This window comes from Pseudomonas sp. TE21394, assembly GCF_054057835.1.
This window is the reverse complement of the sequence record NZ_JBSRZR010000001.1, coordinates 2,506,924-2,620,055: the sequence shown is the minus strand read 5'-3', so window position 1 is coordinate 2,620,055 and position 113,132 is coordinate 2,506,924. Positions and strand designations below refer to the sequence as shown.

Annotated in this window: 103 protein-coding genes, 2 tRNA genes and 3 pseudogenes (1 of these 108 running past the window's edge); 55 read left to right on the top strand and 53 right to left on the bottom strand. The window is 63.1% G+C overall.

The features are described from left to right. On the top strand, positions 1-183 hold the 3' portion of the coding sequence (locus ACVWZT_RS12085; protein ID WP_013974331.1) for a DUF2788 domain-containing protein. The gene continues 21 nt to the left of window position 1, outside the view; 183 of the gene's 204 nt are visible here — the last part of the coding sequence; its start codon lies off the left edge, out of view; it ends in the stop codon at positions 181-183. A gap of 78 nt (positions 184-261) precedes the next feature. Here the strand turns inward: ACVWZT_RS12085 and ACVWZT_RS12080 are convergent, their stop codons facing one another. The 4 genes from ACVWZT_RS12080 to ACVWZT_RS12065 form a co-directional block, all read right to left on the bottom strand. Continuing rightward, positions 262-900, bottom strand: a complete 639-nt coding sequence (locus ACVWZT_RS12080; RefSeq protein WP_296231281.1) for a pseudouridine synthase — start codon at positions 898-900, stop codon at positions 262-264. A gap of 6 nt (positions 901-906) precedes the next feature. Next, entirely contained in the window at positions 907-2,370 is a 1,464-nt protein-coding gene (amn, locus tag ACVWZT_RS12075; RefSeq protein WP_296231279.1) for an AMP nucleosidase, read from the bottom strand. Positions 2,371-2,644: 274 nt separating this feature from the next. Continuing rightward, positions 2,645-4,297, bottom strand: a complete 1,653-nt coding sequence (locus ACVWZT_RS12070) for an acyl-CoA dehydrogenase family protein (protein WP_457469484.1) — start codon at positions 4,295-4,297, stop codon at positions 2,645-2,647. A gap of 144 nt (positions 4,298-4,441) precedes the next feature. Beyond that, positions 4,442-6,430 (bottom strand): sensor histidine kinase, encoded by a 1,989-nt coding sequence (locus tag ACVWZT_RS12065; protein WP_457469482.1) that lies wholly within the window; start codon positions 6,428-6,430, stop codon positions 4,442-4,444. A 265-nt stretch (positions 6,431-6,695) separates the two neighbouring features. On the opposite strand from ACVWZT_RS12065, the gene ACVWZT_RS12060 reads away from it, so the two are divergent. From ACVWZT_RS12060 to ACVWZT_RS12045, 4 genes are all read left to right on the top strand, one after another. Continuing rightward, positions 6,696-7,493 (top strand): hydroxymethylpyrimidine/phosphomethylpyrimidine kinase, encoded by a 798-nt coding sequence (locus tag ACVWZT_RS12060; protein ID WP_296231273.1) that lies wholly within the window; start codon positions 6,696-6,698, stop codon positions 7,491-7,493. A 13-nt stretch (positions 7,494-7,506) separates the two neighbouring features. Continuing rightward, positions 7,507-8,130: a thiamine phosphate synthase gene (gene thiE, locus ACVWZT_RS12055; protein ID WP_296231272.1), complete on the top strand. Its 624-nt coding sequence runs from the start codon at positions 7,507-7,509 to the stop codon at positions 8,128-8,130. Positions 8,131-8,146: 16 nt separating this feature from the next. Next, positions 8,147-9,430, top strand: coding sequence for a glutamate-1-semialdehyde 2,1-aminomutase (gene hemL, locus ACVWZT_RS12050; RefSeq protein ID WP_289129819.1), 1,284 nt, complete (start codon positions 8,147-8,149; stop codon positions 9,428-9,430). Between the two features lie 289 nt (positions 9,431-9,719). Continuing rightward, positions 9,720-10,265 (top strand): tetratricopeptide repeat protein, encoded by a 546-nt coding sequence (locus tag ACVWZT_RS12045; RefSeq protein WP_296231269.1) that lies wholly within the window; start codon positions 9,720-9,722, stop codon positions 10,263-10,265. Positions 10,266-10,268: 3 nt separating this feature from the next. On the opposite strand, the gene ACVWZT_RS12040 is transcribed toward ACVWZT_RS12045, so the two are convergent. Then, positions 10,269-10,595 carry a DUF1820 family protein gene (locus ACVWZT_RS12040; RefSeq protein WP_170032856.1) on the bottom strand — a complete coding sequence of 109 codons (327 nt, stop codon included), beginning with the start codon at positions 10,593-10,595 and terminating at the stop codon, positions 10,269-10,271. Between the two features lie 182 nt (positions 10,596-10,777). Here ACVWZT_RS12040 and ACVWZT_RS12035 point away from each other — a divergent pair, with 182 nt between their 5' ends. From ACVWZT_RS12035 to lnt, 4 genes are read left to right on the top strand one after another with little or no spacing between them, the layout of a single operon-like run. Next, a complete protein-coding gene (locus tag ACVWZT_RS12035) occupies positions 10,778-11,776 on the top strand; it encodes a PhoH family protein (protein WP_296231265.1) in 999 nt (332 codons plus the stop codon). Next, positions 11,769-12,242 (top strand): rRNA maturation RNase YbeY, encoded by a 474-nt coding sequence (gene ybeY / locus ACVWZT_RS12030; RefSeq protein WP_457469480.1) that lies wholly within the window; start codon positions 11,769-11,771, stop codon positions 12,240-12,242. The genes ACVWZT_RS12035 and ybeY overlap by 8 nt, the downstream gene beginning before the upstream one ends. 25 nt (positions 12,243-12,267) lie before the next feature. Continuing rightward, positions 12,268-13,107, top strand: coding sequence for an HlyC/CorC family transporter (locus ACVWZT_RS12025; protein WP_186686596.1), 840 nt, complete (start codon positions 12,268-12,270; stop codon positions 13,105-13,107). Between the two features lie 8 nt (positions 13,108-13,115). Then, positions 13,116-14,633, top strand: coding sequence for an apolipoprotein N-acyltransferase (gene lnt / locus ACVWZT_RS12020; protein ID WP_296231261.1), 1,518 nt, complete (start codon positions 13,116-13,118; stop codon positions 14,631-14,633). A gap of 126 nt (positions 14,634-14,759) precedes the next feature. Here the strand turns inward: lnt and ACVWZT_RS12015 are convergent, their stop codons facing one another. Then, a complete protein-coding gene (locus ACVWZT_RS12015; protein WP_457469477.1) occupies positions 14,760-15,521 on the bottom strand; it encodes a YdcF family protein in 762 nt (253 codons plus the stop codon). 136 nt (positions 15,522-15,657) lie between these two features. Next, positions 15,658-15,972: a hypothetical protein gene (locus tag ACVWZT_RS12010; protein ID WP_170032865.1), complete on the bottom strand. Its 315-nt coding sequence runs from the start codon at positions 15,970-15,972 to the stop codon at positions 15,658-15,660. Between the two features lie 227 nt (positions 15,973-16,199). Here ACVWZT_RS12010 and leuS point away from each other — a divergent pair, with 227 nt between their 5' ends. The 4 genes from leuS to arfA all read left to right on the top strand — a co-directional run bounded on the left by leuS (position 16,200) and on the right by arfA (position 20,827). Further along, positions 16,200-18,806, top strand: coding sequence for a leucine--tRNA ligase (gene leuS, locus ACVWZT_RS12005; protein ID WP_457469475.1), 2,607 nt, complete (start codon positions 16,200-16,202; stop codon positions 18,804-18,806). 61 nt (positions 18,807-18,867) lie between these two features. Further along, positions 18,868-19,473, top strand: coding sequence for an LPS-assembly lipoprotein LptE (locus ACVWZT_RS12000; protein WP_296232149.1), 606 nt, complete (start codon positions 18,868-18,870; stop codon positions 19,471-19,473). Between the two features lie 39 nt (positions 19,474-19,512). Further along, a complete protein-coding gene (holA, locus tag ACVWZT_RS11995) occupies positions 19,513-20,550 on the top strand; it encodes a DNA polymerase III subunit delta (RefSeq protein ID WP_296232150.1) in 1,038 nt (345 codons plus the stop codon). A gap of 109 nt (positions 20,551-20,659) precedes the next feature. After that, on the top strand, positions 20,660-20,827 hold the full coding sequence (arfA, locus tag ACVWZT_RS11990) for an alternative ribosome rescue factor ArfA (RefSeq protein WP_457469473.1): 168 nt from the start codon (positions 20,660-20,662) through the stop codon (positions 20,825-20,827). 92 nt (positions 20,828-20,919) lie between these two features. On the opposite strand, the gene ACVWZT_RS11985 is transcribed toward arfA, so the two are convergent. Together ACVWZT_RS11985 and ACVWZT_RS11980 are read right to left on the bottom strand one after the other, a co-directional pair. Then, complete coding sequence (locus ACVWZT_RS11985) at positions 20,920-22,599, bottom strand: hypothetical protein (RefSeq protein WP_457469471.1); 1,680 nt, start codon at positions 22,597-22,599, stop codon at positions 20,920-20,922. Positions 22,600-22,969: 370 nt separating this feature from the next. Next, the gene (locus tag ACVWZT_RS11980) at positions 22,970-23,794 is read right to left on the bottom strand and encodes a halovibrin HvnA (protein WP_457469470.1); all 825 of its coding nucleotides are present in this window, start codon (positions 23,792-23,794) and stop codon (positions 22,970-22,972) included. 190 nt (positions 23,795-23,984) lie between these two features. Between ACVWZT_RS11980 and ACVWZT_RS11975 the strand changes: the two genes are divergently transcribed. Continuing rightward, positions 23,985-25,301 carry a lytic murein transglycosylase gene (locus ACVWZT_RS11975; RefSeq protein ID WP_457469469.1) on the top strand — a complete coding sequence of 439 codons (1,317 nt, stop codon included), beginning with the start codon at positions 23,985-23,987 and terminating at the stop codon, positions 25,299-25,301. A 33-nt stretch (positions 25,302-25,334) separates the two neighbouring features. Here the strand turns inward: ACVWZT_RS11975 and ACVWZT_RS11970 are convergent, their stop codons facing one another. From ACVWZT_RS11970 to ACVWZT_RS11910, 13 genes are all read right to left on the bottom strand, one after another. Further along, the gene (locus ACVWZT_RS11970; protein ID WP_414707185.1) at positions 25,335-26,237 is read right to left on the bottom strand and encodes a S66 peptidase family protein; all 903 of its coding nucleotides are present in this window, start codon (positions 26,235-26,237) and stop codon (positions 25,335-25,337) included. A 168-nt stretch (positions 26,238-26,405) separates the two neighbouring features. Beyond that, positions 26,406-27,422, bottom strand: a complete 1,017-nt coding sequence (gene lipA / locus ACVWZT_RS11965) for a lipoyl synthase (RefSeq protein WP_457469468.1) — start codon at positions 27,420-27,422, stop codon at positions 26,406-26,408. Between the two features lie 2 nt (positions 27,423-27,424). Next, complete coding sequence (lipB, locus tag ACVWZT_RS11960) at positions 27,425-28,072, bottom strand: lipoyl(octanoyl) transferase LipB (protein ID WP_457469467.1); 648 nt, start codon at positions 28,070-28,072, stop codon at positions 27,425-27,427. Then, positions 28,072-28,347: a DUF493 domain-containing protein gene (locus tag ACVWZT_RS11955; protein WP_186686585.1), complete on the bottom strand. Its 276-nt coding sequence runs from the start codon at positions 28,345-28,347 to the stop codon at positions 28,072-28,074. Before ACVWZT_RS11955 ends, lipB begins: the two co-directional genes overlap by 1 nt. Positions 28,348-28,420: 73 nt before the next feature. Next, a complete protein-coding gene (locus ACVWZT_RS11950) occupies positions 28,421-29,581 on the bottom strand; it encodes a D-alanyl-D-alanine carboxypeptidase family protein (protein ID WP_296232157.1) in 1,161 nt (386 codons plus the stop codon). A 228-nt stretch (positions 29,582-29,809) separates the two neighbouring features. Continuing rightward, a complete protein-coding gene (locus tag ACVWZT_RS11945; protein WP_296232158.1) occupies positions 29,810-30,814 on the bottom strand; it encodes a septal ring lytic transglycosylase RlpA family protein in 1,005 nt (334 codons plus the stop codon). Then, on the bottom strand, positions 30,814-31,824 hold the full coding sequence (gene mltB / locus ACVWZT_RS11940) for a lytic murein transglycosylase B (RefSeq protein WP_296232160.1): 1,011 nt from the start codon (positions 31,822-31,824) through the stop codon (positions 30,814-30,816). The genes ACVWZT_RS11945 and mltB overlap by 1 nt, the downstream gene beginning before the upstream one ends. Before the next feature lie 17 nt (positions 31,825-31,841). After that, positions 31,842-32,945 (bottom strand): rod shape-determining protein RodA, encoded by a 1,104-nt coding sequence (gene rodA / locus ACVWZT_RS11935; RefSeq protein WP_225780751.1) that lies wholly within the window; start codon positions 32,943-32,945, stop codon positions 31,842-31,844. Between the two features lie 38 nt (positions 32,946-32,983). Further along, positions 32,984-34,873: a penicillin-binding protein 2 gene (gene mrdA / locus ACVWZT_RS11930; RefSeq protein WP_296232162.1), complete on the bottom strand. Its 1,890-nt coding sequence runs from the start codon at positions 34,871-34,873 to the stop codon at positions 32,984-32,986. A gap of 16 nt (positions 34,874-34,889) precedes the next feature. Next, entirely contained in the window at positions 34,890-35,357 is a 468-nt protein-coding gene (gene rlmH / locus ACVWZT_RS11925) for a 23S rRNA (pseudouridine(1915)-N(3))-methyltransferase RlmH (protein WP_296232165.1), read from the bottom strand. Positions 35,358-35,367: 10 nt separating this feature from the next. Continuing rightward, positions 35,368-35,787 (bottom strand): ribosome silencing factor, encoded by a 420-nt coding sequence (rsfS, locus tag ACVWZT_RS11920; RefSeq protein WP_170032886.1) that lies wholly within the window; start codon positions 35,785-35,787, stop codon positions 35,368-35,370. 43 nt (positions 35,788-35,830) lie between these two features. After that, positions 35,831-36,490, bottom strand: coding sequence for a nicotinate-nucleotide adenylyltransferase (gene nadD / locus ACVWZT_RS11915; protein WP_457469464.1), 660 nt, complete (start codon positions 36,488-36,490; stop codon positions 35,831-35,833). Position 36,491: 1 nt separating this feature from the next. Beyond that, positions 36,492-37,763 carry a glutamate-5-semialdehyde dehydrogenase gene (locus ACVWZT_RS11910; RefSeq protein ID WP_457469462.1) on the bottom strand — a complete coding sequence of 424 codons (1,272 nt, stop codon included), beginning with the start codon at positions 37,761-37,763 and terminating at the stop codon, positions 36,492-36,494. A gap of 247 nt (positions 37,764-38,010) precedes the next feature. Between ACVWZT_RS11910 and ACVWZT_RS11905 the strand changes: the two genes are divergently transcribed. Together ACVWZT_RS11905 and ACVWZT_RS11900 are read left to right on the top strand one after the other, a co-directional pair. Beyond that, positions 38,011-38,679: a DNA-3-methyladenine glycosylase gene (locus ACVWZT_RS11905; RefSeq protein WP_457469460.1), complete on the top strand. Its 669-nt coding sequence runs from the start codon at positions 38,011-38,013 to the stop codon at positions 38,677-38,679. Positions 38,680-38,682: 3 nt separating this feature from the next. Further along, positions 38,683-39,999, top strand: a complete 1,317-nt coding sequence (locus tag ACVWZT_RS11900; RefSeq protein WP_296232169.1) for a bifunctional DedA family/phosphatase PAP2 family protein — start codon at positions 38,683-38,685, stop codon at positions 39,997-39,999. 57 nt (positions 40,000-40,056) lie between these two features. Here ACVWZT_RS11900 and ACVWZT_RS11895 read toward each other — a convergent pair whose 3' ends face one another. From ACVWZT_RS11895 to ACVWZT_RS11885, 3 genes are read right to left on the bottom strand one after another with little or no spacing between them, the layout of a single operon-like run. After that, a complete protein-coding gene (locus ACVWZT_RS11895) occupies positions 40,057-40,647 on the bottom strand; it encodes an LON peptidase substrate-binding domain-containing protein (protein ID WP_296232170.1) in 591 nt (196 codons plus the stop codon). 9 nt (positions 40,648-40,656) lie between these two features. Then, a complete protein-coding gene (locus ACVWZT_RS11890) occupies positions 40,657-41,373 on the bottom strand; it encodes an LrgB family protein (RefSeq protein WP_296232171.1) in 717 nt (238 codons plus the stop codon). Further along, complete coding sequence (locus tag ACVWZT_RS11885; protein WP_457469457.1) at positions 41,370-41,732, bottom strand: CidA/LrgA family protein; 363 nt, start codon at positions 41,730-41,732, stop codon at positions 41,370-41,372. Before ACVWZT_RS11885 ends, ACVWZT_RS11890 begins: the two co-directional genes overlap by 4 nt. Positions 41,733-41,876: 144 nt before the next feature. On the opposite strand from ACVWZT_RS11885, the gene ACVWZT_RS11880 reads away from it, so the two are divergent. The 9 genes and pseudogenes from ACVWZT_RS11880 (at position 41,877) to ACVWZT_RS11840 (ending at position 53,095) form a co-directional block, all read left to right on the top strand. Next, positions 41,877-42,332 carry a MaoC family dehydratase gene (locus ACVWZT_RS11880; protein ID WP_296232175.1) on the top strand — a complete coding sequence of 152 codons (456 nt, stop codon included), beginning with the start codon at positions 41,877-41,879 and terminating at the stop codon, positions 42,330-42,332. Between the two features lie 123 nt (positions 42,333-42,455). Beyond that, positions 42,456-43,334 (top strand): 50S ribosomal protein L11 methyltransferase, encoded by an 879-nt coding sequence (prmA, locus tag ACVWZT_RS11875; protein ID WP_186686556.1) that lies wholly within the window; start codon positions 42,456-42,458, stop codon positions 43,332-43,334. A 42-nt stretch (positions 43,335-43,376) separates the two neighbouring features. After that, entirely contained in the window at positions 43,377-44,726 is a 1,350-nt protein-coding gene (locus tag ACVWZT_RS11870) for a DUF3426 domain-containing protein (protein WP_457469455.1), read from the top strand. Between the two features lie 243 nt (positions 44,727-44,969). Next, positions 44,970-45,983 (top strand): tRNA dihydrouridine synthase DusB, encoded by a 1,014-nt coding sequence (gene dusB, locus ACVWZT_RS11865; RefSeq protein ID WP_296232178.1) that lies wholly within the window; start codon positions 44,970-44,972, stop codon positions 45,981-45,983. Beyond that, entirely contained in the window at positions 45,980-46,300 is a 321-nt protein-coding gene (gene fis / locus ACVWZT_RS11860) for a DNA-binding transcriptional regulator Fis (RefSeq protein ID WP_012274390.1), read from the top strand. Before dusB ends, fis begins: the two co-directional genes overlap by 4 nt. An 81-nt stretch (positions 46,301-46,381) precedes the next feature. Then, positions 46,382-47,990: pseudogene (purH, locus tag ACVWZT_RS11855) on the top strand (bifunctional phosphoribosylaminoimidazolecarboxamide formyltransferase/IMP cyclohydrolase). Between the two features lie 135 nt (positions 47,991-48,125). Then, a complete protein-coding gene (gene purD, locus ACVWZT_RS11850) occupies positions 48,126-49,421 on the top strand; it encodes a phosphoribosylamine--glycine ligase (RefSeq protein WP_457469452.1) in 1,296 nt (431 codons plus the stop codon). A gap of 150 nt (positions 49,422-49,571) precedes the next feature. Continuing rightward, positions 49,572-52,343 carry a hybrid sensor histidine kinase/response regulator gene (locus ACVWZT_RS11845; RefSeq protein WP_296232187.1) on the top strand — a complete coding sequence of 924 codons (2,772 nt, stop codon included), beginning with the start codon at positions 49,572-49,574 and terminating at the stop codon, positions 52,341-52,343. Positions 52,344-52,501: 158 nt separating this feature from the next. Continuing rightward, positions 52,502-53,095, top strand: a complete 594-nt coding sequence (locus ACVWZT_RS11840) for a MarC family protein (RefSeq protein ID WP_296232218.1) — start codon at positions 52,502-52,504, stop codon at positions 53,093-53,095. 148 nt (positions 53,096-53,243) lie between these two features. On the opposite strand, the gene ACVWZT_RS11835 is transcribed toward ACVWZT_RS11840, so the two are convergent. From ACVWZT_RS11835 to cobG, 6 genes are all read right to left on the bottom strand, one after another. Then, positions 53,244-53,918, bottom strand: a complete 675-nt coding sequence (locus ACVWZT_RS11835; protein WP_457469450.1) for a hypothetical protein — start codon at positions 53,916-53,918, stop codon at positions 53,244-53,246. Positions 53,919-53,978: 60 nt separating this feature from the next. Next, complete coding sequence (locus ACVWZT_RS11830) at positions 53,979-54,659, bottom strand: hypothetical protein (RefSeq protein WP_457469448.1); 681 nt, start codon at positions 54,657-54,659, stop codon at positions 53,979-53,981. A 92-nt stretch (positions 54,660-54,751) separates the two neighbouring features. Then, positions 54,752-56,449 carry a precorrin-3B C(17)-methyltransferase gene (gene cobJ / locus ACVWZT_RS11825; protein WP_457469446.1) on the bottom strand — a complete coding sequence of 566 codons (1,698 nt, stop codon included), beginning with the start codon at positions 56,447-56,449 and terminating at the stop codon, positions 54,752-54,754. Then, positions 56,437-57,171 (bottom strand): precorrin-2 C(20)-methyltransferase, encoded by a 735-nt coding sequence (locus ACVWZT_RS11820; RefSeq protein ID WP_289129730.1) that lies wholly within the window; start codon positions 57,169-57,171, stop codon positions 56,437-56,439. The genes cobJ and ACVWZT_RS11820 overlap by 13 nt, the downstream gene beginning before the upstream one ends. Continuing rightward, positions 57,168-57,794 carry a precorrin-8X methylmutase gene (locus tag ACVWZT_RS11815; RefSeq protein ID WP_457469445.1) on the bottom strand — a complete coding sequence of 209 codons (627 nt, stop codon included), beginning with the start codon at positions 57,792-57,794 and terminating at the stop codon, positions 57,168-57,170. Before ACVWZT_RS11815 ends, ACVWZT_RS11820 begins: the two co-directional genes overlap by 4 nt. Further along, a complete protein-coding gene (gene cobG, locus ACVWZT_RS11810) occupies positions 57,787-59,118 on the bottom strand; it encodes a precorrin-3B synthase (protein ID WP_457472063.1) in 1,332 nt (443 codons plus the stop codon). Before cobG ends, ACVWZT_RS11815 begins: the two co-directional genes overlap by 8 nt. A gap of 145 nt (positions 59,119-59,263) precedes the next feature. Here cobG and cbiE point away from each other — a divergent pair, with 145 nt between their 5' ends. The 17 genes from cbiE to ACVWZT_RS11725 all read left to right on the top strand — a co-directional run bounded on the left by cbiE (position 59,264) and on the right by ACVWZT_RS11725 (position 76,789). Further along, positions 59,264-60,475, top strand: coding sequence for a precorrin-6y C5,15-methyltransferase (decarboxylating) subunit CbiE (gene cbiE, locus ACVWZT_RS11805; protein ID WP_457469444.1), 1,212 nt, complete (start codon positions 59,264-59,266; stop codon positions 60,473-60,475). After that, on the top strand, positions 60,468-61,562 hold the full coding sequence (locus ACVWZT_RS11800; protein ID WP_457469442.1) for a cobalt-precorrin-5B (C(1))-methyltransferase: 1,095 nt from the start codon (positions 60,468-60,470) through the stop codon (positions 61,560-61,562). The genes cbiE and ACVWZT_RS11800 overlap by 8 nt, the downstream gene beginning before the upstream one ends. Beyond that, a complete protein-coding gene (locus ACVWZT_RS11795; RefSeq protein ID WP_457469440.1) occupies positions 61,559-62,278 on the top strand; it encodes a cobalt-precorrin-6A reductase in 720 nt (239 codons plus the stop codon). Before ACVWZT_RS11800 ends, ACVWZT_RS11795 begins: the two co-directional genes overlap by 4 nt. 157 nt (positions 62,279-62,435) lie before the next feature. After that, complete coding sequence (locus ACVWZT_RS11790) at positions 62,436-62,870, top strand: NfeD family protein (RefSeq protein ID WP_296232200.1); 435 nt, start codon at positions 62,436-62,438, stop codon at positions 62,868-62,870. Positions 62,871-62,896: 26 nt separating this feature from the next. Further along, complete coding sequence (locus tag ACVWZT_RS11785; RefSeq protein ID WP_296232201.1) at positions 62,897-63,751, top strand: SPFH domain-containing protein; 855 nt, start codon at positions 62,897-62,899, stop codon at positions 63,749-63,751. A 203-nt stretch (positions 63,752-63,954) separates the two neighbouring features. Then, complete coding sequence (locus tag ACVWZT_RS11780; RefSeq protein WP_296232202.1) at positions 63,955-64,344, top strand: DUF2946 domain-containing protein; 390 nt, start codon at positions 63,955-63,957, stop codon at positions 64,342-64,344. Between the two features lie 48 nt (positions 64,345-64,392). Continuing rightward, the gene (locus tag ACVWZT_RS11775; RefSeq protein WP_457469438.1) at positions 64,393-64,878 is read left to right on the top strand and encodes a copper chaperone PCu(A)C; all 486 of its coding nucleotides are present in this window, start codon (positions 64,393-64,395) and stop codon (positions 64,876-64,878) included. A 26-nt stretch (positions 64,879-64,904) separates the two neighbouring features. Further along, a complete protein-coding gene (locus tag ACVWZT_RS11770; RefSeq protein ID WP_457469436.1) occupies positions 64,905-65,333 on the top strand; it encodes a DUF2946 domain-containing protein in 429 nt (142 codons plus the stop codon). Positions 65,334-65,399: 66 nt separating this feature from the next. Continuing rightward, positions 65,400-67,466 (top strand): TonB-dependent copper receptor, encoded by a 2,067-nt coding sequence (locus tag ACVWZT_RS11765; protein WP_457469435.1) that lies wholly within the window; start codon positions 65,400-65,402, stop codon positions 67,464-67,466. Positions 67,467-67,526: 60 nt separating this feature from the next. After that, positions 67,527-68,894 carry a PepSY-associated TM helix domain-containing protein gene (locus ACVWZT_RS11760; RefSeq protein WP_457469433.1) on the top strand — a complete coding sequence of 456 codons (1,368 nt, stop codon included), beginning with the start codon at positions 67,527-67,529 and terminating at the stop codon, positions 68,892-68,894. A gap of 185 nt (positions 68,895-69,079) precedes the next feature. Continuing rightward, positions 69,080-70,486 carry a D-serine/D-alanine/glycine transporter gene (cycA, locus tag ACVWZT_RS11755; protein ID WP_296232207.1) on the top strand — a complete coding sequence of 469 codons (1,407 nt, stop codon included), beginning with the start codon at positions 69,080-69,082 and terminating at the stop codon, positions 70,484-70,486. A 186-nt stretch (positions 70,487-70,672) separates the two neighbouring features. Then, a complete protein-coding gene (gene urtA, locus ACVWZT_RS11750) occupies positions 70,673-71,938 on the top strand; it encodes an urea ABC transporter substrate-binding protein (RefSeq protein WP_296232208.1) in 1,266 nt (421 codons plus the stop codon). A 120-nt stretch (positions 71,939-72,058) separates the two neighbouring features. Continuing rightward, entirely contained in the window at positions 72,059-73,546 is a 1,488-nt protein-coding gene (gene urtB / locus ACVWZT_RS11745) for an urea ABC transporter permease subunit UrtB (RefSeq protein WP_296232209.1), read from the top strand. Further along, the gene (urtC, locus tag ACVWZT_RS11740; RefSeq protein ID WP_296232211.1) at positions 73,546-74,625 is read left to right on the top strand and encodes an urea ABC transporter permease subunit UrtC; all 1,080 of its coding nucleotides are present in this window, start codon (positions 73,546-73,548) and stop codon (positions 74,623-74,625) included. The genes urtB and urtC overlap by 1 nt, the downstream gene beginning before the upstream one ends. After that, positions 74,622-75,479, top strand: a complete 858-nt coding sequence (gene urtD, locus ACVWZT_RS11735; RefSeq protein ID WP_296232212.1) for an urea ABC transporter ATP-binding protein UrtD — start codon at positions 74,622-74,624, stop codon at positions 75,477-75,479. Before urtC ends, urtD begins: the two co-directional genes overlap by 4 nt. A gap of 64 nt (positions 75,480-75,543) precedes the next feature. Beyond that, positions 75,544-76,242 (top strand): urea ABC transporter ATP-binding subunit UrtE, encoded by a 699-nt coding sequence (urtE, locus tag ACVWZT_RS11730; protein WP_296232214.1) that lies wholly within the window; start codon positions 75,544-75,546, stop codon positions 76,240-76,242. 31 nt (positions 76,243-76,273) lie between these two features. Then, a complete protein-coding gene (locus ACVWZT_RS11725) occupies positions 76,274-76,789 on the top strand; it encodes an N-acetyltransferase family protein (protein WP_457469431.1) in 516 nt (171 codons plus the stop codon). A gap of 161 nt (positions 76,790-76,950) precedes the next feature. Here ACVWZT_RS11725 and ACVWZT_RS11720 read toward each other — a convergent pair whose 3' ends face one another. After that, on the bottom strand, positions 76,951-77,256 hold the full coding sequence (locus ACVWZT_RS11720; protein WP_296233957.1) for a chaperone modulator CbpM: 306 nt from the start codon (positions 77,254-77,256) through the stop codon (positions 76,951-76,953). 2 nt (positions 77,257-77,258) lie between these two features. Then, positions 77,259-78,212: a curved DNA-binding protein gene (cbpA, locus tag ACVWZT_RS11715; RefSeq protein WP_457469429.1), complete on the bottom strand. Its 954-nt coding sequence runs from the start codon at positions 78,210-78,212 to the stop codon at positions 77,259-77,261. Positions 78,213-78,376: 164 nt separating this feature from the next. Between cbpA and ACVWZT_RS11710 the strand changes: the two genes are divergently transcribed. Continuing rightward, positions 78,377-79,648, top strand: a complete 1,272-nt coding sequence (locus ACVWZT_RS11710) for an Hsp70 family protein (RefSeq protein WP_457469428.1) — start codon at positions 78,377-78,379, stop codon at positions 79,646-79,648. A 34-nt stretch (positions 79,649-79,682) separates the two neighbouring features. Here the strand turns inward: ACVWZT_RS11710 and ACVWZT_RS11705 are convergent, their stop codons facing one another. The 4 genes and pseudogenes from ACVWZT_RS11705 to ACVWZT_RS11690 form a co-directional block, all read right to left on the bottom strand. Continuing rightward, the gene (locus tag ACVWZT_RS11705; protein ID WP_296233953.1) at positions 79,683-80,690 is read right to left on the bottom strand and encodes an AI-2E family transporter; all 1,008 of its coding nucleotides are present in this window, start codon (positions 80,688-80,690) and stop codon (positions 79,683-79,685) included. A gap of 70 nt (positions 80,691-80,760) precedes the next feature. Then, entirely contained in the window at positions 80,761-81,048 is a 288-nt protein-coding gene (locus tag ACVWZT_RS11700) for a PsiF family protein (RefSeq protein ID WP_296233950.1), read from the bottom strand. 90 nt (positions 81,049-81,138) lie between these two features. Next, a pseudogene (locus ACVWZT_RS11695) lies at positions 81,139-81,234 on the bottom strand (AraC family transcriptional regulator); the annotation flags it as partial. A gap of 78 nt (positions 81,235-81,312) precedes the next feature. Continuing rightward, complete coding sequence (locus tag ACVWZT_RS11690; protein WP_457469426.1) at positions 81,313-82,203, bottom strand: esterase/lipase family protein; 891 nt, start codon at positions 82,201-82,203, stop codon at positions 81,313-81,315. A gap of 121 nt (positions 82,204-82,324) precedes the next feature. On the opposite strand from ACVWZT_RS11690, the gene osmE reads away from it, so the two are divergent. Then, on the top strand, positions 82,325-82,666 hold the full coding sequence (osmE, locus tag ACVWZT_RS11685; protein ID WP_296233946.1) for an osmotically-inducible lipoprotein OsmE: 342 nt from the start codon (positions 82,325-82,327) through the stop codon (positions 82,664-82,666). 47 nt (positions 82,667-82,713) lie between these two features. Then, positions 82,714-83,244 (top strand): ferritin-like domain-containing protein, encoded by a 531-nt coding sequence (locus tag ACVWZT_RS11680; RefSeq protein ID WP_296233966.1) that lies wholly within the window; start codon positions 82,714-82,716, stop codon positions 83,242-83,244. A gap of 114 nt (positions 83,245-83,358) precedes the next feature. Here the strand turns inward: ACVWZT_RS11680 and ACVWZT_RS11675 are convergent, their stop codons facing one another. Then, positions 83,359-85,425, bottom strand: coding sequence for an AsmA family protein (locus ACVWZT_RS11675; RefSeq protein ID WP_296233944.1), 2,067 nt, complete (start codon positions 85,423-85,425; stop codon positions 83,359-83,361). Positions 85,426-85,765: 340 nt separating this feature from the next. Between ACVWZT_RS11675 and ACVWZT_RS11670 the strand changes: the two are divergent. The 4 genes and pseudogenes from ACVWZT_RS11670 (at position 85,766) to ACVWZT_RS11655 (ending at position 88,540) form a co-directional block, all read left to right on the top strand. Further along, positions 85,766-86,219, top strand: a pseudogene (locus ACVWZT_RS11670) (phage infection protein). A 121-nt stretch (positions 86,220-86,340) separates the two neighbouring features. Further along, a complete protein-coding gene (locus ACVWZT_RS11665) occupies positions 86,341-86,973 on the top strand; it encodes a TetR family transcriptional regulator (protein ID WP_296233941.1) in 633 nt (210 codons plus the stop codon). A 113-nt stretch (positions 86,974-87,086) separates the two neighbouring features. Continuing rightward, positions 87,087-88,187 carry an AGE family epimerase/isomerase gene (locus ACVWZT_RS11660; RefSeq protein ID WP_457469425.1) on the top strand — a complete coding sequence of 367 codons (1,101 nt, stop codon included), beginning with the start codon at positions 87,087-87,089 and terminating at the stop codon, positions 88,185-88,187. Between the two features lie 104 nt (positions 88,188-88,291). Continuing rightward, entirely contained in the window at positions 88,292-88,540 is a 249-nt protein-coding gene (locus ACVWZT_RS11655) for a hypothetical protein (protein WP_457469423.1), read from the top strand. 49 nt (positions 88,541-88,589) lie between these two features. Here the strand turns inward: ACVWZT_RS11655 and ACVWZT_RS11650 are convergent, their stop codons facing one another. The 6 genes from ACVWZT_RS11650 to ACVWZT_RS11625 all read right to left on the bottom strand — a co-directional run bounded on the left by ACVWZT_RS11650 (position 88,590) and on the right by ACVWZT_RS11625 (position 95,039). After that, complete coding sequence (locus ACVWZT_RS11650; RefSeq protein ID WP_457469422.1) at positions 88,590-89,354, bottom strand: SDR family oxidoreductase; 765 nt, start codon at positions 89,352-89,354, stop codon at positions 88,590-88,592. A 590-nt stretch (positions 89,355-89,944) separates the two neighbouring features. After that, complete coding sequence (locus ACVWZT_RS11645; protein WP_296233935.1) at positions 89,945-90,661, bottom strand: ABC transporter ATP-binding protein; 717 nt, start codon at positions 90,659-90,661, stop codon at positions 89,945-89,947. After that, a complete protein-coding gene (locus ACVWZT_RS11640; RefSeq protein WP_296233933.1) occupies positions 90,658-91,533 on the bottom strand; it encodes an ATP-binding cassette domain-containing protein in 876 nt (291 codons plus the stop codon). Before ACVWZT_RS11640 ends, ACVWZT_RS11645 begins: the two co-directional genes overlap by 4 nt. Further along, positions 91,530-92,831, bottom strand: coding sequence for a high-affinity branched-chain amino acid ABC transporter permease LivM (livM, locus tag ACVWZT_RS11635; protein WP_296233931.1), 1,302 nt, complete (start codon positions 92,829-92,831; stop codon positions 91,530-91,532). Before livM ends, ACVWZT_RS11640 begins: the two co-directional genes overlap by 4 nt. 2 nt (positions 92,832-92,833) lie before the next feature. Then, a complete protein-coding gene (locus tag ACVWZT_RS11630; RefSeq protein WP_013974411.1) occupies positions 92,834-93,748 on the bottom strand; it encodes an ABC transporter permease subunit in 915 nt (304 codons plus the stop codon). Positions 93,749-93,902: 154 nt separating this feature from the next. Then, positions 93,903-95,039 carry a branched-chain amino acid ABC transporter substrate-binding protein gene (locus tag ACVWZT_RS11625; protein ID WP_289133707.1) on the bottom strand — a complete coding sequence of 379 codons (1,137 nt, stop codon included), beginning with the start codon at positions 95,037-95,039 and terminating at the stop codon, positions 93,903-93,905. 524 nt (positions 95,040-95,563) lie between these two features. On the opposite strand from ACVWZT_RS11625, the gene pncB reads away from it, so the two are divergent. After that, positions 95,564-96,769, top strand: a complete 1,206-nt coding sequence (gene pncB, locus ACVWZT_RS11620) for a nicotinate phosphoribosyltransferase (RefSeq protein ID WP_296233927.1) — start codon at positions 95,564-95,566, stop codon at positions 96,767-96,769. Between the two features lie 3 nt (positions 96,770-96,772). Further along, positions 96,773-97,600 (top strand): ammonia-dependent NAD(+) synthetase, encoded by an 828-nt coding sequence (gene nadE, locus ACVWZT_RS11615; protein ID WP_296233925.1) that lies wholly within the window; start codon positions 96,773-96,775, stop codon positions 97,598-97,600. A 111-nt stretch (positions 97,601-97,711) separates the two neighbouring features. On the opposite strand, the gene azu is transcribed toward nadE, so the two are convergent. Continuing rightward, on the bottom strand, positions 97,712-98,161 hold the full coding sequence (gene azu, locus ACVWZT_RS11610) for an azurin (protein WP_289133704.1): 450 nt from the start codon (positions 98,159-98,161) through the stop codon (positions 97,712-97,714). Between the two features lie 501 nt (positions 98,162-98,662). On the opposite strand from azu, the gene ACVWZT_RS11605 reads away from it, so the two are divergent. Both ACVWZT_RS11605 and ACVWZT_RS11600 read left to right on the top strand, forming a co-directional pair. Next, a complete protein-coding gene (locus ACVWZT_RS11605; RefSeq protein ID WP_457469418.1) occupies positions 98,663-102,256 on the top strand; it encodes a hypothetical protein in 3,594 nt (1,197 codons plus the stop codon). A gap of 166 nt (positions 102,257-102,422) precedes the next feature. Beyond that, positions 102,423-102,851, top strand: a complete 429-nt coding sequence (locus ACVWZT_RS11600) for a hypothetical protein (RefSeq protein WP_457469417.1) — start codon at positions 102,423-102,425, stop codon at positions 102,849-102,851. A gap of 8 nt (positions 102,852-102,859) precedes the next feature. Here ACVWZT_RS11600 and ACVWZT_RS11595 read toward each other — a convergent pair whose 3' ends face one another. The 8 genes from ACVWZT_RS11595 to rnr form a co-directional block, all read right to left on the bottom strand. After that, the gene (locus ACVWZT_RS11595) at positions 102,860-105,157 is read right to left on the bottom strand and encodes a YgiQ family radical SAM protein (protein WP_457469415.1); all 2,298 of its coding nucleotides are present in this window, start codon (positions 105,155-105,157) and stop codon (positions 102,860-102,862) included. Positions 105,158-105,284: 127 nt separating this feature from the next. Further along, on the bottom strand, positions 105,285-106,682 hold the full coding sequence (dnaB, locus tag ACVWZT_RS11590) for a replicative DNA helicase (protein WP_170033000.1): 1,398 nt from the start codon (positions 106,680-106,682) through the stop codon (positions 105,285-105,287). A gap of 113 nt (positions 106,683-106,795) precedes the next feature. Then, positions 106,796-107,242 (bottom strand): 50S ribosomal protein L9, encoded by a 447-nt coding sequence (gene rplI, locus ACVWZT_RS11585; protein ID WP_003249568.1) that lies wholly within the window; start codon positions 107,240-107,242, stop codon positions 106,796-106,798. 20 nt (positions 107,243-107,262) lie between these two features. Beyond that, complete coding sequence (locus ACVWZT_RS11580; protein WP_457469413.1) at positions 107,263-108,126, bottom strand: hypothetical protein; 864 nt, start codon at positions 108,124-108,126, stop codon at positions 107,263-107,265. A gap of 33 nt (positions 108,127-108,159) precedes the next feature. After that, positions 108,160-108,390: a 30S ribosomal protein S18 gene (gene rpsR, locus ACVWZT_RS11575; protein ID WP_003249563.1), complete on the bottom strand. Its 231-nt coding sequence runs from the start codon at positions 108,388-108,390 to the stop codon at positions 108,160-108,162. 28 nt (positions 108,391-108,418) lie between these two features. Continuing rightward, positions 108,419-108,844 carry a 30S ribosomal protein S6 gene (gene rpsF, locus ACVWZT_RS11570; protein WP_013974420.1) on the bottom strand — a complete coding sequence of 142 codons (426 nt, stop codon included), beginning with the start codon at positions 108,842-108,844 and terminating at the stop codon, positions 108,419-108,421. A gap of 246 nt (positions 108,845-109,090) precedes the next feature. Continuing rightward, positions 109,091-109,837, bottom strand: a complete 747-nt coding sequence (gene rlmB, locus ACVWZT_RS11565; protein ID WP_170033004.1) for a 23S rRNA (guanosine(2251)-2'-O)-methyltransferase RlmB — start codon at positions 109,835-109,837, stop codon at positions 109,091-109,093. Continuing rightward, the gene (gene rnr, locus ACVWZT_RS11560; protein WP_296233913.1) at positions 109,834-112,410 is read right to left on the bottom strand and encodes a ribonuclease R; all 2,577 of its coding nucleotides are present in this window, start codon (positions 112,408-112,410) and stop codon (positions 109,834-109,836) included. The genes rlmB and rnr overlap by 4 nt, the downstream gene beginning before the upstream one ends. Positions 112,411-112,681: 271 nt before the next feature. Between rnr and ACVWZT_RS11555 the strand changes: the two genes are divergently transcribed. Continuing rightward, a tRNA-Leu gene (locus tag ACVWZT_RS11555) sits at positions 112,682-112,768 on the top strand. Between the two features lie 88 nt (positions 112,769-112,856). Beyond that, a tRNA-Leu gene (locus ACVWZT_RS11550) sits at positions 112,857-112,943 on the top strand. The last annotated feature ends 189 nt before the right edge of the window (positions 112,944-113,132 follow it).

Sequence of the window (113,132 nt, the reverse complement as noted above, 5' to 3'; positions counted from 1 at the left end):
GAGTGGATGATGATCATCCTGGTCACCGTGCTGATCGGTTTCATGGGCTTCATCGTCTGGGACCTGGCGAAAAAGTCCAAGGCAGGCAGGTTCGGTACGTTGATCCTGTTCTTCGTGCTGGGGCTGGGGGTGTTGGCATTCATCATCAAGAGCGTGGTGGTCGGGTTTCTCGAAGGGGTGTAGGGCTAGGGAAGGTCGTAAGCGCTTTGCGCTCCATCGCCACACAAGGCCGCTGCTACCGCGGCCCCCACCCTGGCTGGCCTAGCGCTGCAACGTCGCCGGCACCTCGCGCCAGCAGCCCTGCTCCAGCCCATCCAGCGCCCAATCGCCGATCCGTACCCGCACCAGGCGCAAGGTCGGCAATCCCACCGCTGCCGTCATCCGCCGCACCTGGCGGTTTCGTCCTTCGCGAATCACCAGCTCCAGCCAGCTGGTCGGCACGCTCTTGCGAAAGCGCACCGGCGGGTTGCGCGGCCATAGCTCAGGCTCTTCCAGGCACCGCGCCTCGGCCGGCAAGGTCGGCCCGTCATTCAGCGCCACACCATCACGCAAGCGCTGCAACTGCTCCTCGCTCGGCTGTCCTTCCACCTGTACCCAATAGGTCTTGGCCAGCTTGTGCTTCGGGTCGGCGATGCGCGCTTGCAGGCCGCCGTCGTTGGTCAGCAGCAACAAGCCTTCGCTGTCGCGATCGAGGCGCCCGGCCGGATACACACCGGGGATGTCGATGAAGTCCTTGAGCGTCGCCCGCCCGTCGCCATCGCTGAATTGGGTCAACACGTCGAACGGTTTGTTGAACAGGATCAGGCGTGGCTCGGCTGGGGGCGCCTTGGGCTGGCGACGCGGGCCGGTGGCAGGCCGCGCCTGGGGGCGGCGCGGCTTGGAACGGGGGGGCATTGACATGGGGCCTCAGCGGAACGGCGGCTCATCGAAACTGCGCAGTTTACGCGAGTGCAGCGAGTTGAGCTCGGTACGCAGCAGGTCGAGCGCGGCAATGCCGATCTTCAGGTGCTGGCTGACCGCGCGGTTGTAGAACGCGTTGGCCGACCCCGGCAGCTTGATCTCGCTGTGCAGCGGTTTGTCGGAAACACACAGCAAGGTGCCGTATGGCACGCGCAAGCGGTAACCCTGGGCGGCAATGGTGCCGCTTTCCATGTCCACCGCCACCGCCCGCGACAGGTTGATCAGCGGCCGCTCCTGGGCCCAGCGCAGCTCCCAGTTGCGGTCGTCGTAGGTCAGCACGGTGCCGGTGCGCAGGCGCTTCTTCAGCTGTTCGCCACGCTCGCCGGTGACCTGCGCGGCGGCTTCCTGCAAGGCCAGCTGCACTTCGGCCAGCGCCGGAATCGGAATGTTCGGCGGCACCACCCGGTCGAGAATGCCATCACGGCGCATATAGGCGTGCGCCAGCACGTAATCACCGATGGTCTGCGACTGCCGCAGGCCGCCACAGTGGCCGATCATCAACCAGCAGTGCGGACGCAGCACTGCCAGGTGGTCGGTGATGTTCTTGGCGTTGGACGGGCCGACGCCAATGTTGACCAGGGTGACGCCGTCGCCGTCGGCGGCGATCAGGTGGTAGGCCGGCATCTGGTAGCGGTGCCATACCACACTGGCCACCAGGGCCTGGGTTTCACCATGGTCCATGCCCTTTTCGATCACCACGTTGCCCGGCAGGACCATACGCACGAAGCGCGGGTCATCACGCAGCTGGTCCAGACCGTGGCTGATGAACTGGTCGACATAGCGGTGGTAGTTGGTCAGCAGGATCCACGGCTGCACGTGGCGCCAGTCGCTGCCGGTGTAGTGCACCAGGCGACGCAGCGAGAAGTCGACCCGCGCTGCATCGAACAGCGCCAGTGGCAGGGTTTCGGCGCCGCCCCAGTCGTACAGGCCGTCGGCAATATTGTCGGTGGCCGCCGACAGGTCGGTGCTGGGGAACACGCGCGCCAACTGGGCGGCGGTAATGCCGCTGCCGGCCAGCTCGTCACCCTGGTCGACGACGTATGGGTAAGGGATGTTCTGCTCGCTGATGCCAACCTCTACCGTCACCGTGTAGTCATGCATCAGCGGGCGCAGCTGCTCCAGCAGGTAGGCACGGAACGCGGCCGGCTGGGTGATGGTGACGCTGTAGGTACCGGCCACCTGCACCTTGGCATAGGCCCGCGTGGTGGCGGCGACTTCACCGTGGCTGTAGTAGGTCAGGCGCAGCGCGGGATAGCGGAACAGGTCGCGCGCTTCGGCGTCCGGCTCGGTACGGTCCTTCAGGTAACGCTTGAGGGCCTGGCTGAGGGCCCCGGTGGCCTGGTCATGCAAGGCCGCCAGACGGTCGACGGCCTGTTCGGGGGTATCAACGACTACAAACGCTTGGCTCACACTGTGCTTCCTGTCTGGACATGCCTGTGAACCATCTTGCCTGCCTTCGTGGCTAAATACACCCCCATTGATCGGTGTTAATCAGCAGGCCAGCGCTGTTCCTTGTAGGAGCGGCCTTGTGCCGCGATGGGCTGCAAAGCAGCCCCGGCAATTTGTGCATCGGCGCTGAACCTCGGGGGCTGCTTCGCAGCCCATCGCGACACTAGGCCGCTCCTACAAGTTCTGTGCATGGTATGGAGGCAGCGCAAGACCTGTTGCAGCGGACCACGCCAGCTCAGTTGCTCCAGACTGGCGTGGCCCGCATCACCAGAGCCTGCACATCGACACCCCGCGGCAAGGCCCCGTAAACCCTGCCTCCACCCGCCAGCCGGCTGTCGATGAACGCATCACTCACCACCGCATTCCCTGCTTCCAGCAACAGCTTGGCCTGCAGCGCCAGCGCAATGTCCTCGGTCAGTTGCCGCGCGCGATATTGCAGGTCGCCGGTGTCGGCAAACGCGCCCTTGAGGTTGCCGATATGTGCAGCCAGACGCGGGTCGCCGTGCCCGTCGCCCAATTCGGCGAACAACGCATCGAGCACACCTGGCTCCTTCGACAACGCACGCAGCACATCCAGACACTGCACGTTGCCCGAACCTTCCCAGGTCGAGTTGACCGGCGCCTCGCGGTACAGCCTCGGCAGGATGCTGTCCTCTACATAACCCGCGCCGCCCATGCATTCGGCAGCCTCGTTGATCATGGCTGGCGCACGTTTGCAGATCCAGTACTTGCCCACCGCCGTCACCAGGCGGGCGAAATGCGCCTGCTGCGGGTCGTCCAGCTGTTCCAGCGCCTGCCCCATGCGCAGGCTCAAGGCCAGTGCCGCCTCGCTTTCCAGAGCCAGGTCCGCGAGGACGTTCTGCATCAATGGCTGCTCGTTCAGCAACCGCCCGCCAACCGTGCGGTATGCACAATGGTGGGCCGCCTGGGTCAACGCCTGGCGCATCAGGGCACTGGAGCCAACCATGCAGTCGAAGCGGGTCATCGCCACCATCTCGATAATGGTCGGCACGCCCCGCCCTTCTTCCCCGACCATCCACGCCAGGGCACCGCGGAACTCCACCTCGCTGGAGGCGTTGGAGTGGTTGCCCAGCTTGTTCTTCAAGCGCTGGATATAGAACTGGTTGCGGCTGTCGTCCGGGCGGTGGCGTGGCAGCAGGAAGCAGCTCAGGCCTTTTTCGGTCTGCGCCAGGGTCAGGAAGGCATCGCACATGGGTGCCGAACAGAACCACTTGTGCCCGACCAGCTCGTAGGCCTGGCCCGGGCCCGCCGCGCCGACCGGATAGGCCCGGGTGGTGTTGGCCCGAACATCGGTACCGCCCTGCTTCTCGGTCATTGCCATGCCCAGGGTGACTCCGGCCTTGTGGCGGTCGCCGACGTTGCGCGGGTCATAATGGCAGGCGAGGATTTTCGGCAACCAGTATTCGGCCAGTTCGGGCTGCAGGCGCAGCGCCGGAACTGCGGCGAAGGTCATGGTCAGCGGGCAGCCGGTACCGGCCTCGGCCTGGCTGTGCAGGTAGGTCATCGACGCCCGCGCCACATGCGCACCGGGACGCGGCTCGGCCCACGGCAGCGAAGGCAAGCCGTGCTCCACCGCCGTACGCATCAGCTCATGGTAGGCCGGGTGGAACTCGACCAGGTCGATGCGATGGCCGTAGCGGTCGTGGCTGCTGAACTCCGGTTTGTGTGCATTGGCCAGGAAGCCGGCCTGCATCAGCGGGCCGCCGGCCAGGGCACCGTAGGCATCGATTCGCGACTCGGCCCAACCTGCGCCGAAACGCCGTGACCATTCCTGCAACGGCAGGTCGAGGCGGTACAGGTTGGCACCGTCGAGCGGCGGTGGCTGGTTGGTGACTTGGTGGGTTTCAGCGTACTGGTGCAGGTTCATCGGGGGCTCCTGGATCCGGGTAGCTTGAAGCCCCAGTGAAGCACTCCCTGTGGGTCAGTCAAAGTGACATTAACGACTAAACGTGCGGCTGGCGCATGTCGCAGGCATGCCCGCGCCTGCTTCCACTGGAGCAATGCCCTGTTTTCAAAGCGAATGCCGCATCTGCTGGCTATGCGCGGCAAACTGGCCCTGGGCGACCGTCATGTTAAGGCTCAGCTCGAAACGGCTTCCCAGCCCTCGCGTCGATTCATGCGACAACTGCGCCCCCAGCAACTCGCCCATCTGCCGGCAGATCGACAGACCAATGCCCAGCCCGCCATACCGCCGGGTCATCGAGCCATCGACCTGGAAGAAGCGCTGATACAAGGTCGACTGGTCGAGGTCGTCAAAGCCAATGCCACTGTCGCTGACGATGAATGTCAGCGCCAGTTCGTCCGGCCCTAGCCGGCGGCTGCGCACCTGGATCAGCACACCGCCCTGGTGGGTGAACTTCAGGCCGTTATCCACCAGGCAAGCCAGGCAGCGAGCCAGTTTCTGGCCATCACCCAGCAAGCCATCCGGCAGCTCGACCGGGATATCCAGGCTCAGGTACAGACCTTTGCCCAGCGCCTGTCCGGCATAACCGGCGCGCAACCCGTGCAGCAGGTTACGCAGGCTGAACGGTGCCGGCTGCGCACGCAGGCGGCCGGCCTGCAGTTCAGACAGGGTAAGAATCGCATCAACCATGTCCATCATGCCCTGCGCCGAACCCACCGCCGTACGGTGGTACTGGGCCATTTCGGCCTCCATCGGCAAGGTGTGCATCAGCTCCAGCGAACCGATCACGCCGTTCATCGGCGTGCGCAGCTCATGCGTCACGCTGGCCAGGAATTCGTCTTTCAGGCGGTTGCTCCTGGCCAGTTGCAAGTTCAACTGTTCAAGCGTCCGCCCGGCGTCACGCAAGGTCTGCGCCTGCTGCTCGCGCAGGTTGTTGATGCGGTCGGCCAGGGCCAGCGACAACAAGGCCACCTCCAGCGCCGAACCCAGCTGGCTGGCATACATGGTGATGAACACGTTCGGCAGGTAACCCAGCACCATCAGGGTGTTGACCAGGCCACCGAGCAGGAATGCCGTCCAGGCGATGATGAACCAGCGCGCCACGCGCAAGCCATGCCACCAGGCGTACAGCCCGGCGCTGAAGATGCTCACGGTGAACAACAGGGCCAACGCCGTGGCCACGCGCAAGGCGAAGCCATAGGGCATGGTGACCGCCAGCACCATGACCAGCGCACCGCCCAGCATCAATGCTTGCAGCAGCCGGTCGAAGCCAAGGCTGATACTGCCCAGTCGCAGGAAATGCCGGGCGAACTGGCAGCCGAACAGGCCAGCAGCACCGATGAACAGTGGGGTCGAAGCATTCGCCCACCAAGGGCTGTCCGGCCACAGGTAAGCCACGCCGGCGCCGTTCACCGACACCTGGTAAAAGCCGAACGAGGCGATATAGAGGATGTAGTAGAGGTAGCTGACATCGCGCACGCTGAGGTAGATGAACAGGTTGTACACCAGCATCACCAGCAACACGCCATAGATCATCCCCAGCACATACAGGCGCGTCGGCTGCGCCTCCAGATAGGCCTCGGTGGACCACAACGTCAGCGGTGCCTGCAGCGAACCCTGGCTGTGCAGGCGCAGGTAGACGGTGGTTACCTGGCCGGGCGGCAACGGCAACTCGAACAGGTAGTTGTTTTGCCGGATCTGTCGGCTGGCGTAGGGCAAGGCATCGCCGGTGCGCCGGGCCAGGCGGTAGTTGCCGCTGCTGTCGGGCAGGTACAGCTCGAGGTGGTCCAAGGGTGGATACGCCAGTTCCAGCAACCATGGCCGTGGGGCTGCGCCGGGCGGCGCGATGGGGCGTAGTTCGACCTTCAGCCAGAATACCGATGTCGAATACCCGGCGTTCAGCACGTCTTCGGAATGGGAGCGGAAGCGCCTGGCGAAACCAGGGGCACTGACCTGGGCGATGCTGGCACGGCCAGCGACGTCTTCATAGACCTGCATGGCCTTGCCCAGCGGAAGTTGCCGGGTCGCGTCGTCGAAATCGACCGCGCCGGCCAGCATGGGCAGCATCCCCAGAAGCACAATCAGCAAATAGCGCATACAGCCCCAGCATGGCCTGTCCGGTCGAGTCGCGATTGCCTCCCATCCGTTTGAGACGACCTGATCCGGCAGAACCCGTTTATCGAGTTATCCGAGCACTCTAGCATAGCTTCGCAACCTGGCAATCGACCATATCAAACCACAAAGGAAAGGCTCTAGATCAAGGCTTTCAGAAAGAACACCGATAACAAGCTGACTGCATGATCAGCAAAACCCATTTGCCGGACGATCCGCCCAAACAGGATTGGTGGTAAGCTCGCCGACCATGAATATCTACAGCTCCCGCCCCGTTGTCCTCTGTCTCTCCGGCCACGACCCCAGTGGCGGCGCCGGCCTTCAGGCAGATATCGAAGCCCTGCTCGCCCAAGGCTGTCATGCCGCGCCCGCGGTGACTGCCCTGACCGTGCAGGATACCGTCAACGTTTCCGACTTCCGCGTGCTCGACCGCGAGTGGGTGCTGGCCCAGGCCAACGCTGTACTGGCCGACTCCACGGTAGCCGCCGTCAAGCTGGGCATGCTCGGCTCGATCGAGATGGTCGACACCGTCGCCGAGCTGCTGGCCGCGCACCCGCACCTGCCGCTGGTCTGCGACCCGGTGCTGCGGGCCGGTGGGGGTGGCCGCCTGGGCAAGGACGAAGTGGGCTACGCCCTGCGTGAGCGCCTGCTGCCGCTGGCGACCATCGCCACGCCGAACCTGCCCGAAGCACGCATCCTGGCCGAGCTGCCCGAGGGCAGCGCCGATGAGTGTGCCGAGAAACTGTTGCCGTTCTGTAGACACCTGCTGATTACCGGCGGTCACGGCGACGAGGACGAAATTCACAACCGTCTGTACAGCCGCGGCGGCCAGCGCCACACCTGGACCTGCCAGCGCCTGCCGGGCAGCTATCATGGTTCCGGCTGCACCCTGGCCAGCGCCCTGGCCGGGCGCCTGGCCCAGGGCGAACAACTGGACAGCGCCGTGCGCAGCGCCCTGGACTACACCTGGCGCACCCTGCGTGATGCCGAGCAGTTGGGCAAAGGCCAGTTCGTGCCACGTCGCCTGCCGCTGGATTTCTGCTCCTGATACGAGGCCTTGTATGAAGCTACGTGGTCTGTACGCCATAACCGACAGCCAGCTGCTCGCCGGCCGTTTCTTCTCACATGTCGAAGCGGCGCTGGAGGGCGGCGTGTGCCTGCTGCAGTACCGCGACAAGAGCGACGACGCAGCCCGGCGCCTGCGCGAAGCCGAGGGGCTGATGAGACTCTGCGAGCGCTACGGCACCCAGCTGATCATCAATGACGACGCCGAACTGGCCGCGCGCCTGGGTGTCGGCGTGCACCTGGGCCAGACCGACGGCCCGCTGACCCCGGCGCGGGCCTTGCTCGGCCGCCAGGCGACCATCGGTTCCACCTGCCATGCCAACCTTGACCTGGCCGTCCAGGCCGCCCGCGAAGGTGCCAGCTACGTGGCCTTCGGCCGCTTCTTCAATTCCGTCACCAAACCGGGCGCCCCCGCTGCCAATATCGAACTGCTGGAGCAGGCCCGCGCCCAGGTGAAACTGCCGATCGCGGTAATCGGCGGCATTAGCCTCGACAACGCTGCCCCGCTGGTTGCCCATGGCGCCGACCTGCTGGCGGTGATCCACGGCCTGTTCGGTGTCGACAGCGCGCAGGAAGTCACCCGCCGCGCCCGCGCCTTCAACGCCTTGTTCGCATCCTGATTCGAGAGAACCTTCCATGTCCCGTTCCGAAGCCCTGTTCGCCCAAGCCCAGAAGCACATCCCCGGTGGCGTCAACTCGCCGGTCCGCGCTTTCCGCAGCGTTGGCGGCACACCGCTGTTCTTCAAGCATGCCGAAGGCGCCTACGTCGTTGACGAGGACGACAAGCGCTACGTCGACTATGTCGGCTCGTGGGGCCCGATGATCCTCGGCCACGGTCACCCGCAGGTACTGGACTCGGTACGCAAGCAGCTGGAGCATGGCCTATCCTACGGCGCGCCGACTGCCATGGAAACCGAAATGGCCGACCTGGTCTGCTCGCTGGTGCCGTCGATGGAAATGGTGCGCATGGTCAGCTCCGGCACCGAAGCCACCATGAGCGCCATCCGCCTGGCCCGCGGCTACACCGGCCGGGACGCCATCATCAAGTTCGAAGGCTGCTACCACGGTCACTCCGACAGCCTGCTGGTAAAAGCCGGTTCCGGCCTGCTGACCCAGGGCGTGCCGAGCTCGGCTGGCGTACCGGCGGACTTCGCCAAGCACACCCTGACCCTGCCATTCAACGACATCGCCGCCGTCGAGAAGACCCTGGCCGAAGTCGGCCAGACCGTGGCCTGCATCATCGTCGAGCCAGTGGCCGGCAACATGAACTGCGTCCCGCCGGCACCCGGCTTCCTCGAAGGCCTGCGTGAGCTGTGCGACAAGCACGGCGTGGTACTCATCTTCGACGAAGTGATGACCGGTTTCCGCGTTTCCCTGGGTGGCGCGCAGGGCCACTACGGCATCAAGCCGGACCTGTCGACCTTCGGCAAGATCGTCGGCGGCGGCATGCCGGTTGGCTGCTTCGGCGGCAAGCGTGAAATCATGGGCTGCATCGCCCCGCTCGGCCCGGTCTACCAGGCCGGCACCCTGTCGGGCAACCCGTTGGCCATGGCCGCCGGCCTGACCACCCTGAAGCTGATCAGCCGCCCGGGCTTCCACGCCGAGCTGACCGACTACACCAGCCGCATGCTCGACGGCCTGCAACAGCGCGCCGATGCTGCTGGCGTGCCGTTCGTCACCACCCAGGCTGGCGGCATGTTCGGCCTGTACTTCAGCGGCGCCGACGACATCGTTACCTTCGACGACGTGATGGCCAGCGATGCCGAGCGCTTCAAGCGCTTCTTCCACCTGATGCTCGACGGTGGCGTGTACCTGGCACCGAGCGCATTCGAGGCGGGCTTCACCTCCATTGCCCATGGTGACAAGGAGCTGCAGATCACCCTGGATGCGGCGGAAAAGGCTTTTGCAGCGCTGAAGTAACGCGCTGCAACGTGCTTTTGTGGGAGCGGCCTTGTGCCGCGAAAGGGCCGCAAAGCGGCCCCAGGGCTTCAGCAGTCATGCACAGATTGCTGTGCTTGCTTCGCAGCCGTTTGGCGACACAAGGCCGCTCCCACAGAGGCCGGCACAGGCAATAAATCCCCCTGCCCAATCAGCTGACTTCCCCAACCAAGCAGAAAATCGAGTAAAACTTTGTAAGGTTGGCGCTGCTTATCCCATAATGTGCCACCAGAGACATTGGCCGCAGCTTTGCAGAGGTAAGTCGATCCCCATGAACCGCACCGGCCGCGCCCTGACCCTGGGCTGCCTGTTGCTTCTTCAGCCCCTGCTGGCCCTGGCAGAGGGCGGTAACTCGTTGCTGATTCCGGCGACGGGCCGCTGCACCTTGAACGTGCAGCCTGAAGACCTGGCAAACGCCCTGAAGGCCTGCGAACAGGCGGCGACGGCGGGGGACGCCCAGGCGCAATTCGAACTCGGCGACTACTACTACTCGCAAACCCCGAAAAACCTCGACAAAGCCCTGGATTGGCTGCAGAAGGCCTCGTTGCAGGGCCATGCCGAAGCCCAGTACCGCCTGGGCGCCATGTTCTACCGTGGCGAAGGGGTCAAGGCCAACAATGTGCAAGCTTACATCCTGCTGAAGATGGCAGCGGTCAACGGCGCCGAGGATGCGCTGGACATGGCTGACGAAGTGACCGAGAAAATGCCCCGCGACGAGCTGGAACATGCCACCCAGGTGCTCGGCCAGATCTTCCGCAAATACTTGCTGGAGCTGCAGAACGCCGAAGGGCGCACACCGTTCTCGCCACTTCCCTGAAGGTCACTTCTCCGGCATCGGCATGGGGAACGGCATCACGTTGCCGCCGCCCTTGGCTTCGCTGATCTTGGCGGTGCCCAGGCGCTCCACCTCATCGATGCGCACGATCGAATGCAGCGGCACGAAACTGCGGATTACCCCGTCGAACTGGCTCTTGAGCTTTTCTTCGCTCGGGTCCACCACCAGCTGCGAGCGTTCGCCGAAGACAAACTCCTCGATTTCCAGGAAGCCCCACAGGTCGCTCTGGTAGATCTGCTTGGCATACATCTCGAAGACCTGCCCCTGGTTGAGGAAGATCACCTTGTAAATGGCGGGTTCGCGTTTGCTCATGTTCGGCGGGATAACACATGCTTGAGAAAAGGCAGGCATGATAGCAGACCGGCTTGCCGATCTGTGTTGCCCGCCGGAGAACAGGCCAGACATACCGTTGGACGTTTCAGTGCTTTCGCCACTGCCATTCAAGGGTTATTCTTGAGTTCACCTTCATTGCCGTCGGGCGGCTAAAAACGACCTTGAACGCACCCATACAACCCCATCGTTTCATCCTCGAACCTTTCGAGGCCCACCGTTTCGCCAACCTGTGCGGCCAGTTCGACGAGCACTTGCGCCTGATCGAACAGCGCCTGGCGATCGAGATCCGCAACCGCGGCAACCAGTTCGAGCTGATTGGCGACCCCAAGACCACTTCCGCCGCCGAGCAGCTGCTGCGCCGCCTCTACCGTGAAACCAAGGCCACCGAGCTGTCGCCGGAAACCGTGCACCTGTACCTGCAGGAGTCGACCGTCGAAAACATCGACAACCCGGCAGTCAACGAGGTCAGCGTGTCGCTGCGCACACGCAAGGGCAATATTCGCCCGCGCGGGGTCAACCAGCAGCGCTACGTCAAGGAAATCCTGGCCAACGACATCAACTTCGGCATCGGCCCGGCCGGTACTGGCAAGACCTACCTGGCCGTGGCCTGCGCCGTCGACGCGCTGGAACGCGAACAGGTGCGCCGCATCCTGCTGGTGCGCCCGGCGGTCGAGGCCGGCGAAAAGCTCGGCTTCCTGCCCGGCGACCTGGCCCAGAAGATCGACCCGTACCTGCGCCCGCTGTACGACGCCCTGTACGAAATGCTCGGTTTCGAACACGTGGCCAAGCTGATCGAGCGCCAGGTGATCGAGATCGCCCCGCTGGCCTACATGCGTGGCCGCACCCTGAACAACAGCTTCATCATCCTCGACGAAAGCCAGAACACCACGCTGGAACAGATGAAAATGTTCCTCACCCGTATCGGCTTCGGCTCTACGGCGGTCATTACCGGCGACATCACCCAGGTCGACCTGCCTCGTGGCACCAAGTCCGGCCTGGCACACGTCATCGAGGTACTGAAGGACGTTCCGGGGATCAGCTTCACCCACTTCCAGCCCAAAGACGTGGTTCGTCACCCACTGGTGCAGCGCATTGTCGAAGCCTACGACCGCTTCGATGCCCGCCAGGCCAAGCCCGAGGCGCCCGGCAAAGATGCTTGAACTCGACATTCAACGGGCCACCGATGCTACCGCCCCGGATGACACCGCTTTCCACCAGTGGTGCGAACTGGCTCTGCGCCAGCGCAGCGCCGACTCGGAACTGACCATTCGCCTGGTCGACGAAGCCGAAGGGCGCGAACTGAACCACACCTACCGGCACAAGGACTATGCGACCAACGTGCTGTCGTTCCCGGCCGACGTCCCTGATGACCTGCTCGATATCCCGCTGCTGGGCGACCTGGTGATCTGCGTGCCGGTGGTCGAGCGCGAAGCGGCCGAACAGGGCAAGTCGCTCGAAGCGCACTGGGCACACCTGGTTATCCACGGCTGCCTGCACCTGCTCGGCTACGACCACATCGAGGATGAGGAAGCCGAGGAAATGGAAGGCCTGGAACGGGAATTGCTGGCAGAGCTCGGTCACCCCGACCCCTACGCCGACGATGAAACCGACTCAATCACACACTGATACACGAAGGATCACGAGAACCGCCATGAGCGAAGATCGATCGAGCAACGGGCAGAAGTCCTGGCTGGGTAAACTCACCCAGGCTTTTGCCCATGAGCCGAAAAACCGCCAGGAGCTCCTTGAGCTGCTGCGCGAAGCCCATCAGAACAAATTGCTGGACAGCGAAGCGCTGACCATCGTCGAAGGGGCCATCCAGGTGGCCGACCTGCAGGTCCGCGACATCATGGTGCCGCGTTCGCAGATGATCAGCATCAAGGCCAGCCAGTCGCCACGCGAGTTCCTGCCGGCGGTGATCGACGCCGCGCACTCGCGCTACCCGGTGATCGGCGAAAGCCATGACGATGTGCTGGGGATCCTGCTCGCCAAGGACCTGCTGCCGCTGATCCTCAAGGAAAACGGCGACAGCTTCAATATCAAGGACCTGCTGCGCCCGGCCACCTTCGTGCCCGAGTCCAAGCGCCTGAACGTGCTGCTGCGCGAATTCCGCGCCAACCATAACCACATGGCCATCGTCATCGACGAGTACGGCGGCGTGGCCGGCCTGGTCACCATCGAAGACGTGCTGGAACAGATCGTCGGCGACATCGAGGACGAGCATGACGTCGAGGAGGACAGCTACATCAAGCCGCTGCCAAGTGGTGATTTCCTGATCAAGGCACTGACCCCGATCGAGAATTTCAACGAGTTCTTCGACAGCGAATTCTCCGATGACGAGTTCGACACAGTGGGCGGCCTGGTGATGAGCGCCTTCGGCCACCTGCCCAAGCGCAACGAAACCACCGAGATCGGGCCCTACAAGTTCCGTATTCTCAACGCCGACAGCCGGCGGATACACTTGCTGCGCCTGACACCGATCACCCGTTAAGGACGAACATGCGTTGGATCACCCGCCCCGGCTGGCCCGGTAACCTGCTGGCCCTGGCGGCCGGCGCTTCGACTCTCCTGGCCCTGGCGCCATTCGACATCTGGCCGTTGGCCTTGCTGTCCATCGCCGTGCTCTACCTTGGCCTGCGCGAGCTCACCCCGCGCCAGGCCATGTGGCGTGGCTGGTGGTTCGGTTTCGGCCTGTATGGCGCTGGTACCTGGTGGATCTACGTCAGCATGAACACCTATGGCGGCGCCTCGCCGTTGCTGGCGATCGTGCTGCTGCTGGCGTTCTTCGCCGCCCTGGCCTGGTTCTTCGCCCTGCCCACCTGGCTGTGGGCACGCTGGTTGCGGCGCAACGAAGCGCCGCTGGCCGACGCCCTGTGCTTCGCCGCCCTGTGGTTGCTGCAAGAGGCCTTCCGCGGCTGGTTCCTGACCGGTTTCCCCTGGCTCTACGCTGGCTACAGCCAGCTGGACGGCCCGCTCGCCGGCCTGGCCCCGCTGGGCGGCGTCTGGCTGATCTCGTTCACCCTGGCCCTGAGTGCCGCCCTGCTGTGCAACCTGCACCGCCTGCGCGCACGTCCCGCCTTCCTGGCCGTGGCCTGCCTGCTGTTGCTCGCGCCATGGGTACTGGGCCTGGTCCTCAAGGGCCATGCCTGGACCAAGCCGGCAGGCGACCCGTTGAAGGTCGCGGCCATCCAGGGCAACGTCGAGCAGGAGCTGAAATGGGACCCCGCGCACATCGACGCGCAGCTGGCGCTGTACCGTGACCTGAGCTTCAGCTCCCGGCCGGTGGACCTGCTGGTGTGGCCGGAAACCGCCGTACCGGTGCTCAAGGACCAGGCCCAGGGCTATATCGACGTGATGGGGCGCTTCGCCGCCGGGCGAAATTCGGCGCTGATCACGGGTGTACCGGTGCGCGAAGTGGTGCACCACCAACGCCGCTACTACAACGGCATCACTGTCACCGGTGAGGGCGACGGCACCTACCTCAAGCAGAAGCTGGTGCCGTTTGGCGAATACGTGCCGCTGCAGGACATGCTGCGAGGCCTGATCGAGTTCTTCAACCTGCCCATGTCGGACTTTGCCCGCGGGCCGGAAGACCAGCCGCTGTTGCAGGCAAAGGGCTATCAGATTGCGCCTTACATCTGCTATGAGGTGGTCTATCCCGAGTTCGCCGCCAGCCTGGCTGCCCGCAGCGACCTGCTGCTGACCATCAGCAACGACACCTGGTTCGGCACCTCGATCGGCCCGTTGCAACACCTGCAGATGGCCCAGATGCGTGCCCTGGAGGCCGGGCGCTGGATGATCCGCGCCACCAACAACGGCGTGACCGCGCTGATCGACCCGTTTGGCCGCATTACCACGCAGGTTCCGCAGTTCCAGCAGGCGGTGCTGTATGGCGAGGTGGTGCCGATGCAGCAACTGACGCCGTACCTGCAATGGCGCTCGTGGCCGCTGGCGATCGTCTGTGCGTTGCTGCTGGGTTGGGCCTTGCTGGCGGGGCGCATTGCTAGGACTGTTTGAGCTCTCCTGTACCAGCCTCTTCGCAGGTAAACCCGCTCCCACAGGTTCTCCACCGCTGTCGAAGCCTGCGAGAATCCTGTGGGCGCGGGTTTACCCGCGAAGAGGCCGGTACACGCAGTACAAGGCTCAGTAGAACAGCCGATATCCCACCAACCCCACCACCTCGTTGAGCAACTGCCCGCTCTGCCACAGCGCCCGGCTTTCCGGCAGCAAGCCGGCAAACGGCCGCGCATGATCACGCCCGAGGAAGCCGACCGGCGCCGGCACCACCTGGAACCCCGCCTGCTCGAAACTCCAGCGCGAGCGCTGCATGTGCCACGCCTGGGTCACCACGACCACCCGGCGAATCCCCAACGGCTGCAGCACCTTGGCCGACAGCTGGGCATTCTCCCAGGTCGTACGGCTGCCCTCCTCCCGCCATTTCACCTCGACGCCGAAATCTTCCTGCAGGTAGTCCGCCATCAACTGCGCCTCGCTCGGTGGCGAGCCATAGTGCAAGCCGCCACTGGTCAGCACCGGCAGGCCCGAGGCCTTGGCCAGCCGTGCGGCAAAGCGCATGCGTTCCAAGGCGATGGCCGTGGGCTGGTCACTACCGCCCCAGGCCGGGTCGCCGCGTTCACGCCCAGCTCCCAGCACCACGATGGCATCTGCCCGGCTTGCCAGCCCCGCCCAGTCATTCGATGCCAGCGGTGGCTCCGTTTCCAGCACACGCGCCGTTTGCTGCATGACCAGCGGCAAGCTCATCGACCATAGGCCGGCCAGGCCCACCACAAAGCACAACGCAGCCAGCCGCGGCCGGCGCGCGCGCAGCCACCACGCCGCCAACAGCAGCAGGAACAGGATGCCCGGCGGCATCAACCATTGTTTGATGAAGAATCGAACAGCCATCGGCCACACCTCCTGGTCAGGCGTGCAGCCTAGAAGGATCGACGCCGGTCAACAAGGCTGCCGCCGGCGCCGATCATGATATGTGCAAGGTTGAAAGAACCGGCGCCCTATAGCCTGCGCCTGGCGTCCTGAACGGCTAGCGATGCGGCAGCGTCCTGGATCTCGCCGAACTGGCGGGGCGTTTCTTGTCCTTGAGCCAGATGATCTTGGCCGATGTCGGCTCCGCTTGTGGGTAACTGCCGACACAGGCGTTGTGGCGCTCCGGGAGGGAATCCAGGTAGGCCTTGATCAGTTCGAACTCCGCATGGCTCAGGCCACGCAACTCCAGTTCGGCTGGCATTTCGTCGCGCAATCGCACCGAGGTCCTGGCCACTTCCAGTGCCAGGCCAAGCCGGTCGATCAGGCGTTCGTATAGCTCCGGTTTGATTGCGGGTAGCTGCGTCTCTCCCATCCGTTCACCTCATTGAAGATAAGAATATCTCCCCCCACACCTGAGCTTAGCGTTGTTGCGAAAAGCAGCCGTGTGCCGCGACCAGCGGGCATAAGCAACGAAGGTTTCCCACGATGCGCGGCGCTGCTGTATGCTACGGCGTTCACTCTAAATGAAGCCGGAGTGCCGGACGCAGCGAGGTTCCGCTGCCTGGAACAAGGTCTCTTTCCTCTCAGCAAAAAGTAGCCATGCACGAACAATACACGCCCCGTGATATCGAAGCCGCCGCCCAGAAGTTCTGGGACGAGCAACAATCGTTCGCTGTTACCGAACAGCCAGGCAAGGACACCTACTACTGCCTGTCGATGTTCCCGTACCCGAGCGGCAAGCTACACATGGGCCACGTGCGCAACTACACCATCGGTGACGTGATTGCCCGCTACCAGCGCATGCTGGGCAAGAACGTGCTGCAGCCGATGGGCTGGGACGCTTTCGGCATGCCCGCGGAAAACGCGGCGATGAAGAACAACGTTGCTCCGGCCAAGTGGACGTACGAAAACATCGACTACATGAAGACCCAGCTCAAGAGCCTGGGCCTGGCCATCGACTGGGCACGTGAAGTCACCACCTGCAAGCCGGACTACTACCGCTGGGAGCAGTGGTTGTTCACCCGCCTGTTCGAGAAAGGCATCATCTACCGCAAGAACGGCACCGTGAACTGGGACCCGGCGGACCAGACCGTACTGGCCAACGAGCAGGTCATCGATGGTCGTGGCTGGCGTTCGGGCGCGCTGATCGAGAAGCGCGAGATCCCGATGTACTACTTCCGCATCACCGACTACGCCGACGAGCTGCTGGAGAGCCTCGACGAGCTGCCGGGCTGGCCTGAACAGGTCAAGACCATGCAGCGCAACTGGATCGGCAAGTCGCGCGGCATGGAAGTGCAGTTCCCCTACGACCAGGCGAGCATTGGCCACGCAGGTACGCTCAAGGTCTTCACCACCCGCCCCGACACGCTGATGGGCGCTACCTACGTCGCGGTCGCCGCCGAGCACCCGCTGGCCACCCAGGCCGCCCAGGGCAACCCGGCGCTGCAGGCGTTCATTGACGAATGCAAGAGCGGCAGCGTTGCCGAAGCCGACATGGCCACCCAGGAGAAGAAGGGCATGGCCACTTCCCTGCTGGTCGAGCACCCGCTCACCGGCGAGAAGCTGCCGGTGTGGGTCGCCAACTACGTGCTGATGCACTACGGTGACGGCGCTGTAATGGCCGTGCCGGCCCACGACGAGCGTGACTTCGAGTTCGCTCACAAGTACAACCTGCCGGTCAAGGCGGTGGTGCGCACCAGCGCGGGCGACGAAGTCGGCAGCGAATGGCTGGCCGCCTATGGCGAACATGGCCAACTGATCAATTCCGGCGAGTTCGATGGCCTGGATTTCGCCGGCGCCTTCGACGCCATCGAAGCGGCCCTGATCCGCAAGGAGCTGGGCAAGTCGCGTACCCAGTTCCGCCTGCGCGACTGGGGTATCAGCCGCCAGCGCTACTGGGGCTGCCCGATCCCGATCATCCACTGCCCGTCCTGCGGCGACGTACCGGTGCCGGAAGACCAGCTGCCGGTCACCCTGCCGGAGAACGTGGTGCCGGATGGCGCCGGTTCGCCGCTGGCGCGCATGCCGGAATTCTACGAATGCAGCTGCCCGAAATGTGGCGCCGCAGCCAAGCGCGAAACCGACACCATGGACACCTTCGTCGAATCGTCCTGGTACTTCGCCCGCTACGCCTCGCCGAACTACGAAGGTGGCATGGTCGACCCGAAAGCGGCCAACCACTGGTTGCCGGTCGACCAGTACATCGGTGGTATCGAGCACGCGATCCTGCACTTGTTGTACGCGCGCTTCTTCCACAAGCTGATGCGTGACGAAGGCCTGGTCACCTCGAACGAGCCGTTCAAGAACCTGCTGACCCAGGGCATGGTCGTCGCAGAAACCTACTACCGTGTGGCCAGCAACGGCGGCAAGGACTGGTTCAACCCGGCGGATGTCGAGGTCGAGCGCGATGCCAAGGCCAAGATCATCGGTGCGCGCCTGAAAACCGACGGCCTGCCGGTGGAAATCGGCGGCACCGAGAAGATGTCGAAGTCGAAGAACAACGGCGTCGACCCGCAATCGATGATCGACCAGTACGGCGCCGACACCTGCCGCCTGTTCATGATGTTCGCCTCGCCACCCGACATGAGCCTGGAATGGTCCGACTCCGGCGTCGAGGGGGCAAGCCGCTTCCTGCGTCGCGTCTGGCGTCTGGCCCAGGCTCACGTCGCCCAGGGCCTGCCGGGCAAGCTGGACGTCGCCGCCCTGGACGATGCGCAAAAGGTCATCCGTCGCGCCATCCACGCCGCCATCAAGCAGGCCAGCACCGATATCGGCCAGTACCACAAGTTCAACACCGCCATCGCCCAGGTGATGACCGTGATGAACGTACTGGAAAAGGCCCCGCAGGCCACCGAGCAGGACCGCGCCCTGCTGCACGAAGGCCTTGAAGCCGTCACCTTGCTGCTGGCCCCGATCACCCCGCACATCTCCCACGAGCTGTGGCAACAGCTGGGTCACCAGCAGGCGGTCATCGACGCTAGCTGGCCAGCCGTCGACGAAGCGGCCTTGGTTCAGGACACCGTCACCCTGGTGGTGCAGGTAAACGGCAAGCTGCGTGGCCAGGTGGAAATGCCGGCCGCCGCCAGCCGTGAAGAAATCGAAGCGGCCGCGCGCAGCAATGAGAACGTCCTGCGCTTCATCGATGGCCTGACCATCCGCAAGGTCATCGTGGTACCGGGCAAGCTGGTCAACATCGTCGCCAACTGATGGCAACGCCCGCCCGCAGCCATTGCGGGCGGGCGGAACAGGCCCACAAGGGAGCAACAACATGATCAAACGCAATTTGCTGGTAATTGGCCTGGCGGCCATGCTCAGCGCCTGCGGTTTCCAGCTGCGCGGCACCGGCTCCACCGAGCTGAGCGTGAAGGAAATGGACGTCAGCGCACGCAACGCCTACGGCCCGACCGTGGTCCAGCTGCGTGAAACGCTGGAACGCAACGGCGTCAACGTGCACGCCGGCGCACCGTACCGCCTGGTGCTGACCAACGAGCAGGAGCGCGAGCGCTCGGCGACCTACAACAGCGGCAACCGTACCGCCGAGTACGAGCTGACCACCGTGCTGAACTACAGCATCCAGGGCCTGAACAACCTGGAGCTGACGAGCGACAAGCTGGAAGTGCGCAAGATCTACCTGCGTGACGGCTCGAACATCACCGGTTCGGAGCAGGAAGCCAACCGCGCCCGTGAAGAAATGCGCCGCGATCTGGTCAATGCAATGGTGGCTCGCCTGCAGCTGCTGACCCCGTCGCAGCTGGACGAACTGCAGCGTCAAGCCGATGAGCGTGCCAAGGCCGAAGCCGCCGCACTGGAAGCTGCCCGCCGCCAGCAGGCCGAAACGCCTCAGCAGTCGCCACTGGAAGTACCGGGCAACTAAGCCCGAACGGGGTACCTTTGGGTACCCCGCCTGCTCGCCATGAAGCTCGCCCCCGCCCAACTCAACAAGCACCTGCAAGGCGCGCTGGCACCGGTCTACGTGGTCAGTGGCGACGACCCGCTGCTGTGCCAGGAAGCCGCCGACGCCATCCGTAACGCCGCACGCCAGCAGGGCTTCGACGAACGCCAGGTGTTCAGTGCCGACGCCAACTTCGACTGGGGCACCCTGCTCCAGGCCGGCGCCAGCCTGTCGCTGTTCGCCCAGCGGCGCCTGCTGGAACTGCGGCTACCCTCTGGCAAGCCCGGTGACAAGGGTGCCGCTGCACTGATGGAGTACTGCGCCAACCCCGCCGACGACACCCTGCTGCTGGTCAGCCTGCCCAAGCTCGATGGCAGCGCGCAGAAGACCAAGTGGGGCAAGGCGCTGATAGAAGGCCCTCATTGCCAGTTCATCCAGATCTGGCCGGTGGATGTGCAGCAGCTGCCGCAGTGGATCAACCAGCGCCTGCAACAGGCCGGCCTGTCGGCACAGCGTGACGCTGTCGAGCTGATAGCTGCGCGCGTCGAAGGCAACCTGCTGGCGGCCGCGCAGGAAATCGAGAAGCTCAAGCTGCTGGCCGAAGGCAACCAGATTACCGTGGAGACCGTGCAGGCCGCTGTCGCTGACAGCGCCCGTTTCGATGTCTTCGGCCTGGTCGATGCCATTCTCAATGGCGAAGCTGCGCATGCGCTGCGCATGCTCGAAGGCTTACGTGGTGAAGGCGTGGAGCCCCCGGTGATTCTCTGGGCGCTGGCCCGTGAACTGCGTCAACTGGCCGGGCTGGCGCAGCAGTTCAGCCAGGGCGTGCCGCTGGACAAGGCCTTCAGCCAGGCCCGTCCGCCGATCTGGGACAAACGCCGCCCCCTGGTCAGCAAAGCCCTGCAGCGCCTGTCGGCACAGCGCTGGGCGCAGTTGCTGCAGGATGCCCAGCGTATCGATGCGCAGATCAAGGGGCAGGCCGAGGGCTCGCCGTGGACCGGCCTGGCGCGGCTGTCGCTGTTGATGGCTGGACAGCGGCTGGCGCTTCCCCCCGAGTAATCGGGCCGCTTCGCGCCCCCGCATCTCGATCATAAACACAATCTATTGGCCCCTGGCTGCCCAGGGCCCTACAGTGCGCCGCAAAACCCACCCAACCGGGGAACCCGCCATGAGCAAACCGTTGAAAAAGCACGGTCCCAACAAGGCCAAGTCCATCGTCGCCCAGCCCCTGTTCCGCTGCCGCCAGGAACGACCGGACAAGGGCAAAGGCAGCTACCGCCGCGAAGCCTTCCAATCGAGAGATTGGGAGGCTTCTTACTTTAAGGAAGTTGCTTGATCTAGCGCAGTCTCAGCAATGCTTGTCACTGCTGATGGCCTGGCGGCGGCTGGCGCTGCCCGCAGAATGAGAGCAACGCCGCCCTGCGCGGCTCAATAAGCTTGATCTTCCCGGCGATAGCTGAACGTCGCACCAGTCGCGCCGGTTTCAATGCGCACAATGGGTTTAACCAGGCTGGCGGAATTGCGGAACAGGTCCTGTTGAATGCCCTTGGCCTCGTTCAGCGCAGCGGCGCCACCGCTCGCCGTATAAAACAAAGCGTCAATCGGCAAGCGATTAGGAATATTCTGCTCCCATGCGTACAACATGATTTCGTTATAGCCATAGTTCGGCTTCATCTCTTCACCGATCAAATTGGCGCGGCCTTCAATTGCAAGCATGAAACTAGCCGGCTGGATCGCCAGGCTGCACTGGTGGCTTAAACGCAGCCCTGTGGGAGTCTCAGGTACGCTACGGAAGTGATTGCCAAGCGCATCTAGATTGTTGATACCCATGGATGCACAAGGGCCACTGTCGTTAGGATAGTAAGATGTAGCGCCACATCCCTGAGTCGTGCGATGCCAGGTGTTGGCATCTGCCATATAGATGCAAAGTGGCCTGAGGACTTCCAACCCTGCATCGGCGGCGTAATCCAGGCTACTGAAAAGAAGCCCTTGTTGGCGCGGCAGCCACATTGTCGTGATGTCCGCCCTCATGTAGGAGAATGATACGGCATCCGTAGGGTTGGTATTGGGGTTCGGGTTCCAGGCATGGAACGTCGGGCTGTAGTTTGTTCCACGAACCAATACACCACTGCAATAGACAGGTGCCTGGCCATTATTGCACTGCCTAGCGGTATCGTTGAAACGGGCATTCAGCCGTTCTGCCACTTGCCAGCCATCTTCCTGGTCCTGGGGAAGCTGACTGAAACGCTCATGGGCCTGGGCAGCGAAGTCCAGACGCACAATCGGTAGAGACAAACCGGTCTTCACACGGTAAGCGTGCCGCAGGGCTTGTGCATTGACAAGGCTCCCAGCAACAGCAGTGTTGTAAAAAAATGCCTCGATTGGTAGCTGCTCGGGTTTATTCACATCCCAGGTCGGAACCAGAACCTCGTTTAGCAAGGTACTTGCCTGGTTCGACAATGTCCGACGCACGGCCAGGCTGGTCATGAATTGGTTGTAGTCCTGGGTGCTGAGGGAGCACTGATTAACAGGGTTTGAACCGAAGCGGGCAAAGTTCGCCAGCCATTTCTCCGGCGTCACCGCGGGGTCTACCAAGGTAGCACAGGTGCTCTGATCGGCTTGCGTCGCCTCCGAGTTAGCAAACCCACAGCCGTTCAGTGGCCGGCCGGCGTTCTGCGTGCCGGCAATGAAAGGGTAGATACAGCGCATTCCGGGCCAGACCTTGCCTTCTTGCCGAGCAGTCGTGGCATCCATGAAAATGAAACCACTAGGGTCCGAAAGATTCGTATTGGCGTCAACGCGCAGGAACGAGAATGTGACAGAGCCCAACGCTTGCGCTGCGGTGCTGTGCTTCCAGAAATCAAAAGACGGCCTGTAGATAGACCGTCTGATCAGCACCCCCGAACACTCGTACGCGGGTGCGTCGTCACTGCAACGCTGCGCGGTATTGTTGAAACGCGCATTAAGCCGGGCAGCAACGTCAGTAGCCTGGGAGTGAATGCCGAACGGCTGGTAAGATGTGGGGCCTGTTTCGCTGGGGGTAGTCCCGACACAGCCACTCATGAACATGACAACACATAAGCTGACAGAAAGCTTGATTGAGTTCATTTTCACTCCCTCATGGAGATCGGCGTAACTATGCAAAGCGTCAATCAATTGGACGCAGCGCGAATGAGGCCATCAGTTGGCCTCGTTGAAACTGGAGAATGCAGCCAGATAATTGCGCCATAACAAATGCAAGTCGATGATCGCTCCGCCCTATACTGCCTTCGCCACGAACAGCCGAAAGAAGGCAAAGGCAGCTACCACCGGGAACCCCTCCAATCGGCAGATTGGGAGGCTTCTTGCTCTAAAGCAGTCGCCTGACCTAATTTGGGAGCTAGGGTACGTAGGTGAATGAAGTAGTCTGATCAAGTGTCTGCGGCATCGTCACCTTGATAATCGGCACAGTGATACCTGTCTGGCCACGATAGCGAACCTAGTAGTTCCTGGCTTCTTCCAGGCCAGTCGCACCAGACGACGCGATATAAATAAATGCTTCGATGGGCAACTGGGCGGGAATATTCTGGGCCCACGTAGCAATCTTGGTATCGTTTGGAATATCGAAAGCAGCCGGTGCTGCCAGCCGTCCACCTCGTAATCCGGCATCAAAGCGCGGCCCCGCCAAGGACTCCTGATCAACCCTTACATTGAATCCGCAAGCCGACTCCGGACGCTGCGTTCCACCTGCAGGGTATTTTGTATAGTGACGCAGCCACTGCTCGTCGGTTGTAATAGCAGGACGCTGCAACTCGCAACTTACACTTTCAACGGGAAAGTTCGGATGGGGCCCGCAGCCACCGTTCGGACGAGCACTTGAATGCGAATCAACAGGAAAGAAGCAGAGCACTTGATACTTAAGCTTTTCGGGCGGCAATGCAACCTCGCCCGCTGGATTTAGAATGGGAGAAAATATAAAGCCACTCGCATAATTTTTAGGTGGTCTCTTCACCTTGTAGTCGGACCGCACAAAGGTGAAAGATACCCCGCCATTCCTCACCGAATTAGGACTGGGGTTCCATGGATCAAAGCTATCCGAACGTTCAGTACCCCGTAGAAGAATACCCGAGCAAAGAAATGCGGGCTTGGAGTCGGCGCCACAGTTCTCGCGCGTGTCGATATAACGCGCATGCAATGCCGCAGCCACTGCTTCGCCATGAAGATTATTCTCCGACATTGATTCTTCTAGCTGTACGGCGTATGAATAATTTGCCGTTGCTACCAGCCCCAGAACCCCAAGCACCAGAGCATGTCTCTTGTCCATCTTCGCACCTCGCAATATCAGATAGCTGCCACGCCAGAATCATAATAATTGCGAGCAAGATGCCAACTGGCAGTTCTAACAGTTGACAAGTTATCACTGCAAATTTCATTCATCATTTTCCAACAGATCTCACGGTTACGGGAGCAAGCATGGTATGGTTTCACCTGACCTGTAAGCCTTGGACCAGTGCATGCTTTTCTGCCAAACCCACCGCTGGCACCCTCGCCAGCTGATCGCGGCCTCCAGCTTCATCCTGCTCGTCGCCTGCGCGGAAAAACCCACCGCCGCCGATGCCCTGCCGCTGGCCCCCGCCCAGCCCGCCCCGGTGGTAACCCTGCCCGGCACCACGCCCGACGTCAGCACTGAAATCCAGCCTCTGCAAACCTTCGCACAATGGCAAGCCGGCTTCCGCCCGCAAGCCCTGCAAGCCGGTATCGCGCCGGATACCTTCGACCGTGCGTTCCTTGGCATTACCCCTGACATGGACGTGATCAAGGCCGACCGCAGTCAGCCGGAGTTCACCCGCCCGGTGTGGGAATATCTCGAAGGCGCCCTGTCACCGCTGCGCGTACGCAACGGCAAGAAGCTGCTGGAACAGCATGCAGACCTGCTTACGCTCATCGAACAGCGCTATGGCGTCGACCGCCAGGTGCTGGTCGCCGTATGGGGAATGGAAAGCAACTTCGGCCAGTTCCAGGGCAACAAGTCGGTCATCCGCTCGCTGGCTACCCTGGCCTATGAAGGGCGTCGCCCGCAATTTGCCCAGGACCAGCTGATCGCTGCGCTGCAGATCATCCAGCATGGCGATATCCAGCCTGAAGCCATGCGTGGCTCGTGGGCCGGCGCCATGGGCCAGACCCAGTTCATCCCGACCACCTATAACACCCATGCCGTGGACTTCGACGGCGACGGCCGCCGTGACATCTGGAACAGCACCGCGGATGCCCTGGCCTCCACCGCGCACTACCTGCAGAGCTCGGGCTGGAAACGTGGCCAGCCTTGGGGCTTCGAAGTGCAGGTGCCGCCAGGCTTCGATTACTGGCAAGCCGACGGCTCGCTGCGCAAGCCGGTGAGCGACTGGCTGGCGCTGGGCGTGAAACTGCCTGCGGGCACCCAGCTGCCGGTGGGCAGCAACCAGCTGTCTGCCGCCCTGCTGCTGCCGGCGGGCGCGCGTGGGCCGGCGTTCCTGGTGCTGGACAACTTCCGCGCCATTCTCAAGTACAACAACTCGTCGTCCTATGCGCTGGCGGTAAGCCTGCTGGGGGATCGCTTCACTGGCTGGGGTTTCATCGCCGGCAGCTGGCCGAAGGAAGACCTGCCACTTAGCCGCAGCGAGCGCATGGAGTTGCAGAACCTGCTGAACAGCAAGGGGCATGAAGCGGGGAACCCTGACGGTATCATTGGCGCCAATACCCGCAAGGCGATCCGTAATGCCCAGCAGGGACTGGGGTGGCCAGCGGATGGATATCCGACCCACAAGCTGCTTGAGAGCCTGCGTCAGCAGTGAGAGTCCTGGGGCCGCCGTGCGGCCCCGGCAATCTCAAGCCCTGAACAGATCCTGCTCCAACACCAATGTTTGTTCAACACTATCCAGCCGCACCCTGGCCCCCAGCGGCAAGCACACATTCGGATCACAATGGCCACTGCGCCACCCGGCCAGCACCGGCACACCCTGCGGCCCGAAGATATCCTGCAGCAACGGCGTCAGTGCCGCCGTGGTAATACCGGCAAAATCCCCCACCAGCACGCCCCTGATCCCTTCCAGCTTGCCCGCCAGGCGCAGCTGGGTCAGCAGACGGTCCACCCGGTACAACGGTTCGTTGACGTCCTCAATGAACAAGATACAGCCCTGTGTCTCCAGTTCGGCAATCGTCCCCAGGGTCGCTCCCAGCATCGACAGGTTGCCACCTAGCAGCGGCCCGCTGGCCACGCCCGGCAGCACGCTGGTCAAAGCGAAGTTCGCCGGGTGTGCGATCGGCGCGCCGCTGCGCAGCTGCCCGCCCAGTTGCGCCAGCAGCGAAGCCTCGGTCGGCTGCAGCTTGGCCCCTAGCAGGTCGGCATTGAGCATTGCGCCATGGAAGGTGAGCAGCCCGGTGCTGCGGTAAATGGCCGTGTGCAATGCGGTGATGTCACTGTATCCGATCAACGGCTTGGGGTTGTGCCGGATCAGCTCGAAATCGAGCTGGTCGAGCAGGCGCATGCTGCCGTACCCACCCCGCATGCACAGGATGGCGTCGATAGTCGGGTCGGCAAAGGCGTCATGCAGGTCCTGCAGCCGCTGCCGGTCCGCCCCCGCCAGGTAGCCCTGGGCCTGGAGGGTGCCTGGGTAGATCCGGCACCGGTAGCCACGGTCGGCAAACCAGCGGGTGGCCTTCTGGGTATCCAGCCGAGCCGGGCCAGCAGGCGCGACGATGGCAAAACAGGCATTGTCTGGCAGCGCCATCGGCAAACAGGGTTCGTTACGCTCAAGGCAATTCACATGCAACTCCTTGCGGGTCGAGGGAGCGTCATTCTGCGCGCCGGGGCCTAACCCTGCGATCGGGAAGCTCCATCAACAAAAATGCCGATGCCGCCTTTCGGCGCGCATCGGCATGTGTGGCCCACACTTTGATCAGAGCTTGATCTTGGCTTCGTGAGCCTGCTGGTCGGCGTGGTACGAAGAACGCACCAGCGGCCCGGAAGCGACGTTCTTGAAGCCCATCTTGTAACCTTCCTCGGCGAACCAGGCGAAGGTGTCCGGATGGACGAAACGCTGCACCGGCAGGTGACTGCGCGATGGTTGCAGGTACTGGCCGAGGGTGAGCATGTCAATGTCATGTTCACGCATGCGGTGCATCACTTCGATTACCTCGTCGTCGGTCTCGCCCAGACCCAGCATCAGGCCCGACTTGGTCGGAACGTGCGGTACCAATTGCTTGAACTTCTGCAGCAGGTCCAGCGACCAGTCGTAGTCCGAACCCGGACGCGCGGCCTTGTACAGGCGCGGTACGGTCTCGAGGTTGTGGTTGAACACATCCGGCGGCTCTTGCGCGGTGATTTCCAGGGCAACGTCCATGCGGCCACGGTAGTCCGGCACCAGGGTTTCCAGCTGTACGCCCGGCGAAAGCGCGCGGATTTCGCGGATGCAGTCAGCGAAGTGCTGGGCCCCACCGTCGCGCAGGTCGTCGCGGTCCACCGAAGTGATCACCACATACTTAAGGCGCAGGTCGGCGATGGCGATGGCCAGGTTCTTCGGCTCATCCTGGTCCAGCGGCTTCGGCCGGCCATGACCGACGTCGCAGAACGGGCAGCGGCGGGTGCAGATGTCACCCATGATCATGAAGGTCGCGGTACCGCCGGAGAAGCACTCGCCCAGGTTCGGGCAGGACGCCTCTTCGCATACGCTATGCAGCTTGTGCTTGCGCAGCAGTTGCTTGATGCGGTCCACCTCGGGCGAGACCGGGATGCGCACGCGGATCCAGTCGGGCTTCTTCGGCAGCTCGTCGGTGGGGATGATCTTCACCGGGATGCGCGCCACCTTCTCGGCACCACGCAACTTGACCCCGGCTTCCACCTTTTTCGGCGCTGGGCGCGCGGTGGCATCCTGGGTAGGTAACAGGTTCGGCACGGCTTCTTGCACAGTTGTCATATTCAGTCGATTCCGCCCGTGAGGGTCGTCTGCTCAGCGTAGTCGAGGTGCTTGACCAGCTGTCCGCGCAGCCTTGTCCTGACCTCGTCGAGTTCGATCGGACCTGCCAGGTCGCGCAGCTGGGTCATCGCCAGCCCCGCATAGCCGCAGGGGTTGATTCGGCGGAATGGCGCAAGGTCCATGTCCACGTTCAGGGCAAGGCCGTGGAACGAACGGCCATTGCGGATTCGCAGGCCGAGGGAGGCGATTTTCGCTCCGTCGACATAGACGCCCGGGGCATCGGGCTTGGCCGCAGCCTGGACATCATAACTGGCGAGCAGGTCGATGAGGGTCTGCTCGATACGGCTGACCAGCTCACGCACGCCAAACCCCAGCCGACGCACATCCAGCAGCAGGTAGGCCACCAGCTGCCCAGGGCCATGGTAGGTCACCTGGCCACCGCGGTCGGTCTGTACCACCGGGATGTCGCCCGGCACCAACAGGTGCTCGGCCTTGCCGGCCTGGCCCTGGGTGAAGACTGCGGGGTGCTCGACCAGCCAGATTTCATCCTGGCTGTCCGGGCTGCGCTGCTCGGTGAAGCGCCGCATGGCCTCCAGCACCGGTTCATACGGCTGCAGGCCAAGCTCGCGGAAACCGAGGCAGGTAGGCATCAGAGCACCATTTTCACGATGCCGGTAGCGCGCAGGGCGCTGTTGATATCGTGCAGCTGGTTCTCGCTTTCGGCAACGATGTGCAATTGCACGGTGGTGTACTTGCCTTCCTTGCTCTGGCGCTCGGCAAGCGTGGCAAGGTCGACCTTGGCGTGCTTGCTGAGGATCTCGATCACGGTGTCACGGAAACCGACCACGGTATCGCCGATGACCTTGATCGGGTAATCGTCGCAGGGGAATTCGATCTTGTGCGACTTGACGTCTGGTTCGCTCATGGCGGAAACGGCCTCGTAAGCCGTGGCAACAACAACGCCCCCGCAGGATACGCGGGGGCATGCAGGTCACGTATCAGTTGAACAACCCGTAGAAGAATAGACGGATGCTATCCCACATACGGCGGAAGAAACCACCTTCCTCGACGCCGTCAAGGGCAATCAGGTCGGCGCTGTGAACCACTTTCTCGTCCAGTTTGACTTCCACTTTGCCGATCACGTCACCTTTGGCAATCGGTGCAGTGAGTTGCGGGTTCATGGTCATCGAAGCCACCAGACGTTTAAGCTGTCCTTTAGGCATGGTCATGGTCAGGTCTTCGGCCAGGCCAGCTTTGACCTCGCCGGTGGCGCCTTTCCAGACTGGCGCCTTGGTCAGCTCGGTGCCTTTCTGGTAGAAGGTCTGGGTTTCGAAGAAGCGGAAGCCGTAGGTCAGCAGCTTCTGGGTCTCTGCCGCACGCGACTGCTCGCTGTTGGTGCCGAATACCACGGCGATCAGGCGCTGGCCGTCACGAACGGCCGAAGCCACCATGCAGTAGCCGGCTTCTTCGGTGTGGCCGGTCTTCAGGCCGTCGACCGTCTTGTCACGCCACAGCAGCAGGTTGCGGTTCGGCTGCTTGATGTTGTTCCAGAAGAATTCCTTCTGCGAATAGATGGCGTAGTGGGCCGGGTCGACATTGATGATCGCGCGGGCCAGGGTCGCCATGTCATGCGCCGACGAGTAGTGGTCCGGATGTGGCAGACCGGTCGGGTTCATGAAGTGGCTGTTGCTCATGCCCAGGTCGGCAGCAGTCTTGTTCATCATGTCGGCGAAGGCGTCTTCGCTGCCGGCGATGTGCTCGGCCAGGGCGACCGAGGCGTCGTTGCCGGACTGGATGATGATGCCGTGCAGCAGGTCGCTGACGGTCACCTGGCTGCCCACCTTGATGAACATGCGCGAACCGCCGGTACGCCAGGCGTTTTCGCTGACGGTAACCGGATCGTTTTCGCCGATCTGGCCGCGACGGATGTCCAGGGTGGCGATGTAGGCGGTCATCAGCTTGGTCAGGCTGGCCGGCGGCAGGCGCTCGTCACCGTTGTTCTCGACCAGCACGTTGCCGCTGGACGCGTCCATGAGTACGTAGGACTTGGCTGCCAGTTGCGGTGGTGCCGGTGTCATCTGCTCAGCCGCGAAGGCGGCCGGCGTGATCATCAGCAGTACGGGCAGGCAAAGTCGTTTGGCAAGGTTGGTGATGTTCATCCGTCTCTCGAAAATCGCTAATGGTCTGAATTTCCCTGGGCAAGATCATGTGCCCAGCGCCAGTCAGTCTAGTTTTGTGGCCGTAGGCCTGGCCCGGCAAAATGCGGCGTTATGTCGCTGCGGGCAAAAGCCGACATTGTACATGCCTGCGTCCGGCAATTCATGACAAAACCGACAGCTTGGTGTTGCCTTCTTTTGCGGGCGCGCCCGGCAAAGAAGGCAATACGGTCAGTCGGCAGTGACCAGCTTGGCCTGCCCCAGGTTCGCCAGACGGATGCTGTCCTGCGCCTGCTGGATCTCGCCCTGGCTGCTGATCGGCCCGAGACGCACACGGTGCAAGGTCTGCTGGTTGCGCACGATCGAGCTGATGAACACCGGCGCACTCACCATGCTGCTGAGCTTGGAGCGCAGCAGTTCGGCGGCGTCCGGGTTGGCGAAGGCGCCCACCTGCAGGAAGCTGCCACCATTGTTGCCGGCCGGCACGTTGTTGCCGCCAACCTGCACCGGCACCACAGGTGCTGCGTGCTGTTGCGGCGGTGGCGTCCATTGCTCGACGCGCCCGGTGCTGGCCGGGATCGCCTGGGTCTGGGCCACTTGCGGCTCTTTCAGCACCATTGGCGGCGTCTGGCCACGTTGCGCCCACCATTGCTGCGGGTCGATGCCCTCGACGCGCACGTGCGCCGTACCGATCTCGGCGTAACCGAGTTTTTTCGCCGCGGCGTAGGACAGGTCGATGATGCGATCGGAATAGAACGGCCCCCGGTCGTTCACCCGCAGGATCACGCTGCGTCCGTTGGCCAGGTTGGTTACCTTCACGTAGGCCGGCAGCGGCAGGGTCTTGTGCGCCGCACTCATGCCGTACAGGTCGTAAAGCTCGCCGTTGGCGGTGTTCTGGCCGTGGAATTTGGTGCCATACCATGACGCAGTCCCCTCGGCGCGGTAGTTGCGCGCGTCCTGCATCGGGTAGTAGGTCTTGCCCAGCACCGTGTAGGGGTTGGCCTTGTAGTTGCCGGTGTGCACCGTCGGTGTGGCATCGGGGATCTTGCTCACATCCACGTCCCACCACGGCGCACCGTCCTTGTGTGCCCGGTTGATGTCCAGGCCTGGCTGGGTGCGCACCACATTACCGCTGCCTTGCTGGGCCGGGCGATTGGAAGAACAACTGGCCAGCAGCACGCCCACGGTGATACAGGTCAGCAGCTTGAAAGCGTTGGTAGAGATGATTGCGCGCATTACTTGACGCCCCGTGCTTGAACCAGCTGTTCCGATAGCTGATGCACCGCCATGGCATACATCACGCTGCGGTTGTAGCGAGTGATCGCGTAGAAGTTCTTCAGCCCCATCCAGTATTCGGGGCCATTGTCGCCCTCGAGACGGAAGGCGGTCACAGGCAGATCATCGCGCAACGAATCATGAACCGACCAGCCAAGCGCGCGCAACTCCCCTACCGTCTTCACCGGCTCGATGCCGGTGGTCAGGCCCTCGTCGGCCCGCCCGCCGTCGACCCAGGCGCGGCTGACCACGCCTTCGCCGGCCACCCAGCCGTGGCGCTTGAAGTAGCTGGCAACGCTGCCGATGGCATCGTCCGGGTTGTTCCAGATATTGATGTGGCCGTCGCCGTCGAAGTCCACCGCAAAGTTGCGGAAGCTGCTCGGCATGAACTGCGGCAAGCCCATGGCCCCGGCGTAGGAGCCTTTGAGCGTCAACGGGTCGAGCTGCTCCTCGCGTGACAGCAGCAGGAACTCGCGCAGCTCCTTGCGGAAGAACTCGGCCCGTGGCGGGTAATCGAAGCCCAGGGTCGACAGGGCGTCGATCACCCGGTAGTTGCCGGTGTTACGGCCGAAGAAGGTTTCCACGCCAATGATCGCGACAATGTACTGCGCCGGCACGCCGTATTCCTGCTCGGCACGGGCCAGGGCCGCCTCGTGCTGGCGCCAGAAATCCACGCCACGGGCGATGCGCGCATCGGTGATGAACATCGGCCGGTAGTCCTTCCACGGCTTTACCCGTTCGGCCGGGCGCGAAATGGCATCGAGGATCGCCTGCTTGCGTTGCACCTCACCGAATACAGCCCTCAACTGTTCGGGGGCAAAGCCATAGTCACGGCCCATTTCGCCAATGAACTGGGCCACCTGCGGCGAGTCCCCATAGTCGCCGGCATGGGCCACCTGTACAGCGCCGAACAGGCCCACCGCGCCGATCCACGGCGCACAACGGGCAGCCCAGTTACGCACTGCTTGCATGAAATTCTTCACCTTATTCAAACCTGTGCGATCCATTTGCGGTGCGTGTGGATCGACATCAGAACGCCAAACGCTGACAGCAGCGTCACCAACGAAGTTCCGCCATAGCTGATGAAGGGCAGCGGCACGCCCACCACGGGCAGAAGGCCGCTGACCATTCCGATATTGACGAACACATATACAAAGAAGGTCATGGTCAGGCTGCCGGCCAGCAGCTTGCCGAACAGGGTCTGCGCCTGGGCAGTGATCATCAGGCCGCGGCCAATCAGCAGCAGGTAGACAATCAGCAACAGGCAGATGCCGACCAGCCCGAATTCCTCGCCGAGCACGGCAATGATGAAGTCGGTATGGCTTTCCGGCAGGAAGTCCAGGTGCGACTGGGTACCCAGCAGCCAGCCCTTGCCGAACACGCCGCCCGAGCCGATCGCCGCCTTGGACTGGATGATGTTCCAGCCGGTGCCCAACGGGTCGCTCTCCGGATCGAGGAAGGTCAGCACCCGCTGCTTCTGGTAGTCGTGCATGACGAAGAACCACATCGCCACCGCCACCGGGACCGCCGCCGCCAGCACGCTGAGGATCCAGCGCCAGCGCAGCCCGCCCATGAACAGCACGAAGGCGCCGGAGGCGAGAATCAGCAGCGCGGTGCCCAGGTCGGGCTGGCGCACGATGAGGATGAACGGCACGCCAATCAGCACCAGGCTGATCGCCACGTGCTTGAGATGCGGCGGCAAGGTACGCTTGGACAGGTACCAGGCGATGGTCGCCGGCATGATGATCTTCATGAATTCGGAGGGCTGGAAGCGAATCACCCCGGGAATGTTGATCCAGCGCGTGGCCCCCATGGCGTTGTGGCCCATCACGTCCACCACCACCAGCAGCATCACCCCGACCAGGTAGGCCAGCGGCACCCAGCGTGCCATGAACCGAGGCTCCAGCTGGGCAATGACGAACATCGAAGCGAGGCCGATGCCGAATGAGGTGGCCTGCTTGAGCAGCAGGTCCCAGTTCTTGCCACTGGCCGAGTACAGCACGAACAGGCTGCCCGCCGCGAGGGTCAGCAGAATGACCAGCAAAGGACCGTCGACATGAATGCGCTGCAGAAAGCTGGCGCGCCGACGCATCACATCCTCGCTGGAGAGCATGCGGTCGAAATTGTTCATCACAGGGCGGATTCCTGGGTAACGGTGGCGGGCGCGAACTCGGGCTTGAGCCGGCCGTTTTCGTCGAGCAGCCAGGCGTCCATCACCTGACGTACCACCGGTGCGGCGACGCCCGAGCCCGACTCACCGTTCTCGACCATCACCGATACCACGATTTTCGGGTCGTCGGCCGGAGCGAAGGCGACGAACAGAGCATGGTCGCGGTGGCGCTCCTGGAGCTTGTTGCGGTCGTATTTCTCGCCCTGCTTGATCGCCACCACCTGGGCGGTACCGCTCTTCCCGGCAATGCGGTACTGCGCACCGATGGCCGCCTTGCGCGCGGTACCGCGTGCGTTGTGCATCACCTGCTCCATGCCATGGGTGACCTTGGCCCAGTCGGACTTGTCACGCAGCACGATGTTGTCCATGGGGTTTTCGTCCACCGGTGGCTGGCCTTCGATGGTCTTGGCCAGGTGCGGGCGGTTCCACACCCCCTTGTTGGCGATAAGCGCGGTGGCCTGGGCCAGTTGCAACGGCGTGGCCTGCATGTAGCCCTGGCCGATACCGAGGATCAGGGTTTCGCCGGGGAACCAGGCCTGACGGCGCGTGGCGCGCTTCCATTCACGCGACGGCATGAGCCCGGCGGATTCCTCGAACATGTCCAGGGAAACCCGCTGGCCGATGCCGAACTTGTTCATGTAGCTGGACAACCGGTCGATGCCCATCTTGTGCGCCAGGTCGTAGAAGTAGGTGTCGTTGGAGCGCATGATCGCGGTGTCCAGGTCGACCCAGCCATCGCCGCTGCGGTTCCAGTTGCGGTACTTGTGGTCGTAGTTCGGCAGTTGGTAATAGCCCGGGTCGAACACCCGGCTACCGGCATTGACCACGCCACTGTCCAGGCCGGCAATGGCCACGGCCGGTTTGATCGTCGAACCCGGCGGGTACAGGCCGCGCAGCACGCGGTTGAACAGCGGCCGGTCGATCGAGTCGCGCAGCTCGGCATAGGCCTTGAAACCAATGCCGGTGACGAACAGGTTGGGGTCGAAGCTGGGCTGGCTGACCATCGCCAGCACTTCGCCGGTACGCGGATCAAGCGCCACCACCGCACCGCGCCGGCCACCCAGGGCAGCCTCGGCGGCTTCCTGCAGCTTGATGTCGAGGCTCAGCACAATGTCCTTGCCCGGTTTCGGGTCGGTACGCTTGAGCACGCGCAACACCCGGCCACGGGCGTTGGTCTCGACTTCCTCGTAGCCGACCTGGCCGTGCAGGGCATCTTCGTAGAACCGCTCGATGCCGGTCTTGCCAATGTGGTGGGTGCCGCTGTAGTTCACCGGGTCGAGCGTTTTCAGCTCCTTCTCGTTGATCCGCCCCACGTACCCCACCGAATGCGCAAAGTGCGCGCCCTGAGGGTAGTGGCGCACCAGCTGGGCCACCACTTCCACCCCCGGCAGGCGGAACTGGTTCACGGCCACCCGGGCGATCTGCTCTTCGTTGAGCTCGAACAGGATCGGCACCGGCTCGAACGGCCGACGACCCTGGCGCATGCGCTTCTCGAACAGGGCGCGGTCGTCCGGGGTCAGCTCCAGCACTTCGACGATGTTGTCCAGCACTTCCTGCCAGTTGCCCGCACGCTCGCGCGTTACGGACAGGCTGAAGCTGGGACGGTTGTCGGCAACGATCACCCCGTTACGGTCGAAGATCAGCCCGCGGGTCGGCGGGATCGGCTGCACATGCACCCGGTTGTTCTCCGAGAGTGTCGAGTGGTAGTCGTACTGGATGATCTGCAGGTAGTACAGCCGCGCGATCAGCACGCAGACAAGCATGACGATCGCCACCGCGCCGACCACGACGCGGTTGCGCACCAGGCGGGCGTCTTTCTCATGGTCCTTGAGACGGATCGGCTGCGACATCGGGCTGCTTAGAGGTTCATTTGTGATAAGGATGCCCGGACAACACGGTCCAGGCGCGGTAGATCTGCTCGCCGATGAGTATCCTTACCAACGGGTGCGGCAGGGTCAACGGCGACAGCGACCAGCGTTGCTCGGCGCGGGCACAGACCTCAGGCGCCAGGCCCTCCGGGCCGCCCACCATCAGATTCACCGTGCGCGCATCCAGGCGCCAGCGGTCCAGCTCTGTCGCCAGTTGCTCGGTACTCCAGGGCTTGCCATGGACTTCGAGGGTGACGATGCGCTCCCCCGGCTGAACCTTGCTCAGCATGGCCTCGCCCTCCTGACGAATCAGGCGGGTGACATCGGCATTCTTGCCCCGGGTATTCAGCGGGATTTCCACCAGCTCCAGCGACAGCTCGGCGGGCAGGCGCTTGGCATACTCGTGCCAGCCTTCCTCGACCCACTTCGGCATGCGCGAGCCGACCGCGATCAGGCGCAGACGCACAGCGCTATCCTTATTCCCGGTCCTTGAGCTTTTCGGAGTACTCGTGGGCCTGGTCAGGGCTGTGGTGCTTGCCATCAGCGGCACGGCTTTGCTCGGCTCCTTGCCACAGGCGTTCCAGATCGTAGAACTGGCGGGCAGCGGCGGTCATCATGTGCACGATGACGTCGTTCAGGTCCAGCAACACCCAATCGCTGTCGCCCTTGCCTTCTTCGCCCAATGGCTGGGCGCCCTTGGCCTTGACCGCTTCGCGAACCTTTTCCAGCATCGCGTTGATCTGGCGGTTGGAGGTACCGGTGGCAATGATCATGTAATCAGTCAGGCTGTGCTTATCGCGGACGTCGATGACCTGGATGTCCTGGGCCTTGACGTCTTCCAGCGCTGCCTTGGTCAGGGCAACCAGTTCTTCGCCGTGGATTTTCTGCTTGGTCATATAAAACTCGTTCAACTCGTTGGATGAGGCGCCAGAGGCACCGTCAGTTAGGCGCACGATACAGTTCGTGCGCCTCGATGTAGGCCAGTACGGCGTCCGGCACCAGGAACCTCACCGACTTGCCGCTGGCCAGCAGCTGTCGGATCTGTGTAGCCGACACCGCAAGCGGCGTCTGCCAGACGAACGAAATGTTTCCCGCCGGGCCGGACATGGCGGTGGGATCGCTCTCCGAGCGCGCAGCCAGCAGGTTGCGTAGCTCGTCAGGGGGTTCGACGTCGGCATCCGGGCGTTGCAGTACCAGGATGTGACAGTGTTGCAGCAATTCTTCCCAGCGGTGCCAGGCGGGCAGGCCGCAAAAGGCATCCCAGCCCAGCACCAGGAACAGCTGGTCGTTGGCGCCGAGCTCGGCACGGATCGACTCCAGCGTATCGATGGTGTACGAGGGCTTGTCGCGCGCCAGCTCACGGGCATCCACGCTCAGGCAGGGCACGCCCTGCACGGCGCCTTGCACCATGGCCAGGCGGTCCTTGGCGGCCACTTGCGGGGTGTCGCGGTGCGGCGGCCTGGCATTGGGCAACAGGCGCAGCTCGTCCAGCCCCATGAACTCGGCTACTTCCAGCGCGCTGCGCAGGTGGCCGATGTGCACGGGGTCGAAGGTGCCGCCTAGAATGCCGATGCGCCGGACTGCCTGGGCCTTGCTCAATTCAGCAGGACTCCTGGCCGCGCAGCTGGCCGTCGCCGATCACCACATACTTCTCGCAGGTCAGGCCTTCCAGGCCGACCGGGCCGCGCGCATGCAGCTTGTCGGTGGAAATACCGATCTCGGCACCCAGGCCGTACTCGAAGCCGTCGGCGAAGCAGGTAGGGGTATTGAGCATGACCGACGCCGAGTCGACTTCGGCCATGAACTGGCGAGCTTCGCCCTGGTGCTCGCTGATGATCGAATCGGTGTGGTGCGAGCCATAGTGGTTGATGTGTTCGATGGCCTGGTCCAGGCCATCGACCACGCGGATCGACAGGATCGCATCCAGGTATTCGGTGTGCCAGTCGGCCTCGGTGGCCGGCCTGGCGTCGATGATCGCCCGGGTGCGCTCGCAGCCACGCAGCTCGACGCCCTTCTGCTGGAAGCGGCGGGCCATTTCTGGCAGGAAACGCTCGGCCACCTGCTGGTCGACCAGGAGGGTTTCCATGGCGCCACAAATGCCGTAGCGGTAGGTCTTGGCGTTGAACGCCACGCGCCAGGCCTTGTCCAGGTCGGCATGCTGGCTGACATAGATATGGCAGATGCCATCCAGGTGCTTGATCACCGGTACGCGGGCATCACGGCTGATGCGTTCGATCAGGCCTCGGCCACCACGTGGCACGATGACGTCGACGTACTCCGGCATGCTGATCAGGGCACCCACGGCCTCGCGGTCGGTGGTCTCGACCACCTGCACCACCGCCGCCGGCAGGCCGGCTGCCGCAAGGCCACGCTGGATGCAGGTGGCAATCGCGCGATTGGAATGGATGGCTTCGGAGCCGCCACGCAGGATGGTCGCGTTGCCCGACTTCAGGCACAGACTGGCGGCATCTATGGTCACGTTCGGACGCGATTCGTAGATGATCCCGATCACCCCCAGCGGCGTACGCATCTTGCCCACCTGAATACCCGAAGGGCGGTAGCTCATGTCGCGGATGGCACCGACCGGGTCCGGCAGGCTGGCGACCTGGCGCAGGCCGGTGATCATGCCATCGATACGCGCCGGGGTGAGTGCCAGACGGTCGAGCAGTGCCGGCTCCAGGCCGTTGGCGCGACCGGCAGCCAGATCCAGCTCGTTGGCAGCGGTCAGCTCGGCACGGGCGGCATCCAGCGCGTCGGCGGCAGCCTGCAGGGCGCGGTTCTTCTGCGCAGTGCTGGCGCGACCGATCACCCGGGAAGCCTCGCGGGCAGCGCGACCCAGGCGGGTCATATAGTCAAGAACGGACTCAGTCATGGGTTCGATGTCTTGGCGAAGGGGAAATCGGCTGATTATAACTGCCGCGCAGGTGTACGCCCAGCGGTGGCTGGCGGATGGTCGAAAATGGGCGGGGTTATCGGGTAGAAAAGATGTAACAGGGTTATCGAAATCTTCCCCCTGTTACCGGCAACGAGGCCGGAGCTATCGACATCGCATCCGATTCAGCCTCGATTAAGCCATTCATTGCTATCATCCCCGCCTTCCCCAGCCGCGAACTGCCCGCATGCCAGCACTGCCCGACAGCTTCTTCGACCGCGACGCCCAGATCCTGGCCAAGGCCTTGCTGGGCAAAGTCATTCGTCACCGCCACGGCAACCTGTGGCTGGCCGCACGGATCATCGAGACCGAAGCCTATTACCTCACCGACAAAGGCAGCCACGCCTCGCTCGGCTACACCGAAAAGCGCAAGGCGCTGTTCCTCGATGGCGGGCACATCTACATGTACTACGCGCGTGGCGGCGACTCGCTGAACTTCAGTGCCCACGGGCCGGGCAACGCGGTGCTGATCAAGTCCGCCTATCCTTGGCAGGATGCAATCTCAGGGCCGAACAGCCTGGCGCAGATGCAACTGAACAACCCCGACGCCAGCGGTAACCTGCGCCCGACCGAACGCCTGTGCGCCGGGCAGACGCTGCTGTGCCGCGCCCTCGGCCTGAAAGTGCCGCAGTGGGACGCCCAGCGCTTCGACCCCGAACGCCTGTACGTGGAGGACTGCAGCCTCGCCGTGCCGCGGGTCATCCAGACGGCCCGCCTGGGCATCCCGCATGGCCGCGACGAGCATCTGCCCTACCGTTTCGTCGACGCCGAGTACGCCCGTTTCTGCACGCGGAACCCGTTGCGTCGAGGCCAAGTCGAAGGCCGCGACTTCTTCATTCTCGAACAAGGAAGCTGAACCATGGGCCAATGGCTTGACAGCCTGACCGGCTGGCTCAGCGCCAACCCGCAGTGGCTTGGCCTGGCAATTTTCCTGGTGGCGTGCATCGAATGCCTGGCCATTGCCGGCATCATCGTGCCAGGCACCATCTTGTTGTTCGCGGTCGCGGTGCTGGCCGGCAGCGGCACCTTCAGCCTGGGCGAAACGCTGCTGCTGGGCTTTCTCGGCGGCCTGCTCGGCGACGCCGTGTCCTATGCAGTGGGCAAGCATTTCCACCAGAACATCCGCCGCCTGCCGTTGCTGCGTCACCACCCGGAATGGATCGGCAGCGCCGAAACCTATTTCCAGCGCTACGGCATCGCCAGCCTGCTGGTGGGGCGCTTCATCGGGCCGTTGCGCCCCATGCTGCCGATGGTCGCCGGCATGTTCGACATGCCGCTGCCGCGCTTCATCGCCGTCAGCCTGGTGGCCGGCGCGGGCTGGTCGGTGGCCTACCTGCTGCCCGGCTGGGCCACGGGTGCAGCCATGCGCCTGCCATTGCCGGAAGGCTTCTGGCTGGATGCCGGCATCATCGCCGGCACCCTGGCAGTGACCATCGGCTTGAGCCTGAACACCAGCATTCGCGACCAACGCCACGGCACCCGCCTGATCGCCGGCATGAGTTTCGTCGCCCTGGCCGGGGTGTTCCTGGGCTGGCCCTACCTGCACGAATTCGACCAAGGCGTAATGACACTGGTACAGGAGCACCGCAGCCAGGCCATCGATGGCGCCGTGGTGTTGGTGACCCGGCTGGGCGATTTCCGCACCCAGCTGGTCCTGGGCGGCCTGCTGACCGGCCTGCTGCTGCTTGCCCGGCAGTGGCGCCACGCGCTGTTTGCCGCAGGCGCGCTCATGGGCACGGCGTTTGCCAACGGCAGCCTGAAATGGCTGTTCGCCCGGGCCCGTCCTGAAGTACTCAGTGACCCCTTGACCAGCTACAGCATGCCCAGCGGGCACAGTTCGGCATCGTTCGCGTTTTTCCTGGTGCTGGCCGTGCTGGCAGGGCGCGGGCAGCCGCCACGGATGCGCCTGACCTGGGTCACGCTGGGCTGCATTCCGGCACTGGCAATCGCCCTGTCGCGGGTGTATCTGGGAGCGCACTGGCCTACCGACATCCTCGCCGGGGCCCTGCTGGCATGCTGCGTATGCGCGCTGAGCCTGGCCTTGGCGCAGCGACAGCAGACCCTGCCGGCCTTGCCGCTGCGGGTGTGGTGGCTGGTATTGCCGGCGTGCATCGCGTTACTGGCGTTCTTTGCCTTGCATGCGTTGCCGCAGGCGTTGTTGCGCTATCAATACTGATAGCGCCGTGCAGGAGCGGCGTGGTGTCGCGAAAGCGCCAGCGCACGCGACATCGGGTCAGGCAAACAGCTCGCCCTGAATCCGCTCCAGAAGTCTCTGGATCTCGCCCAGCCGCTGCTGCGGCGAGTCGAGGGTCAGCAGGTCCAGCTTGTCCTCCTCCATGAACGGCAACAGGTAGGCCAACTGGTTGGCCAGCGCCTGCCGCCCGCCTACCGGACGCGGCATGTCCAGGGCCTCCACCATCGGGTGCTCGCCCAGCGCTACAAGCAACGCCAGCAGGTCGTCGTCGGCCTCGAGCAACGGGCTGTCCGCCTGCTCCGGCAACCATTGCACCTGCCCCACCAGCAGTTGGTCCTTCTGCACCTCGGTGCTCTCCAGGCTGAAGCGCCGCATACCTTCGACGCGAATGCCCAACAAACCGTTATCCTGCTGCACGAAATCGCGGATCACCGCCTCGCAGCCGATCGAGGCCACCACCGGCGGCGCCTTGCCGACCTGTTCGCCTTCCAGGATGCACACCACACCGAAACCTTCGCCCTGCTTCATGCAGCGGCCAATCATGTCCAGGTAGCGCGCCTCGAAAATCTGCAGATCGAGAAAGCAGCCAGGAAACAGCACGGTATTGAGCGGAAACAGCGGTAGCGTCATTGCAAGTCCTCAAGCCACCAGGCTGACCGCCAGCGGCAGGAATACCGCCGTGGCCACCCCCATCAGGCTCATCGCCAGCGCGGCAAAGGCGCCGCATTCGTCACTTTCCTGCAGGGCCACCGAAGTGCCCACCGCATGCGCGGTCACACCCAGCGCCATGCCCCGCGCCTCGGGGCTGTGCACGCCGCAGCGGCTCAGCAGCGCCGGGCCGAAGATGGCCCCGAGCACCCCGGTGATCAACACGAACACCGCCGCCAGGGCCGCCACCCCGCCAATCTGTTCGGCCACCAGCATGGCGATCGGCGAAGTCACCGACTTCGGCGCCATGGTCATGAGGATCATGTGTTCGGCACCGAACCACCAGCCGAGCACCAGGCAGAACAGCGTGGCAAACAGGCCTCCGATTACCAGCGTAGTAAAGATGGGCCAGAACAGCTGCCGGATACGCCGCAGGTTCAGGTACAGCGGCACCGCCAGGGCCACGGTGGCAGGCCCCAGCAGGATGTTCATGATCTCCGTGCTCTTGCGGTACTCGCGGTAGTCGATGCCGAACAGCAGCAGCACGCCGATCACCAGCAGCATCGATACCAGCACCGGCTGCAGGAAGATCCAGCGGGTCTTCTCGTAGGCGGCCAGCACCACTTGGTAGGCACCGAGGGTAATACCGATACCGAACAAGGGATGGTGCACCACCGCGTCGAGCGCGCCTTGCCAGTCAGGAATCATGGCTGCTCCTCGCGGCGGCCCTGGCGCTGGATGAGCTTTTGCATCAACACGCCAACAAACGCCAGGGTCACCAGGCAGGAAATCAGCAACGCCCCGACGATGGCCCAGAAGTCAGCGGCAATGTCTCTGGCATACACCATCACCCCCACCGCCGGTGGCACCAGCAACAGCGGCAGGTAGCGCAGCATGCTGCTGGCCGCCTCGTTCAGCGGCTTGCCAACCTCTCCACGGGCCATGAGAAAACACAGCAGCAGCAACAGGCCGATGATCGGCCCCGGCAGAAACGGCACCAACAAGTGGTTGATCGCCGTACCCAGCAACTGGAACAGCACCAGCCAGGTCAGACCACGCAACAGCATAAGCATCTCCCTCGTGCACGACTGCCATTATAAGCATGCGGCCGCTTTATACCGATATTCGCCGAAATACCTGCAACTTGACTGAAACGGTTCGCCGTGCTGATCTTGCACATTCGTACCAACTGACAACTTGGAGAGCCCGCGATGCCCTATGTACCAGTTACAGAGCTTTCGCAGTACGTTGGTAAGGAACTGGGCCATTCGGCCTGGCTGAAGATCGACCAGCAGCGCATCAATCTGTTCGCCGAAGCCACAGGCGATTTCCAGTTCATCCATGTGGACCCGGCAAAGGCGGCGCAGACGCCGTTCGGCAGCACCATCGCCCATGGTTTCCTGACGTTGTCGCTGATACCCAAGCTGATCGAGGACATCCTGGTCCTGCCGCAAGGGCTGAAGATGGTGGTGAACTACGGACTGGACAGCGTGCGTTTCATCCAGCCGGTCAAGGTCGATAGCCAGGTGCGGCTGAAGGTGGAACTGGCAGAGGTGTCGGAAAAGAAGCCGGGGCAGTGGCTGCTCAAGGCGATTGCCACGCTGGAGATCGATGGCCAGGACAAGCCGGCCTATATAGCTGAATCGCTCTCCCTGTGTTTTGTCTGATGGATTTCGGGGGCGCTGCACGCCCCCATGCCAAGCCGATCCACAAATCCCCCGCACTCGCGTAAACTGCCAGCCTTCGCGCAGCCTGGGGCTGCCCCTGTCGATTTACCAAAGGTGCCCGCCATGCCCTGGCTGCAAGTACGCCTGGCCATCAGCCCGGAACAAGCCGAAACCTACGAAGATGCCCTGCTCGAAGTGGGCGCTGTTTCGGTCACGTTCATGGACGCCGAGGATCAACCGATCTTCGAGCCAGACCTCAACACTACCCCGTTGTGGTCGCACACCCACCTGCTGGCCCTGTTCGAGGCCGATGCCGAGCCCGAGCAGGTGTTTTCCCACCTGCGCCTGCTGACCGGTGCCGAGCTGCCCGAGCACCAGGCCGAGGTGATCGAGGACCAGGACTGGGAACGCAGCTGGATGGACAACTTCCAGCCAATGCGCTTCGGCCGCCGCCTGTGGATCGTGCCCAGCTGGCACGAAGCTCCGGAAAAGGACGCGGTGAATCTGCTGCTCGACCCGGGCCTGGCGTTCGGTACCGGCACCCACCCGACCACCGCCCTGTGCCTGGAATGGCTCGACGGCCAGCAGCTGGAAGGCACCCAGGTGCTGGACTTCGGTTGCGGCTCGGGCATTCTGGCCATCGCCGCGCTGCTGCTGGGCGCCCGCGAGGCCGTCGGTACCGACATCGATGTACAGGCCATCGAGGCTTCGCGCGACAACGCCCAGCGCAACGGCATCGCCGATGAAAAGCTGGCGCTGTACCTGCCCGAACACATGCCGGCGATGCAGGCCGACGTACTGGTCGCCAACATCCTCGCCGGCCCGCTGGTGTCGCTGGCGCCGCAGCTGTCCGGGCTGGTCCGCCCCGGGGGCCTGCTGGCGCTGTCGGGCATCCTCGCCGAACAGGGCGAAGAAGTGGCTGCGGCCTATGCCGCCGACTTCGAGCTGGACCCGATCGTCGTGCGCGACGGCTGGGTACGCATCAGTGGTCGCCGCCGTTAAGCCGGCCTAGAATACTTTTCTGCACAGTTCCCGGATTGCCGCATGACCGACAGTTTCGTCACCCAGTGCCCGCATTGCCAGACTAGCTTTCGCGTCACTCACCACCAACTGAGCGTGGCTCGCGGCGTAGTGCGCTGCGGCAACTGCCTGCAGGTATTCAACGCTGCCAGGCAGTTGCTGGAGCAGAATCGCGCCAGCACGGCGAATGCACCTGTGGTGGCGGAACCGGCGCTGAAAGCGCCTGACGAGCCGGCGGCCAAGCCAACGGTCTCGCCAGAGCCGGATGTCACCGAGCGCAGCAGTGCGCCAGACCAGGACTGGGCGCTGACTGCCCAGGCGCTGGACGCCCTCGATCTCGACAAGGAGCTGGAGCGCCTGGAGCGTCGCGGCCAGCCGGCAGCGGCGCACCCGGCCGAGCAGAATGACGGGCTGCAGGCGAGGCGCGACGAATTGCAGCCGGATGAGCACGCCGACGACCTGTTCGGCACGGCCACCGATGAACCCTTCGAGCCACCACAGGCAGATGAGCCGGCCGTGGAGCGGCAGCCGCTGGAGCTGGATCTCGAACCTGCCCCGGGCGAGCGCACCGAGCCGACCTTGGGCGGCAGCCTGGAACTGGACCTTGACGATGGGCCGCCGGTACACCATGCCGCGGACGATGACCACCCTGCCTTCGCCGAACCGCTGCGTGCCGACGACGACGCAATCCCGGAAAAAGGCCTGAGCGCGCGCGACGACGAACCCTTGGCGCTGAGCCTGTCGGCGCACGATGACGACCCTGTCGAGCCGCTGCCTGGCGCACGCCTGGAACCGGGCTTTGCCGCCAAGCCAGAGCGCCCGGCACGCAAGGAGCCGCTGGTCGACGTGGTCGACGACCCATTGCAGCTGGGCTGGGAGAGGCCCGCACCGAACTGGGGCAAGCGCCTGCTGTGGGGCTTTCTGACCTTGCTCGCCGCCGGCCTGCTGGCGTTTCAGTACGTGTGGTTCCACTTCGACGAAATGGCCCGTCAGGACCAGTACCGGCCGCTCTTCCAGCAAATCTGCCCGTTGGTCGGGTGCGAAGTCCCGACTCGCGTCGATATTGCCCGGATCAAGAGCAGCAACCTGGTGGTGCGCAGCCACCCGGACTTCAAGGGCGCGTTGATCGTCGATGCGATAATCTACAACCGCGCGCCGTTCGCCCAGCCGTTCCCACTGCTGGAGCTGCGCTTCGCCGACCTCAATGGCCAGCTGATCGCCAGCCGGCGCTTCAAGCCCAGCGAGTATCTCTCCGGAGAACTGGCCGGGCGTGGCGAAATGCCCAGCCAGACCCCGATCCATATCGCCCTGGACATCCTTGATCCTGGGCCGAAGGCAGTCAACTACAGCCTCAGCTTCCGTTCACCAGAATAAGCAATAGGCTTGTGGGGCGCCTGGCGCTCCTTTCGCGACCCAAGGCCGCCGCTCCTGATGGTGATCGCAGCCCTGTGTCGCGAAAGGCGGCAAAGCAGCCCAAGCCTTTCCTCCATACCAAATGTCATAAGCCGACAGCTGTTCAGATTTTATCCAAATCCATCTTTATCCGGTCACCGAGAGCGGGTATCATGCCAACCCTTTTTCGAACTCCAAGATTCGGCCCCACAACAGGGATCACCTATGTCGGCGGTACGCATCGGCCAATACACACTACGTAACAACCTGATCCTCGCGCCAATGGCCGGGGTCACGGACCAGCCTTTCCGGACACTTTGCCAGCGCCTGGGCGCCGGCATGGTGGTGTCGGAAATGGTCTCCAGCGACATGAGCCTGTGGAACAGCCGCAAGTCGAGCCTGCGCCGCATCCATGAAGGTGATCCCGAGCCACGCTCGGTGCAGATAGCCGGCGGTGATGCGCAGATGATGGCAGCAGCGGCACAAGCCAACGTCGAAGCGGGTGCCCAGATCATCGATATCAACATGGGTTGCCCGGCAAAAAAAGTCTGCAACAAAGCTGCAGGCTCTGCTTTATTGAGAGATGAAGCCTTGGTCAGCGAGATCCTCCACGCCGTGGTCGGCGCAGTGGACGTTCCGGTGACCCTGAAGATTCGCACCGGCTGGGACCGGGCGAACAAGAACGGCCTGAACGTGGCGAAAATCGCCGAACAGGCCGGCATCCAGGCACTGGCGGTGCATGGCCGCACACGTGCCGACCTGTATACCGGCGAAGCCGAATACGACACCATCGCTGCCATCAAGCAGGCGGTGTCGATCCCGGTTTTTGCCAACGGCGATATCACCTCGCCAGAAAAGGCCAGGGCGGTACTGGACGCCACCGGCGTCGATGGCCTGCTGATTGGCCGGGCTGCCCAGGGGCGGCCATGGATCTTTCGCGAGATCGAGCATTACCTGCGCACCGGCGAACACCTGCCGGCACCGCAGCTGGAGGAAGTGGAACGCATCCTGCTGGAACACCTGGCCGCGCTGCATGCCTTCTATGGCGATGTGATGGGCGTACGTATCGCCCGCAAGCACGTTGGCTGGTACCTGGCAACACGACCCGGCGGCAGGGAGTTTCGCGCCCGGTTCAACGCTTTGGAAGACACACAAGCGCAGTGCGCCAACGTTCGTGCGTTTTTCAGCGAACGTCGACAGAGCCTTGGGACAGAGGACGGACAAGGGGTGGCCGCATGACGATGATGACCGAGACATTTGTGAGTGGAACAACGCCCGTGAGCGACAACGCCAACCTGAAACAGCACCTGAACACGCCGAGCGAAGAGGGCCAGACCCTTCGCGACAGCGTCGAGAAGGCGCTGCACAACTACTTCGCCCACCTGGAAGGCGCGACTGTCACGGACGTGTACAACCTGGTGCTCTCCGAAGTCGAGGCGCCACTGCTCGAAAGCGTGATGAACTACGTGAAGGGCAACCAGACCAAGGCCAGCGAGATGCTCGGGCTGAACCGAGGCACCCTGCGCAAGAAGCTCAAGCAGTACGACTTGTTGTAAGCCAGAATCCCAACCAGAAAAGGCGGCTCCCTGAACAGAGGCGCCTTTTTTGCTGACTCCACCGCGTTATTGGAACCCGAAATGACCGACCAGACTACCCGCCTGCCAGTCCGCCGCGCCCTGATCAGCGTCTCCGACAAGACCGGTATCCTCGAATTCGCCCGTGAGCTGCAGCAGCTCGGTGTCGAGATCCTGTCCACCGGCGGCACCTACAAGCTGCTCAAGGACAACGGCGTCAATGCGGTGGAAGTGGCCGGACTATACCGGCTTCGCCGAAATGATGGATGGCCGGGTCAAGACCCTGCACCCGAAAATCCACGGCGGCATTCTCGGCCGTCGCGGCGTCGACGACGCCATCATGAACGAGCACGGCATCAAGCCGATCGACCTGGTGGCGGTCAACCTGTACCCGTTCGAGGCGACCATTTCCAAGCCTGGCTGTGACCTGCCGACCGCCATCGAGAACATCGACATCGGCGGCCCGACCATGGTCCGTTCGGCAGCCAAGAACCACAAGGACGTGGCCATCGTAGTCAATACCAGCGACTATGCCAGCGTCATCGAAGGCCTCAAGGCCGGCGGCCTGACCTACGCCCAGCGCTTCAACCTGATGCTCAAGGCGTTCGAGCACACCGCTGCCTACGACGGCATGATCGCCAACTACATGGGCACCATCGACCAGGCCAAAGAGAACCTGAGCACCGAAGGCCGCAGCGAGTTCCCGCGCACCTTCAACAGCCAGTTCGTCAAGGCCCAGGAAATGCGTTACGGCGAGAACCCGCACCAGAGCGCGGCGTTCTACGTCGAAGCCAGAAAAGGGGAAGCCAGCGTTTCCACTGCCATCCAGTTGCAGGGCAAGGAGCTGTCGTTCAACAACGTGGCCGACACCGACGCAGCGCTGGAATGCGTGAAGAGCTTCGTCAAGCCGGCCTGCGTCATCGTCAAGCACGCCAACCCGTGCGGCGTTGCCGTGGTGCCTGAAGAAGAAGGCGGCATCCGCAAGGCCTACGACCTGGCTTACGCGACCGACACCGAGTCGGCGTTCGGCGGCATCATCGCCTTCAACCGCGAGCTGGATGGCGAAACCGCCAAGGCCATCGTCGACCGCCAGTTCGTCGAAGTGATCATCGCACCGAAAATCTCCCAGGCAGCCCGCGAGGTGGTTGCTGCCAAGCAGAACGTACGCCTGCTGGAATGCGGCGAGTGGCCAGCCGAGCGCGCTGCCGGTTGGGACTTCAAGCGCGTCAATGGCGGTTTGCTGGTGCAAAGCCGTGATATCGGCATGATTACTGCCGATGACCTGAAGATCGTCACCAAGCGTGCCCCGACCGAGCAAGAGATCCACGACCTGGTGTTCGCCTGGAAAGTGGCCAAGTTCGTCAAGTCCAACGCCATTGTCTACGCCAAGCAGCGCCAGACCATAGGCGTCGGTGCAGGCCAGATGAGCCGTGTCAACTCCGCACGCATCGCAGCCATCAAGGCTGAGCATGCCGGCCTGCAGGTACAGGGTGCAGTCATGGCATCGGATGCGTTCTTCCCGTTCCGCGATGGCATCGACAACGCAGCTAAAGTGGGTATCAGCGCCGTGATCCAGCCGGGTGGCTCGATGCGCGATGCCGAGGTGATTGCTGCCGCTGACGAAGCCGGCATCGCCATGGTCTTCACCGGCATGCGTCACTTCCGCCACTAATTAAGATGGTCAGCCGAACCTCGGCCTCTGTGGGAGCGGGTTCACCCGCGAATACGATGGTGCAGTCACCGCCGAATTCGCGGGTAAACCCGCTCCCACAGGGGATGAGGTTCGCCGCCAAACAGAGGTTTTGACATGAAAGTTTTGATCATCGGCAGCGGCGGTCGTGAGCACGCCCTGGCCTGGAAAGTCGCCCAGGACCCACGTGTCGAGAAAGTCTTCGTTGCCCCGGGCAATGCCGGCACCGCCACCGAAGCCAAGTGCGAGAATGTCGCCATCGAAGTCAACGCGCTGGAGCAACTGGCCGACTTCGCCGAAAAGAACGTGCAAATGACCATCGTCGGCCCGGAAGCGCCGTTGGTGGCCGGTGTCGTCGACCTGTTCCGCAGCCGTGGCCTGGATTGCTTCGGCCCGACCAAGGGTGCCGCCCAGCTCGAAGGCTCAAAGGCCTTCACCAAGGATTTCCTGGCCCGGCACAAGATTCCGACCGCCGACTACCAGAACTTCACCGAGATCGAGCCAGCCCTGGCCTACCTGCAGGAAAAAGGCGCACCGATCGTGATCAAGGCCGATGGCCTGGCCGCCGGCAAAGGCGTGATCGTCGCCATGACCCTCGAGGAAGCCGAGGCCGCCGTACGCGACATGCTGGCCGGCAATGCCTTCGGTGACGCCGGTTCGCGCGTGGTGATCGAAGAGTTCCTCGACGGCGAGGAAGCCAGCTTCATTGTCATGGTCGATGGCCACAATGTGTTGCCAATGGCCACCAGCCAGGACCACAAGCGCGTCGGCGACAAGGACACCGGCCCGAACACCGGCGGCATGGGTGCCTACTCCCCTGCCCCGGTGGTCACCGCCGAGGTACACCAGCGCGTGATGGACCAGGTGATCTGGCCGACCGTGCGTGGCATGGCCGAGGAAGGCAATGTCTACACCGGCTTCCTCTACGCCGGCCTGATGATCGACAAGGCGGGCAACCCCAAGGTCATCGAGTTCAACTGCCGCTTCGGCGACCCGGAAACCCAGCCGGTCATGCTGCGCCTGGAGTCGAGCCTGGTACTGCTGGTCGAGGCGGCATTCGCCAAGGCGCTGGACAAGGTCGAAGCCCAGTGGGACCCGCGGCCGAGCCTGGGCGTGGTGCTGGCCGCCGGCGGTTACCCGGGCGACTACGCCAAGGGTGACGTGATCAACGGCCTGGATGCAGCGGCGAAGATCGAAGGCAAGGTATTCCATGCCGGCACTTCGCTCAAAGACGGTCAGGTGGTCACCAACGGTGGCCGTGTGCTGTGCGCCACCGCCATGGGTGCCAGCGTGGCCGACGCCCAGCAGCAGGCCTACCGCCTGGCCAAGGAAGTCAGCTGGAGCGGCAGCTTCTACCGTACCGACATCGGCTACCGGGCGATCGCCCGCGAGCGCGGTGAGCACCAACAGTAAGCACTACCGGAGCGCCGTGGCGACCCGGGCAGCAAAAACCCGGGCGCAGCGTACCCGGCTCGTCGACAGGGCCCCGCCCGGGCCTTGCCTTCGACTTGGCGCGCCGCGCATAGTTAGCACCTGGCACCTAGGCTAAGAAGGGATTTCGTTGTGCGTCGGCTTCGGATTGCCTCAGCTCTGATCGTCAGCTTGCTGACCCTGCTCTGCATGTTCCCGGCTGCAGCCGAACATGACGGAGGCTGGACTGTGCTGCTCGACGAACAGGCCAACCTGCAGCTGAGTGACGTGCGCTCCGAGCGTTACCGCAACCAGTTCAGCCCGCTGGCCCTCACCGACCTGGATGCCGCACCTGCGGAGCAAGCCCTGTGGCTGCACTACCGCCTGCCCCCGGCGGAACAGGAACAACTGCTGCGGGTGTTCGCCCCGGACCTGTCTGGCCTGGACCTTTACGCCCTCGAAGGCGACCAGCTTCTGCGTCAGCTGCACCATGGTCGCCAGGCTGGCAATGCCAGCCCGACCCTGCGTGGCAGCGACCATGTCTTGCCCTTGCCCAACAGCAAGCAACCCCTGGACATTTACCTGCGCCTGGTCTCCGAGCACCAGCTGCGTCCGGCCATCAGCCTGGAACCGGCGGCCGTGGCCGCCTCCGACCAGCGCCAGCCTCTGCTGTTCGGCATGCTGTTTGGCGGCCTGGTGATGCTGATCATGCACAACCTGATCCGCTTCTTTTACAGCCGCTCCAGCACCGCCCTGATTCTGGCGCTCTACCATGGCCTGATGCTGCTCAGCGGCCTGATCCTGCTGAACCTCAGCGGCCCCTGGTGGCACGTCTGGCACAGTGCACAGACCCCTGCCGCCTATCTGACGCTGGTCCTGGCCGGCCTGGCCGGGCTGTATTTCACCCAGCATTTCTTCTCACCGTGCAACTCGCCACGGCTGAATCGCCTGCTACAGGGTGACATGCTGGTGGTCGGCGTCAGCGGGTTGGTACTGCTATTCGTCGACACCCTGCCCCTGAACCTGATGACCTACGCCCTGATGGCCCTGGGCAGCATCAGCATGCTGCTGGTCAGCAGCTACCACTGGTACAAGGGTTATGCGCCCGCACGGGTGTTCTGCCTGGCCATGGTGGTGTTCAACCTCGGGGGCCTGGTGCTGCTGCCAGCACTGCTTGGCCTGACCCGCACCCCGACGCCCTGGCTGCTGTGCATCCTGCTGGGCTTGACCGTGGCCAGCGGCCTTCTGCTCAACCTGGCCGTCAGCGAACGCTTGCGGCGCATCAGCGAAGAGCGCTTCAGTGCCAGCCGCGCACTGGCCGCCAGCGATGCCGAGATCAACGCCAAGGCCGAATTCCTGGCCAAGATCAGCCACGAGATCCGGACCCCCATGAACGGGGTGCTGGGCATGACCGAGCTGCTGCTGGGCACACCGCTGTCAGTCAAGCAGCGCGATTATGTGCAGACCATTCACAGCGCCGGCAACGAGCTGCTTACGCTGATCAACGAGATTCTCGACATCTCCAAGCTGGAATCCCGGCAGATCGAACTGGATGACGTGCAGTTCGACCTCAACGCGCTGGTCGAGGACTGCCTGAACATCTTCCGCGCCAAGGCCGAGCAGCAGAACATCGAGCTGATCAGCTTCACCCAGCCACAAGTGCCGAGGGTGATCAGCGGCGACCCGACACGCCTGCGCCAGGCCCTGTCCAGCCTGCTGGAAAATGCCTTGAAGAACACCGACCAGGGCGAAATCCTGCTGGTAGTGGCACTGGACCAGCGGGGCGAGGCACCCCGCCTGCGTATTGCCGTGCAGGACAGTGGCGAGCCGCTGCCCGCCGCCGAACGCGAAGCCCTGCTGCAGGCCGAGTTGCACAGCCACCACTTCCTGTCCAGCAACAAGCTCGGCGGCCACCTCGGGCTGGTCATTGCCAAGCAGTTGATCGGCCTGATGCAAGGCGAGTTCGGTATCAAGAGCAGCACTGGCATGGGTAATACCCTGTGGCTGGCCCTGCCGCTGGACCCTTCGCGCCTGGAGCAGCCGCCGGCCGACCTCGAGGGCCCACTGCGTGACGCCCGCGTGCTGGTGGTTGACGACAACGATACCTGCCGCAAGGTACTGGTACAGCAGTGCAGCGCCTGGGGCATGAACGTCAGTGCGGTGCCGTCGGGCAAGGAAGCCCTGGCCCTGCTGCGCACCAAGGCCCACCTGCGCGACTACTTCGACGCCGTGCTGCTCGACCAGAACATGCCAGGCATGACCGGGATGCAGCTGGCTGCCAAGATCAAGGAAGACCCGAGCCTGAACCACGACATCCTGGTGGTGATGCTCACCGGTATCAGCAACGCACCGAGCAAAGTCATTGCACGCAACGCCGGGGTCAAGCGGATCCTCGCCAAACCGGTGGCCGGCTACACGTTGAAGACCACCCTCGCCGAGGAGCTGGCCCAGCGCGGTCGCGAGCCTGCGGTGCCTGCCGGCCAGCCCGGCACGGCACAGACGCTGGACCTGCCGGAAGACTTCCGCGTATTGGTCGCCGAGGACAACAGCATTTCGACCAAGGTGATCCGTGGCATGCTGGGCAAGCTCAACCTCGAGCCCGACACCGCCAGCAATGGCGAAGAGGCCTTGCAGGCAATGAAGGCGCAGCGTTATGACCTGGTGCTGATGGATTGCGAAATGCCGATACTCGACGGCTTCTCCGCCACCCAGCAGCTACGCGCCTGGGAAGCTGCCAACCAGCGCCAGCGTACCCCGGTGGTGGCACTGACCGCGCACATTCTTGCCGAACACAAGGAACGCGCACGCCTGGCGGGAATGGACGGGCACATGGCCAAGCCGGTGGAGTTGTCGCAACTGCGCGAGTTGATCCAGTACTGGGCCAGTCATCGGGAAACCCATGTGGACCCTGCGCATACTCACTAGCTGACAGCGGATATCATTGCCGGCTCCTGGTGTCACGACAAGGCTATGCCCCCTGGGTCTATGCTACAGGTTGCAAGCCCGGGGGCTGCCGTGCAGCCCGATCGCGATACAAGGCCACTCCTACACACCCCCATCTCTGCCAAGGATCAGTGCTCATGCTGCATGAGTTGTCCAGCGTCTACCTCAAAATGCTCGTGCTCTACAGCCCGTTCTTCGTGTTGTCGTGCTTCATCAGCCTGACCCGTGGCCACTCCAGCAAGGAGCGCAAGCAACTGGCCTGGAAGGTGGCCATTGCCGTGCTCATTGCAAGTGTCCTGCTTTATCTGTTCGGGCGGGCGATCTTCGGCATCTTCGGCATCACCGCCGACGCCTTCCGCATCGGCGCCGGCAGCGTGCTGTTCATCTCCGCCCTGGGCATGGCCCAAGGCAAGTCGGCAGTCCAGGCAGACAACGTGCAGCAGGACGTCACCATCGTGCCGCTGACCATCCCGCTGACAGTGGGCCCCGGTACCATTGGTGCGCTGTTGGTCATGGGTGTGGGCCACCCGCACTGGGACGACAAGGTGCTGGCCATTATCAGCATCGCACTGGCCAGCTTCACCGTCGGCCTGGTGCTGTATCTCTCGCACCGCATCGAACGCATCCTCGGCGACCAGGGGCTGCAGATCGTCAGCCGTCTGATGGGGCTGTTCGTCTGCGCCCTCGCCGCACAGATCATCTTTACCGGTATCAAAGGCTACCTGGCGCCCTGATAGCCATACTCCAGTATGCGCTGCAAGCAGACCTGATCCCCATGGTCCTGCACCTTGGGCAAGAAACTCTGCTGCAAAGCCAGGATGTGCAACGAATCAACTCCGCCCACACGTTGCTGTGACTGCGCCACCGCTCAACTGGTCTCATTCAGGATGTGCTCCTGGCCGCAGCGTAGGGGTCAAAGCGATAATCTGCGTGTACATCCTTGTTTTTCATCAGCGCCTGCAGCTCTTCTCGCCGGCCTTGGAAACGCCTGTCATCCAGCACCAGAGATACCCCCCTGAACTGGGCCTGGCCCTTGAATGTCTGCTCGCGCAACAACATGTCCTGCGGGATATCAGCGATTGGTCTATCGAATTGCAAAGTGATACTGCAAAGGTCAAGCGCCGGGCCCGGCTTGAGCAAACCAAGCTCAAGCACCAGATCCGCCCCCTGAGCGGTGAATTTCAACAAGTGGGCAAAACCTTCGTTTGAGAGGTCCAGGCCCGTCTTTACAGCAGCCAATACGGCCTCCTGCCGAATCGAACGCATCCTCAGCCATGCTTCCAGCGGCTGAATCCGCGTGCTACGCGAAGGTTGCCCCAGCTGTTTGCAGTCGTGAATATTGGCCAGCTTGATCCAGCCCAGCTGGCTATAGGCCTCTCGATAGGCGTGGTACCAGCTCTGGTAGTCGTCAAAGCGCGGGCCGAGGTTCCGGTTGGCCACCAACTGCGCGTAGAGTATCGAGTCGAAAGCGGCCTGGCGCTGAATCGCGCCTATGTCTGCGGGATACAGCAATGCCGTTCCGCCCACCAACATCAGTTGCTCAACTGCTTTATCCATAAGTGTTGCCTTGTCACCCTGAAATGAATGAGGCGACGTCACTACAACGCCGCCCAGCAGTCAGATGTCGTACTGCAGAACATTCCTGATACTGCGCTCGCCGAGTTTGTTTTCCACTTTTTCGCGGACATGGCCGTAGATGTAGTTGTTGAGCGTGAATACTGCCTTGCCGGAGTAGTACTCGGTTTTCTCCAGCTTCCACTGGATACCCAGGATGTCGTCATCGAGTTGCGGAGCAGAAGTCTGAATGCAGGTCACCACCAAAACCACATCGTTGTTTGCGGTTTCGATACAGGCAGCCACGCCGACCATGCCACGCTCCTTGTTCTTGCGTTTGTGTTCGATGATCTTGGCGTCATGCTCGACGGTGGTCAGCTTGTTGAACGCCGACTTCGCAAGGTCCCCCAGCTTGGTACCGCCCAGCATCGCAGAACCCGCCGCACCGATCGTCCGTATGGCCACAGCGCCTATGGTGACAGACAGTTCCGCCGAAGTTTCCTGCTCGTAGCTACGCGACGGTAGAGTAAAGCCGATTTCCTTCAGGACATCGACGAACCGGTTGAACCATTCGCGGCTCTGCGTTACGCCATCGAAGGCTTGGTCGGCCGCCACGGTGGCGAAATGGTATGCGTTCTTTACATCATGACGGTTTTGCGCAGACATGCCTGCGCCACAGGCCAGCAGCTCGCCTTCAATCAGAATGGCGGCGTCGCTGGTGGTGATTTGCTTTTCATCGGTCATGCGAAAACTCCTTGGTAGTGCCCCTCGGTTCAGGGGCCACCACCGTAGCCAGCGCGCTGGCGATACAGCGCACTGAAGGGTTTCCGAAGCAATCAGCTGGCCGAGGGGTACCAGCGTGGCGTGTAGGCCCACACCCCGCCAGACAAGCGAGGAAACACGCAGGTTGTAGAGGAGCCCACCAACACCATGGTGCGCATGTCGACCATTTCCGGCATCAGCTCAGCCAACGTAACTACCTTCAGCGTCTGCCCCGGCCTACCGATGTCGCGGCCAAGGACTACGGGCGTATTCCCCTCGCGGTGCCGGCGTACCACCTCCAGCGCCAAACCCAGCTGATGCTGCCTGGCTTTGGAAATCGGGTTGTAGAACGCCAGCACCAGGTCGGCCTGCGCCGCCAGGTCCAGGCGCTTTTCAATGATCGACCAAGGCTTGAGGTTGTCCGACAGCGACATCACGCAGAAGTCATGCCCCAGCGGCGCTCCTGCCTGCGCAGCCGTCGCCAGCGAAGCCGACACCCCCGGCAGGATCGCCAGGTCAACACGGTGCCAGGCCGGGTCGCCGGACTCATGCAGTGCTTCAAGTACCGCCGCCGCCATGGCGAATACGCCTGGGTCGCCCGACGACACCACCACCACCGAACGGCCCTGGGCCGCCAGTTCGAAGGCATGCCGGGCGCGCTGCATCTCTTCGCGGTTGTCGGTGCAATGCAGCACCTGATCGTCACGGAACGGGCCGGCCATGCGCACGTAGGTTTCGTAACCCAGCACATCTTCGGCACGCACCAGCTCGGCCTTGACCGCCGGGACCATCAGCTCGGCAGCGCCCGGACCCAGGCCGATCACCGCCAGACGGCCACGACGGCGGCCAACCCGCGCCACCTCGACTGGTGCAGGTGCCACCGCGATGACCATGTCGCCCACCTCGATCAGTTGAGCATCCGGCAACGCTTCGGCCACCATGCCGGCCACATCCTGCGGCTTGGCGGCAAAACGCAACGCAACGCCCAGCGCCTGCGCGGCCTCGTGCAGTGCGGTATCGGCCATGGCTTGCTCATCCGCCAGTACACAGGCCAGCGAAGGCTCGGCGATACCAGCCTGCTGCAAGGCGGCGCGAATGCCGTGCAGATCGCCGCCTGCCATACCGATTACCACCGAGCGCGGGTGAATCAGCAGTTCGTTGCGGTCGGCTGGACGCGCCTGATGCCCAACATGGATGGTGCGCCGGGCCTGGTCACTGGCTGGCAATTGTGCCTGCTGCAACCACGGCGCATCGCCTTCGATACGCACCGTTTCGCCAGCCAGCAGGTCGGAAACAAAGCGCTTGCCTTGCTCGATATCCGCCAGCGCATAGCCCTGCGGCGGGCTCAACAGGCAGGTACCGAAACGCAATTCGCCACTGGTGGTAATCGCCGCAGCAACGCCCAACGCTTCGCCGATTTCGCGCGCCATCAGGTTCACGCCAGCCAGGCCACCGAGTAGCGGTACCACGGCGCTGCCGTCTTCAGCCACCGCCAGGACCGGTGGCTCCACGCCCTTCTCGCTGAGCAGGCTGGCCAGGCTGCGAATCACGATCCCTGCGGCGCACACGGCAATGATCGGCGTGTCCTGCAGGTATAGCGCACGTAGGGTATCGCCGAACACACTGTAGGAAAGGTCGGCGCCTCCGACCCGGCCTTCGAGGCCGTGGATCGACGCTTGTGGATAACATTGCCGGATACGCTGCGCCGTGGCCAGGCTGCCCTGACCCAGAATGACGATCGCCGGAACCTTGTGCTTGTTCAGCCCTGCCATTTTTCACCCGGCACGATGATCAGTGAGAAGTAGGGCGACGACTGCGGGTCGACCTGGTCCAGCGGCACGATCTTCTGGTTGGCCATGGTCGCCCGCTCGACATACAGCGCGCGGCCGTCCAGGCCCAGTTCAGCCAGCACATCGCGCACTTTGGGGAAGTTGCGGCCAAGCTTCATGATCACCGCCGCATCGGCGTCGGCCAGGCGGCGCCGAAGCTCTTCGGCGGGCAACACGCCAGACAGCACCGACAGGCTCTGGTTGCGATACACCAGCGGCGCGCCCAGTACCGAGGCACCGCCGAGCATCGAACAGACGCCGGGAATCACTTCGGCCTCGTATCGCTGCGCCAGGCGATCGTGCAGGTACATGTAGGAACCGTAGAAGAACGGGTCGCCTTCGCAGATCACCGCCACGTCGCGGCCGGCATCCAGATGCTCGGCCACCTGTACGCTGGCCTCGTCATAAAAATCGCTGATCACCTGTTCATAGGACAGCGGCGCCGGCAGGGCTTCGGTAGTGACCGGGTACACCAGCGGCAGCAAGGTCTGCTCGGGCTGCAGGTGCGCTTCAATGATGCCGAAAGCATTGCCGCGCTTGCCCTTGGCCACGAAATAGCCGACCACCGGCGCCTCACGCAGCAGGCGCAGGGCTTTCAGGGTAATCAGTTCAGGGTCGCCAGGGCCTACGCCCAGGCCGAGCAGACGTCCACGCGGCGCCATCATTCCACCTCCGTGGCCAGGGCGTTGACCGCAGCGGCGGCCATCGCGCTACCGCCCAGGCGGCCCTGCATGATCACGAACGGCACGCCACGGCTGTCGGCGGCGAGCATCGCCTTGGACTCGGCGGCGCCGACGAAGCCGACCGGGAAGCCGAGGATCAATGCCGGCTTGGGGGCGCCGGCGTCGAGCATTTCCAGCAGGTAGAAGAGTGCAGTGGGGGCATTGCCGATCACCACCACGCTGCCTTCCAGGTACGGTCGCCAGAGCTCCAGGGCCACGGCTGAACGGGTATTGCCGGCGTCTTTCGCCAAGCCCGGCACGCTCGGGTCGCGCAGGGTGCAGATCACTTTGTTGTCCGCTGGCAGGCGTGCCCGGGTGATACCTTCGGCAACCATGTGCGCATCGCACAGGATCGGCGCGCCACCTAGCAGCGCTTCACGCCCGGCGCGACCAGCACCTTCGGAGAACTGCAGGCCATCGATGGCCTCGACCATGCCGCAGGCGTGAACCACGCGCACGGCGAGCTTTTCGAGGTCTGCGGGAATCCGCTCGAGTCGGGCTTCCTCACGGATGATCCGGAAGGAATTGCGATAGATCTCCTGGCCATCGCGGATGTAGTCAATCATCAAGGTGCTCCGTCGGCAGGTCGAGCATGGCGCCTGCTTCATTCAAGGTGAGGTCGGTGGCGCGCAGGGCGCCGAAGCCCGGCTGGCTTGCGTCACGCAGGTACAAGTCATAACGGCCCGGTGAGCGCGCCAGCAGGGTGGCCGGGGCAACATGGGCCACGGCGCAGGATCGGGTGCAACCGGACAAATGCACGCTGCCGGGCGCGCCCGGGCCGAGCAGCGCCGCCAGGGTCACGGCGTCGGCCTTGGTTTCGCCCAAGGCCTTGGCGCAGCCACTGCTGCCGGTACAGGCGTGGATACGCGCAAGCGGCTCCTGCTCGTGGCACAGCAGGCCCAGGGCGGACAGGGCGGCCTGGGCCTGGCTGACGACATGCGCCTGGACATTGGTCAGCACCAGGCTTTGCCAGGGGCTCAGGCGCAGGCTGCCATCGCCCAGTTCACGGGCGACACGGGCAGCCCCACGCAGCATGGCCGGGGTCAGGCGGCCCTGCGGCGGGGCAACGCCCAAGGCCAGCCCCTGCGCCTGGGGTAACACACCCAGCCATGCGGCGTTGTACGCTTCACGTCGCCAGCCGAGGACGGCGGCATCACGGCGGATGGCCAGGCCAAGGCCGTCGATGAAGTCGCCTGGCGAGCACACTTCGAGCAACTGGCGCATGCGCGATTGGGCCGGGGTGGCCAGGTCGAGGAAGCGCTCCAGCACGGCACACACCAGGATCAGGCCCTGCTCCAGTGGCACCGCGCCGAGCACACGGCCGTCAGCCGGGCAGCCGGCCAGGCCGAACGCCAGCCAGGCCTGCTGCTCCAGGTGCAGGGCCGACAACCACAGGTCATGAGGATGCTCAAGCATGGCCAGGCGCTCGCCAGCATCCAGCTGCACGGCGAACTTGGCCGACAGCTGATGAAAGCGCGGGGTACCTTCCAGCAGGCCGAGGATCTGCCCGGCCAGCGGCCGCGCGTCCAGCAGCATGGCCGGATCGTGGCCAGCCAGCGGGCTGAGCATCAGGTTACGCACATCGTCGCCGGCGGCCTCACGCGGGCCCAGCCCGGCTGCGAGCAAGCTCTCGACCAGGCCGTGGTGGTCGCTGCCGATGCCGCGGATCTGCAGGTTGCCGCGGTTGGTCGCCTCGATCACACCCTCGGCGAAACGCTCGGCGGCCATCGCCACCGCGTCGGCCTGGTCGGCGAGCAGCAGGCCACCCGCCAGCTTGATGCGGCAAATGCCGCCATCCCGGGCACTGACGATACGCCACAACCCCGGACAAGCCGAGGGGCGGGGCGTTACATGGGGGCTATGGGCCTGCGTCAATGGGCTATCCGGCAGTCTGTGAAAATGCGCTTGAGTGTAGAAGGCGCGGTATTATGCCTGCTTTGTCCGGCGGCATGAAAAGCCGGTGGTCGAGCATCATTCCAGTTTGCGCTGAAATTCTGGGCGCGCTGTGCTCCTCCAAGATCCTGAAGAGGTATACATGGCACCCTGGCTGACAGTAGTAGGCATCGGCGAAGACGGCTTCAGCGGCCTCGGCAAGCAAGCCCGGCGCGCGTTGCTGGGCGCGACGCGGATCTTCGGCAGCCCGCGCCAGCTGGCCCTGCTGCCGCGCTGCGTGGCCGGCGAGCGGCTGGGCTGGCCGAGCCCGTTTTCCCTTGCCCCGGTGCTGGCCCTGCGCGGCGAGCCGGTATGCGTACTGGCCAGCGGCGATCCGATGTTCTACGGTGTCGGCGCCAGCCTCGCGCGCCAGGTGCCTGACGAAGAAATGCACGTGCTGCCGATGCCCTCGTCGTGTGCCCTGGCCGCCGCCCGCCTGGGCTGGCCACTGCAGGATGTGCAGGTGCTGTCGTTGGTCGCCCGCCCGCTGTCTGCACTGAATGCCCATCTGCACGGTGGCGTGCGCCTGCTGGTGCTGAGCAACGATGGTGACAGCCCGGCGGCGATTGCCGCACTGCTGCGCGAGCGTGGTTTCGGGCCGAGCCGGCTAAGGGTATACGAGCATCTGGGCGGGGCAGCGGAGCGTGAATTATCCGGCTCCGCCGAGGATTGGCCACATGCCCAGGTCGCTGCGCTCAACCTGGTGGCCATCGAATGCCGGGCTGCCCCACACGCCCCGCGCCTGCACCGCCTCGCCGGGCTGCCGGACAGTGCCTTCCGTCACGACGGCCAGCTGACCAAGCGCGATGTCCGCGCCATCACCCTCGCCCGCCTGGCGCCACAGCCCGGCGAACTATTGTGGGACGTCGGTGCGGGCTGCGGTTCGGTCGGTATCGAATGGATGCGCGCCCACCCCGCCTGCCGAGCCCTGGCCATCGAGGCCGACGAGGGTCGCCAGGGCTTTATCGAACACAACCGCGATGCACTGGGGGTCCCCGGCCTGCAACTGGTCCGCGGCAAGGCCCCGGCGGCCCTGCAAGGCCTGGAACAGCCCGATGCCATCTTCATTGGCGGCGGCGTCACCCGCGTCGGCGTGCTCGACCTGTGCTGGGCAAGCCTGCGCCCCGGCGGCCGTCTGGTGGCCAACGCAGTGACCCTGCAGAGCGAACTGGCCCTGGCGCAGTTCCGCGAACGCCACGGCGGCGAGCTGACCCGCATCCACGTCGCCCATGCACAGCCGCTGGGCGCCTTCGACACCTGGCGCCAGGCGCTGCCGATCACCCTGCTGGAGGTCGTGAAGCCCGCCGATGCGTGAAGAAACACGTGAACAGCCTGCGCCCCTGCGCAGCGGCCTGACCACCGGCAGCTGCGCCACCGCCACCAGCCTGGCAGCCGCTCGCCTGCTGCTGAGCGGTACAAGCAGCGATGCCGTGCATATCACACTGCCCAAGGGCAAGGTGGTGCAGATGCGCCTGGAGTTCTGCCGCCTGAACGGTGAAGGCGCCGAAGCAGGCACGCTCAAGGATGCCGGCGACGACCCGGACGTGACCCACGGCGCCCTGCTCTACAGCCAGGTGCGCCTGCTGGCCGAAGCGGGCATCCGCTTTGTCGCCGGCACCGGTGTCGGCACCGTGACCCGCCCGGGGCTGGTGCTGGCCGTGGGTGAGCCGGCCATCAACCCGGTGCCGCGGCGGATGATCAGCGAACACCTGCAAGGTCTGGCGGACGAATGCGGTTATGCCGGTGGCTTCGAGGTCACCGTCAATGTTCAGGGCGGTGAGCAGCTGGCGCTGAAAACCATGAACCCGCGCCTGGGTATCCTCGGCGGTCTGTCGATCCTCGGTACCAGCGGCATTGTGCGGCCGTTCTCCTGTGCGGCCTACATTGCCTCGATCCACCAGGGCATCGATGTCGCCTACACCAATGGCTACACGCACATTGCGGCATGCACCGGCAACGCCAGCGAGGACACCATGCGCCGGGTCTATGGCCTGCCGGAAATTGCCCTGATCGAAATGGGTGACTTCGTCGGCGCGGTGCTCAAGCACCTGCGCAAGGTGCCGGTAGCGCGCCTGAGCCTGTGTGGCGGCTTCGGCAAGATCAGCAAGCTGGCGGCCGGGCACATGGATCTGCACAGCCGCCATTCCAGCATCGACTTGCCGCAACTGGCCGGCTGGGCTGCAGACATCGGCGCTGACGAAGCGCTGCAGGCGGCAATCCGGGCAGCCAATACCAGCCAGCAGGCCTTGGCGCTGGCGCATGCCGCCGGCGTTGCTCTGGGCGATGCGGTGTGCGCGCATGCCTTGGCCTTCGCCCGCAGCGTCGTACCGGCCCAGGTACATGTGGAAGTGTTCGCCATCGACCGCCAGGGCGGCATCGTCGGCCGGGCGGGTGCCCAATGAACCGGCGTATCCTGCTGCTGGGCGGCATAACGGAAGCCTTGGCCCTGGCCCGCCGCCTCGGCCCGCAGCACGTCTACAGCCTGGCCGGCATCGGCCGGGTGCCGCAGGACCTGCAGTGCCAGGTTCGGGTGGGCGGTTTTGGCGGTGCCGAGGGCCTGGCGGGCTACCTGCGCGAGGCAGGCATCAGCTTGCTGATCGATGCCACCCACCCCTACGCCGCGCAAATCAGCCGTAATGCCGCCAAAGCCGCGCGCAGTACCGGCATCGCCTGCTGGGCATTGCGGCGCCCGGCCTGGCAGGCGCAGAAGGGGGACGACTGGCGCGAGGTCGACGACTGGGCAGGGTTGATCGGGGCGCTCAAGCCGTTCCGCAGGCCGTTATTCACCCTGGGGCGCGAGCCGCTGCAACACCTGGATGAAATTCCGCCCGGGCAGTTCTGGACCTTGCGTGCGCTGGAGGCGTGCCCTGGCAATGCCCGCTGCGAAGTGATTGGCGCGCGCGGGCCGTTCCATATCGACGATGAACGGGCCTTGTTCCAACGTCGTTGCATCGATGTGCTGATCAGCAAGAACAGCGGCAGCGTGGCGACCGAGCCGAAGCTGGAGGTGGCGCGGGAGCTGGGCTTACCGGTGCTGGTGCTGAGGCGCCCGGTGCTGCCTGGCGTAGACCGGATATTCGAATCGCTGCATGACCTGGCCGCAGCACTCGATCTGTAAGAACAACAGTCACAAAAACCGCCTCCCCCTGTAGGAGCGTCACTCTTCCGAAGATAGTCCCACAGCCATTTCGGGCTTTTCTTTCAAGGCTTCAGGTGGCCCTCTGCCGCCCTGTTGCCATAAACTCGCCTTCTCCCCCCTGGAAGGCGCTACCCATATGGACATGCAATGGTGGATCTGGCTGGTTTTCGGCATTGCGCTGATGCTGCTCGAGCTGGTTCTGCCGACGTTCTTCATCCTCTGGTTCGGCATTGGTGCCGTGCTGGTTTCACTCATCTCGCTGGCTGCCCCCAGCCTGCAGCTGGACATGCAGGTGCTGCTTTGGGTGCTGCTTTCGTCAGTCACCACGGCGCTATGGTTCAAGCTGTTCCGGCGCAAGCCGGACGTGCGCTGGACAGCAGACAGCGTGATCGGTGAAGTCGGGCTGCTGACCGCTGCGGTCTCGGAGTTCCACAAAGGCCGGGTACGCTTTCAGAAGCCGGTACTCGGCAACGAAGAATGGACCTGCATCGCCGACAGCGAGATCGCCGCCGGCGAGCGGGTACGCCTTACCGCCATCGAAGGCAATACCGCCCGGGTCATCCGGGCCTGAACCTGTATCAAAAGGAATTGCGCACCATGACCAGCCTCATCGTCGTCGCCGCCATCGCCCTGTTCGTCCTGATCACCGTGTTCAAGGGGGTGCGTATCGTGCCCCAGGGCGAGGAATGGATCGTCGAGCGCCTGGGCCGTTACCACAGCACGCTCAAGCCCGGCCTGAACATCGTCATTCCCTACATGGACGTGGTTGCCTACCGCCTGCCGACCAAGGACATCATCCTCGATGTGCAAGAGCAGGAAATCATCACTCGGGACAACGCGGTGATTGTCGCCAACGCCCTGTGCTTTGCCAAGGTGATCGACCCGCAGAAGGCCTCCTACGGCGTGCAGAACTTCTCGTTCGCGGTCACCAGCCTGACCATGACTTCGCTGCGCGCCATCGTCGGTGCGATGGACCTGGACGAAGCGCTGTCAAGCCGCGAGCAGATCAAGGCGCGCCTGCGCGAGGCCATGTCCGAGCAGACCGAAGACTGGGGCGTGACCGTGCGTTCGGTGGAAATCCAGGACATCAAGCCGTCCGAGAACATGCAACTGGCCATGGAGCGCCAGGCCGCTGCGGAACGTGAGCGTAAAGCCGACGTGACCCGTGCCGAAGGTGCCAAGCAGGCGGCGATTCTCGAAGCTGAAGCACGGCTGCAGTCGGCCAAGCTGGATGCCGAGGCGCAGATCAACCTGGCCGAGGCCTCGGCGCGGGCGATCTCGCTGGTCAAGGAAGCAGTCGGCAATGAGACGGTACCGGCCATGTACCTGCTGGGCGAGCGCTACGTCGGCGCCATGGAGAACCTGGCAAACAGCAACAACGCCAAGGTGGTGGTGCTGCCGGCGGATCTGCAGGAAACCGTCCGTGGCCTGATGGGCCGCAACAAGCCTTGATATCACCGGGGCAGCTGTGCGGCCATGCGCGCGACAAGCCCGCTCCCACAGCTGACCTCTGGAGGTGGGAGCGGGCTTGCCCCGCGAATGGGCTGCATAGCAGCACCAGATGTCATCCCACCTGCGTCACTTCACCGCACCCCGCCATTTTTACCTATACTCCGCCTTACAATACCCGTCACGATTCCTGACCGGATCTCTCCATGCCCCCACGTCGGCACATTGCCTGGATAGCCTGCCTAGCAGTGCTGTTCAACCTGCTGGCCATGCCGCTGTCCTCTGCCGCGCCCAAGGGCCCGGCCGAACAGCTGCTGTGGGGGGCTTTCTGTTCGAGCCTGGCCGGTAAGGCCAAGGTCGATGTCCAGGCCCTGGCCAAGATCGACCTCGGCACCCAAAGCGACCAGCATTCCAACATGCAGCACTGCTGGTGCTGCTCCGGCGCCGCACCGCTGCTGGCGCTGCCGGGCTATCCGCCGCAGCTGCACAACCCGCCCACGCTGCTGGCCGGGTATCTACCGCCGCTTGCCACCTACCAACCGACACCGCGCCAGCTATGGCCTGCGCTCAACCCCCGTGCCCCTCCCCTGGTCTGAGTTCATCACGCTGTCTGCCTGAACCTGAACAGAACGGAGACTCACACCATGCTCAAGCAAGCTCTCATCGTGGCCGCCTTGCTGCTGCCCGGCGCCTTCGCCAATGCCCATGAATACACCGTGGGCGACCTGCACATCGCCCACCCGTGGTCGCTGGCGTTGCCACCGAATGCGCCCAACGTCGCTGCCTATTTCATCGTGCACAACAACGGCAAGGCAGACGACCGCCTGCTGAGCGTCGACAGCCCGATCACTGCAGATGCACAACTGCACGAGCATACAATGAGCGCCAGCGGCGCCATGAAGATGCAGCAGGTGCCCAACGTGACCGTGCCGGCCGGCAAGGACCTGGTCTTCGCCCCCAGCGCCTACCATGTAATGCTGATGCAGCCCAAGGACCGCAGCCTGCTAGTCGAAGGCAAGCGCTTCCCGTTGACACTGCACTTCGAAAAGGCCGGCGACATCACCGTCGACGTGGCTGTACAGAAGCAGCCGCCGGCGGACCAGCCGCAAGGCCACGAACACGCGCACTGACCGCTAGCTGACCGGCGCTCGCCAACATGAGCCTGCCCCGCAACGGCCGCAGCCGTACCACCCGCCCTGAACGCAGGCGCGTCGGTGGCGGCTGGCTGAGCCTGTTCGCCATGTGGATGATCTTCATCGGCCCGCTGGTTTCCCAGTCGATGCCGATGGAGCACCATGCGGGCATGAGCATGCCGATGGACATGAGCATGTCCATGGAGCATCAGCATGGCGACGCACATAACGGCCACGGCGATGATGGCCAGCTGCATGTGATGTGGGAAAAGTGCGGCTACTGCAGCCTGCTGTTCAACTGCCCCGCGTTACCACAAACCCTCAGCCCGCTCAGCGCCGGTCACGTCACCCCGGCCACCCTCACCGCCACGCCCACGCACCAAGGCCATGCCCGGCAGGCCGTTTTCCCCGGCGCGCGCAGCCGCGCACCGCCGCTTTCGATCAGCATCTGACATCACCTTTTGCCGCACGAAGCCTGGAGCTTCGCGCCGACTCATGACTGATCGACTGGAATCACTATGTCCGGCTGCACCCCTGTTTTCGCACCCGCCCTGCGCGGGACATTCGCCGCGTTGTGCGGCTCGCTGCTCGCGCCCATGGCCATCGCCGCCGCCCCTGGCCACGAAGGCCACAAGCAAACGCTACCCGAGCTTAGCCCGACGGTGATCACCGCCATTGCGCCAAGCTCGCCGCTGACCGTGGTCACCGACCCGAAAGACCCACGCCAGCCCGTACCGGCCAGCGATGGCGCCGATTACCTCAAGACCATCCCAGGCTTTTCGGCCATCCGTGCCGGAGGTACCAACGGTGACCCGGTGCTGCGCGGCATGTTCGGCTCGCGCCTGAACATCCTCACCAACGGCGGCGTGATGCTCGGTGCCTGCCCCAACCGCATGGACGCACCGACTTCGTACATCGCACCCGAAACGTACGACCGCCTCACCGTCATCAAGGGCCCGCAAAGTGTGATCTGGGGCCCGGGCGGCTCGGCGGGTACCATCCTCTTCGAACGTGAGCCGGAGAAGTTCGGCCCCCTTGGTAGCCGCGTCAACGCCAGCCTCCTGGCCGGCTCCAACGGCCGCTTCGACAAAGTGCTCGACGCCGCCGCTGGCAACAGCCAGGCCTACGCACGCTTCGTCGGCAACCAGTCGCGCTCTGACGACTACCACGATGGCAACGGCGACACCGTGCCCTCACGCTGGGACAAATGGAACGGCGATGTAACCCTGGGCTGGACGCCAGACCAGGACACCCTGCTGGAACTCACTGCCGGCAAGGGCGACGGCGAAGCCCGCTATGCCGGACGTGGCATGGACGGCTCGCAGTTCAAGCGCGAAAGCCTGGGCCTGCGCTTTGAAAAGTCCAACCTCGGCGAGGTTCTCGACAAGGTCGAGGCGCAGGTTTACTACAACTACGCCGACCACGTGATGGACAACTACAGCCTGCGCACGCCATCGGGCAGCGGCATGATGGGCATGCCCATGGTCAGCAACGTCGACCGCCGCACGATGGGTGCACGGATCAAGGCAACCTGGCGTTGGGCAGACGTGCAACTGATCAGCGGTATCGACGCACAAACCAACGAACACCGCCAGCGTGGCGGCATGGGCGTCGATGCGCACAAGGGCCAGCCCTGGACCAAGGACGCCGACTTCCACAACTACGGCGCCTTCAGCGAACTCACCTGGTACGCCACAGATGTTGACCGGCTGATCACCGGTGCCCGGCTGGACCGCGCCTCGGCCCGCGACTTGCGCACGGGTAGCGCCACCGAAGGCGATACCCGCGCCGACACCCTGCCCAGCGGCTTCGTGCGTTACGAGCACGACCTGGCGGCGATCCCCGCCACCACTTACATCGGCCTTGGCCACGCGCAGCGCTTCCCGGACTACTGGGAGCTGTTCTCGCCCAAGCTGGCGCCGCCTGGTGCGGCCAACGCCTTCGACGGTATCAAGCCCGAGAAGACCACCCAGCTCGATTTCGGCATCCAGTACCGCGATGAACGCCTGGAGGCCTGGGCCTCGGCCTATGTCGGGCAGATCCGCGATTACATCCTGTTCGATTACCGCACCGGCATGATGGGCATGAGCACCTCCCAGGCGCAGAACATCGACGCCCGCATCATGGGCGGCGAGCTGGGCGCCGCCTACAAGCTGACGGAAAACTGGAAAGCCGATGCCACGCTGGCCTACGCCTGGGGCAAGAACAGCAGTGACGGCAAGGCGCTGCCGCAGATGCCGCCCCTGGAAAGCCGCCTTGGCCTGACCTACAGCCGTGACACCTGGAGTGCAGGGGCATTGTGGCGGCTGGTGTCGGCGCAGAACCGTATCGCCGAGAACCAGGGCAATGTGGTGGGCAAGGACTACGACAACAGCGCTGGCTTCGGCGTGTTCTCGCTCAATGGTGCCTACAAGGTCAGCAGCCAGCTCAAGCTCAGCGCCGGGGTCGACAACCTCTTCGACAAGACCTACGCCGAGCACCTGAACCTGGCCGGCAACGCTGGGTTCGGCTACCCGGCCACAGACCCACAACCGGTGACCGAGCCAGGCCGGACCTTCTGGACCAAGGTCGATTTCAGCTTCTGACAACCACCGCGGGCGCAACCAGGTGTTGCGCCCTTCAGTTGGCAAACACTGGAGGTTCCCATGAGAGGAACACGCATCAATTTCTACAACCTGGCCTGGCGTTGGCACTTCTATGCCGGGCTGTTCGTGGCCCCGTTCATGATCCTGCTGGCGGTTACCGGGATCATCTACCTGTTCAAGCCGCAACTAGACCCGCTGCTTTACCGCGACCTGATGGTGGTCGAAGCCGGACACCATCGGCAGGGCGCCGACACGATGCTGGCCGAAGTGCGCCAGGCCTATCCCAAGGGGCACGTCGGCCAGTACCTGCCGCCGCTGAACGCCGAACGCAGCGCGCAGTTCGTGGTGCATGACGGCGGGCGGGAACTGAACGTGTTCGTCGACCCTTACAGCGGCAGGATCCTTGGCGAGCAGGACGCCAAGCAAAACCTGCAGGCCGTCGCCCGCGCCCTGCATGGCGAGCTGATGGTCGGCACGGTGGGTGACCGGCTGGTGGAGCTGGCTGCCGGCTGGGGCATCGTGCTGGTGGTGTCCGGCCTGTACCTGTGGTGGCCGCGGGGGCGCAATGGCGCTGGCGTGCTCTGGCCACGCCTGAGCGCACGCGGTCGGCTGTTGTGGCGCGACCTGCATGCGGTGACCGGGTTCTGGGGTTCGGCGTTGCTGTTGCTGATGTTGCTTAGCGGCATGACCTGGACCGGCCTGTGGGGCAAGCAGTACGCCGATTTGTGGAACCGCTTTCCAGCCGCCATGTGGAACGACGTACCCAAGTCCGATCAACAAGCTGGTGAACTGAACCATGCCCACCGCCAGACGGTGCCCTGGGCCATGGAAAACACACCGATGCCGCAATCCGGCGCGCATGCCGAACACGCCGGGCATCACGTGATGTCGACCGCTCCGGCGGCACCGCAGGTGAGCGTGCAACAGGTCGAGGACATCGCCAGTGCGCGCCAGGTCGAGCCGGGCTACAGCATCACCCTGCCGACCACAGCTGACGGTGTATTCACCATCGCGGTGTTCGCCGACGACCCACGCAACGACGCCACCCTGCACGTCGACCAGTACACCGGCAAGGTCCTGGCCGACGTGCGCTGGCAGGACTACAGCCCGGTGGCGCGGGCCACCGAGCTGGGGGTGATGCTGCATGAAGGCAAGATGTTCGGGGTGCTGAACCAGGTCATCATCCTGCTCGTGTGCCTGATGATCCTGCTGGGCTCGGTGAGCGGACTGGTGATGTGGTGGAAGCGCCGGCCGGCAGGAGGGTTGGGGGTGCCGCCGCTGCGCCATGACCTGCCGCGCTGGAAGGCGGCAGTCGGTGTGATGGTGCTGCTGGGGGTGATGTTCCCGCTGGTTGGGTTGTCGATGGTGGTGATGTGGGTTGTGGATAGCCTGGTGGTGCGACGCCGTCGGGTATTGGCCAGCGCCTGACCCTTGCAGTGGTCTCACTGGCCACTTCGCGGGGCAAGCCCGCTCCCACAGAGTGGACTGCCCCCGCGAAGCGGCCAGTAAGCGCTGCACAAAGGTCGTGTCGATCTGTCGCGCCCCGAATTGGGACGCCCGTGTTAGCCTACTCGGCTTTCACAAAAAGACTGACCATCAATGGAATGCAGCCAATGACCCGGACCTCTTCCCCTCCTGCTGAAGACCAGCACCTGCAGCGCAACCTTACCAACCGGCACATCCAGCTGATCGCCATCGGCGGCGCAATCGGCACCGGCCTGTTCATGGGCTCGGGCAAGACCATCAGCCTGGCCGGGCCGTCGATCATCTTTGTCTACATGCTGATCGGCTTCATGCTGTTCTTCGTCATGCGCGCGATGGGCGAACTGCTGCTGTCGAACCTCAACTACAAGTCGTTCATCGACTTCTCTGCCGACCTGCTGGGCCCTTGGGCCGGCTATTTCACTGGCTGGACCTACTGGTTCTGCTGGGTGGTCACCGGCATCGCCGACGTGGTCGCCATCGCCGCGTACACCCAGTTCTGGTTCCCCGAACTGCCACAGTGGATCCCGGCACTGGCCTGCGTGGGCGTGCTGCTCTCGCTCAACCTGGTGACGGTGAAGATGTTCGGTGAACTGGAGTTCTGGTTCGCCCTGGTCAAGATCGTCGCCATTCTCGGCCTGGTCGCGACCGGCCTGTACATGGTTATCAGCGGCTTCACTTCGCCCAGCGGGCGCACTGCGCAGCTGGCCAACCTGTGGAACGATGGCGGCATGTTCCCCAACGGCCTGATAGGCTTCTTCGCCGGGTTCCAGATCGCCGTGTTCGCCTTCGTCGGTATCGAACTGGTGGGCACCACCGCCGCCGAAGCGAAAAACCCGGAACGCACCCTGCCACGAGCGATCAATTCGATCCCGGTGCGGATCATCATGTTCTACGTACTGGCCCTGATCGCGATCATGGCCGTGACCCCTTGGCGCGACGTGGTGCCGGGCAAGAGTCCGTTCGTCGAACTGTTCGTGCTGGCCGGCCTGCCGGCCGCTGCAAGCATCATCAACTTCGTGGTACTGACCTCGGCGGCCTCGTCGGCCAACGGCGGCGTGTTCTCCACCAGCCGCATGCTATATGGCCTGGCGCAGGAGGGTGATGCACCCGGGGCATTCGAAAAACTGTCGAGCCGCTCGGTGCCTGCCAACGGGCTGTACTTCTCCTGCACCTGCCTGCTGCTGGGTGCGGTGATGATCTACCTGGTGCCCAACGTGATCGAGGCATTTACCCTGATCACCACCGTTTCGGCAGTGTTGTTCATGTTCGTCTGGACCTTGATCCTGCTGTCGTACCTGCGGTACCGCAAGCACCGACCGGCGCTGCACCAGGCGTCGAAATTCAGGATGCCTGGCGGGCGTTTCATGTGCTACGTGTGCCTGGTGTTCTTTGCCTTCATCCTGGTGTTGCTGAGCCTGGAGGCAGACACGCGCTCAGCATTGCTGGTGACACCGATCTGGTTCGTGCTGCTGGCGGTGACCTACCAGTTCGTGCGCAGCAAGCGCCATCCGCGCACGGCGGTGCGTAACGGCTGAAGCCTCGGGGCCGCAACGCGGCCCCAATCCTGTGCACACAGATGCGCTAGGCACCAAGCTGGATCCAACCCACGCCCCAACACCTCGCAAAACCCCTCTGATACGGGACTTGAGCCACCAGGCACACCCCTTGCAACACCCCCTCCGCTTGCCCAACACCCTAAAAAAACACAGCGGAGAGAGCACATGAAGCGTCGCAGTCTGATCAAGGCCTTTACCCTCAGCGCATCGATCGCCGCGATGGGCCTGAGCTGGAGTATCCAGGCCGCCGAGACCATCAAGGTCGGCATCCTGCATTCGCTGTCCGGGACCATGGCAATTTCCGAGACCTCGCTCAAGGACATGGCGCTGATGACCATCGACGAGATCAACGCCAAGGGGGGTGTGAATGGCAAGCTGCTCGAACCGGTGGTGGTCGACCCCGCCTCCAACTGGCCGCTGTTCGCTGAAAAAAGCCGCCAGCTGCTGACCCAGGACAAGGTCGCGGTGGTGTTCGGTTGCTGGACCTCGGTGTCGCGCAAATCTGTGCTGCCAGTGTTCGAAGAGCTCAACGGCCTGCTGTTCTACCCGGTGCAGTACGAAGGCGAAGAGATGTCGCCGAACGTGTTCTACACCGGCGCCGCGCCCAACCAGCAGGCCATCCCGGCCGTCGAGTACCTGATGAGCGAAGACGGCGGCACCGCCAGGCGCTTCTTCCTGCTGGGCACCGACTACGTCTACCCGCGCACCACCAACAAGATCCTGCGCGCCTTCCTGCACAGCAAGGGCGTGGCCGACAAGGACATCGAAGAGGTGTACACGCCGTTCGGTCACAGCGATTACCAGACCATCGTCGCCAACATCAAGAAATTCTCCGCCGGGGGCAAGACTGCGGTCATATCCACGGTCAACGGCGATTCCAATGTGCCCTTCTACAAGGAGCTGGCCAACCAGGGCCTGAAAGCCACCGACGTGCCGGTGGTGGCGTTCTCGGTCGGCGAAGAAGAGCTGCGCGGCATCGACACCAAGCCGCTGGTCGGCCACCTGGCGGCGTGGAACTACTTCGAGTCGGTGGAAAACCCGGTCAACCAGAAGTTCGTCGCCGACTGGAAGGCCTACGCCAAGGCCAAGGGCCTCCCGGGCGCCGACAAGGCGGTGACCAACGATCCGATGGAAGCCACCTACGTGGGTATCCATATGTGGGCCCAGGCCGCCGAGAAGGCCAAGTCCACCGACGTCGACAAGGTGCGCGAGGCTCTGGCCGGGCAGACCTTCAAGGCGCCGTCGGGCTTCACCCTGACCATGGACAAGACCAACCATCACCTGCACAAGCCGGTGATGATCGGCGAGATCCAGGATGACGGGCAGTTCAGTGTGGTATGGGAAACCGAGCAGCCATTGCGGGCGCAGCCTTGGAGCCCGTTCATTCCGGGCAACGACAAGCGCCCGGACTATGCCGTGAAAGGTAACTGAGTGCACCGGGGCTGCTGTTCGGCCCTGTCGCGGATGTATCCGCTCCTACCGTTCAGCGCCGTCCGTGTAGGAGCGGATTCATCCGCGATGAATCCACCGCCGAATTCCAGGATTGTTCGCATGCTCAGACTGCTGCTCTCCCTCCTGCTCGTGCTGCCCCTGGCAACCCACGCCAGCGAGGGCGAATTCTTCCTCAGCGCCAAGCCCGCCGAGCAGGCCCAACTGCTCGAAACCTGGGCGGCGCAGCCGGATGCCGCGCGCCTGCCGCTGCTGCAGAACCTGCGTCAAGGCCGCATAGGCCCTGACGACACCCGCAAGGTCCGCTTGAACAACCGTCTGCGCGGCCTGATCGACAACGCCCTGGCCAGCCACCAGTTGCTCAGCGATGACAGCGCCACGCGCCTGGCTGCCGCCCAACAGTTGCAAAAGAGCGCAAAGCCAGCACAAATGGCCTTCCTCGACCGACGCTTCGCCACTGAGACGGACCCCGCCGTGCACGCAGCCCTCGGCCTGGCGCTGGCCAATCTGCAACTCGGCGCCAGCGAGCCGGCCGTACGCCTGGCTGCCGTGCGCCTGCTCGGCGAAACCGGCGACCCACTGGCGCGCACCCGCCTCGAAGCCCTGTTGCAACCGGGCGCGGAAACCGACCCGGGCGTGCGCACCGCCGCTGAAACCAGCCTGGCCCAGGTACAGCGCAAGCTGTTGGTCGGCGAACTGCTCGGCCAGGCGTTCAGCGGCCTGTCGCTGGGGTCGATCCTGCTGCTGGCGGCCCTGGGCCTGGCCATCACCTTCGGCTTGCTCGGGGTGATCAACATGGCCCACGGCGAGATGCTGATGCTCGGCGCGTACAGCACCTACATGGTACAGGTACTGCTGCAGCGCTACGCCCCGGGCGCCGTCGAGTTCTACCCGCTGCTCGCCTTGCCGGTGGCCTTCGTCGTCAGCGCCGGGGTCGGCATGGCGCTGGAGCGCACGGTGATTCGCCATCTCTACGGTCGTCCCCTGGAAACCCTGCTGGCGACGTGGGGCATCAGCCTGATCCTGATCCAGGCCATTCGCCTGCTGTTCGGCGCGCAGAACGTCGAAGTCAGCAATCCGGCCTGGCTGTCGGGAGGCATCCAGCTGCTGCCCAACCTGGTGCTGCCGTACAACCGCCTGGTGATCATCGGCTTCGCCATCGCCGTGGTGCTGCTCACCTGGCTGCTGCTCAACCGCACGCGGCTGGGCCTGAACGTGCGTGCGGTCACCCAGAACCGCAACATGGCAGCCTGCTGCGGGGTGTCCACCGGGCGCGTCGACATGCTCGCCTTCGGCCTCGGCTCAGGCATCGCCGGGCTGGGCGGCGTAGCCCTGAGCCAGGTCGGCAACGTCGGCCCCGACCTGGGCCAGAGCTACATCATCGACTCGTTCCTGGTGGTGGTGCTCGGCGGTGTCGGCCAGCTGGCCGGCAGCCTGTGGGCAGCGTTCGGCCTTGGCATCGCCAACAAACTGCTGGAGCCGCAGATCGGCGCCGTGCTCGGCAAGATCCTCATCCTTGCGCTGATCATTCTGTTCATCCAGAAGCGCCCGCAAGGCCTGTTTGCCCTCAAGGGACGGGTAATCGACTGATGAACCAGCCACTGCTTGTCACTGCTACGCAAAAGGCCGGGCCGCGCCTGTCGCTGGCCATCGGAACGCTCGTCGTCCTGCTGCTGGTGGCCTTGCCACTGCTGTCGCTGTTGCCAGTGGGACATGCCCTGCAGGTGTCGGCCTATACCCTGACCCTGGTCGGCAAGATCCTTTGTTATGCCATCGTGGCCCTGGCGCTGGACCTGGTCTGGGGCTATGCCGGGCTGCTGTCGCTGGGCCATGGCCTGTTCTTCGCCCTCGGCGGCTACGCCATGGGCATGTACCTGATGCGCCAGGCCGCCGGTGACGGGCTGCCGGGCTTCATGACTTTTCTTTCGTGGAGCGAACTGCCCTGGTACTGGGTTGGCACCGAGCATTTCGCCTGGGCCCTGTGCCTGGTGGTACTGGCGCCCGGACTGCTGGCACTGGTATTCGGCTGGTTCGCCTTCCGCTCACGGATCAAAGGTGTGTATTTCTCGATCATGACCCAGGCCCTGACCTTCGCCGGCATGCTGCTGTTCTTCCGCAACGAGACCGGCTTCGGCGGCAACAACGGCTTTACCAGCTTTCGCACCATCCTCGGCTTCGACATCGCCGCCCAGGGCACCCGGGCTGTACTGTTCCTGCTCACCGTCGGCCTGTTGTTGGCCAGCCTGTACCTGTGCTGGAGCCTGACCCGCAGCAAGTTCGGCCGCCTGCTCACCGCGGTGCGCGATGCCGAGAACCGCCTGATGTTCTGCGGCTACGACCCACGCGGATTCAAGCTGCTGGTGTGGGTGCTCAGTGCCGTACTGTGCGGCCTGGCCGGTGCGCTGTATGTGCCGCAGGTGGGCATCATCAACCCTGGCGAAATGTCGCCGACCAACTCCATCGAGGCCGCCGTGTGGGTGGCCCTTGGTGGTCGCGGCACGCTGCTCGGCCCGCTGCTTGGCGCCGGCCTGGTCAATGGCATGAAAAGCTGGTTCACCGTGGCCTTCCCGGAGTTCTGGCTGTTCTTCCTCGGCGCGCTGTTCATCCTCGTCACCCTGTACCTTCCCCAGGGTGTGGTGGGCCTGCTGAAGAAAAGGAGCCAACCATGAGAGGCGTGCCGCCGGTACATCCCGAATTCATGCTCGAGCCGGTCTTCGACGCACTCGGCGCCGGCCGCGAGGCCATCGGCCTTGGCAGCCGCCGCAAGGCCGGCCTGGATACCCGCCACGGCACGGTGCTGAGCCTTGAGGACATCAGCGTCAGCTTCGATGGCTTCAAGGCGCTGAACGCCCTGAACCTGTACATCGGCGTGGGCGAACTGCGCTGCATCATCGGCCCCAACGGTGCCGGCAAGACCACGATGATGGACGTGATCACCGGCAAGACCCGTCCTGACAGCGGCAATGCCTGGTTTGGCGACACCCTCGACCTGACTCGCATGAGCGAATACCAGATCGCCCAGGCCGGCATCGGCCGCAAGTTCCAGAAGCCAACAGTGTTCGAGGCGCTGACGGTGTTCGAGAACCTCGAGTTGGCGCTGAAGACCGACAAGTCGGTGTGGGCCAGCCTGACGGCGCGGCTCGGTGCTGAACAACGCCAGCGTATCGAGGAGGTGCTGGCCACCTTGCGCCTGCTGCCGTTGGCCCAGCGCCAGGCGGGCCTGCTGTCGCATGGGCAAAAGCAGTTCCTTGAGATCGGCATGCTGCTGGTGCAGGAGCCGCAACTGCTGTTGCTGGACGAGCCGGTAGCCGGCATGACCGATGCCGAAACCGAGTTTACCGCCGAGCTGTTCAAGGGCCTGGCCGGCAAGCACTCGCTGATGGTGGTGGAGCACGACATGGGTTTTGTCGGCAGCATTGCCGACCATGTAACCGTGCTGCACCAAGGCAGTGTGCTGGCAGAAGGGTCGCTGGCGCAGGTGCAGGCGGATCAGCGGGTGGTCGAGGTGTATCTGGGCCGCTAGACATTGCTGTCGGTAGCCACGAAAAGCCCGGCACAGGCAAAACGCAGATTTCCGAGGAACCCACATGCTGAAAATCGACACCCTGCACCAGTACTACGGCGGTAGCCACATCCTGCGCGGCCTGTCGTTCGAAGCCAGGGTCGGCGAAGTCACCTGCCTGCTGGGCCGCAACGGCGTGGGCAAGACCACCCTGCTGCGGTGCCTGATGGGCCTGGTGCCCGCGCGCGACGGCAGCATCGAATGGGAAGGCAAGCCGATCAGCGCGCTCAAGCCCCAGCAGCGTGTCCACGCCGGCATCGCCTATGTACCCCAGGGCCGCGAAATCTTCCCGCGTTTGAGCGTCGAGGAAAACCTGCTGATGGGCCTGTCACGCTTCCCTGCCCGTGAAGCACGCGAAGTGCCGGCGTTCATCTACGAGTTGTTCCCGGTACTCGAGCAGATGAAGCAACGCCGTGGCGGCGACCTGTCCGGCGGCCAGCAGCAACAGCTGGCCATCGGCCGAGCCTTGGCCAGCCGCCCGCGCCTGTTGATCCTCGACGAGCCGACTGAAGGCATCCAGCCCTCGGTGATCAAGGAAATCGGCGCGGTCATCCGCCGCCTGGCCGAACGTGGCGACATGGCCATCCTGCTGGTGGAGCAATTCTATGACTTCGCCGAAGCGCTGGCCGACCAGTACCTGGTGATGGCCCGTGGCGAGATCATCCAGCGCGGCCGTGGCGAAAACATGCAGGCGGAAGGTGTGCGCGGGCTGGTAACCATTTAACCTGCACCCAACGAACCTGCGAGACGCTGCCATGACTCACCAAATCCGCGATGCCTTGCCTGCCGACGTGCCAGGCATCCTCGCCATCTACAACGACGCGGTGCGCAACACCACGGCGATCTGGAACGAAACCCCGGTGGACCTGGGCAACCGCCAGGCCTGGTTCGAATCACGGGCACAGCAGGGTTATCCGATCCTGGTGGCGGTGGATGACAGCGGCGTGCTCGGCTATGCCTCGTTTGGCGACTGGCGACCGTTCGAGGGCTTTCGCCATACCGTGGAACACTCGGTGTACATCCGTGGCGACCAGCGTGGCAAAGGCCTGGGGCCGCAGCTGATGGCGGCACTGATCGAGCGAGCGCGTGGTTGCGGCAAGCACGTGATGGTGGCGGCCATCGAAAGCGGTAATGCCGCGTCGGTGCGCCTGCATCAGCGCCTGGGCTTCGTGGTGACCGGTCAGATGCCTCAGGTGGGGGTGAAGTTTGGTCGCTGGCTGGACCTGACCTTCATGCAGCTGGTGCTGAACCCGGGCGCAAGTCCAAGCTGAAATGCGATCCCTGTGGGAGCGGATTTATCCGCGAAGCTGGCGACGCAGTGGATGGCACAGGCTTCGCCCGTGTTCGCGGGGCAAGCCCGCTCCCACAGGAATAATGCCCGCTTTGAACATTTGAGCAAGACCGTTGCTTCCACAAAAGCCAGTGTGCGTGCCTACAACTGGGTAAACCTACCCAACCGCTGGCGCAGCATGCTGTTCTCGCTGCGCAATTGCTGCACTTCCTGCAACAGCTCCAGCGCCAGGGCCACCCCTTCCCACTCCAGCTCCAGCTCGGCATGCAACTTGGCCGCGCGCTTGGCCAGCAGCGGCGCCTGATCGTCGAACAACCAGTCCTCAGGCGTTCGCCCGGAGGGTTCGACAATGCCGTGTTCGACGATTTCGATCACGCAGTCAGCCGTGAGGTCGGCCTCCTGACACAAAGTACGCATGTCCAGTTGAACGATCAGGGTGCTGCTCATGGTCACTTACTCCATTGTGTCCTCGGGTTGAACGCCGCCTTCTCGGAAAGCTGGGTCCACAGTTCACGGGTAGTGGCATCGGAGGTGGTGGGCATCACCACCTTCAGCTGTGCATACAAGTCACCGCGCTCGCCCTTCTTGTTCAACAGGCCCATGCCCTTGACCCGCAGGCGCTGGCCGGTCTGGCTGTCGGGGCGGATGGTCAGGTTGATCTGGCCGGTCAGCGTCGGTACCGCCACCTTGGTACCCAGGGCAGCCTCCCACGGCGCCAATGGCACGGTAATGATCAAGTCATGACCTTCGACATCGAACAGCGGGTGCGGTGCCATGCGGATGGTCAGGAACAGGTCGCCGTTGGCCCCGCCAGCGCTGCCCGGCGCACCCTGGCCCTTCAGGCGGATACGCTCGCCATCGGTTACCCCGGCCGGAATCTTCACGTTCAGGGTCTTGGTGGTGAAGCCGGTGCGCTGCCCCATTGCATTGGTCTGCGGCACCTGGAAGCTGATCTGCTTGGACTCCTTGTTCAGGGTCTCTTCAAGGAATACCGCCAGTTCAAGCTCCACGTCCTGCCCTCGCCTGCCGGCACTGCGCTGTTGCTGCCGGGCACCACCAAAGGGGTTGCCACCCCGGCTACCGAATATCGAACTGAAGAAGTCGGAAAAATCACCGCCCTCGAAGCCACCGCCACCGCCCCGGCTTTCCCAGCCCGGTGGTGCCTGGAACGGCCGGCCATGCTGGCCACCGTATTTGCGGATTTCGTCGAACTCGGCCCGTTTTTGCGCGTCGCCCAGCACTTCGTAGGCCTCGTTGGCCTCCTTGAATTTCTCCTCGGCGTCGCGCTCCTTGCTGACATCGGGGTGATACTTGCGCGCCAGCTTGCGGTACGCGGCCTTGATCGCCTTCTCGTCCGCCGTGGGTTCTACGCCCAGTATCTTGTAGTAGTCTTTGAAGTCCATTTATGGATCACCAATGTGAATGTGCGTGTTGCCATTGAAGATAGGGGTCAAGCATAGCCTTTCAAGACCGCTTTGGGTTTGCTCCAGGGCAGACGACCGGTCTTGATTCTGTAGCCAACTGGCATACACTGCGCGGCCGTTTTGCCTCCGGAAGCTCATTCCCCATGTCTGACGTATCCCCGGCCCGCGCCTTGGGCATCGACTTTGGCACCTCCAACTCCACGGTTGGCTGGCACCGTCCGGGTGTCGAGTCGCTGATTGCTTTGGAAGACGGCAAGATCACCCTGCCCTCTGTGGTGTTCTTCAACATCGAGGAGCGTCGCCCGGTGTATGGCCGCCTGGCGCTGCATGAGTACCTGGAAGGCTACGAAGGGCGCCTGATGCGCTCGCTGAAAAGCCTGCTGGGTTCCAAGCTTATCAAGCACGATACCAGCGTGCTGGGCAGCGCCCTGCCCTTCAAGGACCTGCTCGGCATGTTCATCGGCGAGTTGAAGAAACGTGCCGAGGCCACTGCCGGCCGCGAGTTCGACCAGGTAGTGCTGGGTCGCCCGGTATTCTTTGTCGACGAAGACCCGGCCGCTGATCAGGAGGCCGAGGACACCCTGGCCGAAGTGGCACGCAAGATCGGCTTCAAGGACGTGTCGTTCCAGTACGAGCCGATTGCCGCGGCCTTCGACTACGAGTCGGGCATCAGCCGCGAAGAGCTGGTGCTGATCGTCGATATCGGCGGTGGTACTTCGGACTTTACCCTGATCCGCCTGTCGCCCGAGCGCCACCTGGTCGCCGAGCGCCAGAGCGACATCCTCGCCACCGGCGGCGTGCACATCGGCGGTACCGACTTCGACAAGCAACTGAGCCTGCAGGGCGTGATGCCGCTGTTCGGCTACGGCAGCCGCATGAAAAGCGGTGCGCTGATGCCCACCAGCTACCACCTCAACCTGGCTACCTGGCACACCATAAACGCCCTGTACTCGCAGAAGTCGCAGCTGGCCCTGGGCAGCATGCGCTATGACATCGAGGACACGCTGGGCATCGACCGACTGTTCAAGCTGATCGAAGAGCGTGCAGGACACTGGCTGGCGATGGAGGTGGAAGCCAGCAAGATCGAGCTGACCGGGCAACAGAGCCGTCGCGTGGACCTTGGCCGTATCGAACCTGAACTGACTGCAGAACTGACCCGCGCCCTGTTCGAAGAAGCGATCGAAGGCCTGCTCGAGCGTGTGCGTGGCAGCGTGACCGACTTGCTGGCCAAGGCGGGTATCAGCGAGACCCAGGTCGACACGGTGTTCTTCACCGGCGGTTCCAGCGGGATCCCGGCGCTGCGCAACAGCGTGGCGGCGATGCTGCCAAATGCGCAGCATGTGGAAGGCAATATCTTTGGCAGCATTGGCAGCGGGCTGGCCATCGAGGCGCGCAAACGTTACGGCGTTGCCTGATCCTTTTTGGGGCCGCAAAGCGGCCCCGGCAGTCTCAGACCAGCTCCGCCCGCTTCAACTCGCTCTTGAGGTAGGCATAGTAGACCGGCCCCGCCACCACCCCCGGCAAGCCGAACGCCGCCTCGAACACCAGCATCGCCAGCAGCAGCTCCCATGACTTGGCGCTGATCTGCCCGCCAACGATCCGCGCGTTGAGAAAGTACTCGATCTTGTGGATGACGATCAGGTAACCCAGCGCCGCCGCCGCCACCCAGATCGACAGCGACAGGCCAACGATGGTGATCAGGGTATTCGACATCAGGTTACCGATCACCGGCAGCAGGCCGAGCAGGAAGGTCAGCACGATCAGCGTCTTGGTCAGCGGCAGGTGCACGTCGAACATTGGCAGTACCACCGCCAGGAAGATGCCGGTGAAGGTGGTGTTGAGCAGCGAGATCTTGATCTGCGCGAAGACGATGTTGCGAAACGCCTGCACCAGCAGGCTCAGGCGCTCGAACAGAGCCGCCGCCAGGGGTTTGCGTCGGGAAATGTCGGGGATCCGCTGCAAGGCGACGATGGCGCCGAGGATCATGCCTATCAGCAAGGTGACGAACATGTGCGCCATGCCCTTGCCGACCAGCTGCAGGTCGCTCAGGTGGCTCTTGATCCAGTCACCGATAGCCACCTTGAACTCTGCCGCACTGGCAGGAAGGTAGCCTTCGATGAAAGGTGGCAACTGGCCGCGGGCACGCTCCACCAGGGCCATGAACTTGTCCAGCGAGGCGCCGGGGTTTTCCGCTTCATGCAGCAGGAAACTGAAGGCACCGGCGATCAGCAAGGCCAGGGTGATGACCACCAGTGTGCCAAGCAGTGCCACGGCCAGCCAGCGGGCGCGTTGGCCGGCAATCAGTGGCTGCAGCCGCGGGGTAAGCATGTTGACCAGCTCGAACACCAGCAGGCCGGCCAGCAGGCTTGGCAGCAACTTCAGGGGCAACGCCAGCAACAGGCCGGCAAATACGATGATCCAGCTGGCCAGGGTGACCTGGCGGGGGGTGAAGGTCATACAGCCTCAACGGCAGACAACGGAAAGACCCGCAGTCTGCCAGCGTTACGCTTGCAGGCATAGGCACAGGTCATTTCTTCTTCAGGCAGTCGCTCATGAACGCCTTGCGCTCATCCCCCTTGAGAGCTTTGCTGGTGGCGTCGGCGTTGCAGGTCTTCATCTTCTCCTGCTGGGTTTGTGGCACCTCCTTTTTCAAGCAAGTGCTCATGAAAGCTTTGCGCTCATCGCCCTTCAGGGCCTTGGCGGTGGCGTCGGCGTTGCAGGTTTTCATTTTTTCCTGCTGCGCGGTAGTGGCAGCCAAGCCTTGGGCGCTGAACAACGCCACCAATACCAGTAAAGGGATTTGCAGCACTTTCATGGAGTGGTCTCCTTGGCTCCGCGCCCGATGCGCGGGGGTCGAGCTGAGTGTAGCCAACAATTCTCAACGCTTTGTTCGCCTCTGCCGACGCTATTGCTCGGACGTACAGCCGGCCTGGCGCTGGAACATGGCGATGAACGCCGACGCGCTGCTGTAGCCCAGGTCGAAGCCGATCACCTGCACTGGCCCGCTATCACCTGTGCGGTGCTTTGCTGACCCTGGCCGGCGCGTGCTGGCCGCGCGCTGGCCCACGCCGATTCACCGCTAGAGCCCGGCCGCCTTGAGCCTGGCGGCATGCTCGATGAATAGCCGCACCGGCTCGGCACCCTTGCCGATGGCTCCCAGGGACTGGTTGACGATATCCAGATGGTCGAGCGGGTAATCGTCGCCGATCACCTGACCTAAGTGCGAGCTGAAGCGTCCGACCATGCCGTCGCTCTGGCCCTTTTCCTTGACGAAACTGCGCGCGAACAGGCGGCAGAAGTAATTGCTGCCATCGAAACGGTTGCGTCCCCGGTCGGTCAGGCCAGACTGCAAAGTGCCGGACCAGGAGTAATAGCGCACGCCATCGACCTGATAGGCCCCTTCCCCGCCCCAGGTTTCTGGCAGCCCCTGTGGATAAGCCTGGTTGAAACGCGCCACCCCGCTGCTGGTCAGCGCCTGGTGCGAGGCGTGCACATCCACCGGCAGCGGGTCGCGGCGCCAGCCGGTTTCCAGCCATACCAGCAGCACGGCGATACCATGCAGCAAGGCCTTGAGCAGGCGCCCCTGGGGCGATTCGCCCGGCGCCATGCGCTGCAACCAGTCAGCCAGCTCCGAGCCATGGTTGGGCCCCGCCACCGAGGTGACCGACGCCACCCGCTCGGGCCGCCTGGCGGCAGCGTAGCGTGCGTCCAGGGCTCCTTGGCTGTGGCCGATCAGGTTGACCTTTTCGGCATTGTGGCGCTGGCAGATGTCTTCGATGATCGCCAGCAGCTGCTCGCCGCGCACCTCGCTGCAATGCAGCGGCGAGACCTGCACCGGGAACACCTGCGCCCCGCCCTTGCGCAGTGCCGCCACAATGCCGAACCAGTAGGGGTAGAGCACCACTCGTACGAACCCCAGCATGCCCGGTACCAGCACCAACGGGTATCGCGTGGTCAATTGCTGTGGCATGACCAGCCCCTTTCCTTGGACGACCGGCCAACACTACAGCGGCCGTGATCAGCAGCGCAATCGAACTCTGGGCGCCCGCTGCGGTTCCAAACCCAACATACCCTTTGCAAGGAGCGGGACCATGTACAAGCAGACCTTGGCAATTCTTCTGGCCAGCGCCACCCTCGCCGCCTGTGGCAGCCGCCCGGAAAACCCTGTGGACTATGTCACCTATCGCGACGAACCGCTGGTCAAGCAGGTGGAAAACGGCATGACCATGCAGAAGGTCATCGCCATTGGCGGTAGCCCGTCCAACGTGACTGACCTGCCGCACGGCGGCACCTGCAATGACTACATCCTCAACCGCGACGGCCACCAGCAGCCCTACTACGTGCGCTTCGACGCCACCGGCCATGTCGATGCCAAAGGCTTCAAGACCTGCAAGCAACGCCAGGAAGACAGCGACGCCGTCCACGGCGCATGACCCCCACAGGACACGCCATGACCACCTTGATGCTTTCGGAGATGAACATGACTGCGAATGAACTGACCGATGTGCAGACCCTGCGCCAGCGTGCCCGCCAGCACGTCGAGAACGGCGCCGTGACCGAGGGCTACCACGCCGACCGTGAGCGCATTATCCGCCTGCTCAACGAAGCCCTGGCGACCGAGCTGGTGTGCACCCTGCGCTACAAACGCCACTACTTCATGGCTTCCGGTGTGAAGGCCAGCATCGCGGCCGAGGAATTTCTGGAGCACGCCAACCAGGAAGCCGAACACGCCGACAGGCTCGCCGAACGTATTGTGCAGCTGGGCGGCGAACCGGACTTCAACCCGGACAACCTCAGCAAGAACTCACATGCCCAGTACGTGGCAGGTGCCACGTTGAAGGAGATGGTGCTGGAGGACCTGGTGGCGGAGCGCATCGCCATCGACAGCTATCGCGAGATCATCCAGTACATTGGCGACAAGGACCCGACCACGCGGCGAATCTTCGAGGATATCCTGGCCCAGGAAGAAGAACACGCGGACGACATGTCCGATCTGCTGCAAGGGCTGTAATTGCAAGGGCTGCCTGGCAGCCCAGCGCCCTCCCTGCAGGTGCCGCGTCAAGTCGAATCCGGCGCGGTACCTGGGGCAGCCGGCTTGCCGGCGATGGGCCGCAGCACGGCCCGCTCATTGCCTGCCTTTCACCGCAGATGGCGCCTTGCCTGCCTTCATCTGCTGCAGCAACGGTGTGCACTGGTTCGGATCATCCCCACTGCTGGGGGCAATCAGCGCCAGCAAGCCCGCCGCCGGCCCGGCCACCACGCCCAGCGCCACCATTCCCGCCCCGCGCAATGCCAGCGGCACTGCCTGCACACCGGCACTCGGCTTGGCGAACGGCCCGCGCACGTACAACGGCGAGCGCAGCGAGAACAGCCGTAGCCCTTTCGATTCCGGGGTGATCTTCAGGTCCAGCTGCTCATTGGCGAAATTGGCCGTGCCGTTGATGTAGATGATCGCGTTCTCGGTGTCGAAGATGAACAGGCGCGTGGTCGCCAACCCATCCTTGATACCCACATCGGCCGCTGCGCAATTGATCTTCACGTCTTCATCGCCGAACAGCTTGCCAACCACGTAGTTGCCCACGTTCAACCCGGCAATCTCCATCAGGCTACGGCTGATGGCACCATCGTTGACCAGCATGCGCAGGTCGCCATTGGCCGTACCAAGCAATGCGGCTACCGAGTTGCCCCGGCCAGTGATGTCGGCATCGCCGTTCAACTCGCCAAAGCTGGTCTGCATCGGCGCGAAGCCGGGAAACAGCTGCTTGAGCTTGAAGCCCCGCGCGGTCAGCCGGGCACGCCCCTGCAACGGCACATTGCGGCCATCCAGGCGGATCTGCGATGCCAGGTTGCCGCCCGCCACGCCAAACCGCAAGGGCTCCAGGCGCAGAAGGCCATCTTCCAGGATCACGTGCGCCGACAGGTCGTTGAAGGGCAATTGCGCGCTGTGCACGATGCGCTTGCCGGCGAAGGAAACGTCGGCATCCATGGCACGCCAGCGCTCGGTGCGGAACTCCTCCACCGGCAGTACCTTGCCCTGCGGCTGCTTGCTGGCGCCGCCACGCGCCTTCTGCTCGGCATTGGAGTCGGCGCCAATCAGTGGCGCGAGGTCCTTGAACAGCAACTGGTTGGAGACCAGTTTGCCCGACAGCCTCGGCCGTGGCTGGCTGGCAACAAAGGCCAGGTCACCATGGATGTCGCTGTCACCAATCTGGCCGTTGAAGCCCTGATAGTTGAAAGTCGCCCCTTGCGCTGCGTGCAAATTGGCGCTGAGGTGGCCATCGGTGGCGTAGGCCGGGGTGTCCGGCAGGGTCACACCGGTCAACGGGTAGAGGTTGCCCAGGCTGGCCCCGGACAGGCGCAGGCGCAGGTCGAGGGCACCCAGGTTGCGCGGGTCGGTCAGGGTACCGGCAAGTACCACATGGGTGTCGGCGATACGCACATCGGCCTGCAGCGGGAACGGCTGGCTGGCATCCTGCAGGGCCAGCAGGCCGCCGATCTTGCCCGAACCGGCCACCGGCTGGCCTTTGTAGCGGCCCTGTACCTTGAGGCCGAAGGCATAATCCTGCGCGGCACCAGCCTTGTCGGCCCTGGCCTTGCCGACGATGTCACTGAATGGTATCGGCTTGCCCAGCGGGTCGATCTGCACCTTCATGCTGGTTTTCAGGGTTTGGTCGTCGAAACCGACATTGCCTTGGTCGAAACCGATGGCGCCGATATCAAGCTGCCATTTCGAAGGCTCGGCGTTCTCATCCTTGGGGCCGAAGTCGAAGGTCCAGTTGGCGCGGCCATCGGCCAGACGGGTCAGGCTGGCAGTGGGTCTGGTCAGGTCGATGCGCGGGATTTCGATCTGCCGGAACAACAGCGGTAGCGGCGCCAGACGGAACGTCACGCGCTCCAGGCCGACCATCCTCTGCTCGTCGAGCCACGCCGGGTTGCCCAGGCTCAGGTCCTCGGCAATGAAGTGCGGCCAGGGTACCCAGGCACGCCAGCCGCTCTCTTGCGCTTCGGTGCGCCACTCGACGGCAAGGTTGCCGTTGATCGCGAAGGGCCGCTGCAGGGCTTCTGAAACCTTCTCGTTGAGCAGGGGTTTGACGCGGTTCCAGTCGAAGGTGGCGATGATCACCACCAGGATCGCCAGTAAGGTCAGCAGGCTGGTGAAGGTCCAGACGAGGATTCTGGCGGGACGCGTCATTGCGTGATTCTCCTTGCGGGATGGCACAGAAACAGGCGTAGCGGGGCATTCACTATCTGGGACTGACGAAAACCCGCGGGGTTTTATGGTGGGCCCATGATAGCGAAGTTTTTCCTGCCCATTTGTTCAGCAATTCATAGCGCCAGGCTGCATGTGTAACTGGCCGGCAGCAGTCTCAAAAAGCCATCATTCAAGCCAGGAAGCGCAGGCTAGAGACGTTCATGGCCTCTATCAATACGGTCGATTGTTACCATTACCCGTATGAACTTCTCTCTGGCGTTACCCGGCGTAGCATTGGCTCCGTACCCACTTCCCAGCCCCCGAGAGGAGCACCGAAATCATGAAACGCCACCTGCTGACCCTGACCTTGTCCATTCTGGCTGCCAACGCTTTTGCCTTGCCAGCCGACGAGCAACACCTGACCGCCGAATCGCGCTCCAGCGCTGCCGAGATCGCCCAGCCGCTGAAGACGGTTGCCGAAGGTGGTTCCGATCGCCTGATCGAACGCACTGGCCGCGTCGCCGAAGGTGGTTCCGATCGCCTGATCGAACGCACTGGCCGCGTCGCCGAAGGAGGTTCCGATCGCCTGATCGAACGCACTGGTCGCGTCGCCGAAGGTGGTTCCGATCGCCCTGATCGAGCGCACTGGTCGCGTCGCCGAAGGTGGTTCCGATCGCCTGATCGAGCGCACTGGTCGCGTCGCCGAAGGTGGCTCTGATCGCCTGATCGAACGTGCAGGCCGCGTCGCCGAAGGTGGTTCCGATCGCCTGGTCGCAATCAGCCGAGTGAGCTGACCCTATGACCGAAAAGAACAATCTCTGTCGCAGCACCTCCTCTCCTCCAGGCCCGGTCCATTGACCGGGCTTTGTTTTTTTCACTAGAGTGCCCAGCCTCACCGTCACAGAAGCTCGCACCATGCTGCCGCGCGCCGAACAGAAGCTACAGACCCGCCAGGCCCTGCTTGATGCCGCCTGCCAGCTCATGGAAAGTGGCCGTGGTTTCGGCAGTATCAGCCTGCGCGAAGTGGCGAAGACCGCGGGTATCGTCCCAACCGGCTTCTACCGGCATTTTTCCGACATGGACGCCTTGGGCCTGGCCCTGGTGGCCGAAGTCGACGCCACGTTCCGTCAGACTATCCGCCTGGTACGCCACAACGAATTCGAGCTGGGCGGCATTACCGATGCCTCGGTGCGCATATTCCTCGACGTGGTCGCCGCCCACCGCGCACAGTTCCTGTTCCTCGCCCGCGAGCAGTACGGCGGTTCGCAGGCAGTCCGCCAGGCCATTGCCCGCCTGCGCCAGGACATCAGCGACGACCTGGCCACCGACCTTGCGCGGATGAAGCGCTGGCAGCACCTGGACGGCGCAGCGCTGGCGGTGATGGCCGACCTGGTGGTGAAGACCGTGTTCGCCACCCTGCCGGAACTGATCGACAGCCCGGACCGGGGTTATCCACAGGCGCTGACGCCGCAGGAAAAGATCACCCAGCAGTTGCGCTTCATCTTCGTCGGCGCACGGCACTGGCAGGGGTTGGGCAACCCGGGCTGACCGATTGCCTGCACAGGCCGCTTCGCAGGCACGCCGCGAAAGGGCCGGCACTGGCTACCGAAAACCCCAGTTCTGCTACCATGGCGCCCTGCCCGACAGCGACGAGCGCCTAAATGTCCAACCCCCGCCACACCCTGCCCGAACTGGCCCGCTTCAACCAGCATTTCGCCGAACGCATCGTGCCGTTGTGGCAAGGTCCGGGCTGGAACGCCGACATGGCCCTGCCCTACGAAGCCCTGGACGCCGAGCGCCGGCCCTTGCCGGTGCAGCGCTACCGGGCCATGGCCTGTGCACGCCAGCTGTATGTGTTCAGCAGTCGTATCGGGCAGCCGGGCGCCGCGGAGCGTGCTGCGGCCCTGTTTCGCTCGTTGCAAAAACACTTCCACGATGCCGAGCACGGTGGCTGGTTCTACAGCATCGACGCCCACGGCAAGCCGCTGGACCGGCGCAAGGACCTGTATACCCACGCCTTCATCGTGTTCGCCTGCGCACACTACTGGGGCAAAGTGCGCGAAAGCCTGGTGGAGTCCACATTGAATGCCGCGCTGGGCATCATCGACCAGCAGTTTGCCCGTGACGATGGCCTGTACGAAGCCTGCCTGGGCGAAGACTGGGCCGACCTCGGCAGGGGCCCGCTGCAGAATCCGCAGATGCACCTGGCCGAAGCGTTCCTGCAAGTAATGGCTGTGCGTGGCGACGAACATGTCAGCCAGTCGCTGCTGCAATTGTGTCAGGCGCTCGAGGCGCATTTCATTGACCCGGCCCATGGCCTGATGCTGGAAAAGCCACGCGGGGCCGTGGATAACTGGTTCGAGCCGGGGCACCAGTTCGAGTGGTTCTATCTGTTGCATACCTCCCCGCTGCTGCGTGACACGCCGCTGCATGCATCGATAAACCGGGCTTTCGGCTTTGCCGAGCAATTCGGGGTGAAAAATACGGCAGTGCTGGCAATGCTGGACGTGGATGGCCGAGTGCTTGATGCCACCCAGCGTATCTGGGCGCAGGCCGAGTACCTGCGGGCGCTTACATTGCGTGAAGGCAGTGAAGCAAAGCTAGCTGGACAGTTGGCCGCCCTTTCAGCGCGCTTCCTGCGAGACGCCGGCTGGTATGAATGCCGGGGAGGTGACGGAGCGGTGAGCAGGGATGACATGCCATCGACCACCCCTTATCACTTGGCTACCTGCCTGGAAGGGTTGAATCAGGCGAACACCTGACTATCCATACAACGAATCTGCCAGGGGGGAGCGTTTCCTTCTGCCGGAAGCACCTCCCCACTCCTATGTTGGTGTTCCTTTCGCGAACATCAGGAGTCAGCAAAATGGAAGCAGAAGCCTTCAAGGCATTTGTCGAAGAGCAGATCAACCGAGCGGCACAGAAGATCATCGATAGCGGCCACCGCTATGATGAGCACTCCCACGGCAAACTCAGCTACCTGCTAAGCCTGCGCCGCATCATCAATTGCAAAGCATCGGCCGAGGACCTCGGCCGGCATGACGGCATCAATGATGTCCTTCAAGCGTTGGGCATCATCCCCGAAGACAGGACGTACCTGTCCTATATCAACTAAACGCTCCAGCTGCACCGCGAACCGGGCCTTTCCGGTTCGCGGCTTATGCTCAACCTTTTGATCGATCGATCGAGAACCCTGCCCAGTCCTGGCTCACCGGCATCAGCTCCAGGCTGTTGATGTTGATGTGCGCCGGCTGGTTGAGGATCCAGAAAATGGTCTCGGCAATGTCCTGCGGCTGGATTGGCTCGGCGCCGGCGTAGGTCGCGTCGTACTTGGCCTGGTCACCGCCGAAGCGCACCAGCGAGAACTCGCTCTCGCACAGGCCCGGCTCGATATTGCTCACACGCACGCCGGTGCCGCGCAGATCGCAGCGCAGGCTGAGCGAGAACTGGCCGACGAACGCCTTGGTACCGCCATACACGTTGCTGCCCGGGTATGGGTAGTTGCCTGCCACCGAACCCACGTTGAGGATCGAGGCGCCGCGGCCATGGGCGATAAGCCGTGGCAGCAGCAGGCGGGTGGTGTACATCAGCCCCTTGATATTGGTGTCGACCATGGTTTCCCAGTCGTCCAGGCTGCAGTTCTGCGCCGCATCCACGCCCAGCGCGAGGCCGGCGTTGTTGACCAGGCCTCGCAACTTGTCGAAGCCTGCCGGAAGGTTGGCGACGGCCTGCTCCATGGCCTTGCGGTCCCGCACATCGAGCACCAGCCCATGTACTTCAGTCTTGGCCGACAATTCGGCACACAGGGCATCAAGGCGCTCCCTGCGACGGCCGGTGAGTACCAGTTTCCAGCCGGCTTCGGCGAAGCGGCGGGCCGTGGCTTCGCCGAAACCGGAAGTCGCGCCAGTGATGAATACGGTGGACGTCATGCTCTGTTCCTCACGGTAGGTTGTCATCGGCAGCCTTGCAGCATGCCCGCACCAGGCCCTGGCAGCAAGTCGTCGAAGCCGCTGGTCATTTTTTGTTCATACGCGGCAAACCCTTGCAGCAGAGCGCCTGGCGTCACCTATGCGCATGTTATCCACAAGGCTTTCCCCACGGATTGGGGGCAACTTGTCTGCTGGGCAGAGCCTTTCCAGCGTTGTGTGGCCGGTGATGTCGTCCGGTGATGGCGCAAGGCTTTCAAGCATGCCGCGTACAGCGGTCTGTCCAAGGGTTTTCAACAGAGTTATCCACAGGAATTTCGTGGGGTTAAGCGTGCATGCAGGCTTCGCCAAGAGAGCCGGAATCCTCCATCGAAGACTACTGGTCAAGAAATGAACAAGCTGCTGAAACCCTCGTGATTCAAGGGGCAGCGCCAAGTGCCACCATGTTTTCCACAGGCGGTTCCACATTTACCGTGGAAAACATCAGCCTGTGGAAACAATGATTTGCGACCGGTTTGTGGAGTATATCGGCAAGGATGTTAAACAAGTTGTCCACATCAGAAACGGGGCTGCCTTCGCAGCCCCGGATACCTTCAATGGCCGCCCAGATAAGCGTTGCGCACTTCCTCATTGACCAGAAGCTCCTGCCCTGTGCCGCTCATGCGAATCTGCCCGTTAACCATCACATAGGCCCGATCCGACAGCTTGAGCGCATGGTTGGCGTTCTGCTCGACCAGGAAGATGGTCATCCCGGTCTGGGCCAGCTCGCGCAGGGTCGAGAAGATCTGCTTGACCACGATCGGCGCCAGCCCCAGCGATGGCTCGTCCAGCAGCAGCAACTTCGGGCGGCTCATCAGCGCCCGGGCAATGGCCAGCATCTGCTGTTCGCCCCCGGACATGGTCATGGCCCGCTGGTTACGCCGCTCCTTAAGCCGCGGGAATAGCTCGTACATGCGCTGCATGTCTGCGTCGGCATGCTTGTCGCCGATGGGAATGGTGCCCATCATCAGGTTTTCCTCGACCGTCATGTCAGGAAACACCCGGCGCCCTTCCGGTGACTGGGCGATGCCGTTGGAGGCAATATAGTGCGACGATTTGCGGGTAATGTCGGTGCCGCGATACACGATATGCCCCGACGCCGCCCGTGGCTGGCCGAAAATCGACATCAGCAAGGTCGACTTGCCGGCACCGTTGGCACCGATCAGGCTGACCGTCTCGCCCTCGTTGATGTGCATCGACACCTTTTTCAGCGCCTGGATCGGCCCGTAGAAGACGTCCAGGTCCTTCAGTTCGAGAATGGGTGCAGTCATACCAGTTCCTCTTCATCGGCACCCAGGTAGGCGGCGATCACCGTCGGGTTGTGGCGGATATCCTGCGGCGCGCCTTCGGCAATCACGTTGCCATGGTCGAGCACCACGATATGGTCGGAAATACTCATGACCATGCCCATGTCGTGCTCGATCAGCACCACGGTGATGTCGTGCTCGTCACGCAGCACCCGGATCATGCGGCTGAGGGCCTCGGTTTCCTGCGGGTTGAGGCCCGCCGCCGGTTCGTCCAGGCAGATGATTTTCGGCCGCGTGCACATGGCCCGGGCGATTTCCAGGCGGCGCTGCTGGCCATATGACAACTCACCGGCCAGGCGGTTGGCGCAATCGACCAGGTCGACCACCTCCAGCCAGTAGAACGCGTGGTCCAACGCATCGCTTTCAGCCTTGCGGTAGGCCTTGGTGTTGAGCACCCCGGCTAGCAGATTGCGGTTGACCCACATGTGCTGGGCCACCAGCAGGTTTTCCACCACCGACATTTCCTTGAACAGCCGAATGTTCTGGAAGGTGCGTGCCAGCCCGGCGCGGTTGACCAGGTGGGTACCGCCGAACATCTTGTAGTAGAGGCGGTTGGCAAAGCGCGCCGGCGATGCGAAATCCGCGGCCTGGAAGCGCTCGCCGAGCAGCTGGATGACATTGGTGTGGCTGCCGCGCACATTCAGCTCGATGCGCCCGCCGCTGGCCTTGTAGAAGCCGGTGAGGCAGTTGAACACCGTGGTCTTGCCGGCGCCGTTGGGGCCGATCAGGGCGAAGATCTGGTTGCGCCTGACCTTCAGGCTGACATCGCTGAGTGCCTTGATGCCACCGAACTGCATCATCAGGTTATCGACCGAGAGAATGATATCGTCGCTCATGGCGCCACTCCTTTACGCGGGGTCACACCGGTACGGCTGATGCGGATCAGCCCACGCGGTCGCCAGATCATCATCAACACCATGAGCACACCGAACAGCAGCACCCGGTATTCCGAGAAGCTGCGCAGCAGCTCCGGCGCCACGGTCAGGACGAAGGCCGCAATCACCACGCCTACGGTCGAGCCCATGCCGCCGAGCACGACAATGGCAAGGATCAGTGCCGACTCGAAGAAGGTGAACGACGACGGGTTGACGAAGCCCTGGTAGGTCGCGAAGAACACCCCCGCCAGGCCGGCAGTGGAGGCGCCCAGGGTAAACGCCGAGAGTTTTACCAACACGTGGTTGAGGCCCATTGCGCGGCAGGCGATCTCGTCCTCGCGCAGCGCCTCCCAGGCCCGGCCGACCGGCATGCGGGTCAGGCGGTGCTTGATGTACAGCACCGCCAGCACGACCATGAACAGCACGGCGTAGATGAACACGAACTTGAGGTTGGCGTTGTATTCGAAGCCGAAGAACTCGTGGATCGGTACACCACCGTCCTTGGCCCGACGGCCGAATTCCAGGCCGAAGAAGGTCGGCGACGGTGCCGGCATGCCGTTCGGGCCACCGGTGAACGACAGCCAGTTGTTCAGTACCAGACGGATGATCTCACCGAAGCCCAGGGTCACGATCGCCAGGTAGTCACCATGCATCCGCAGCACCGGGAAGCCAAGGATGCAGCCCGCCAGCGCCGCCGCGATGGCCGCCAGTGGCAGCACGCTCCAGAAGCCCAGGCCGAGGTACTGGTAGCCCAGCGCCAGGCCATAGGCACCGATGGCATAGAACGCCACGTAGCCGAGGTCGAGCAAGCCGGCCAGGCCGACCACGATGTTCAGGCCGAGGCCGAGCAGCACGTAGATCAGGCCAAGGATGACCACGGTCAACAGGTACTTGTTGGCGAAGATCGGGAAGACGATGGCAATCACTACCAGCGCCGGAATGATGTAGCGCAGCCGCGACACGTAGTTCGGCGCGCGCACATGCACGCCGGAGCCACCGCTTTCGAAGCCCTGCAGCATGCGCGTACCGGCGGCGGTCTGCAGGTACAGGCTGAGCAGGAAGCGCCCCAGCATTACCCCGCCGACCAGCCAGGCCACGCGACGCGGCTCGGCATTGAAGCTGTAGCCATCGAGCACCACGCCGACGACCGGGCCAAACACGATGAGTGCCAGCAGGCCGGCGACGATGGTCTCCAGCAGGCTGCGTTTGAGGTCGAAACCCTTGGTTTCGGGAACAACGGCAGTTTTGGCAATGGACATGTTCACACCTTAGCCACGAGCGGGCGACCCAGCAGGCCTTGCGGGCGGAAGATAAGGATCATCACCAGCAGCGAGAAGCTGAACACATCCTTGTAGTCGGAGTTGATCAGGCCAGAGAACAGCGACTCGGAAATACCCAGGATGATCCCGCCGAGCATGGCGCCAGGCAGCGAGCCGATCCCGCCGAGCACCGCGGCGGTGAAGGCTTTGATACCGATGATGAAGCCGGCATAGAAGTCGAAGGTGCCGTAGTTCATGGTGATCAGCACGCCGGCCAGGGCGGCCATCACCGCACCGATGACGAACACGTAGGAGATCACCCGGTCAGTGTTGATGCCGAGGATCGAGGCCATCTTGCGGTCTTGCTGGGTAGCCCGGCACATACGGCCGAGCTTGGTGTACTTGATCACGTAGGTGAGCAGGCCCATGCCCACGAAGGCGGCCACCAGGATGAAGATCTTGGTGTAGGTCAGCTGCACGAAGCCGGTGCCAACTTCGACGCGCCAGGCACCTTCGAGCAGGGTCGGCACGCCTTGCTGGCGGGCGCCCTGGCTGATCTGCGCGTAGTTCTGCAGGATCAGCGAAATGCCGATGGCACTGATCAGCGGTGCCAGGCGGGTGGAGTTGCGCAGGGGTTTGTAGGCGATGCGTTCGATGGTGAAGCCGTACACACCGGTGACGACGATGGTGAACAACAGGGTGCCCAGCATCAGCAGGGGAAACGACTCGATACCGAAGTAAGCCAGCAATGCCAGGCTGATTGCCGCGAGGTACGCGGAAATCATGTACACCTCGCCGTGCGCGAAGTTGATCATGCCGATAATGCCATAGACCATTGTGTAGCCGATGGCGATCAGGCCATAGACCGACCCGAGGGTCAGGCCGTTGACCAGTTGCTGCAGGAAAATACCATCCATAACGCAATCTCACCTGATTGAGATTGCACGAGCGCCGTCCACGGCGGGCCTTGGGACTAGGCGGCCCTCGCAGCGCAGTACTGTGCAGATCTACGGATAAAGACAGGTACCGCGGGGCTTGGGCCCGGGGGTGAACCCGGGCCGTGGGCCGTTGTTATTTTTGTTTTTCCAGCTGGTGGTACTTGCCTTGGGCATCCCACTGGTAGACCACGTAGTCGGACACGGTCAGGTCACCCTTCTTGTCCCACTTCTTCTCGCCCATGACGGTCTGCACCGGGTTGGCCTTGAGCCACTCGGCAGCGTCTTCGCCCTTGTTCGACTTGGCGCCGTTGAACGCAGCGGCCAGGGCCTGCAGCGAGGCGTAGGCGTACAGGGTGTAGCCTTCAGGCTCGGTGCCGTTCTTGCGGAATTCCTCCACCACCGCCTTGCTGTCCGGCAGCAGGCGCGGGTCGGCACCGAAGGTCATGTACACGCCATCGACGTACTGCGCGCCGCCTGCGGTGGACACCAGCTCGTCGGTGACGATGCCGTCGTCAGACATGAACTTGACGTCCTTCAGGCCCTGCTCGCGCAGCTGGCGCACCAGCGGGCCGGCTTCCGGGTGCAGGCCACCGAAGTACACCACGTCGGCACCGGTGGAGCGGATCTTGGTGACAACGGCGCTGAAGTCTTTCTCGCCACGGGTCAGGCCTTCGTACAGCACCGGCTTGACACCGCGTTTCTCCAGCTGCGCCTTGGTCGCGTCGGCCAGGCCCTGGCCGTAGGTGTCCTTGTCGTGCAGCACCGCGACCTTCTTGCCCTTGAGCACGTCGACAATGTAGTCGCCGGCGACGATGCCCTGCTGGTCGTCACGCCCGCACATGCGGAACATGGCGGAAAGGCCACGCTCGGTCACCTGCGGGTTGGTAGAGCCTGGGGTGATGGCGATGACGCCAGCTTCGTCGTATACCTCGGAAGCCGGGATGGTATTGGAGGAACAGAAGTGACCGACCACGCCGATCACCTTGTCCTGGTCGACCAGACGGTTGGCCACAGCCACGGCCTGCTTCGGTTCGCAGGCGTCATCGCCCTTGACCAGGACGATCTTCTCGCCGTTCACGCCGCCGGCGGCGTTGATCTTGTCGGCCGCTGCCTGCGCACCTTTCATGTACTGCTCGCCAAACGCTGCGTTGGCCCCGGTCATCGGGCCTGCTACACCGATCTTGACGTCGGCCTGAACATACGAAGAAACACCCAGTGCCGTAGCTACGGCCAGAGCCAGGAAACCTTTCTTGTAAAACGTCTGCGACATGAGGTGGTGCTCCTAGAGTTTTTTTGGTTGGCACTACAACTTCTCAGCTCTGTGCTCCGAGCAAGGGCCGTGCCATCGGTTTTGTCTTGCGGGAAAACACACCACAGGGGGCGTCTGCAGGCGACCGGCGTCCTTTTCTTTATTGAGCGTGCAACCGTCTGCCGCGCTGCGGGCGCCACCACACGTACAGACAAGGAGCAACCGTCGAGTGCCATCATTGCAACCATGGCAAGTGTTTACGTGCAACCGGCCTGTAACAGCGGACGTCACCGAACTGCACACTGCTGGTGCGCGACTGCTACAGGCGGCACCGTTTCAAGGCTGGCGAGCGCACCGAAACACACGCTGTTTTGGCTGTTCCGGCCTCTTCGCGGGCACGCCCGCTGGCACGTGAACAAGTTCAATAGCGCCGTTGTGAGGTACCTGTGGTAGCGACCGGGGCCCGCAAAGAGGCTGGCGCAGCCACAACAAGGCGCAAAAGGCTGGCACAATGTCCGCCATTCGCCGCTTCCGGAGCCCCCTTGATGAGCGAGAGCGCATTTGCCGAGCGCATCGTGCACAACCTGCTCGACACCGACTTCTACAAACTTACGATGATGCAGGGCGTGTTGCACAACTACCCGGACGCCGACGTCGAATGGGAATTCCGCTGCCGCAACGGCGAAGACCTTCGCCCCTATCTCGGCGAGATCCGCAACCAGCTGGAAAAGCTCAGCGACCTTACCCTGGACGACGGCCAGCTGGCCTTTCTCGAACGCATCAGCTTCCTCAAACCCGACTTCCTGCGCTTTCTGCGCCTGTTCCGCTTCAACCTGCGTTACGTGCGCCTGGGGATAGAAGACAACCAGCTGTTCCTGCGCCTGAAAGGCCCGTGGCTGCATGTGATCCTTTTCGAAGTGCCGCTGCTGGCGATGATCAGCGAAGTGCGCAACCGCCACCTGCACCCTCGCATGCGTCTGGCCGAAGCGCGCGACCAGCTATACCGCAAGTTCGACTGGCTGCGCGCACATGCCAGCGCCGATGAACTGGCCGAGCTGCAAGTGGCCGACTTCGGCACCCGCCGACGCTTTTCCAGCCGCGTGCAGGAAGAGGTGGTGCGCGTGCTGCGCGACGACTTCCCGGCCCGTTTCGTCGGCACCAGCAACGTCGACCTGGCATGGAAACTGGATATCAAGCCGCTGGGCACCATGGCCCATGAATGGATCATGGCCCACCAGCAACTCGGCCCGCGCCTGATCGACAGCCAGATCGCCGCGCTGGACTGCTGGGTGCGCGAGTACCGTGGCCTGCTCGGCATCGCCCTGACCGACTGCATCACCATGGATGCCTTCCTCGGTGATTTCGACCTGTACTTCGCCAAGCTGTTCGACGGTTTGCGGCATGACTCCGGCGAACCAGTGGCCTGGGCAGAAAAGGCCATCGCTCATTACCAGAAACTGGGGATCGACCCGATGACCAAGACCCTGGTGTTCTCCGACGGTCTCAACCTGACCCGTTCTCTGGAAATCTTCCGCGCGCTGCGCGGTCGCATCAACGTGAGCTTTGGCATCGGCACCAACCTCACCTGCGACATCCCGGGCGTGGCGCCGATGAGCATCGTGCTTAAAATGACCGACTGCAATGGCGCGCCAGTGGCGAAGATTTCCGATGAAGCCGCCAAGACCCAATGCCGCGACGACAACTTCGTCGCCTATATGCGCCACGTATTCAAAGTCCCCAGCAAGGAGTAACCCATGCAAGCGGTTCAGCAAGAGATTGCCCAGGCGCTGAAGGTTCAGCCGCCGTTCGCCGACGCCGCCGCGCTCGACGCCGAAGTGGCCCGGCGCGTGGCGTTTATAAAGGATTGCCTGGCCAATGCCCGGCTCAAGACCCTGGTGCTGGGCATCAGCGGCGGCGTCGACTCGCTGGCCGCCGCCCTGCTCGCCCAACGTGCCATCAACGAGCTGCGTGCCGAGACCGGTGACAAGGCCTATACCTTCATCGCGGTGCGCCTGCCTTACCATGTCCAGCATGACGAGCATGACGCCCAGGCCTGCCTGGAAGTGATCAAGGCCGATGAAGTACACACCATCGATATCGCCCCGGCGGTAAAAGCCCTGGCTGGCGAAGTAGAGGAACTGAAGAACGGTTCGCCGACCTTGGTGGATTTCGTCGTCGGTAACGTCAAGGCGCGCACCCGCATGGTCGCCCAGTACACCTTGGCCGGTGCACGCGGGGGCCTGGTGATCGGTACCGACCACGCTGCCGAAGCGGTGATGGGCTTCTTTACCAAGTTCGGTGATGGGGCCTGCGACCTGGCGCCGCTGAGCGGGCTGGTGAAAAACCAGGTACGGGCGATTGCGCGCAGCTTTGGTGCGCCGGAATCACTGGTGGAGAAGGTGCCGACTGCGGACCTGGAAGACCTGGCCCCGGGCAAGCCGGACGAAGCCTCACATGGCGTGACCTACCAGCAGATCGATGCCTTCCTGCATGGGCAGCCGGTTGACCAGGAAGCGTTCGACATCATCGTCGCCACCTACCGCAAGACCCAGCACAAGCGCGAACTGCCGTTCGCCCCTTGATCAGGCTGTAGAAAGACCTGTGGGAGCGGGTTCACCCGCGAATACGATGGTAAAGCCACCGACGCATTCGCGGGTGAACCCGCTCCCACAGGGTTCACCGTCAGGCTTTGATTACTTGACGACGACCTTGCCCTTCATCATCGAGATGTGGCCCGGGAAGGTGCAGAAGAAGCTGTAGTCGCCACCGGCTTCCAGTTTGCTGGTGTCGAACTTCACTTCGGTTTCTTTTTCAGGCGCGCCGATCATCTTGGTGTGGGCGATGATCGCGGCGTTGTCTGCCTTGATGTAGTCCTTGTCCAGGCCTTGGCTCATGCCTTCGGTGGCAATCCCCTGCATGTCGGCAGTCTTGCTGATTACCAGGTTGTGACCCATGACGTTCTTCGCCAGGCTACCGGAGTGGGTGAGTTTGACAGTGAATTCCTTGCAGCTCTTGTCGACGGTGATTTCCTTGGTGTTGTAGGACATCTGGTCGGTCGAGTCGACAGTCACCGAGCACTCGGCTGCGAAGACAGAGGCGCTGGCGAGGGTCAGCAGGGATACCGCTACAGCTTTCGCAAACATCATGAATCTCCTTGGCAGGGTTTTATCAATTGCGAGACTGCCTGAAACCGTTGCGCCCCTTGCTGATGTGGGTCAAGGGGCTGTCAAGCGGCCGGCTAGTAGAATTGTTCAATCGATTGTATACAACCAATTCAAGAGCACATCATGCCCTTTTACTGGACGATGGGACAACCTCTCATTTAGGAGCAATACGAAATGACCCTTGGTAGCCTGATGAACAGCCTGCTTGCGGCCTACGCCCATGGCGCGACGGGTGCGATCTGCGAATTCTCCCGTCCGGAGTGAAACCTGCCCTGGATTGTAGGGCATGGGCTTACATCGGGCGATGCTGCTGGCGCAGCAGCCCGATGAATTACTGGACGCAATGGCACGGATCCAGTCGCCGGCGCTGCCAACATGGGTGCAACACGAACCGGGCCTGGGCAATTGCATGAATAACTAACACACCAAGCCGGCTGACCATTGCTGAACTTGAAGCACCACCAGCTTCAGGTTTCAGCCATGAACACTATCACGCCTCCCTTCACTCCACCCTACGCCGCGTGGAACACCCCGAGACTCGACAATATCGCACGCCTGCGCGAGTACTGTACGACACTACAGTCGCCGGATGACTTCAGCAGGCAGCAATGGGCCGTAAACGCACTCGGGCAGATAGGCCAGCCCATACCTACCTCGGCAACGGCGCTGCAGGCGTTGCACGTGCACCTGATCAAGCTGCAGGAACTGCTGCTCGACCACCTCATCCGCCATAGTGCCGAGGCTCACCCACTGTTGAGCATCGACCAGAACCGACTGATTGTGGCCGAGATGGTCACAGCGTTCGAACCGGGCGAGGGCATTCTGTTCGATACCATTTTTGAAGCCTGGGCCAAGGAAGCGAATATTCAAGACAGGTTCCACCAGCCGGCTACGTTGCTGGCCGATGCCGAACAAGCGCCGTGCATGCGCAATCTCGTGGCCCGCGTCCAGAAAACCTTGCAGTGGTTGGGCTCGGACGCCAGCGAACCCCAGTCCCCTATTCTTTGGCTGAAACTGTTGCGCCACTGCCTGGCCTTGGCCCTGGACCCGGACAACAACCTGCTGGGCTTCAATTTCACCGATGCCAACCATGCAGGCATGACCATCGACGAGATTTTCAGCGCGCTGGACCAGCATCTGCTCAGCGCTGGTTCACTGACATATCGTGGCCACCTGCCGCTTGCGCGCTATCTGCTCATGCCCCGTTTCCCGGCAGCATTCCAGATCAGCGACCTGCCGGGCGAGATGGTTTATCGCAGCAGTGCATGGTGGGTTCATTTCCAGAGTGCCGTGAACCTCAGCGAGCTGCTCAGTCCAGGCGACACACGACGCAGGTCCAGTACTGAAATCCTGTTGCTGCCCAACACGTTGAAAAAGCGTCATCCGGATGACTTTGTCACCCTGTACGAGAGCGCGACCGCGCAGCCAGTGCTGGAATGGGCAATGGCCAACGGCAAGATTTCCTTCTCACCGACAGAGACGTTCAGTGACGCCGATGTGAAGCAGGCGCATGTCGACTTCAATGCTTACCAGGCACAGTTGATCGGCAGCAATACCGCGCTTGCCACCCCCATGCCTGTGCGTTTCGAGATGGCCAAGGCCGAATTACTCAAGTATGGCGTCGCCCCGGACACACCGTGCTATCCGACGGAGCCCATCAAAGGCGCCGGAGGCTTTGTCACTTGGGACCGAAACCGCTCTCGTCCGGCCTGGGAGGTCTATACCTCCGGCGATTTCGCGACCTGGAACCCATTGAACAGCCGAAGCCTGGGATCACTCGGCCTGCCGGACATCAGCGCCAAGTTCGAGAAGGATTTCGACACATGGCTCGCCAGTTTTGAAACTGCGCTGAAGTGGCAGCTCACGGAGCTGCTCGCCCAGTTGCCCGTCTCAGAGCGCCATTTCATTGACCAGGCTGAGCTTGAACTGTTTCAGGTGAGGGTGGCGAGTGGGCGAACGGTCAGCTATGACGAGACAGCTGGCACCAGCCACCTGGTCGGTCGCGCCGGGTTGCTGCTACGTGTGGTCAAGGCAGGCAAGCGGCGTTGCTACGAAGTGTTCCCACTGGCGGGGGAAATTATTCGGCGTGGCGAGTTCGAATTCAGTGAAGGGGGCCAGATCCACTATCCCGCGCCGTTCCACGGCAACCCGTTAGGCTCGAACAGCCACCCTGGCTGGCACTCAGGCACTCGCCAGGCGCTGGACTGGGATGCCTATGAGGGCTTGGCACTGCCGCGAAGCGGGCAGAAATCCAGCGTCATCATCCAACGTATCGCTCACATCCCGGGCAGCCGCTATTCCTTCCAGCACCTGCTCGAACGTTTCGCCTTCCTGGCCTGCAAAACTCACTTCCTGGCAAACACAGCCAGCCTTCGTCAGCAGGCCAAGGGTATGTCCGACAGTGAGGCGCCAAATCGGCTATACACCTTGCTCAAGGCGTTCATCCCATTCTGGAAGCCCGTCGAGGACATCATCCAGGGAGTCAGGGAAGACCGGCCCGGGCTGATACGTCATGGCATCGGAACCAGCCTGCTGGACCTGATCACGATTGGAACGCCTTTGAGACAAATTGGCTCCCTCAGCCGTGTCGCCCTGCAGCAACTGCACACCGTTGCCTTGCGTACCATCATCATCCGCTCCAACTCCGGCGTTCGTGCAGCCTATATCAGCGCACGCCTGGCCGTGCCCGCCCTCACGCGCTCATTCACTCGACTGTCGGTCGTCGCCAGCCACAACATCGCAGGCGTGGTCATCCCGTTTTATGGACTGGTATACCTGTCGGCCAGCGCTGGGCCGAAAATCCTGCGCTTGACGGCAAGCGCACTTCGTCAACTGCGTACCGCCGTAAAAACCGTCAGGAAAACATTGGACAGGGTGAAGAACTACAGTGCCGGCATGACGCGGGTAAAACCCACCCTTGCAGGCGATTACCCGGGAAAACAGCCTGGTTACCAATTACGCCGCGTAGAACAGCAACCCAGGGTTGTCACCCAATGGGTGCACTCAGGCCACGAGAGCGCCTCTGCCCGTTATCTGGTCGACCTTCACACAGCCAGGCCCTACGGGCCAAGGCTCGTGGAAATCGATGATTTCGGCAGCCTGAGCCTGAGGCCGCCCGAAGTGCTGCCGATCGATGGCAGTGGCGCAACAGCGCAGATCGTCGATTCATTGCCAGATCTGTCCAAGCAGTGGGTACGCTGGGGGGACGATCTCTTTCTGGAGTCCAACGACTTGTTATACAAACGGGTCGACATGCAACTACAGCGAGTAGACCCCGCCTCGCTACAAATTCAGAAACCGCTGGCGAACCTGTCCCACTGTCGCCGCCTGCGCGGGGGACGTCGCAGGACTGTCTGCCTAATTGGCAGCGAAACGTTTCCCCGCGAGCATACTTCAGGCCGTGATGTCGTGCCGTGGTTCGACAAACGGACAGTACAAACGCGCAACCACAAGTACGTTCACGACCGCAAGCTATGGCAGCTTCAAAACTCGACACCGGTACCGATAAAAACGGCGCTAGGCTATGACCAGTACAAACCCACCCTCGAAGTAGAGGTACTCGGCGGCAACGAGGTGTTCAAGGCAATCAAGATCCGGGGCGGTATTTACACAGGTTTCAGCGAAAGCCACACGCTCTCTGCGGTGCTCGCCCCCCGCCGCTCGGATGGCGTCACATTCCTGGTGACCCGTGTTGACCCCGGCGTTTACTACAGCGGACGCTGGAGCCCGGGCGATGGCGCGGTAACGCTTGCGAAGTTCCGCCCAAACCGCCCCATCCCGGCATCCCCCGGTGAGAACGACACTCTCGCCTTGATCTACGCTGGCAGTTACGACGCCCATGTGAAGATCCTTCCGCTGAGCGCGGAAAAACTGAACGCGCAGCTCGCGAAAGTCACCCAACACCTGGCGAATTATCGTGGCCTGCCTCAGTTCGATGCGTTCATGAGCAACCATTTCGACATGGGCACCACGGCGGCACAGGCTGCGCTGTTTTGCCACTTCACTCAACTGCGCCTGAACTGCAGCCCAGTCATGGAGCACGGTCAGCCAAAGCACAGCCCACTCGGACCTTAGTGACATTGCCACCCAGCTCAATCGGATTCTCAGCCCGCGGCGACACTACGACATCGACCTGATAACCCAACCCGCAGTCGTCAGGGCCATTGCCAATCAACAGAACCTGGCTTACCTGAAAGTCACCTTCAATACCACGCCCGCCACATCCACGGTGTATTTCAGCGTGTCGGGACAAGCAGGCAGAGGGTTCGAAACGAAGCTTACGCGGTTCATCAAAGGGGCGGGCTCGCCAAGCTTTTCCGCCTGGCGAAGAGAGGGCAATGTCGCGGTCAGCCCGGACGGTACTCGCTATATCGATGCGCAACCGACCCGCGGGGAGCTGAGAAGGCGCAAGCCCTCATTTGCGCTTCCCGATACGTCGACGCCGTGGAAGTTCATCGAAAGCAGGCCGAACCCCAGGATGCGTGATTCGGAAAACCACATTCTGGAAAGGCTCAAGACCGAAGGGATCGACTTCGAGACCATCAGTTCAGCAACCTTGTACTCGAAACTGCCCGTCTGCCCCTCGTGCACCGAAGTGCTGTTCAAGTTGCAGAGCCTGATGCGCAACGGCAACCTCCGGGTGTTCGAAGGCTTGCCGAATACGCACTGAACCATTGATCAGCGCGGGATCACGGGCTGGCGCGGCTTCTTGCCCTTGCCGCCCTTGCCCGCTTCCTTGCGCTCCTTGGCCGCCTGCTGGTTACGTGCAAACGCCTCGGCCTTGGCCTTCTCGCGCTTGTCCCATGGCTTGCTGCCATCGCTGCCGCGCGGCGGCAGGCCGGTGTGCTGGGTGAGGATCTTCTGCTCCTTGCCCACCTTGTGGCTACCTGCCGGGGTCGAGTTCTTGCGGCGCGCGCTCTGGTAGCTGTCGGTCTGCGGCTGGTGCAGCGGGATCAGCTGGTGCTTGCCCGGCCCGATCAGGTCGGCGCGGCCCATGCGCTGCAACGCTTCACGCAACATCGGCCAGCCTTTCGGGTCGTGGTAGCGCAGAAATGCCTTGTGCAGGCGGCGCTGCTCCTCGCTCTTGACGATCTCCACGCCTTCGCTTTTGTAGGTCACCTTGCGCAGCGGGTTCTTGCCCGAGTGGTACATGGCCGTGGCCGAGGCCATCGGCGACGGATAGAAAGCCTGCACCTGGTCGGCGCGGAAGCCGTTGCTCTTCAGCCACAGCGCCAGGTTCATCATGTCTTCGTCGGTGGTGCCCGGGTGCGCGGCGATGAAATACGGGATCAGGTATTGCTCCTTGCCCGCCTCTTTCGAGAACTTCTCGAACATGCGCTTGAAGCGGTCATAGGTACCGATGCCCGGTTTCATCATCTTGTCCAGAGGGCCACGCTCGGTGTGCTCCGGGGCAATCTTCAGGTAACCGCCGACGTGGTGGGTGACCAGTTCCTTGACATACTCCGGCGACTCCACGGCCAGGTCGTAGCGCAGGCCCGAGGCGATCAGGATCTTCTTCACCCCCGGCAGGGCACGTGCCTTGCGGTACAGCTCGATCAGCGAGCTGTGGTCGGTGTTGAGGTTCTCGCAGATGCCCGGGAACACGCACGACGGCTTGCGGCAGTGCTTCTCGATGTCAGGACTTTTGCAGGCGATGCGGTACATGTTGGCGGTCGGGCCGCCCAGGTCGGAAACCACGCCGGTGAAGCCCGGCACCTTGTCGCGCATCTCCTCGATCTCGTGCAGGATCGACTCGTGCGAACGGTTCTGGATGATGCGGCCTTCGTGCTCGGTGATCGAGCAGAAGGTGCAGCCACCGAAGCAGCCGCGCATGATGTTCACCGAGAAACGGATCATCTCGTAGGCCGGGATGCGCTCCTTGCCATAGGCCGGGTGCGGCACGCGAGCGTACGGCATGCCGAACACGTAGTCCATTTCCTCGGTGGTCATGGGAATGGGTGGCGGGTTGAACCACACATCCACTTCGCCATGCTTTTGCACCAGGGCGCGGGCGTTGCCGGGGTTGGTTTCCAGGTGCAGAACACGGTTGGCGTGGGCATACAGCACCGGGTCGTTACGCACCTTCTCGAACGACGGCAGGCGGATAACCGACTTGTCGCGGGTCATGCGCGGGCTGTCGAGAATCTGCACCACCTTGGCTTCGTTCGGGTCTTCCACCTCGCCCTTGGCCTGCTCGATGGCGCAGGCCTGGGTGTCCTGGGTGTTCACGTACGGGTTGATGATCTTGTCCACGCGGCCCGGGCGGTCGATGCGCGTGGAATCGATCTCGTACCAGCCTGCGGGAGTATCGCGGCGCACGAAGGCAGTACCGCGCACGTCGGTGATGCTTTCGATCTTCTCGCCGCTGGCCAGGCGCTGAGCCACTTCAACCACTGCGCGCTCGGCGTTGCCGAACAACAGGATGTCGGCGCTGGCGTCGATCAGGATCGAATGGCGCACCTTGTCCTGCCAGTAATCATAGTGGGCGATCCGGCGCAGCGACGCTTCGATGCCGCCCAGCACGATCGGCACGTGCTTGTAGGCTTCCTTGCAGCGCTGGCTGTAGACCAGGCTGGCGCGGTCCGGGCGCTTGCCGGCCAGGCCGCCGGGGGTGTAGGCGTCGTCGGAACGGATCTTCTTGTCCGCGGTGTAGCGGTTGATCATCGAGTCCATGTTGCCCGCAGCCACGCCGAAGAACAGGTTCGGCTCGCCGAGCTTCATGAAGTCGTCTTTCGACTGCCAGTTCGGCTGGGCGATGATGCCCACGCGGAAGCCTTGGGCCTCCAACAGGCGGCCGATGATGGCCATGCCGAACGATGGGTGGTCGACGTAGGCATCGCCGGTCACGATGATGATGTCGCAGGAATCCCAGCCGAGCAGATCCATCTCCTCCCTGCTCATGGGCAGGAAAGGTGCTGGCCCGAAACATTCGGCCCAGTACTTGGGATAGTCGTAGAGTGGTTTGGCTGCTTGCATGTCAGTGACCGGTTCTGGTGTGCAGGAAAATCGCGGGCGCGGAATATAGCACAAATTTTGACCAAATCCGACGATGGTTGTCGGATTCATGCATACCGATAAACAACGCCGCTCCTGCACCCGCCCGTTATTCGTCGTCGTCGAAGTTGTACATGCCCGGCGCAAGGTTCTCGAAGCGGGTGTACTTGCCGATGAACGCCAGGCGCACGAAGCCGATGGGGCCGTTACGCTGCTTACCGATGATGATTTCCGCCACGCCCTTGTGCTCGGTCTCGGGGTGATACACCTCGTCGCGGTAGACGAACATGATCACGTCGGCGTCTTGCTCGATCGCACCGGATTCACGCAAGTCGGAGTTCACCGGGCGTTTGTTCGGCCGCTGTTCCAGGGAGCGGTTCAGCTGCGACAGGGCAATCACCGGGCAGTTGAACTCCTTGGCCAGGGCCTTGAGCGAGCGGGAAATCTCGGAGATTTCGTTGGTACGGTTGTCACCGGCCGAACCAGGGATCTGCATCAGCTGCAGGTAGTCGACCATGATCATGGCGATTTCGCCGTGTTCACGAGCCAGGCGCCGGGTGCGCGCGCGCATTTCCGAAGGGCTGATACCGGCGGTGTCGTCGATGAACAGCTTGCGGTCGTTGAGCAGGTTCACGGCCGAGGTCAGGCGCGGCCAGTCGTCATCGTCCAGCTGGCCGGAACGCACTTTGGTCTGGTCGATACGGCCCAGCGAGGAGAGCATACGCATGATCAGCGATTCACCTGGCATCTCGAGCGAGAACACCAGCACCGCCTTGTCGGTACGCAGTACGGCGTTTTCCACCAGGTTCATGGCGAACGTGGTCTTGCCCATCGACGGACGGCCGGCAACGATGATCAGGTCGGCCGGCTGCAGGCCGCTGGTTTTCTCGTCGAGGTCGGTGAAGCCGGTGGAAACACCGGTGATGTCGCTGTCGGAGTTGAACAGCGTATCGATACGGTCGATGGCCATGGTCAACAGTTCGTTGACCCCTACCGGGCCGCCGGTTTTCGGCCGCGCCTCGGCGATCTGGAAGATCTGCCGCTCGGCATCGTCGAGAATCTCTTCGGCATTGCGCCCTTGCGGGTTGAATGCGTTGTCGGCGATATCGGTACTGATGCTGATCAGCTGACGCAGGGTGGCACGCTCGCGAATGATCGCGGCGTAGGCCTTGATGTTGGCCACCGACGGGGTGTTCTTCGCCAGTTCGGCCAGGTAGGCCAGGCCACCGACTTGCGAGGACAACCCTTCCTTGTCGAGCTGCTCATGCAGCGTGACCACGTCGAAGGGCTGGTTGGCGTCCGCCAGCTTGTGCACCGCACGGAAGATCAGGCGGTGGTCATGCCGGTAGAAATCTCCGTCCGATACCTGGTCCAGTACCCGCTCCCAGGCGTTGTTATCCAGCATCAGGCCACCGAGCACGGCCTGTTCGGCCTCGATGGAATGCGGCGGCACCTTCAGGGCTGCGGTTTGCAGGTCAAGCTGTTCGGGGGTGGTGATCTCGTTCATGGCCACGAAAGAATTCTTGAGGATGAAAAAGACAAAGGGCACGGCCTGTCGAAAACAGGACCGTGCCCGATGTTAACCGCCCGGCTCACGAGGAGCCAGCCAGTCAGCGCAGCTTAGGCAGCTACGACGACCACACGTACGGTGGCTTCAACGTCGCTGTGCAGGTGCACGGCTACGTCGTATTCGCCAACCTGACGGATGGTGCCGTTCGGCAGACGAACTTCAGCCTTGGCCACTTCAACGCCGGAGGCGGTCAGGGCGTCAGCGATGTCGTGGGTGCCGATCGAACCGAACAGCTTGCCTTCGTCGCCAGCGGTGGCAGTGATGGTCACTTCCAGCTCGGCCAGTTGGGCAGCGCGGCTTTCAGCCGAAGCTTTCTTGTCAGCGGCTGCTTTTTCCAGCTCGGCACGACGCTCTTCGAACGCAGCCAGGTTGGCGGCGTTGGCAACGGTGGCCTTGCCGAATGGCAGCAGGAAGTTACGGCCGTAACCAGCCTTAACCTTTACTTTGTCGCCCAGGTTGCCCAGGTTAGCGACTTTTTCCAGCAGGATCAGTTCCATTTGGTAAAACCTCTTAACTTTTAACCTTCACCGTTCGCGGAGTCATTCCCCTTGGGGGACTTGCGACCGCGAAAATCAATCAGGCTGTCGACAATGGCCAAGACCACCAGCAACGGATACATCAGCTGCATGATCAGCGGCAACGTCACGTACATCCCCACCAGCCAGAAACCGGCCAGTCGGCCCTGCGCCACCAGCCCATGCATCAAGGCGATGCCGGCCAGCACCAGTACCAGGCTCGAGGCCGATGCCAGGACGATGAACTGCGGCCCGATGAACGGGGCCACCACCATCACTGCCACCAAGACCGCCATGGTCTGTTTCGGCAACTTCAGGGCGCGAAACTCGCGTCCGAAGCCTCCAGGGTTGTACAACGCTGCCTGCCAGTAGCGCGCCAGCACCAGGGCCAACACGCTGAACAATTGCACCGTCACTGCTGTGGAAGCGACCAGCACAGGGCGGATCAGCTCACCGGAAAGCACCGGTTGCCCTTCGATTTTCGGCATGGCTTCGGCAAACGCCTTGGCCAACCCGTCGAAGGTTTGCGCCAGCGCCAGATCGAGCACGAGGCTGAAAGCCACGGCGAACACGGCACTGACCACCAACACCCGGCTCCAGGGATGCTCGGCGCGCAGCAGCGCAGCCAGGCCCAGGGCACCCGCGATCACCAGGAAGGTGATCGGATCGCCCATGCCCCACACGGCCAGCCCGGCCAGCAGGCCGCCGGCGATGACCGTAGTAGCATCCTTGAACCCACGCCGCAGCAGCACCAGGCTGCCGGCAGCGGCACTCAACCAGAACAGCAGCGGCAATACCGCACTGATGACCACCACCAGGGTGGCCTGCACACGACCGCGCATGATGAAACTTGCTAACGCTCGCATGCTAATCCCTTACTGCTTGTCGACGACCCGGTCTCAGCGGCCGTGGCTGTCGGTGTAGGGCAGCAGGGCCAGGAAGCGGGCGCGCTTGATAGCGGTAGCCAGCTGACGCTGATAACGAGCTTTGGTACCGGTGATACGGCTTGGAACGATCTTGCCGGTTTCGGATACGTAAGCTTTCAGGGTGTTGAGATCTTTGAAGTCGATCTCTTTCACGTCTTCAGCAGTGAAGCGGCAGAATTTACGACGACGGAAGAAACGTGCCATTTAATAGGCTCCTCTAAAGGTCCGTGGATTACTCGTCAGCGTTATCGCTGGAGTCGCTGTCATTGCTGTCGTCGCCGTCGGCGGATTCAGCATGCTCAGGACGCTCACGACGCTCACGGCGCTCGCTGCGGTTTTCTTCAGCCTTCAGCATCTCGGACTGGCCGGTAACGGCTTCGTCGCGACGGATGACCAGGTTACGGATAACGGCATCGTTGTAGCGGAAGTTGTCTTCCAGCTCGGCCAGGGCCTTGCCGGTGCACTCAACGTTCAGCATCACGTAGTGAGCCTTGTGAACATTGTTGATTGCGTAGGCCAGCTGACGACGGCCCCAGTCTTCCAGGCGGTGGATCTTGCCACCATCTTCTTCGATCAGCTTGGTGTAACGCTCAACCATGCCGCCGACTTGCTCGCTCTGGTCCGGGTGAACCAGGAAGATGATTTCGTAATGACGCATGAATGCTCCTTACGGGTTAGTAGTCTGCCAGTGGATCTGGTCAGACAAGGAGTGAATGACACTGGTGTGTCTTGCCAGGGAGTAGAGGCACATGCGCACCTGCCAGCTCGGCAAGGGGCGCAATTGTAGAGAAGGCGGGACACACAAGCAAGGAAATTGGCGATTATTTGAACAGCCGGAAACACTTTGCCCCCGCACGGGCTTCTTCGCGAGTTTACCTGCGAAGAAGCCGGCGCCGGCCAAGGATCAGCGTTTGGCCTGACGCTGGCGCACGGCCTCGAACAGGCAGACCCCGGTCGCCACCGAGACGTTCAGGCTGCTGACGCTACCGGCCATGGGCAGCTTCACCAGGAAATCGCAATGTTCACGGGTCAGCCGGCGCATACCCTTGCCTTCCGCCCCCATGATCATCACCAGGGGCCCGGTCAGGTCCTGCTGGTAGATCTCCTGCTCGGCTTCACCAGCAGTACCGACCACCCACAGGCCACGCTGCTGCAACTTCTCCAGGGTGCGCGCCAGGTTGGTCACGGCCACCAGCGGGATCACTTCCGCCGCACCGCAAGCCACCTTGCGCACCACCGGGGTCAGGGTTGCAGACTTGTCCTTGGGCACGATCACCGCCGTGGCACCGGCCGCATCGGCGGTACGCAGGCAGGCACCCAGGTTATGCGGGTCGGTGACGCCGTCGAGCACCAGGATCAGCGGCGGCGTTTCGCTGCGCTCGAGCAGCTCCTCGAGCATCAACTCGCCCCACACCTGGCTCGGGCTCACCTCGGCAACCACGCCCTGGTGCACGCCTTCGACCCAGGCATCCAGCTCACGACGCTCGGCCTGGCCAACCGCCACGCGGTTTTCTGCGGCCAGCGCCAGCAACGCCTGGATGCGCGGCTCGCTGCGCCCCTCCGACAGCCAGATCTGCTTGACCCGCTTCGGATGGTGTTGCAGCAACGCCTGCACGGCGTGCACGCCGTAGATCTTTTCCAACTGACTCATGACTTGTTCTTGCTCTTGCGTGGTGCGCCGGACTTCGGCGGGCCTTTTCGGTGCTTGGTCGGCTTGCCAGAGGACTTGCCACCCTTGTCCGACTTGCTGCCGGCATGGCCGCTGCTACGCGCCTCGCTCATCAGCGCCTTCTTCATTTCCCGGCTCTTGCGCACTTCGGCGTTACGCTGCACGGCGTCTTTCGGGAAGTATGCCTCGGCAGTCTCGCTCTTGCGGCTGCGTGGCTTGGGCGTGGCCTTGGCCTCGACCGGTGCCGGCTCGCCCTGGCCGGCAGCCGGCGCGGCGCCACGCTGCTTGCGGCCGATCGGCGCGGCAAGGGTGTTTTCCGACACTTCGAAGTCGATCTTGCGCTCATCGAGGTCGACGCGCATCACCTTGACTTCGATCGTGTCACCCAGGCGGAAGCTGCGTCCTGTGCGTTCGCCGGACAGGCGGTGGTGCACCGGATCGAAGTGGTAGTAGTCACCCGGCAGCGCACTCACGTGCACCAGGCCTTCTACATAGATGTCGGTCAGCTCGACGAACAGGCCGAACCCGGTCACTGCGGTGATCACGCCCGGGAAGGTCTCGCCCACGCGGTCTTTCATGAACTCGCACTTGAGCCAGTTGACCACGTCACGGGTGGCTTCGTCGGCCCGGCGTTCGGTCATCGAGCACTGCTCGCCGAGTTGCTCGAGCGTATTCTCGTCGTACGGGTAGATACGTGCCTTGGGAATGCTCATGGCACCGGCACGCTTGACGTGCGGTGTATCGACCCGGGAGCGGATGATGCTGCGGATGGCGCGGTGCACCAGCAGGTCCGGATAACGGCGAATGGGCGAGGTAAAGTGGGTGTACGCCTCGTAGTTCAGCCCGAAGTGGCCGTTGTTTTCGGTGCTGTATACCGCCTGGCTCAGCGAGCGCAGCATCACGGTCTGGATCAGGTGGTAGTCCGGACGCCCGGCGATGCTTGCCAGCAGGGCCTGGTAATCCTTCGGCGACGGGTCCTTGCCCTTGTGCAAGGTCAGGCCCAGCTCGCCGAGGAAGGCGCGCAGCTTTTCCAGCCGCTCCGGCGGCGGGCCGTCGTGCACGCGGTACAACGCAGGCACGCCATGCTTCTGCAGGAATTCGGCGGTAGCCACGTTCGCCGCCAGCATGCACTCCTCGATCAGCTTGTGGGCGTCGTTGCGCACGGTCGGGCGGATTTCCGCGATCTTGCGCTCGTCGCCGAAGATGATGCGGGTTTCCTGGGTTTCGAAGTCGATCGCACCACGGGTGTGGCGTGCGGCCACCAGTACCTTGTACAGGTTGTACAGGTTCTTCAGGTCCGGCACCACTGCCTTGTACTCCTCGCGCAACGCCTTGCCCTCACGGGTGCGGGAGTGCTCGAGCATGCTGCTGACCTTGTTGTAGGTCAGGCGGGCGTGGGAGTGGATGACACCTTCGTAGAACTGGTAGTCGACCATCTGGCCGGCCTTGTTCATGGTCATTTCACAGACCATGGCCAGACGATCGACATGCGGGTTCAGCGAGCACAGGCCGTTGGACAGCTCCTCGGGGAGCATCGGCACCACGCGCTCGGGGAAGTATACCGAGTTACCGCGCTGCTGCGCCTCGACGTCCAGGGCCGAACCCAGGCGCACATAGCTGGACACATCGGCGATCGCCACATACAGGCGCCAGCCGCCGGAGAACAGCCGCAGCTTGCCCAGCGGCTCGCAATACACGGCGTCGTCGAAGTCGCGGGCATCCTCGCCGTCAATGGTGACGAACGGCAGGTGGCGCAGGTCGACCCGCTTCTCCTTGTCCTTCTCTTCGACTTCGGAGCGGAACTTGCGCGCTTCCTTGATCACTTCCTTGGGCCAGACGTGCGGGATGTCGTAGCTGCGCAGGGCCACGTCGATTTCCATGCCCGGCGCCATGTAGTTGCCGATGACTTCGACAACGTCGCCTTGCGGCTGGAAGCGCGGGGTTGGCCAGTGGGTGATCCTGATTTCGACGAACTGGCCGATCTTCGCCCCACCATTGCGCCCGGCGGTCACCAGCACTTCCTGCTGGATCTTGGGGTTGTCCGGGGTCACGTAGCCAATGCCGCCTTCTTCGAAGTAACGGCCGACCACGCTTTCGTGGGCACGGGAAATGATCTCGACCAGCACGCCTTCGCGCCGGCCACGGCGGTCGACACCAGACACGCGGGCCAGGCCGCGGTCACCGTCGAACACCAGGCGCATCTGCGCCGGGCTGAGGAACAGGTCTTCGCTGCCGTCATCCGGGATCAGGAAGCCGAAGCCGTCACGGTGGCCAGAGACGCGGCCGCAGATCAGGTCCAGCTTGTCTACCGGGGCATAAGTGCCGCGCCGGGTATAGATAAGCTGGCCGTCACGCTCCATGGCACGCAGGCGGCGGCGCAGGGCTTCGATCTGGTCTTCGTCATGAAGACCGAACTCGGCCGCCAGCTCCTCGCGCGCGGCCGGTTCGCCGCGGTCGGCGAGGCGCTGCAGGATCAGCTCACGGCTGGGAATGGGGTTGTCGTATTTTTCCGCTTCGCGAGCGGCCTCGGGATCGAGGGATTGCCAATCGGCCATCAGAAGGGGTTCACCTTGGGGTATATAGATAGGAATTCTGGCATAGGCGTATTGAAACCGGAAATGTCAGGCTTGGACAGCCCCACCGGCACCTCGTGCGGACAGGAATAGGCCTGCGGAATCAACAAGTTGAATTTTTTGAAATTTTTTTTGCTCAGGGGGTTTACAGCCCCCCGGACCGTCCGTATAGTGCGCACCACAACGACGGACAACCCCGAAGTTGTAGTAGAGATGAACGACGCTGTAAAGCATCTTTTAATCTCGAATGTGTGCCCAGGTGGCGGAATTGGTAGACGCGCTGGTTTCAGGTATCAGTGGCTTAACGGCCGTGGAAGTTCGAGTCTTCTCCTGGGCACCAAATATTTTCAAGTAACAGATGACCAAGGATCTGTTACTACTGTGTGAAAGCGAACGATAGTCGCCTTCTGCAGATGATGTAAAGCTTTGCCCAGGTGGCGGAATTGGTAGACGCGCTGGTTTCAGGTATCAGTGACTTAACGGTCGTGGAAGTTCGAGTCTTCTCCTGGGCACCATACAAAAACCCACTAGCTTGCTAGTGGGTTTTTTCTTGCCTGCGATTTTTTGTATCGCCCTTCTCGCTCGCCTAATTAGCTCCGGCGTTCTACCTCACCCTGCAAAGCCCGCCTATCAGCGAAGATCTACCGGCCCCGCCCAAAGTCTGCCCATGAATTTATCCTCATCCGGCCACTTGAGAAACGATT

Excerpts from the sequence above, each read along its gene's own strand:
- ACVWZT_RS12000 (WP_296232149.1), top strand. The coding sequence starts at position 18,868 with ATGATCAAACGCAATTTGCTGGTAATTGGCCTGGCGGCCATGCTCAGC.
- urtC (WP_296232211.1), top strand. The coding sequence starts at position 73,546 with ATGAACCAGCCACTGCTTGTCACTGCTACGCAAAAGGCCGGGCCGCGC.
- ACVWZT_RS11795 (WP_457469440.1), top strand. The coding sequence starts at position 61,559 with ATGAACCGGCGTATCCTGCTGCTGGGCGGCATAACGGAAGCCTTGGCC.
- dusB (WP_296232178.1), top strand. The coding sequence starts at position 44,970 with ATGTCGGCGGTACGCATCGGCCAATACACACTACGTAACAACCTGATC.
- ACVWZT_RS12010 (WP_170032865.1), bottom strand. The coding sequence starts at position 15,972 with ATGGGAGAGACGCAGCTACCCGCAATCAAACCGGAGCTATACGAACGC.
- ACVWZT_RS12080 (WP_296231281.1), bottom strand. The coding sequence starts at position 900 with ATGTCAATGCCCCCCCGTTCCAAGCCGCGCCGCCCCCAGGCGCGGCCT.
- urtB (WP_296232209.1), top strand. The coding sequence starts at position 72,059 with ATGCTCAGACTGCTGCTCTCCCTCCTGCTCGTGCTGCCCCTGGCAACC.
- ACVWZT_RS12040 (WP_170032856.1), bottom strand. The coding sequence starts at position 10,595 with ATGAGCAAACGCGAACCCGCCATTTACAAGGTGATCTTCCTCAACCAG.
- ACVWZT_RS12025 (WP_186686596.1), top strand. The coding sequence starts at position 12,268 with ATGAGCGAAGATCGATCGAGCAACGGGCAGAAGTCCTGGCTGGGTAAA.
- ACVWZT_RS11985 (WP_457469471.1), bottom strand. The coding sequence starts at position 22,599 with ATGAACTCAATCAAGCTTTCTGTCAGCTTATGTGTTGTCATGTTCATG.
- ACVWZT_RS11835 (WP_457469450.1), bottom strand. The coding sequence starts at position 53,918 with ATGGATAAAGCAGTTGAGCAACTGATGTTGGTGGGCGGAACGGCATTG.
- ACVWZT_RS11780 (WP_296232202.1), top strand. The coding sequence starts at position 63,955 with ATGCCCCCACGTCGGCACATTGCCTGGATAGCCTGCCTAGCAGTGCTG.
- rpsR (WP_003249563.1), bottom strand. The coding sequence starts at position 108,390 with ATGGCACGTTTCTTCCGTCGTCGTAAATTCTGCCGCTTCACTGCTGAA.
- azu (WP_289133704.1), bottom strand. The coding sequence starts at position 98,161 with ATGTTTGCGAAAGCTGTAGCGGTATCCCTGCTGACCCTCGCCAGCGCC.
- ACVWZT_RS11830 (WP_457469448.1), bottom strand. The coding sequence starts at position 54,659 with ATGACCGATGAAAAGCAAATCACCACCAGCGACGCCGCCATTCTGATT.
- mrdA (WP_296232162.1), bottom strand. The coding sequence starts at position 34,873 with ATGTCGCAGCCGATCCGTCTCAAGGACCATGAGAAAGACGCCCGCCTG.
- urtE (WP_296232214.1), top strand. The coding sequence starts at position 75,544 with ATGCTGAAAATCGACACCCTGCACCAGTACTACGGCGGTAGCCACATC.
- ACVWZT_RS11870 (WP_457469455.1), top strand. The coding sequence starts at position 43,377 with ATGACCGACAGTTTCGTCACCCAGTGCCCGCATTGCCAGACTAGCTTT.
- rnr (WP_296233913.1), bottom strand. The coding sequence starts at position 112,410 with ATGGCCGATTGGCAATCCCTCGATCCCGAGGCCGCTCGCGAAGCGGAA.
- purD (WP_457469452.1), top strand. The coding sequence starts at position 48,126 with ATGAAAGTTTTGATCATCGGCAGCGGCGGTCGTGAGCACGCCCTGGCC.
- ACVWZT_RS12065 (WP_457469482.1), bottom strand. The coding sequence starts at position 6,430 with ATGCGCTATTTGCTGATTGTGCTTCTGGGGATGCTGCCCATGCTGGCC.
- ACVWZT_RS11950 (WP_296232157.1), bottom strand. The coding sequence starts at position 29,581 with ATGAACATCACCAACCTTGCCAAACGACTTTGCCTGCCCGTACTGCTG.
- ACVWZT_RS11655 (WP_457469423.1), top strand. The coding sequence starts at position 88,292 with ATGGAAGCAGAAGCCTTCAAGGCATTTGTCGAAGAGCAGATCAACCGA.
- ACVWZT_RS11765 (WP_457469435.1), top strand. The coding sequence starts at position 65,400 with ATGTCCGGCTGCACCCCTGTTTTCGCACCCGCCCTGCGCGGGACATTC.
- ACVWZT_RS11970 (WP_414707185.1), bottom strand. The coding sequence starts at position 26,237 with ATGGCGCTGCCAGACAATGCCTGTTTTGCCATCGTCGCGCCTGCTGGC.
- ACVWZT_RS11605 (WP_457469418.1), top strand. The coding sequence starts at position 98,663 with ATGAACACTATCACGCCTCCCTTCACTCCACCCTACGCCGCGTGGAAC.
- nadE (WP_296233925.1), top strand. The coding sequence starts at position 96,773 with ATGCAAGCGGTTCAGCAAGAGATTGCCCAGGCGCTGAAGGTTCAGCCG.
- arfA (WP_457469473.1), top strand. The coding sequence starts at position 20,660 with ATGAGCAAACCGTTGAAAAAGCACGGTCCCAACAAGGCCAAGTCCATC.
- pncB (WP_296233927.1), top strand. The coding sequence starts at position 95,564 with ATGAGCGAGAGCGCATTTGCCGAGCGCATCGTGCACAACCTGCTCGAC.
- urtA (WP_296232208.1), top strand. The coding sequence starts at position 70,673 with ATGAAGCGTCGCAGTCTGATCAAGGCCTTTACCCTCAGCGCATCGATC.
- fis (WP_012274390.1), top strand. The coding sequence starts at position 45,980 with ATGACGATGATGACCGAGACATTTGTGAGTGGAACAACGCCCGTGAGC.
- ACVWZT_RS11665 (WP_296233941.1), top strand. The coding sequence starts at position 86,341 with ATGCTGCCGCGCGCCGAACAGAAGCTACAGACCCGCCAGGCCCTGCTT.
- ACVWZT_RS12060 (WP_296231273.1), top strand. The coding sequence starts at position 6,696 with ATGAATATCTACAGCTCCCGCCCCGTTGTCCTCTGTCTCTCCGGCCAC.
- lnt (WP_296231261.1), top strand. The coding sequence starts at position 13,116 with ATGCGTTGGATCACCCGCCCCGGCTGGCCCGGTAACCTGCTGGCCCTG.
- ACVWZT_RS11630 (WP_013974411.1), bottom strand. The coding sequence starts at position 93,748 with ATGGATGGTATTTTCCTGCAGCAACTGGTCAACGGCCTGACCCTCGGG.
- urtD (WP_296232212.1), top strand. The coding sequence starts at position 74,622 with ATGAGAGGCGTGCCGCCGGTACATCCCGAATTCATGCTCGAGCCGGTC.
- ACVWZT_RS11980 (WP_457469470.1), bottom strand. The coding sequence starts at position 23,794 with ATGGACAAGAGACATGCTCTGGTGCTTGGGGTTCTGGGGCTGGTAGCA.
- ACVWZT_RS12045 (WP_296231269.1), top strand. The coding sequence starts at position 9,720 with ATGAACCGCACCGGCCGCGCCCTGACCCTGGGCTGCCTGTTGCTTCTT.
- ACVWZT_RS11710 (WP_457469428.1), top strand. The coding sequence starts at position 78,377 with ATGTCTGACGTATCCCCGGCCCGCGCCTTGGGCATCGACTTTGGCACC.
- ACVWZT_RS11815 (WP_457469445.1), bottom strand. The coding sequence starts at position 57,794 with ATGATTGACTACATCCGCGATGGCCAGGAGATCTATCGCAATTCCTTC.
- dnaB (WP_170033000.1), bottom strand. The coding sequence starts at position 106,682 with ATGAACGAGATCACCACCCCCGAACAGCTTGACCTGCAAACCGCAGCC.
- ACVWZT_RS11885 (WP_457469457.1), bottom strand. The coding sequence starts at position 41,732 with ATGCTGTTGCGTGGTCTGACCTGGCTGGTGCTGTTCCAGTTGCTGGGT.
- cbiE (WP_457469444.1), top strand. The coding sequence starts at position 59,264 with ATGGCACCCTGGCTGACAGTAGTAGGCATCGGCGAAGACGGCTTCAGC.
- ACVWZT_RS11760 (WP_457469433.1), top strand. The coding sequence starts at position 67,527 with ATGAGAGGAACACGCATCAATTTCTACAACCTGGCCTGGCGTTGGCAC.
- ACVWZT_RS11640 (WP_296233933.1), bottom strand. The coding sequence starts at position 91,533 with ATGAGCGACGATATCATTCTCTCGGTCGATAACCTGATGATGCAGTTC.
- cbpA (WP_457469429.1), bottom strand. The coding sequence starts at position 78,212 with ATGGACTTCAAAGACTACTACAAGATACTGGGCGTAGAACCCACGGCG.
- ACVWZT_RS11785 (WP_296232201.1), top strand. The coding sequence starts at position 62,897 with ATGACCAGCCTCATCGTCGTCGCCGCCATCGCCCTGTTCGTCCTGATC.
- hemL (WP_289129819.1), top strand. The coding sequence starts at position 8,147 with ATGTCCCGTTCCGAAGCCCTGTTCGCCCAAGCCCAGAAGCACATCCCC.
- osmE (WP_296233946.1), top strand. The coding sequence starts at position 82,325 with ATGTACAAGCAGACCTTGGCAATTCTTCTGGCCAGCGCCACCCTCGCC.
- rodA (WP_225780751.1), bottom strand. The coding sequence starts at position 32,945 with ATGCGTCGGCGCGCCAGCTTTCTGCAGCGCATTCATGTCGACGGTCCT.
- rsfS (WP_170032886.1), bottom strand. The coding sequence starts at position 35,787 with ATGACCAAGCAGAAAATCCACGGCGAAGAACTGGTTGCCCTGACCAAG.
- ACVWZT_RS11900 (WP_296232169.1), top strand. The coding sequence starts at position 38,683 with ATGGGCCAATGGCTTGACAGCCTGACCGGCTGGCTCAGCGCCAACCCG.
- rlmB (WP_170033004.1), bottom strand. The coding sequence starts at position 109,837 with ATGAGTCAGTTGGAAAAGATCTACGGCGTGCACGCCGTGCAGGCGTTG.
- ACVWZT_RS11595 (WP_457469415.1), bottom strand. The coding sequence starts at position 105,157 with ATGCAAGCAGCCAAACCACTCTACGACTATCCCAAGTACTGGGCCGAA.
- ACVWZT_RS11790 (WP_296232200.1), top strand. The coding sequence starts at position 62,436 with ATGGACATGCAATGGTGGATCTGGCTGGTTTTCGGCATTGCGCTGATG.
- ACVWZT_RS11700 (WP_296233950.1), bottom strand. The coding sequence starts at position 81,048 with ATGAAAGTGCTGCAAATCCCTTTACTGGTATTGGTGGCGTTGTTCAGC.
- ACVWZT_RS11580 (WP_457469413.1), bottom strand. The coding sequence starts at position 108,126 with ATGCGAGCGTTAGCAAGTTTCATCATGCGCGGTCGTGTGCAGGCCACC.
- leuS (WP_457469475.1), top strand. The coding sequence starts at position 16,200 with ATGCACGAACAATACACGCCCCGTGATATCGAAGCCGCCGCCCAGAAG.
- ACVWZT_RS11895 (WP_296232170.1), bottom strand. The coding sequence starts at position 40,647 with ATGACGCTACCGCTGTTTCCGCTCAATACCGTGCTGTTTCCTGGCTGC.
- ACVWZT_RS12015 (WP_457469477.1), bottom strand. The coding sequence starts at position 15,521 with ATGGCTGTTCGATTCTTCATCAAACAATGGTTGATGCCGCCGGGCATC.
- ACVWZT_RS11800 (WP_457469442.1), top strand. The coding sequence starts at position 60,468 with ATGCGTGAAGAAACACGTGAACAGCCTGCGCCCCTGCGCAGCGGCCTG.
- lipB (WP_457469467.1), bottom strand. The coding sequence starts at position 28,072 with ATGCCTACCTGCCTCGGTTTCCGCGAGCTTGGCCTGCAGCCGTATGAA.
- lipA (WP_457469468.1), bottom strand. The coding sequence starts at position 27,422 with ATGACAACTGTGCAAGAAGCCGTGCCGAACCTGTTACCTACCCAGGAT.
- ACVWZT_RS11775 (WP_457469438.1), top strand. The coding sequence starts at position 64,393 with ATGCTCAAGCAAGCTCTCATCGTGGCCGCCTTGCTGCTGCCCGGCGCC.
- ybeY (WP_457469480.1), top strand. The coding sequence starts at position 11,769 with ATGCTTGAACTCGACATTCAACGGGCCACCGATGCTACCGCCCCGGAT.
- ACVWZT_RS11945 (WP_296232158.1), bottom strand. The coding sequence starts at position 30,814 with ATGCGCGCAATCATCTCTACCAACGCTTTCAAGCTGCTGACCTGTATC.
- ACVWZT_RS11680 (WP_296233966.1), top strand. The coding sequence starts at position 82,714 with ATGACTGCGAATGAACTGACCGATGTGCAGACCCTGCGCCAGCGTGCC.
- thiE (WP_296231272.1), top strand. The coding sequence starts at position 7,507 with ATGAAGCTACGTGGTCTGTACGCCATAACCGACAGCCAGCTGCTCGCC.
- ACVWZT_RS11880 (WP_296232175.1), top strand. The coding sequence starts at position 41,877 with ATGCCCTATGTACCAGTTACAGAGCTTTCGCAGTACGTTGGTAAGGAA.
- ACVWZT_RS11720 (WP_296233957.1), bottom strand. The coding sequence starts at position 77,256 with ATGAGCAGCACCCTGATCGTTCAACTGGACATGCGTACTTTGTGTCAG.
- ACVWZT_RS11625 (WP_289133707.1), bottom strand. The coding sequence starts at position 95,039 with ATGTCGCAGACGTTTTACAAGAAAGGTTTCCTGGCTCTGGCCGTAGCT.
- ACVWZT_RS11890 (WP_296232171.1), bottom strand. The coding sequence starts at position 41,373 with ATGATTCCTGACTGGCAAGGCGCGCTCGACGCGGTGGTGCACCATCCC.
- ACVWZT_RS11705 (WP_296233953.1), bottom strand. The coding sequence starts at position 80,690 with ATGACCTTCACCCCCCGCCAGGTCACCCTGGCCAGCTGGATCATCGTA.
- ACVWZT_RS12070 (WP_457469484.1), bottom strand. The coding sequence starts at position 4,297 with ATGAACCTGCACCAGTACGCTGAAACCCACCAAGTCACCAACCAGCCA.
- ACVWZT_RS11975 (WP_457469469.1), top strand. The coding sequence starts at position 23,985 with ATGCTTTTCTGCCAAACCCACCGCTGGCACCCTCGCCAGCTGATCGCG.
- ACVWZT_RS11675 (WP_296233944.1), bottom strand. The coding sequence starts at position 85,425 with ATGACGCGTCCCGCCAGAATCCTCGTCTGGACCTTCACCAGCCTGCTG.
- livM (WP_296233931.1), bottom strand. The coding sequence starts at position 92,831 with ATGTCCATTGCCAAAACTGCCGTTGTTCCCGAAACCAAGGGTTTCGAC.
- ACVWZT_RS11910 (WP_457469462.1), bottom strand. The coding sequence starts at position 37,763 with ATGACTGAGTCCGTTCTTGACTATATGACCCGCCTGGGTCGCGCTGCC.
- ACVWZT_RS11820 (WP_289129730.1), bottom strand. The coding sequence starts at position 57,171 with ATGATGGCGCCGCGTGGACGTCTGCTCGGCCTGGGCGTAGGCCCTGGC.
- ACVWZT_RS11905 (WP_457469460.1), top strand. The coding sequence starts at position 38,011 with ATGCCAGCACTGCCCGACAGCTTCTTCGACCGCGACGCCCAGATCCTG.
- mltB (WP_296232160.1), bottom strand. The coding sequence starts at position 31,824 with ATGCAAGCAGTGCGTAACTGGGCTGCCCGTTGTGCGCCGTGGATCGGC.
- cycA (WP_296232207.1), top strand. The coding sequence starts at position 69,080 with ATGACCCGGACCTCTTCCCCTCCTGCTGAAGACCAGCACCTGCAGCGC.
- ACVWZT_RS11770 (WP_457469436.1), top strand. The coding sequence starts at position 64,905 with ATGAGCCTGCCCCGCAACGGCCGCAGCCGTACCACCCGCCCTGAACGC.
- ACVWZT_RS11725 (WP_457469431.1), top strand. The coding sequence starts at position 76,274 with ATGACTCACCAAATCCGCGATGCCTTGCCTGCCGACGTGCCAGGCATC.
- ACVWZT_RS11650 (WP_457469422.1), bottom strand. The coding sequence starts at position 89,354 with ATGACGTCCACCGTATTCATCACTGGCGCGACTTCCGGTTTCGGCGAA.
- cobJ (WP_457469446.1), bottom strand. The coding sequence starts at position 56,449 with ATGGCAGGGCTGAACAAGCACAAGGTTCCGGCGATCGTCATTCTGGGT.
- ACVWZT_RS11660 (WP_457469425.1), top strand. The coding sequence starts at position 87,087 with ATGTCCAACCCCCGCCACACCCTGCCCGAACTGGCCCGCTTCAACCAG.
- rplI (WP_003249568.1), bottom strand. The coding sequence starts at position 107,242 with ATGGAACTGATCCTGCTGGAAAAAGTCGCTAACCTGGGCAACCTGGGC.
- ACVWZT_RS11955 (WP_186686585.1), bottom strand. The coding sequence starts at position 28,347 with ATGAGCGAACCAGACGTCAAGTCGCACAAGATCGAATTCCCCTGCGAC.
- holA (WP_296232150.1), top strand. The coding sequence starts at position 19,513 with ATGAAGCTCGCCCCCGCCCAACTCAACAAGCACCTGCAAGGCGCGCTG.
- rpsF (WP_013974420.1), bottom strand. The coding sequence starts at position 108,844 with ATGCGTCATTACGAAATCATCTTCCTGGTTCACCCGGACCAGAGCGAG.
- ACVWZT_RS11645 (WP_296233935.1), bottom strand. The coding sequence starts at position 90,661 with ATGACTGCACCCATTCTCGAACTGAAGGACCTGGACGTCTTCTACGGG.
- ACVWZT_RS11690 (WP_457469426.1), bottom strand. The coding sequence starts at position 82,203 with ATGCCACAGCAATTGACCACGCGATACCCGTTGGTGCTGGTACCGGGC.
- prmA (WP_186686556.1), top strand. The coding sequence starts at position 42,456 with ATGCCCTGGCTGCAAGTACGCCTGGCCATCAGCCCGGAACAAGCCGAA.